Annotated in this window: 111 protein-coding genes and 3 pseudogenes (2 of these 114 only partly in view); 55 read left to right on the top strand and 59 right to left on the bottom strand. The window is 64.3% G+C overall.

Going from position 1 to position 111851, the window contains the following annotated elements; all coding sequences use genetic code 11:
• Together ftsH and JKP78_RS03160 are read left to right on the top strand one after the other, a co-directional pair.
• Positions 1-1676: the 3' portion of an ATP-dependent zinc metalloprotease FtsH gene (gene ftsH / locus JKP78_RS03155; RefSeq protein WP_186684848.1), read on the top strand. It extends 172 nt beyond the left edge of the window; 1676 of the gene's 1848 nt are visible here — the last part of the coding sequence; its start codon lies beyond the left edge, outside the window; it ends in the stop codon at positions 1674-1676.
• Positions 1677-1704: 28 nt separating this feature from the next.
• Positions 1705-2130 carry a potassium channel family protein gene (locus JKP78_RS03160; RefSeq protein ID WP_186684846.1) on the top strand — a complete coding sequence of 142 codons (426 nt, stop codon included), beginning with the start codon at positions 1705-1707 and terminating at the stop codon, positions 2128-2130.
• 6 nt (positions 2131-2136) lie between these two features.
• On the opposite strand, the gene JKP78_RS03165 is transcribed toward JKP78_RS03160, so the two are convergent.
• The 3 genes from JKP78_RS03165 to JKP78_RS03175 are packed head-to-tail and all read right to left on the bottom strand — an operon-like array spanning position 2137 to position 5628.
• Complete coding sequence (locus JKP78_RS03165) at positions 2137-4515, bottom strand: phosphoketolase family protein (RefSeq protein WP_186674389.1); 2379 nt, start codon at positions 4513-4515, stop codon at positions 2137-2139.
• Between the two features lie 33 nt (positions 4516-4548).
• Positions 4549-5013 (bottom strand): CBS domain-containing protein, encoded by a 465-nt coding sequence (locus JKP78_RS03170; RefSeq protein ID WP_186674390.1) that lies wholly within the window; start codon positions 5011-5013, stop codon positions 4549-4551.
• Positions 5014-5070: 57 nt separating this feature from the next.
• Entirely contained in the window at positions 5071-5628 is a 558-nt protein-coding gene (locus JKP78_RS03175; RefSeq protein WP_186674391.1) for an Hsp20/alpha crystallin family protein, read from the bottom strand.
• A gap of 194 nt (positions 5629-5822) precedes the next feature.
• On the opposite strand from JKP78_RS03175, the gene JKP78_RS03180 reads away from it, so the two are divergent.
• Positions 5823-6545, top strand: coding sequence for a hypothetical protein (locus JKP78_RS03180; RefSeq protein ID WP_186684840.1), 723 nt, complete (start codon positions 5823-5825; stop codon positions 6543-6545).
• Here JKP78_RS03180 and JKP78_RS03185 read toward each other — a convergent pair.
• A complete protein-coding gene (locus tag JKP78_RS03185; RefSeq protein ID WP_170029619.1) occupies positions 6520-7251 on the bottom strand; it encodes a helix-turn-helix domain-containing protein in 732 nt (243 codons plus the stop codon). The two genes, JKP78_RS03180 and JKP78_RS03185, sit on opposite strands and share 26 nt — an antisense overlap.
• A gap of 213 nt (positions 7252-7464) precedes the next feature.
• Between JKP78_RS03185 and JKP78_RS03190 the strand changes: the two genes are divergently transcribed.
• The 3 genes from JKP78_RS03190 (at position 7465) to JKP78_RS03200 (ending at position 10444) form a co-directional block, all read left to right on the top strand.
• Positions 7465-8349 carry a universal stress protein gene (locus tag JKP78_RS03190; RefSeq protein WP_200626046.1) on the top strand — a complete coding sequence of 295 codons (885 nt, stop codon included), beginning with the start codon at positions 7465-7467 and terminating at the stop codon, positions 8347-8349.
• Between the two features lie 96 nt (positions 8350-8445).
• Complete coding sequence (locus JKP78_RS03195) at positions 8446-9015, top strand: GNAT family N-acetyltransferase (protein WP_200626047.1); 570 nt, start codon at positions 8446-8448, stop codon at positions 9013-9015.
• A 61-nt stretch (positions 9016-9076) separates the two neighbouring features.
• A complete protein-coding gene (locus tag JKP78_RS03200; protein ID WP_200626048.1) occupies positions 9077-10444 on the top strand; it encodes an erythromycin esterase family protein in 1368 nt (455 codons plus the stop codon).
• 17 nt (positions 10445-10461) lie between these two features.
• On the opposite strand, the gene JKP78_RS03205 is transcribed toward JKP78_RS03200, so the two are convergent.
• The 5 genes from JKP78_RS03205 to JKP78_RS03225 are packed head-to-tail and all read right to left on the bottom strand — an operon-like array spanning position 10462 to position 14818.
• On the bottom strand, positions 10462-11115 hold the full coding sequence (locus tag JKP78_RS03205) for a dienelactone hydrolase family protein (RefSeq protein ID WP_170029615.1): 654 nt from the start codon (positions 11113-11115) through the stop codon (positions 10462-10464).
• Positions 11116-11119: 4 nt separating this feature from the next.
• Positions 11120-11812: a phosphoribosyltransferase gene (locus JKP78_RS03210; RefSeq protein WP_186684832.1), complete on the bottom strand. Its 693-nt coding sequence runs from the start codon at positions 11810-11812 to the stop codon at positions 11120-11122.
• Positions 11813-11869: 57 nt separating this feature from the next.
• A complete protein-coding gene (locus tag JKP78_RS03215; protein WP_186674486.1) occupies positions 11870-12478 on the bottom strand; it encodes a hypothetical protein in 609 nt (202 codons plus the stop codon).
• A gap of 55 nt (positions 12479-12533) precedes the next feature.
• Complete coding sequence (locus JKP78_RS03220; RefSeq protein ID WP_170029613.1) at positions 12534-13901, bottom strand: MBL fold metallo-hydrolase RNA specificity domain-containing protein; 1368 nt, start codon at positions 13899-13901, stop codon at positions 12534-12536.
• Complete coding sequence (locus JKP78_RS03225) at positions 13892-14818, bottom strand: universal stress protein (protein ID WP_170029612.1); 927 nt, start codon at positions 14816-14818, stop codon at positions 13892-13894. The genes JKP78_RS03220 and JKP78_RS03225 overlap by 10 nt, the downstream gene beginning before the upstream one ends.
• Positions 14819-15002: 184 nt before the next feature.
• Here JKP78_RS03225 and JKP78_RS03230 point away from each other — a divergent pair, with 184 nt between their 5' ends.
• Positions 15003-15551, top strand: coding sequence for a GNAT family N-acetyltransferase (locus JKP78_RS03230; RefSeq protein WP_170029611.1), 549 nt, complete (start codon positions 15003-15005; stop codon positions 15549-15551).
• A gap of 26 nt (positions 15552-15577) precedes the next feature.
• Here the strand turns inward: JKP78_RS03230 and JKP78_RS03235 are convergent, their stop codons facing one another.
• Positions 15578-16504: a universal stress protein gene (locus tag JKP78_RS03235; protein ID WP_170029610.1), complete on the bottom strand. Its 927-nt coding sequence runs from the start codon at positions 16502-16504 to the stop codon at positions 15578-15580.
• Between the two features lie 260 nt (positions 16505-16764).
• Between JKP78_RS03235 and JKP78_RS03240 the strand changes: the two genes are divergently transcribed.
• From JKP78_RS03240 to JKP78_RS03250, 3 genes are read left to right on the top strand one after another with little or no spacing between them, the layout of a single operon-like run.
• Positions 16765-17013: a hypothetical protein gene (locus tag JKP78_RS03240; RefSeq protein WP_186685079.1), complete on the top strand. Its 249-nt coding sequence runs from the start codon at positions 16765-16767 to the stop codon at positions 17011-17013.
• 2 nt (positions 17014-17015) lie between these two features.
• Positions 17016-17837: a helix-turn-helix domain-containing protein gene (locus JKP78_RS03245; RefSeq protein WP_200626049.1), complete on the top strand. Its 822-nt coding sequence runs from the start codon at positions 17016-17018 to the stop codon at positions 17835-17837.
• Positions 17822-19057 carry an MgtC/SapB family protein gene (locus JKP78_RS03250; RefSeq protein WP_186684826.1) on the top strand — a complete coding sequence of 412 codons (1236 nt, stop codon included), beginning with the start codon at positions 17822-17824 and terminating at the stop codon, positions 19055-19057. The genes JKP78_RS03245 and JKP78_RS03250 overlap by 16 nt, the downstream gene beginning before the upstream one ends.
• Positions 19058-19234: 177 nt before the next feature.
• On the opposite strand, the gene JKP78_RS03255 is transcribed toward JKP78_RS03250, so the two are convergent.
• The gene (locus JKP78_RS03255; RefSeq protein ID WP_186684825.1) at positions 19235-20122 is read right to left on the bottom strand and encodes a MerR family transcriptional regulator; all 888 of its coding nucleotides are present in this window, start codon (positions 20120-20122) and stop codon (positions 19235-19237) included.
• A 147-nt stretch (positions 20123-20269) separates the two neighbouring features.
• Between JKP78_RS03255 and JKP78_RS03260 the strand changes: the two genes are divergently transcribed.
• The 7 genes from JKP78_RS03260 to JKP78_RS03290 all read left to right on the top strand — a co-directional run bounded on the left by JKP78_RS03260 (position 20270) and on the right by JKP78_RS03290 (position 25764).
• The gene (locus JKP78_RS03260) at positions 20270-20716 is read left to right on the top strand and encodes a PAS domain S-box protein (protein ID WP_186684824.1); all 447 of its coding nucleotides are present in this window, start codon (positions 20270-20272) and stop codon (positions 20714-20716) included.
• 104 nt (positions 20717-20820) lie between these two features.
• A complete protein-coding gene (locus tag JKP78_RS03265; RefSeq protein ID WP_186684823.1) occupies positions 20821-21243 on the top strand; it encodes a nuclear transport factor 2 family protein in 423 nt (140 codons plus the stop codon).
• A complete protein-coding gene (locus tag JKP78_RS03270) occupies positions 21240-21992 on the top strand; it encodes an SDR family NAD(P)-dependent oxidoreductase (protein WP_200626050.1) in 753 nt (250 codons plus the stop codon). Before JKP78_RS03265 ends, JKP78_RS03270 begins: the two co-directional genes overlap by 4 nt.
• A gap of 5 nt (positions 21993-21997) precedes the next feature.
• Entirely contained in the window at positions 21998-23245 is a 1248-nt protein-coding gene (locus JKP78_RS03275) for an NAD(P)/FAD-dependent oxidoreductase (RefSeq protein WP_200626051.1), read from the top strand.
• Positions 23242-24051, top strand: a complete 810-nt coding sequence (locus tag JKP78_RS03280; RefSeq protein WP_200626052.1) for a DUF1365 domain-containing protein — start codon at positions 23242-23244, stop codon at positions 24049-24051. The genes JKP78_RS03275 and JKP78_RS03280 overlap by 4 nt, the downstream gene beginning before the upstream one ends.
• The gene (locus JKP78_RS03285; protein ID WP_186684817.1) at positions 24026-25273 is read left to right on the top strand and encodes an SAM-dependent methyltransferase; all 1248 of its coding nucleotides are present in this window, start codon (positions 24026-24028) and stop codon (positions 25271-25273) included. Before JKP78_RS03280 ends, JKP78_RS03285 begins: the two co-directional genes overlap by 26 nt.
• A 2-nt stretch (positions 25274-25275) precedes the next feature.
• Entirely contained in the window at positions 25276-25764 is a 489-nt protein-coding gene (locus JKP78_RS03290) for a DUF2878 domain-containing protein (protein ID WP_186684815.1), read from the top strand.
• Here the strand turns inward: JKP78_RS03290 and JKP78_RS03295 are convergent.
• The 12 genes from JKP78_RS03295 to JKP78_RS03350 all read right to left on the bottom strand — a co-directional run bounded on the left by JKP78_RS03295 (position 25738) and on the right by JKP78_RS03350 (position 34804).
• A complete protein-coding gene (locus JKP78_RS03295) occupies positions 25738-25884 on the bottom strand; it encodes a DUF2256 domain-containing protein (protein WP_186684813.1) in 147 nt (48 codons plus the stop codon). The two genes, JKP78_RS03290 and JKP78_RS03295, sit on opposite strands and share 27 nt — an antisense overlap.
• Positions 25881-27422: a cryptochrome/photolyase family protein gene (locus JKP78_RS03300; RefSeq protein WP_200626053.1), complete on the bottom strand. Its 1542-nt coding sequence runs from the start codon at positions 27420-27422 to the stop codon at positions 25881-25883. Before JKP78_RS03300 ends, JKP78_RS03295 begins: the two co-directional genes overlap by 4 nt.
• Positions 27416-27721, bottom strand: a complete 306-nt coding sequence (locus tag JKP78_RS03305; protein ID WP_200626054.1) for a DUF6482 family protein — start codon at positions 27719-27721, stop codon at positions 27416-27418. Before JKP78_RS03305 ends, JKP78_RS03300 begins: the two co-directional genes overlap by 7 nt.
• A complete protein-coding gene (locus JKP78_RS03310) occupies positions 27718-28254 on the bottom strand; it encodes a DUF3833 domain-containing protein (protein ID WP_170029597.1) in 537 nt (178 codons plus the stop codon). Before JKP78_RS03310 ends, JKP78_RS03305 begins: the two co-directional genes overlap by 4 nt.
• A 14-nt stretch (positions 28255-28268) precedes the next feature.
• Positions 28269-28784: a chalcone isomerase family protein gene (locus JKP78_RS03315; RefSeq protein WP_200626055.1), complete on the bottom strand. Its 516-nt coding sequence runs from the start codon at positions 28782-28784 to the stop codon at positions 28269-28271.
• Between the two features lie 109 nt (positions 28785-28893).
• Positions 28894-31332: a TonB-dependent siderophore receptor gene (locus tag JKP78_RS03320; protein ID WP_200626056.1), complete on the bottom strand. Its 2439-nt coding sequence runs from the start codon at positions 31330-31332 to the stop codon at positions 28894-28896.
• 75 nt (positions 31333-31407) lie between these two features.
• The gene (locus tag JKP78_RS03325) at positions 31408-32238 is read right to left on the bottom strand and encodes a FecR family protein (RefSeq protein WP_200626057.1); all 831 of its coding nucleotides are present in this window, start codon (positions 32236-32238) and stop codon (positions 31408-31410) included.
• Positions 32235-32759 carry an RNA polymerase sigma factor gene (locus tag JKP78_RS03330; protein ID WP_186684803.1) on the bottom strand — a complete coding sequence of 175 codons (525 nt, stop codon included), beginning with the start codon at positions 32757-32759 and terminating at the stop codon, positions 32235-32237. The genes JKP78_RS03325 and JKP78_RS03330 overlap by 4 nt, the downstream gene beginning before the upstream one ends.
• Before the next feature lie 93 nt (positions 32760-32852).
• Positions 32853-33524 (bottom strand): DUF2238 domain-containing protein, encoded by a 672-nt coding sequence (locus JKP78_RS03335; RefSeq protein ID WP_186684801.1) that lies wholly within the window; start codon positions 33522-33524, stop codon positions 32853-32855.
• A 64-nt stretch (positions 33525-33588) separates the two neighbouring features.
• Positions 33589-33813 (bottom strand): DUF2188 domain-containing protein, encoded by a 225-nt coding sequence (locus JKP78_RS03340; RefSeq protein ID WP_170029591.1) that lies wholly within the window; start codon positions 33811-33813, stop codon positions 33589-33591.
• A 14-nt stretch (positions 33814-33827) separates the two neighbouring features.
• A complete protein-coding gene (locus JKP78_RS03345; protein ID WP_170029590.1) occupies positions 33828-33986 on the bottom strand; it encodes a hypothetical protein in 159 nt (52 codons plus the stop codon).
• Between the two features lie 65 nt (positions 33987-34051).
• Positions 34052-34804 carry a gamma-glutamyl-gamma-aminobutyrate hydrolase family protein gene (locus JKP78_RS03350; RefSeq protein ID WP_186684799.1) on the bottom strand — a complete coding sequence of 251 codons (753 nt, stop codon included), beginning with the start codon at positions 34802-34804 and terminating at the stop codon, positions 34052-34054.
• Positions 34805-34957: 153 nt separating this feature from the next.
• Here JKP78_RS03350 and JKP78_RS03355 point away from each other — a divergent pair, with 153 nt between their 5' ends.
• Positions 34958-35653 (top strand): type 1 glutamine amidotransferase domain-containing protein, encoded by a 696-nt coding sequence (locus JKP78_RS03355; protein WP_170029588.1) that lies wholly within the window; start codon positions 34958-34960, stop codon positions 35651-35653.
• Between the two features lie 192 nt (positions 35654-35845).
• A complete protein-coding gene (locus JKP78_RS03360) occupies positions 35846-36256 on the top strand; it encodes a response regulator (RefSeq protein ID WP_186684795.1) in 411 nt (136 codons plus the stop codon).
• 59 nt (positions 36257-36315) lie between these two features.
• Here the strand turns inward: JKP78_RS03360 and JKP78_RS03365 are convergent, their stop codons facing one another.
• From JKP78_RS03365 to JKP78_RS03380, 4 genes are all read right to left on the bottom strand, one after another.
• Positions 36316-37122: a DUF3618 domain-containing protein gene (locus tag JKP78_RS03365; RefSeq protein ID WP_170029586.1), complete on the bottom strand. Its 807-nt coding sequence runs from the start codon at positions 37120-37122 to the stop codon at positions 36316-36318.
• Positions 37119-37547, bottom strand: coding sequence for a phage holin family protein (locus tag JKP78_RS03370; protein WP_186684793.1), 429 nt, complete (start codon positions 37545-37547; stop codon positions 37119-37121). Before JKP78_RS03370 ends, JKP78_RS03365 begins: the two co-directional genes overlap by 4 nt.
• Entirely contained in the window at positions 37547-38146 is a 600-nt protein-coding gene (locus tag JKP78_RS03375) for a hypothetical protein (RefSeq protein ID WP_186684791.1), read from the bottom strand. The genes JKP78_RS03370 and JKP78_RS03375 overlap by 1 nt, the downstream gene beginning before the upstream one ends.
• 172 nt (positions 38147-38318) lie before the next feature.
• Complete coding sequence (locus tag JKP78_RS03380) at positions 38319-38570, bottom strand: hypothetical protein (RefSeq protein WP_186684789.1); 252 nt, start codon at positions 38568-38570, stop codon at positions 38319-38321.
• 179 nt (positions 38571-38749) lie between these two features.
• On the opposite strand from JKP78_RS03380, the gene JKP78_RS03385 reads away from it, so the two are divergent.
• Together JKP78_RS03385 and JKP78_RS03390 are read left to right on the top strand one after the other, a co-directional pair.
• The gene (locus JKP78_RS03385) at positions 38750-39970 is read left to right on the top strand and encodes a zinc-dependent alcohol dehydrogenase (protein ID WP_200626058.1); all 1221 of its coding nucleotides are present in this window, start codon (positions 38750-38752) and stop codon (positions 39968-39970) included.
• Positions 39967-40383, top strand: a complete 417-nt coding sequence (locus tag JKP78_RS03390) for a short chain dehydrogenase (RefSeq protein ID WP_170029581.1) — start codon at positions 39967-39969, stop codon at positions 40381-40383. Before JKP78_RS03385 ends, JKP78_RS03390 begins: the two co-directional genes overlap by 4 nt.
• A gap of 49 nt (positions 40384-40432) precedes the next feature.
• On the opposite strand, the gene JKP78_RS03395 is transcribed toward JKP78_RS03390, so the two are convergent.
• Positions 40433-40957, bottom strand: coding sequence for a hypothetical protein (locus JKP78_RS03395; protein WP_170029580.1), 525 nt, complete (start codon positions 40955-40957; stop codon positions 40433-40435).
• A gap of 140 nt (positions 40958-41097) precedes the next feature.
• Complete coding sequence (locus JKP78_RS03400) at positions 41098-41331, bottom strand: PLDc N-terminal domain-containing protein (RefSeq protein WP_170029579.1); 234 nt, start codon at positions 41329-41331, stop codon at positions 41098-41100.
• A 187-nt stretch (positions 41332-41518) separates the two neighbouring features.
• Here JKP78_RS03400 and JKP78_RS03405 point away from each other — a divergent pair, with 187 nt between their 5' ends.
• From JKP78_RS03405 to JKP78_RS03415, 3 genes are read left to right on the top strand one after another with little or no spacing between them, the layout of a single operon-like run.
• Complete coding sequence (locus JKP78_RS03405; RefSeq protein WP_186684785.1) at positions 41519-42022, top strand: CinA family protein; 504 nt, start codon at positions 41519-41521, stop codon at positions 42020-42022.
• An 11-nt stretch (positions 42023-42033) separates the two neighbouring features.
• Positions 42034-42540, top strand: a complete 507-nt coding sequence (locus JKP78_RS03410) for a hypothetical protein (RefSeq protein WP_186684783.1) — start codon at positions 42034-42036, stop codon at positions 42538-42540.
• Positions 42541-42552: 12 nt separating this feature from the next.
• Positions 42553-42996: a DUF421 domain-containing protein gene (locus JKP78_RS03415; RefSeq protein ID WP_170029576.1), complete on the top strand. Its 444-nt coding sequence runs from the start codon at positions 42553-42555 to the stop codon at positions 42994-42996.
• Here the strand turns inward: JKP78_RS03415 and JKP78_RS03420 are convergent.
• Together JKP78_RS03420 and JKP78_RS03425 are read right to left on the bottom strand one after the other, a co-directional pair.
• Positions 42980-44050 (bottom strand): M28 family peptidase, encoded by a 1071-nt coding sequence (locus JKP78_RS03420; protein ID WP_200626059.1) that lies wholly within the window; start codon positions 44048-44050, stop codon positions 42980-42982. The two genes, JKP78_RS03415 and JKP78_RS03420, sit on opposite strands and share 17 nt — an antisense overlap.
• Before the next feature lie 69 nt (positions 44051-44119).
• Positions 44120-44416 carry a DUF6555 family protein gene (locus tag JKP78_RS03425; RefSeq protein WP_186674432.1) on the bottom strand — a complete coding sequence of 99 codons (297 nt, stop codon included), beginning with the start codon at positions 44414-44416 and terminating at the stop codon, positions 44120-44122.
• Between the two features lie 192 nt (positions 44417-44608).
• Between JKP78_RS03425 and JKP78_RS03430 the strand changes: the two genes are divergently transcribed.
• Positions 44609-45073, top strand: a complete 465-nt coding sequence (locus JKP78_RS03430; protein ID WP_186684781.1) for a hemerythrin domain-containing protein — start codon at positions 44609-44611, stop codon at positions 45071-45073.
• A 51-nt stretch (positions 45074-45124) separates the two neighbouring features.
• Positions 45125-45370, top strand: a complete 246-nt coding sequence (locus JKP78_RS03435; protein ID WP_170029572.1) for a hypothetical protein — start codon at positions 45125-45127, stop codon at positions 45368-45370.
• Positions 45371-45396: 26 nt separating this feature from the next.
• On the opposite strand, the gene JKP78_RS03440 is transcribed toward JKP78_RS03435, so the two are convergent.
• Entirely contained in the window at positions 45397-46110 is a 714-nt protein-coding gene (locus JKP78_RS03440; RefSeq protein ID WP_200626060.1) for a DUF72 domain-containing protein, read from the bottom strand.
• Between the two features lie 147 nt (positions 46111-46257).
• On the opposite strand from JKP78_RS03440, the gene JKP78_RS03445 reads away from it, so the two are divergent.
• Positions 46258-46401, top strand: coding sequence for a hypothetical protein (locus tag JKP78_RS03445; protein WP_170029570.1), 144 nt, complete (start codon positions 46258-46260; stop codon positions 46399-46401).
• Positions 46402-46404: 3 nt separating this feature from the next.
• Here JKP78_RS03445 and JKP78_RS03450 read toward each other — a convergent pair whose 3' ends face one another.
• Positions 46405-46701 carry a hypothetical protein gene (locus JKP78_RS03450; RefSeq protein ID WP_170029569.1) on the bottom strand — a complete coding sequence of 99 codons (297 nt, stop codon included), beginning with the start codon at positions 46699-46701 and terminating at the stop codon, positions 46405-46407.
• A 220-nt stretch (positions 46702-46921) separates the two neighbouring features.
• Between JKP78_RS03450 and cyoA the strand changes: the two genes are divergently transcribed.
• Genes cyoA through JKP78_RS03475 form a run of 5 tightly spaced genes read left to right on the top strand, consistent with a single transcriptional unit; the run spans position 46922 to position 51947 of the window.
• Positions 46922-47845 (top strand): ubiquinol oxidase subunit II, encoded by a 924-nt coding sequence (gene cyoA, locus JKP78_RS03455; RefSeq protein WP_200626061.1) that lies wholly within the window; start codon positions 46922-46924, stop codon positions 47843-47845.
• Between the two features lie 5 nt (positions 47846-47850).
• Positions 47851-49824: a cytochrome o ubiquinol oxidase subunit I gene (gene cyoB / locus JKP78_RS03460; protein ID WP_200626062.1), complete on the top strand. Its 1974-nt coding sequence runs from the start codon at positions 47851-47853 to the stop codon at positions 49822-49824.
• A gap of 3 nt (positions 49825-49827) precedes the next feature.
• Complete coding sequence (gene cyoC, locus JKP78_RS03465) at positions 49828-50439, top strand: cytochrome o ubiquinol oxidase subunit III (protein ID WP_170029566.1); 612 nt, start codon at positions 49828-49830, stop codon at positions 50437-50439.
• Positions 50439-50777, top strand: coding sequence for a cytochrome o ubiquinol oxidase subunit IV (gene cyoD, locus JKP78_RS03470; RefSeq protein WP_170029565.1), 339 nt, complete (start codon positions 50439-50441; stop codon positions 50775-50777). The genes cyoC and cyoD overlap by 1 nt, the downstream gene beginning before the upstream one ends.
• Positions 50778-50822: 45 nt before the next feature.
• On the top strand, positions 50823-51947 hold the full coding sequence (locus JKP78_RS03475) for a mechanosensitive ion channel family protein (RefSeq protein ID WP_200626063.1): 1125 nt from the start codon (positions 50823-50825) through the stop codon (positions 51945-51947).
• 33 nt (positions 51948-51980) lie between these two features.
• Here JKP78_RS03475 and JKP78_RS03480 read toward each other — a convergent pair whose 3' ends face one another.
• On the bottom strand, positions 51981-52199 hold the full coding sequence (locus JKP78_RS03480; protein WP_186684776.1) for a hypothetical protein: 219 nt from the start codon (positions 52197-52199) through the stop codon (positions 51981-51983).
• 298 nt (positions 52200-52497) lie between these two features.
• The gene (locus JKP78_RS03485; RefSeq protein ID WP_186684775.1) at positions 52498-53379 is read right to left on the bottom strand and encodes a LysR family transcriptional regulator; all 882 of its coding nucleotides are present in this window, start codon (positions 53377-53379) and stop codon (positions 52498-52500) included.
• A gap of 112 nt (positions 53380-53491) precedes the next feature.
• Here JKP78_RS03485 and argC point away from each other — a divergent pair, with 112 nt between their 5' ends.
• Together argC and JKP78_RS03495 are read left to right on the top strand one after the other, a co-directional pair.
• Positions 53492-54433, top strand: coding sequence for an N-acetyl-gamma-glutamyl-phosphate reductase (gene argC / locus JKP78_RS03490; RefSeq protein ID WP_200626064.1), 942 nt, complete (start codon positions 53492-53494; stop codon positions 54431-54433).
• 79 nt (positions 54434-54512) lie between these two features.
• Positions 54513-55199 carry a GNAT family N-acetyltransferase gene (locus JKP78_RS03495; RefSeq protein ID WP_186684773.1) on the top strand — a complete coding sequence of 229 codons (687 nt, stop codon included), beginning with the start codon at positions 54513-54515 and terminating at the stop codon, positions 55197-55199.
• A gap of 48 nt (positions 55200-55247) precedes the next feature.
• Here the strand turns inward: JKP78_RS03495 and JKP78_RS03500 are convergent, their stop codons facing one another.
• The 5 genes from JKP78_RS03500 to JKP78_RS03520 are packed head-to-tail and all read right to left on the bottom strand — an operon-like array spanning position 55248 to position 59687.
• Positions 55248-56003, bottom strand: coding sequence for an ABC transporter permease (locus JKP78_RS03500; protein ID WP_186684772.1), 756 nt, complete (start codon positions 56001-56003; stop codon positions 55248-55250).
• Positions 56003-57208, bottom strand: a complete 1206-nt coding sequence (locus JKP78_RS03505) for an ABC transporter substrate-binding protein (protein WP_200626065.1) — start codon at positions 57206-57208, stop codon at positions 56003-56005. Before JKP78_RS03505 ends, JKP78_RS03500 begins: the two co-directional genes overlap by 1 nt.
• Positions 57195-58016 carry an ABC transporter ATP-binding protein gene (locus JKP78_RS03510; RefSeq protein ID WP_200626066.1) on the bottom strand — a complete coding sequence of 274 codons (822 nt, stop codon included), beginning with the start codon at positions 58014-58016 and terminating at the stop codon, positions 57195-57197. The genes JKP78_RS03505 and JKP78_RS03510 overlap by 14 nt, the downstream gene beginning before the upstream one ends.
• On the bottom strand, positions 58013-59077 hold the full coding sequence (locus JKP78_RS03515) for an acyl-CoA dehydrogenase family protein (protein WP_200626067.1): 1065 nt from the start codon (positions 59075-59077) through the stop codon (positions 58013-58015). Before JKP78_RS03515 ends, JKP78_RS03510 begins: the two co-directional genes overlap by 4 nt.
• Before the next feature lie 49 nt (positions 59078-59126).
• Positions 59127-59687, bottom strand: a complete 561-nt coding sequence (locus JKP78_RS03520) for a carboxymuconolactone decarboxylase family protein (protein ID WP_200626068.1) — start codon at positions 59685-59687, stop codon at positions 59127-59129.
• 102 nt (positions 59688-59789) lie between these two features.
• On the opposite strand from JKP78_RS03520, the gene JKP78_RS03525 reads away from it, so the two are divergent.
• Positions 59790-60701, top strand: a complete 912-nt coding sequence (locus JKP78_RS03525) for an AraC family transcriptional regulator (protein ID WP_200626069.1) — start codon at positions 59790-59792, stop codon at positions 60699-60701.
• Between the two features lie 55 nt (positions 60702-60756).
• Here JKP78_RS03525 and JKP78_RS03530 read toward each other — a convergent pair whose 3' ends face one another.
• Positions 60757-62163 carry a purine-cytosine permease family protein gene (locus tag JKP78_RS03530; protein WP_200626070.1) on the bottom strand — a complete coding sequence of 469 codons (1407 nt, stop codon included), beginning with the start codon at positions 62161-62163 and terminating at the stop codon, positions 60757-60759.
• A 319-nt stretch (positions 62164-62482) separates the two neighbouring features.
• Here JKP78_RS03530 and JKP78_RS03535 point away from each other — a divergent pair, with 319 nt between their 5' ends.
• The 9 genes from JKP78_RS03535 (at position 62483) to JKP78_RS03575 (ending at position 69784) form a co-directional block, all read left to right on the top strand.
• On the top strand, positions 62483-62968 hold the full coding sequence (locus JKP78_RS03535) for a flavin reductase family protein (RefSeq protein ID WP_200626071.1): 486 nt from the start codon (positions 62483-62485) through the stop codon (positions 62966-62968).
• 84 nt (positions 62969-63052) lie between these two features.
• Positions 63053-64093, top strand: a complete 1041-nt coding sequence (locus JKP78_RS03540) for an LLM class flavin-dependent oxidoreductase (RefSeq protein WP_186684761.1) — start codon at positions 63053-63055, stop codon at positions 64091-64093.
• A 281-nt stretch (positions 64094-64374) separates the two neighbouring features.
• Positions 64375-64971: an amino acid synthesis family protein gene (locus tag JKP78_RS03545; RefSeq protein ID WP_186684759.1), complete on the top strand. Its 597-nt coding sequence runs from the start codon at positions 64375-64377 to the stop codon at positions 64969-64971.
• Positions 64972-65034: 63 nt separating this feature from the next.
• Entirely contained in the window at positions 65035-65868 is an 834-nt protein-coding gene (locus tag JKP78_RS03550) for an alpha/beta fold hydrolase (protein WP_200626072.1), read from the top strand.
• Complete coding sequence (locus tag JKP78_RS03555; protein WP_200626073.1) at positions 65865-67346, top strand: aldehyde dehydrogenase; 1482 nt, start codon at positions 65865-65867, stop codon at positions 67344-67346. The genes JKP78_RS03550 and JKP78_RS03555 overlap by 4 nt, the downstream gene beginning before the upstream one ends.
• A gap of 13 nt (positions 67347-67359) precedes the next feature.
• A complete protein-coding gene (locus JKP78_RS03560) occupies positions 67360-67845 on the top strand; it encodes a flavin reductase family protein (protein WP_186684753.1) in 486 nt (161 codons plus the stop codon).
• A gap of 140 nt (positions 67846-67985) precedes the next feature.
• The gene (locus JKP78_RS03565; RefSeq protein ID WP_186684751.1) at positions 67986-68375 is read left to right on the top strand and encodes a carboxymuconolactone decarboxylase family protein; all 390 of its coding nucleotides are present in this window, start codon (positions 67986-67988) and stop codon (positions 68373-68375) included.
• A gap of 90 nt (positions 68376-68465) precedes the next feature.
• Positions 68466-69218 carry a GntR family transcriptional regulator gene (locus tag JKP78_RS03570; RefSeq protein ID WP_200626074.1) on the top strand — a complete coding sequence of 251 codons (753 nt, stop codon included), beginning with the start codon at positions 68466-68468 and terminating at the stop codon, positions 69216-69218.
• Positions 69219-69220: 2 nt separating this feature from the next.
• A complete protein-coding gene (locus JKP78_RS03575; protein ID WP_186684747.1) occupies positions 69221-69784 on the top strand; it encodes an NUDIX hydrolase in 564 nt (187 codons plus the stop codon).
• Positions 69785-69826: 42 nt separating this feature from the next.
• On the opposite strand, the gene JKP78_RS03580 is transcribed toward JKP78_RS03575, so the two are convergent.
• Both JKP78_RS03580 and JKP78_RS03585 read right to left on the bottom strand, forming a co-directional pair.
• Entirely contained in the window at positions 69827-70459 is a 633-nt protein-coding gene (locus JKP78_RS03580; RefSeq protein WP_170030294.1) for a LysE family translocator, read from the bottom strand.
• A 70-nt stretch (positions 70460-70529) separates the two neighbouring features.
• Entirely contained in the window at positions 70530-71144 is a 615-nt protein-coding gene (locus JKP78_RS03585; protein WP_186684745.1) for a LysE family translocator, read from the bottom strand.
• Between the two features lie 113 nt (positions 71145-71257).
• Here JKP78_RS03585 and JKP78_RS03590 point away from each other — a divergent pair, with 113 nt between their 5' ends.
• Together JKP78_RS03590 and JKP78_RS03595 are read left to right on the top strand one after the other, a co-directional pair.
• On the top strand, positions 71258-71710 hold the full coding sequence (locus JKP78_RS03590; protein WP_170030296.1) for an Lrp/AsnC family transcriptional regulator: 453 nt from the start codon (positions 71258-71260) through the stop codon (positions 71708-71710).
• A 388-nt stretch (positions 71711-72098) separates the two neighbouring features.
• The gene (locus tag JKP78_RS03595) at positions 72099-73511 is read left to right on the top strand and encodes a purine-cytosine permease family protein (protein WP_186684743.1); all 1413 of its coding nucleotides are present in this window, start codon (positions 72099-72101) and stop codon (positions 73509-73511) included.
• A 46-nt stretch (positions 73512-73557) separates the two neighbouring features.
• On the opposite strand, the gene JKP78_RS03600 is transcribed toward JKP78_RS03595, so the two are convergent.
• A complete protein-coding gene (locus tag JKP78_RS03600; protein WP_186684741.1) occupies positions 73558-74262 on the bottom strand; it encodes an NUDIX hydrolase in 705 nt (234 codons plus the stop codon).
• A 139-nt stretch (positions 74263-74401) separates the two neighbouring features.
• Here JKP78_RS03600 and JKP78_RS03605 point away from each other — a divergent pair, with 139 nt between their 5' ends.
• Both JKP78_RS03605 and pncB read left to right on the top strand, forming a co-directional pair.
• Positions 74402-75052 (top strand): isochorismatase family protein, encoded by a 651-nt coding sequence (locus tag JKP78_RS03605; RefSeq protein ID WP_186684738.1) that lies wholly within the window; start codon positions 74402-74404, stop codon positions 75050-75052.
• Positions 75049-76248, top strand: a complete 1200-nt coding sequence (gene pncB / locus JKP78_RS03610; RefSeq protein ID WP_186684736.1) for a nicotinate phosphoribosyltransferase — start codon at positions 75049-75051, stop codon at positions 76246-76248. Before JKP78_RS03605 ends, pncB begins: the two co-directional genes overlap by 4 nt.
• A gap of 11 nt (positions 76249-76259) precedes the next feature.
• Here pncB and JKP78_RS03615 read toward each other — a convergent pair whose 3' ends face one another.
• The gene (locus JKP78_RS03615) at positions 76260-77147 is read right to left on the bottom strand and encodes a LysR family transcriptional regulator (RefSeq protein ID WP_186684734.1); all 888 of its coding nucleotides are present in this window, start codon (positions 77145-77147) and stop codon (positions 76260-76262) included.
• A 111-nt stretch (positions 77148-77258) separates the two neighbouring features.
• On the opposite strand from JKP78_RS03615, the gene JKP78_RS03620 reads away from it, so the two are divergent.
• The 3 genes from JKP78_RS03620 (at position 77259) to cysC (ending at position 80931) form a co-directional block, all read left to right on the top strand.
• Positions 77259-78320 carry a YeiH family protein gene (locus tag JKP78_RS03620; RefSeq protein WP_186684732.1) on the top strand — a complete coding sequence of 354 codons (1062 nt, stop codon included), beginning with the start codon at positions 77259-77261 and terminating at the stop codon, positions 78318-78320.
• Between the two features lie 192 nt (positions 78321-78512).
• Complete coding sequence (ppnN, locus tag JKP78_RS03625; RefSeq protein ID WP_186684730.1) at positions 78513-79886, top strand: nucleotide 5'-monophosphate nucleosidase PpnN; 1374 nt, start codon at positions 78513-78515, stop codon at positions 79884-79886.
• Positions 79887-80319: 433 nt separating this feature from the next.
• Complete coding sequence (gene cysC / locus JKP78_RS03630) at positions 80320-80931, top strand: adenylyl-sulfate kinase (RefSeq protein ID WP_170030304.1); 612 nt, start codon at positions 80320-80322, stop codon at positions 80929-80931.
• Between the two features lie 6 nt (positions 80932-80937).
• On the opposite strand, the gene JKP78_RS03635 is transcribed toward cysC, so the two are convergent.
• From JKP78_RS03635 to katG, 12 genes are all read right to left on the bottom strand, one after another.
• On the bottom strand, positions 80938-82434 hold the full coding sequence (locus tag JKP78_RS03635) for a TolC family protein (protein ID WP_186684728.1): 1497 nt from the start codon (positions 82432-82434) through the stop codon (positions 80938-80940).
• A gap of 68 nt (positions 82435-82502) precedes the next feature.
• Positions 82503-91091, bottom strand: coding sequence for an Ig-like domain-containing protein (locus JKP78_RS03640; protein WP_234454453.1), 8589 nt, complete (start codon positions 91089-91091; stop codon positions 82503-82505).
• 125 nt (positions 91092-91216) lie between these two features.
• Entirely contained in the window at positions 91217-91807 is a 591-nt protein-coding gene (locus JKP78_RS03645) for a phage tail protein (RefSeq protein WP_186684725.1), read from the bottom strand.
• 66 nt (positions 91808-91873) lie between these two features.
• A complete protein-coding gene (locus JKP78_RS03650) occupies positions 91874-92377 on the bottom strand; it encodes a GNAT family N-acetyltransferase (RefSeq protein ID WP_200626075.1) in 504 nt (167 codons plus the stop codon).
• A gap of 154 nt (positions 92378-92531) precedes the next feature.
• On the bottom strand, positions 92532-93530 hold the full coding sequence (locus JKP78_RS03655) for a sulfotransferase family protein (protein WP_186684723.1): 999 nt from the start codon (positions 93528-93530) through the stop codon (positions 92532-92534).
• Complete coding sequence (locus JKP78_RS03660) at positions 93518-94318, bottom strand: aspartyl/asparaginyl beta-hydroxylase domain-containing protein (protein ID WP_186684722.1); 801 nt, start codon at positions 94316-94318, stop codon at positions 93518-93520. The genes JKP78_RS03655 and JKP78_RS03660 overlap by 13 nt, the downstream gene beginning before the upstream one ends.
• A gap of 23 nt (positions 94319-94341) precedes the next feature.
• A complete protein-coding gene (locus JKP78_RS03665; protein ID WP_200626076.1) occupies positions 94342-96438 on the bottom strand; it encodes an HlyD family efflux transporter periplasmic adaptor subunit in 2097 nt (698 codons plus the stop codon).
• Positions 96435-97754 carry an efflux RND transporter periplasmic adaptor subunit gene (locus JKP78_RS03670; protein WP_200626077.1) on the bottom strand — a complete coding sequence of 440 codons (1320 nt, stop codon included), beginning with the start codon at positions 97752-97754 and terminating at the stop codon, positions 96435-96437. The genes JKP78_RS03665 and JKP78_RS03670 overlap by 4 nt, the downstream gene beginning before the upstream one ends.
• Complete coding sequence (locus JKP78_RS03675; RefSeq protein ID WP_200626078.1) at positions 97751-98533, bottom strand: efflux RND transporter periplasmic adaptor subunit; 783 nt, start codon at positions 98531-98533, stop codon at positions 97751-97753. Before JKP78_RS03675 ends, JKP78_RS03670 begins: the two co-directional genes overlap by 4 nt.
• Before the next feature lie 111 nt (positions 98534-98644).
• Entirely contained in the window at positions 98645-101194 is a 2550-nt protein-coding gene (locus JKP78_RS03680) for a bifunctional diguanylate cyclase/phosphodiesterase (protein WP_200626079.1), read from the bottom strand.
• A 114-nt stretch (positions 101195-101308) separates the two neighbouring features.
• Complete coding sequence (pssA, locus tag JKP78_RS03685; RefSeq protein ID WP_200626080.1) at positions 101309-102637, bottom strand: CDP-diacylglycerol--serine O-phosphatidyltransferase; 1329 nt, start codon at positions 102635-102637, stop codon at positions 101309-101311.
• Positions 102638-102750: 113 nt separating this feature from the next.
• Positions 102751-105009 carry a catalase/peroxidase HPI gene (gene katG, locus JKP78_RS03690; protein WP_200626081.1) on the bottom strand — a complete coding sequence of 753 codons (2259 nt, stop codon included), beginning with the start codon at positions 105007-105009 and terminating at the stop codon, positions 102751-102753.
• Between the two features lie 377 nt (positions 105010-105386).
• Between katG and JKP78_RS03695 the strand changes: the two genes are divergently transcribed.
• Complete coding sequence (locus JKP78_RS03695) at positions 105387-107240, top strand: ABC transporter ATP-binding protein (protein ID WP_200626082.1); 1854 nt, start codon at positions 105387-105389, stop codon at positions 107238-107240.
• A 111-nt stretch (positions 107241-107351) separates the two neighbouring features.
• On the opposite strand, the pseudogene JKP78_RS03700 reads toward JKP78_RS03695, so the two are convergent.
• Positions 107352-107429 (bottom strand): annotated as a pseudogene (locus tag JKP78_RS03700) (IclR family transcriptional regulator); the annotation flags it as partial.
• Between the two features lie 133 nt (positions 107430-107562).
• Between JKP78_RS03700 and JKP78_RS03710 the strand changes: the two are divergent.
• Positions 107563-107796 (top strand): annotated as a pseudogene (locus JKP78_RS03710) (FAD-binding protein); the annotation flags it as partial.
• Here the strand turns inward: JKP78_RS03710 and tssM are convergent.
• Positions 107797-110085 (bottom strand): annotated as a pseudogene (gene tssM, locus JKP78_RS03715) (type VI secretion system membrane subunit TssM); the annotation flags it as partial. It lies immediately after the preceding pseudogene.
• Positions 110086-110188: 103 nt separating this feature from the next.
• On the opposite strand from tssM, the gene JKP78_RS25015 reads away from it, so the two are divergent.
• Positions 110189-110716 (top strand): histone-like nucleoid-structuring protein, MvaT/MvaU family, encoded by a 528-nt coding sequence (locus tag JKP78_RS25015; protein WP_420831054.1) that lies wholly within the window; start codon positions 110189-110191, stop codon positions 110714-110716.
• A 127-nt stretch (positions 110717-110843) separates the two neighbouring features.
• On the top strand, positions 110844-111851 hold the 5' portion of the coding sequence (locus JKP78_RS03725) for an MFS transporter (protein WP_186684714.1). 318 nt of this gene lie beyond the right edge of the window; only the first 1008 of its 1326 coding nucleotides appear in the window; its start codon is at positions 110844-110846; its stop codon lies off the right edge, out of view.

Consider the following 111851-nt stretch of genomic DNA (forward strand, 5'->3'; position numbering starts at 1 on the left):
ACGAGCGCATCCTGGGCAAGCTGCAGGAGCCCATCAACGGGCGCTCGGCGTTCTCGACGGTACGTGTCGACCCGGCGTTGAGTGAACAGCTGGGGCGCTCGGGCGTGGCGTTCACCGGCGTTGCCGAAGACAGCACGGTGGCGAATGTACTGGGCTGGTTCATGCCGCTGCTGATGATGCTGGCGCTGTGGTACTTCCTGTTCCGTGGCCTCGGCCAGAAACAGGGCCTGGGCGGGTTGATGGGCGTCGGCAAGTCACGCGCCCGTGTCTATGTCGAGCAGGACACCAAGGTGACCTTCGCCGATGTGGCCGGCATCGATGACGTCAAGCAGGAGCTGACCGAAATCGTCTCCTTCCTGCAGAACCAGGCTTGGTACGCCCGTCTGGGGGCCCATGTGCCGAAGGGTACCCTGCTGGTCGGCCCACCCGGTACCGGCAAGACCCTGGTCGCCAAAGCCATCGCCGGGGAAGCTGCCGTGCCGTTCTTCTCGATCTCCGGCTCGGAGTTCGTGGAAATGTTCGTTGGCGTGGGCGCTGCGCGGGTGCGCGACCTGTTTGAACAGGCCCGCCAGGCGGCACCTTGCATCATTTTCATCGATGAACTGGACGCCTTGGGCAAGATGCGCGGCATCGGCAGTTTCGGCGGCAATGACGAGAAGGAACAGACCCTCAACCAACTGCTGGCCGAGCTGGATGGCTTCGACCCGCGTGAAGGCGTGGTGCTGCTGGCGGCGACCAACCGCCCCGAGGTGCTCGACCCGGCACTGCTGCGCGCCGGGCGCTTCGACCGACAGATCCTCATCGACCGGCCCGACCGCAAGGGCCGCCTGGCGATTCTCAAGGTGCACCTGCACAAGATCGTCTACAAGCACGACCTGGACTGCGAGCGCATTGCCGAAATCACCCCCGGACTGACCGGCGCCGACCTGGCCAACCTGGTCAACGAGGCGGCCATCGTCGCCACCCGGCGCGCCAGCCAATGGGTTGAACTGCAGGACTTCACTGCGGCGATCGAACGCCTGGTGGCGGGCGTCGAACGCAAGGGCAGCGTGCTGCGCAGCGACGAACGCCAGGTAGTGGCATACCACGAAATGGGCCATGCCCTGGCCGCCAGCAGCCTGCCGGCCATGGACCCGGTGCACAAGGTGTCGATCATTCCCCGCGCTGCCGGCGCGCTGGGGTATACCTTGCAACGGCCGACCGATGACCGCTTCCTGATCAGCACGCAGATGCTGCGCGACCGCATGGTGGTGCTGATGGCCGGGCGCGCCGCTGAAAGCCTGGCGTTCGGCCAGGTGTCCACCGGCGCTGCCGACGACCTGGGGCGTGCCACCGATATCGCCCGGCAACTGATCACCCGCTTCGGCATGAGCCCGACGTTGGGCCAGGCGGTGCTGGAGCGGCAACAGGCAAGCTATCTGGGCGAATCGATCTTGCGCCAGGAACGCAAGGACTACTCGGAACAGACCGCTCGCGAGATCGACCTGGGCATCCGAGACTTGCTGGAAGAAGCCTATGGCCGCGCCCGGGCATTGCTCGAACAACGCCGCGACGATCTGGAAGCAGGTGCGCGCCTGTTGCTTGCCAGGGAGACCATCACCCCCGAGGAATTCCCGCCATTGCTGCCGCAGGCCAGTGAGACGGCCACCTATACTCTGGTCGACACCTCGAAATGAACCGTCAGGGCCAGCCAGGGTATCTGCAATGCTGACCGTCACCTTGATCAACATGCTGGTGGTGATTGTGGTGGTGATCATTCACTACGAATGCCTGCTGCGCCTGAACGACTGGCTCCCGCGGCTCAAGCTGTGGAGCCGGTTTCGCATAGTGCTGGGGGTATTCGGCGCGCTGCTGGCGCATGCCCTGGAAGTGTGGTGCTTCGCAGTGGTCTACTACCTGATGAACCATGCCGAGGGCTGGGGCAGGCTCAGCGGCAACTTCGACGGCAGTCTGCTCGATTGTGTGTACTTTTCCTTCACCACCTACACCACGATAGGCTTCGGCGATATTGCCCCCAGCGGCCATCTCAAATACCTCACTGGCCTGCAGGCGTTGACGGGCCTGGTGCTGATCACCTGGACCGCCTCGTTCCTGTTCCTCGAGATGCAGAAGTACTGGAAGGCCAAGTAACACCCGTCACCCACGGTTCGCCGGCGAGGTCCAGCGCCACTGGGCCACCTCCGGCATATCCTCACCATGCTCGATCAGGTACAGCTTGTGCTTCTCCATGGTCGACCAGTAGCGGGCCCGCGCCTGTTCCACTTGGGGCTGCAGGCGCGGTACATGCTCGAAGACATCGAGTACCAGCTGGTAGCGGTCCAGATTGTTGATCACCGCCATGTCGAACGGCGTGGTGGTAGCACCCTCTTCGCGAAAACCTCGCACATGGAACCGTTGGGGGTTGGCACGCTTGTAGATCAGGCGATGCACCAATGCCGGGTAACCATGGAAGGCAAAGATCACCGGCTGATCCTCGGTGAACAAGGCAGTGAAGTCACGGTCGGACAAGCCGTGGGGGTGCTGTTGCGACACCTGCAGCGCCATCAGATCGACAACATTCACCACTCTCAGCCGCACCTCAGGCGCCTGTTCGCGAAGCAGCGTCACCGCTGCCAGCACCTCCAGCGTCGGCACATCGCCGGCGCAGGCGAGCACCACCTCGGGCGCATCGTCATCATGGCTGGCCCAGGCCCAGCGACCGATACCCGCCTGGCAATGCACCGCAGCGGCTTCCCCGTCGAGCCATTGCCATTCCAGCTGCTTGCCGGCAACGATGACATTGATGTAGTTGCGGCTGCGCAAGCAATGCTCGGCCACTGACAACAGGCAGTTGGCATCAGGGGGCAGGTAGATTCGCGCAACATTGGCCTTCTTGTTGGCCAGCAGGTCGAGGAAGCCAGGGTCCTGGTGCGAGAAGCCGTTGTGGTCCTGGCGCCACACATGCGAAGTCAGCAGGATGTTCAACGACGCAATCGGCTTGCGCCACGGCACCTCGGCAGCGGTCTTGAGCCATTTGGCATGTTGATTGATCATCGAATCGACAATGTGGATGAAGGCTTCGTAGCAGGAGAACAGGCCGTGCCGGCCGGTCAACAGGTAGCCCTCCAGCCAGCCCTCACAGATGTGCTCACTGAGTATTTCCATGACCCGGCCCTGTGCCGAAAGGTGTTTGTCATCGCTACCGCAGGTATCCAGCCACATCTTGTCGGCAGCCTCGAACACTGCGTCCAGACGGTTGGACGCCGTTTCATCGGGGCCGAACAGTCGGAAGTTGTGGGACAACCGGCTGTTTTTCATGACATCGCATACATACCTGCCCAACACCCTGGTCGCCTCGGCCCGTACCTGCCCCGGCCCTGTCATCGACACGCAATAGTCCGCGTAGCGCGGAAGATCCAGCGCCCGCAGCAGCATCCCCCCGTTGGCATGCGGGTTCGCACTCATGCGCCGGCGGCCGCAAGGCGCCAGCGCGGCCAGCTCGGGCAGCAACGCGCCTTGCGCGTCAAACAGCTCTTGCGGACGGTAGCTTTCCAGCCATTGCTGCAGCTGTAGCAAGTGCGTCGCTTGGCCAAGGTCCGCCAGGGGTAACTGATGGGAGCGACAGGTACCTTCGACGCGCTGCCCGTCGACGTATCTGGGCCCGGTCCATCCCTTGGGCGTACGCAGCACAAGCACCGGCCACAAAGGCCTGTCGATGGCCTGAGGGTTTTCGGCGTGGCGCGCAAGGCGCTGAATCTGGCAGATCTTCTCGTAGATGACCTCCAGAGTCCTGGCCAATGCGCGGTGGACCTCCATGGGTTCATCACCTTCGACGAAATAGGGGTCATAGCCATACCCGTACATCAGGCTGGTCAACTCATCTTCGCTGATCATGGACAGCACAGTCGGGTTGGCGATCTTGTAGCCATTCAGATGCAGAATTGGCAGTACCGCCCCGTCCCGGGCGGGGTTGAGAAACTTGTTGCAGTGCCAGCTGGCTGCCAGCGCGCCGGTTTCCGCCTCACCATCGCCAATGACGCACGCCACGATCAATTGTGGATTGTCCAGCGCAGCACCATAGGCATGCACCAACGAGTAACCCAGCTCTCCCCCTTCGTGGATGGAGCCTGGGACATGCGGGCCGACATGGCTGCCAATACCATAGGGCCATGAAAACTGCCGAAACAGCCGGGTCATGCCAAGCACATTGCGTTCGATCGCAGGGTTCAGCTCGGTATAGGTACCGTCAAGATAGGCCTGGGCAACCAAGGCCGGCCCCCCGTGGCCGGGGCCGGTGACGAACAGGACGTTGAGGTCGTACTGGCGTATCAGCCGGTTCAGATGGGTATAGATCAGGTTGAGCCCCGGTGAAGTTCCCCAGTGTCCCAGCAACCTGGGCTTGATGTCGGCCAGCGTCAGCGGGCTTGCCAACAAGGCGTTACCCTGCAGGTAGATCTGGCCAACGGTCAGGTAATTGGCGGCTCGCCAATAGGCATCCAGCCCTTCAAGTTCCTCGGTACTGGGAAAATCGCTCATGCTCGCCTCCTGTGGGGAATCATCCCCGCGCGCTCACAGATCCTCACCGCGCAGGTCTTCCTCCCGCCGGCTTTGCTGACGAATCAGCAGCGACAGTTCGTGCAGGTTGTCTGCCAGCAGCCCTACCAGGTCGTCCGCAGTGGCGATGCCGACCAGCAGGCCGAAGTCATCCACCACCGGGATGCGCCGGATGTTGGCCCGCCGCATGTTCAGGATGACATCGAACAGGTCTTCATTCTGGTTCGCAGTGATCAATGGTCGTGGCAGCACATCGATCGCCTGCAGGTCCTCCTGGTCCGGTGGGTTGCGCGCAATGATCCGCAAGGCCAGGTCACGATCGGTGATCAGGCCGACGGGCCGGAAGCGCTCGCGGTCGACCGGCTCGGCCAGTACCAGGTCGCCGACGTGATACTGGTTCATCATGCGTGCCGCAGCGTAGATGGAGATGCCGGGTGGTGCAGTGACCACATCCCGGTTGCAATATCTGCCAATGGACATGCTGGTTACCTCTGCTGGATGGAGCGTCCCTGCTCCTGAAAGTGACCGGACCGTCATTTACTTGCTGCTGTTGATCGGGATCACCTTTTCCGGGTGAATCGCCTCGGCACGTTTGGGCAGATGCACCAGCAGCACGCCTTTGGCGAACTGCGCGTTGATCTTCTCGGCGTCGACCTCGGGAGGCAGCTGGAGCACTCGCTCGAAACTGCCGTAATGGCGCTCACTCAGGTGATATTCCTTGCGTTTCTCATCGACCTCCTGATGCTTCTCGCCGCGAATCACCAGGTTGCCATTGACCAGCTTGATCTCGATGTCCTTGTCGTCCACACCCGGCAGTTCGGCACTGATGCGGTACTCCTCGGCCTGCTCGCTGATATCCATCGCCGGCATGCCATGGGTGAACAGGTCACGCCGCCAGAACGGCTCGACATCGAACGGCGTGTGGCTGAACGGCATGCGCAATGGCCGCCGCCCGAAATCCTCGAACAGGCCGTCGATCTGACGGCGCAATTGCTGAAAAGGCCGCCAGAGATCAGCAGGTTCGCTGCTGGGCGGCGCAGCTTTCGCTGGCGTGGCGGCTGGAGTGACAGGTACTTTCTTGGCTGCTTCCGACATGGCGCGCTCCTCGAATAAGTAATGCCTCCCAGGGAGACGCCTTCGATCTTGCGCGGCACGGCAGCCCCTTGCTTGACCTTTGTCAACCTGCGTGAAGCCACTGTCACCTGCCGGTTTGATCCTGGTCAAAGCGTTGCCATGGCCTGGGCATAGGCTGAATCAAGCAAGGTCACCACATACAGTGCGAGGCGACTATGGGCCGGGGCGGCAGTGCAAGCGTCCGCTTACTCGAGGCGGTGCCGGGCTCCGGTACCCAGCAATACCTGCGCCTGGCCCTTTGCAGCCCGCAACGTAGCGAAGCGATGCCAGGCCAGTACTGCCTGCTGAGCAGCCACAACGAATGCTGGCCCTGCAGTTATGTGAGCCTGCCTGGCGCCAGCGGTCGCTTTCTGGTGGCCACCTGCAGCGTGAAACCCGTGGGGCAGGCCGGTGACCTGTTCGGCTATTCCGGGCCGCTTGGCAACGCCTGGCCGCTGCCCCTGCAAAGCGCAAGGCTGCTGGCCATCAGCCGCGCCGAAGGCCTGTTGCCGCTGTTGGCGGTGCTGGATGAAATCCGTTGCTGGCTGCCTTGGGTCCAGGTGAGCTTGTCTCATGCGGGTATCCCTGCCGAACGCCTGCCAGACGCTTGTCCAACCTGGCTTGCGGCGCTGGCGCACGACAGCAGCAGCGGCTGGCTGCAATTGCAGCGAACGCTGGACACCTTTCGGCCGGACACGGTGTATTGTTGCGCGCCACCCCAGGTGGCGCGCCAGGCTGCCCGCCTGTGCTGGCAGACAGGCATTGCCGCGCAGCGCATCTGGTTACGCACGGATCATCTGCCGCGCCCGGCCTGGGGCGGCCCGCAACCCCTGGGCTGGCCTGTGCAACGTTATGACCGGGTGCTGGCGGCACTCAAGTGGGTTCCTCCAGGCGGGTGAGATTACCCAGGCCGTGCAAGTCGATGAGCCTGACTTCGCGCCCGCTGCATTGCAGGAACCCGGCCTGGACAAAACGACCGAACAGTCGGCTGACGGTTTCCAGGGTCAGGTCCAGGTAGTTGGCAATGTCGCCGCGCGACATCGGCAGCTTGAACACATCAGCCCGCAACCCGCGAGCCTGGTAACGCGCCGACATGCCCAGCAGGAAGATCGCCAGCCGCTGCTCGGCACGCCCGTGGCAGCAGCGCAACTGCTCGTCCTTGCCCTGGATGCCCAGGCTGAGCATATGCAACAGCTGATAACGCAGCCCCGGAATCTGGCCGGAGAGATCCATCAGCTGGTCGAGCCTGATGGCACAGACCAGCGAGATCTCCAGCGCCACAGCAAAGCCTCGGTAATGACTGGCGCCGATGGCATCCAGGCCCAGCATTTCACCGGGCAGGATGAAGCCGCCGATCCGCTCGTTGCCATCGGCGTCGAGCAGAAAGTGCTTGATTGCCCCCGAGCGCAGGGCAAATACCTGTTCCATCGGCTCTTCAGCCTTGAACAGGTACTCGCCGCGCTTCAACGGGCGGTTGCGGCGAACGATGCGTTCCAGCTTGTCCACCTCCTCCGCACTCAGGCTGGCGGGCAGACAAAGCCGGCTCAACGAGCATGCAAGGCACTTCACATGGGGCCTCGCCCCCAGATCCATAGGGCCTGACATGATGACGCCTCCGCCTTTTGCGCGCGGCCATATATTCAAACTAGCTGGCGCACTGACTGTTTGCGGGATTAGCGACCAAGGGTCGGCCTGCCCATGGCGGGAATTGATGCAGGTCAAACCCGGCCAATGCACCTGCTGCATGCTCTAGCGTCGCGTACTGCACTACCCCTGCTTGCCTACAGAGCGGCCATGCCAACCAAGAGGGTGCCTATCATGCAAATCCGTAGCCTGGTTGTCGTTGCACCCAGTCAGAATCGCTACAGTGCGGCCATGGAACAGGCGATCGACCTGGCCACGGCCGTCGACGCCACGGTGACGGTGGCCATCCTTGGCTCGGCCGGGTCCGACGGAAAGCGCGTCGACATTCGGGCTCGCCAGAAAAGCCTGGCCACGGACCTGCTCGACAGAGGCGTTCGCATCAATGCCGAAGTCGTTGTGCTCAAGCCTGGGGTGAATGCGCTGGTCAGGCTTGCCAAGGCATGCACCGCCGACCTGCTGATCCTGGACCCGGCGCTGGTGCAGGCAGACGCTGGCGCCGACTTCGTGCTCATGCTGATGCAGCAGGCGCCCTGCCCCGTGCTGTCAGCGCAGGAACAGCCCATTCGCAGTCATGGCAAGTTGTTCGTCGCCGCGCCAGCCAGCTGCGAAGACCTTGACCAGATAGCGCTGAACACGCATGTGGTTGCAGTGGCCAAGGCCATCAGCCAAGCGCGCAAGGCCCGCATGCATCTGTTCACCGTCTACGACCAGGCGGCTTTGCTGCGTCACAGCAAGCACTACAGCCTGGCGGAAATCCCTCGCTACGAAACCCTCGTGGCCGAGGTCAGAGGCTTTGCCGCGCAGCTCGGTATCCCCGCCGTTCATCATCATCTGATCGTCGGCGCCTGTGCCCATACCCTCTGCGCCTATGCCAATCGCTGTGGCTACGACCTGGTAGTGATCGCAAGCCCGCTGAACGCCCGGCAGCGCGAGACGTTGAGCTATCTGATGAACCATTTGCAATGCAGCTTGCTGGTGGTCAGTGCCAACGCCAGCGATGACCGCGTGGCCAACCTTCGCTCCCCAGGCCTGTTCGATTCGCTTGTTTCACCGGCCTGACAGGCGGTGCGCGGGCAATTGACAAGTATCAAGTCAGCGCAAGGCCGAAAGCCGAAACTGAACGTCCCTTGTTCATAACACGCAGAGGACATTGCCATGGCGCCCGCCGAGACTTCCCGTCCACATACCCTGCCTTCGTTTCCGACGCCCGCTGGCGAGCACTGGATCGAAGCCCTGGAAAACGGCACCCACGTACTGATCCGGCCCTTGCAAGCCAAGGACCGGGAACGCGAGAGGGCCTTCATCGAACGCCTGTCGCCCGAGTCGCGGCATTTTCGCTTCCTGTGCCAGCTCAAGGAGCCCAGCGAGGCGATGCTCGACCAACTGATGAAGGTCGACCAGGACCGACAGGCGGCTTTCGTCGCCCTGGCCCATGTCGACGGCGAACTGCAGGAAGTGGGTATTTCCCGCTATGCCGCCTGCACAGACAAGGATGAATGCGAGTGCGCCGTCACCGTACTCGACAGCTGGCAGCACCACGGCCTGGGCCGCCTGCTGCTCAAGCACCTCACCGACCATGCCCGCGCCAAGGGCTTCCGGCAGATGTACTCGATCGACTCCGCCGCCAACCAGGCAATGCGCGATCTGGCCAAGGCGGCAGGATTCACCACGGCCACCGACCCGGATGACCCGAGCCAGGTGATCCACCGGCTGGTCCTGAACTGACCCCAGGGCCGCCGCACCATCATCCCTTGTGGCGCGGCGGCCTGCCTATGGGAGCATGCCCATGAATGGCCCCTCGAAAAAATTGATGGAAAGGCTCTATGGCCAGCAGTATCAGGTCGAAATCGCCGATATCGCGCCACTGCTGCATCAATATGCCGAACCCCTGCCGGACCTGGACACACCGGCCTTCGCGGCACTGTTCGACCGCTACGCTGACGCCCGGGTGGTCCTGCTTGGTGAGGCGAGCCACGGCAGCAGCGAGTTCTATCGCGCCCGTGCAGCGATTACCCGACGGCTGATCGAGCAGCATGGTTTCAAAATCGTGGCCGTCGAGGCCGACTGGCCGGATGCCGGGCATGTCGACCAGTATGTCCGGGGCCTGGCGCATTCAGCATGGAAACGCCATATATTCAGCCGCTTCCCGACCTGGATGTGGCGCAACGGCGAAGTCAAGGCCTTTGCCCAGTGGCTGCATGGGCATAATCGCCTGCTCGCCGATGACCTTCGCGTGGAGTTCCGCGGGCTGGACGTCTACAGCCTGCGTAATTCCATCCATGAGGTGCTGGCCTATCTGGACCGGGTCGACTCAAAACTGGCCCATGAGGCCCGTCGGCGCTACGGTTGCCTGACGCCCTGGCAGGACGACCCGGCGCAATATGGCCACTTTGTCGAGCGGGGCGGCGTCATGCCTTGCGAGCAACCGGTAGTCCAGCAGCTGAATGTCATGCTCGCCGAACAACTCTCCGGGCTGATACGCAATGACGAAGCATTTTTCAATGCCACGCAGAATGCCCGGGTGATCATCGCTGCGGAGCAATACTACCGCGCCATCTATCGGGGGTCGGCCGCCTCCTGGAACCTGCGCGACCGGCACATGTTCGATACCCTGCGTGCGCTGCTGGAACGCCGTGGGCCGCACGCCAAGGCGGTGGTGTGGGCGCACAATTCGCATATCGGCAACGCTGGCGCTACAGAGATGGGCTGGAAAGGCCAGTTCAACATCGGCCAGCTGTGCCGCAACGCCTTTGGACAAGATGCCGTGCTGGTCGGCATGGCCACCGGCCGAGGCCAGGTGGCCGCCGCCGACGATTGGGATGGCGACATGCATATCAAGAATATCCGGCCCCCCCGTGCAGACAGCTGGGAGCACCAGTTCCACCTGGCCGGCATACCGGCCTCCCTCACCGACTGGCGCGACCCGCAGCGCAAGGAGCTGCGTCGGATGTTGTCGACGCCGTTGCTCGAGCGCGCCATCGGTGTCATCTATCGCCCGGAAAGCGAACGGCTCAGCCATTACTTCGACGCCGTGCTGGCCGAGCAATTCGATGCCCTGCTGTGGTTCGAGCAAACACACCCGGTCAGTGCGCTGCCGTTACCGACACGCCAGCACCTGGAGCCGGAGGACGAGACCTATCCGTTCGGTGTGTGAAAGCCTGTGGCCAGGCTTCAGGCGGCTTGCAAGTGCGTGACAAACCAGTCGCCAGCAAGGGCGGCAGCCTTGCCCAGGGTGCCAGGCTCTTCGAACAGATGCGAAGCGCCCGGCACCACTTCAAGGCGATGCGCGCAATGCAAGCTGCGCCCAACCAGGCGGTTCAACTCCAGCACCTGCGCATCGTTACTACCTGCAATGTGCAAAGTCGGCGCTTTCACCCGCGCCAGCACCGGCCCGGCCAGGTCCGTCCTGCCACCCCGGCTGACCACTGCCGCCACCACGCCCGGGCGCTCTGCAGCCGCACACAGCGCTGCCGCGGCACCTGTGCTTGCACCGAACAAACCAACGCGCAAGGTGTGCAGTTGCGGGTCGCGCCCAACCCAGTCGACGACATCGATCAAGCGCTTGGCCAACAGCGGGATGTCAAAGCGCAATTCACCGGTCTGGTTGTCCAGCTGCTGCTCGTCCTGCGTCAGCAGGTCAAACAGCAACGATCCCAGGCCACGTGCCGCGAGCCTGTCGGCGACGTACTGATTGCGTGCACTCAGACGACCGCTACCGCTGCCATGAGCGAAGATCACCAGTGCATGGGCAGCGGTTGGCAAACGCAGGTCAGCAAGCAATTCGACACCTGGCAGCTTCATTGTCTGCGATCGTACTTCAGTCATGTCCTCACTCCTGGGCAGGCCCTTGGACAGCAGCCTGCCTGTCAGCTTGGCGCATCAGCGCGGTGACTTCGGCGTCCGAAACCTGCGGGAAGTCCTGGTACCAGTAACCAACCGAAACCATCCGCTCGGGTACCAATGGGCATACCAGTTCATCCACTTCGCCGTACATCGCCTGCAACGTTTCCGGCGGCGCGACCGGCACCGCCACCACGATCCGCGCAGGTGACTGCGCGCGCACCGCCAGGATGGCCGCCCTCATGGTCGCGCCAGTCGCCAGGCCATCATCGATCAGGATCACCACCTGATCCTTGAGTTGCAGCGGTGGGCGGCTGCCCCGGTAAGCGTGCTCCCGCCGCGCCAGTTCCCGGGTTTCCTCGGCGACCACGGCGTCGAACAGCGCCGGGTCGACGGGGTAAGCCCGCAACACGTCATCGTTGAGGAATGTCACACCGCCCGTGGCAATTGCGCCCATGGCAAGCTCGGGATGAAACGGCATGCCGAGCTTGCGCACCACCAGCAGGTCGAGACGGACCTTGAGCGCACTCGCCACTTCATAAGCCACGGGAACACCCCCACGCGGCAGTGCCAGCACGATCACGTCAGACCTGCCGTCATATCCGGCCAGCGGTTCGACCAGACAACGCCCGGCCTCGCTGCGGTCTGGGAACAGCGTTTGCAGAGCAAGGTCATGTGACATGGAAACCTCCCGCGCCGCCATGGGCGCCCATCGTTTCAGTTTGTGGCTGATGCCGAGTCATGGCGTGGTCGCCTGAGCCTCTTCGGGCAGCAGGTCGAACTGCGCCAGGCAGCGTTGCTCGTCATCGGCAGTCAGCGCCTGCAAGCCGGCCACTTCCTGCAGGGGGGTTCCGAGCAAGGCCAGGCGCAGCACCCCGTTGCGCTGCAAGAACGCCTGCGCCAGGCACGTGCACACCGGTTTGCCGACCAGCGCGGCAAGCTTCTCATCCTCGGGTATGTCCACCTGGGCCTGCAGATTGGCTGCGCAGCTGTCGACGATGCGCGCCGCCGCATTCCCCGCCAACCACAAGGTCCCCCCGCCCAGCAAAACCAGGAGCAACAGCATCGCCAACAGGATGTTCGACTCCCGGGTTACCGAGCGAAGGAAGGCCAGCCTGGCCTGCCAGCCCGTTGCCTGGCCAGCGAATATGGCCTTGCCCACCGTGCGCTTCACGCCCCGCTGCACCGCCCAGCCCAGCGCCACGCTCAACGCCAGCAAGGCCAGCAATACCGCGGGGTCGCGCATCGGCAGGCGCCAGCTCGGGCTGACTGCACGATAGGCGGACGCCGCCACCAGTAGAGCGACGATGGCCACGATCCAACCCAGGCTGCCTCTGGGCCGGTGCATCCAGGCCCGCAGTTTCGCCCTCGCTTGCGTATTCATGCATACCTCCCACACCGGGCTAGCGCACCGGGTCGATGGCAACGGTTTCCTGGTAATCGGGCACACACACCTGCCAACCCAGCTCAAGGCAGATCCGCCGTCGCAATGTGTCGGCGGCATGCGGTTCGCCATGAATGACGTAGGTCTGCCGCGGCGGCCGAGTGAAGCCACGCAACCATTCGATGATCTCGTCGGCATCGGCGTGTGCGGAGAGGGTGTCCATGGCATATACCTGCGCCCGGATGGGCACATCCTCGCCCTGCAGGCGCACGCTGTGGGCACCGGCAACGATATCGGCACCGCGCGTGCCGCCGGCCTGGAAGCCCGAGAACAGGATGCTGTTGCGCGGGTTGGGCGCCAGCGCCTTGAGATGGTGCAATACCCGCCCACCGGTCGCCATGCCACTGGCGGCGATGATCACGGCAGGCTCGCGCAACTGGTCCAGATGCCTGGATTCATCCACCGTACGGACGATATGCGTGCCCTTGCACATCGCGGCGCACTCGGCCAGGGTCAGTCGATGCTCGCTGCGGAACTGCTGATACAGCACAGTGGCGTCGGTGGCCATGGGGCTGTTCAGGTACACCGGAATATCCGGGATCAGCCGGTCGCGCTTGAGCTTGTACAGGTAGTACATGAGCAACTGGGCACGGCCAACGGCAAACGACGGCACCAGGGTGATGCCATGGCGCAGGAGCGTCTGGTTGATGACCTTGGCCAGATACGCCTCGGTCGACTCGGCGGGATGCTTGCGATCACCATAGGTGGATTCCACCAGCAGCACGTCCGCCGTCCTGACCAGCTCCGGCTCGCGCATGATCGGGTCCTGCGGGCGTCCCAGGTCGCCGGAGAACAGCAAGGTCTGCCCGTCGGCATGGATCTGCACGGTGGCCGCGCCGAGGATATGCCCGGCAGTGCGCAACAGCAGCTCCATGCCCTCGGCAATCACCATTGGGTGGTGCAGTTCGACCGGGCGAAACAGTGCCAGGGCGCGTTTCGCATCCTCCTCGGTGTACAGCGGGCGTGCCGGGGTATGCTTGGAGTAGCCGTGGCGATTGGCGTGTTCGGCCTGCTCTTCCTGCAAGCGGGCGCTGTCGAGCAGGAGGATTTCCGCCAGGGCACAGGTCGCCGGGGTGGCATAGATCGGCCCGCTGTAGCCTTCGCGCGCCAGTACTGGCAGGTAGCCGCTGTGGTCGAGGTGGGCATGGGTCAGCACCACCGCATCGAGCGCCCGCAAGGCCGGAGGCAGCGGCTCCCAGTTGCGCAGGCGCAGCTGCTTGTAGCCCTGGAACAGCCCGCAGTCGACCAGTATCCGGGTACTGTCACGGGTCAACAGGAACTTGCTGCCGGTCACGGTGCCGGTGCCACCCAGAAAAGTCAGTTGCATGGCGAGGGCTCCCAGGTTTCGGCCACCTCAGGATGAACCGCAAGCACGCTGCACGGCGGACGGCCGACGATGCGTTCGGTGGTGTCACCCAGCAGTTTGTCCAGCCCCTTCGGCTGCACCACCCCCATCACCAGCGCATCGATATCGAGGGCGGCCACCTGTTCACGGATGACCTGCACCGGGCCACCTTCGATGAAGTGCCGGCGGTCCGCTGCGACCCCTTCGGCATCGGCCAGCTCCGCGAACGGTTGCTGCAGCGCCTCGCGCATTTCGTCGATCCAGGCCTGGGTGACATTCATGTCCGAAGCGAATACCCCGGCCAGGTTATACGCCGACAGCAGGTGCAATTGCGCGTCGCACTGCAAGGCCAGGGCCTGGGCTGCACGGATCAGCCCCCGGTTGAAAAGTTCCTGGATGGCCGGCGTCTCGCTGAACGCGGTGTCCACGGCTACCAGGATACGTTGCGGCAACGACACCGCCGCCGCCGGCACGAACTGGGTGACGCCCTTGCAACCGCGCATCAACGCACAGTCCAGCGGGGTGCTGAACAAACGGACCAGGGTCGCTGCAGCCTCGCTGTCCTTGATGACCATGTCGGGCTGCAGTTCGTTGATGTAATCGATGGCCTGGCTGCGAATGTCGTCGGCCTGCAGGCTATCGACGGTCAGCGCGACGCCACTGTTGCGGTGCCGCTCGACCAGGGCCGTCAGACGCTCGCGATAGGCTTCGTACTGGCGCTTGATGTCAGCCTCGTTCAGCCGCTCTTCGCGCAGCAAATGTTCCTCGCTCGGCTCGAACAAGCCCAGCACGTGCACGCTGGCGCCGCTGACATGCGCCAGGGCCAGGCCCCTGCGCAACGCCGCGGAATGCGGATCGACCTCGGTGAGCAGCACCAGCAGTTGTCGATATTGACCCATGGCGAACCTCCGGGCTTGCGCGGCTGGGGGGTGATGCAGGAAATCTTCCGGCCACCGGCCTGATGCCGCTTGATGCAGATCAGAAAACCACCACCCGGCCGGAACTTGACGATTGTCAGAACCGCACCGGCGCCTGGCGTTACAACAGCAACACCAGGCAAACATCAGCCAACCGGGAGGCGACATGAACGGGCAGCCAACTGAACAGCCCCAGGCGTGCGAGCACTGGGTCGAAAAGCTCGCGGACGGTACGCCAGTGCTGATCCGCCCACTGCGCGAGGAAGACCACGAAAGGGATAAGCGCTTTCTCAGCACCATCGCCTATGAAACCCGTCGGTTCCGCTTCATCGCCGGGTTGAGCGGCGGCCTGCCGAGCCTGGACCCGCTGCGGATGCCGGTTGATTACCACCAGCGCATGGCCTACATCGCACTGGCGCATGTCGAGGGCAAACTGGTCCAGGTCGGTGTCAGCCGCTATGCCGGCATACCTGGCAGCCAACAGTGCGAATGTGCGGTCGCGGTCGATGAAGCCTGGCAGCGCAAAGGCCTCGGCAGGCGCCTGATGACACACCTGATCGACGCGGCGCGCAGCAATGGTTACCAGTGCATGGTGTCCAGGGACCTGGCGAACAACTATGCCATGCACCGGCTGACCAAGGCGCTGGGCTTCAGCTCACGCTACCTGGGTGGCGACGTCAGCGAGATCCTCCACGAGCTTGACCTGCGCAGTTGAAAACAAGGCCCTTGCGGGCCTTGGTGCTACCCCTGGGAACGCTCCGGCGATATCACCAGCACGCTGCTGGACAGCCGGTGCAGAACCCGCTCGGCAGTACTGCCGATGAACCAGCCGATACCATGGTGGTGGTAACTGCCCATGACCAGCACATCGATGTCATTGTTGTCCATGAACACGGCCAGGGCCTTGGCCGGGTCACCTATGCGCATATGCCGGTGTTCGGCGGCGATCCCGTTGCGTTCGGCAAGCGCCTGGAACGCATCGCTCTGTACTTCGTGCAGGGTCTGGGCAAGGTTCGATTCGAACAGGAAGGAATGCTCGCGGCTACCGCCGGCGTCCACGTACATGGCGCCCAGGTCGTAGACATACAACAATTCGACCTGCGCATTGCACTGCAAGGCCAGCTTCAACGCTTCGCCGATGATCTGGTCATTGAAGCCTTCAAACTGGTCTTCCGGCCTGGACAGGTCAACCGCTGCAAGGATCTTGCGCGGCAGCGCATTGCTGGCCTTGTGCACCAGGTGCAGCGGGATGCGGGTTTCGCGCAGCAGCTGGATATCCAGCGAAGTGAACATGGCGCGCATCCACCAGGGCTCATGTTCGAATGCCTTGATCAACATGGCAAAGGGTTGTTCGCGCAAATGCACGAGTATTTCCTTCAACGGGTGCTGTACCCACACCACTTCCGTGGTGACCGTGACCCCGTTGCGACGCATCGGTAGCGCCTGTGTCTCCAGCCACTCACGGTGTTGCTGGACATAGCCCTCGCGCATCACAGCCAGTGCCTGGTCGTTGACCAGGCCTGCCGTGGCCAGCCCTTCCAGGTAGTCGAAAGCGACGATGTGCAGCGCCATCCCCTTGGCCTTGGCCAGCGCTGCGGCACGGTCATAGACCGGGGTCCGGCGCATCAGCGGGGAGGCAATCAGCAGCAGTCTTTGCGGGGTTTCCATGGCACACCTCTGCGGTTGCGGTACATACCTGGAGCATCTGCCAGGCACAGCCGGCAGACTTGATGTTTATCAACCAGAACCCACTGCAGACCAGCGGTACGGTCGATCGCTCGATAATTTGACGGCGATCAATACTTGGCGGCTTCATCGGCGCACGCTAACTCCATACCGACCTGGGCCAAGCGCCCCGCTGTCGGCAGGGATGCCTTCGTTTTGCATTGGTCAGCAGTCGTCTTGCTCATGCGTACTCAGGAGGCTCCATGAACGTTTACGTCGAGAACAGCACCGAACAGAACCGCTGGTGGGTCCGCCTGGACGACTGCCGGATCAGTTTCAGGACAGCAGCCGAAGCCGAACAGTTCGTCGAGCGGCTCACCTCGCGCCTCAATGCGCCCCACTCTCTCGACATGCTCGCCGGCTGGTCGCCCCGCGCCGCACTGGCAGAGGCGCACAGTGCCCCTCGCAATACAGCGCAACACACCGATAGTCGACGCGCGCAGAGGGCCTGAGCATGTCCGGCCAACTGAAAGTCACGCTGCTCGACCCACCTGTTGCGCGGCATGCGGCAAACCCTATCCACCTGAATCCGCTGGTGTCCCTGTGCAAGGACTGCCGTGTCAGCGGCCTGTGCCTGCCCACCGGCCTGCCCGTTCTCGACCACAGCTGCCTGGGCGCATTGATAGGCCCACGCATGCGCGTTCGCAAAGGCGCAGCGTTGTTCAATGCCAACGACCCACTGACCATGCTCTATGCGGTGCGCTGCGGCAGTTTCAAGACCAGCCTGAACAGCGTCGAAGGCCAGGGCGTGGTGATCAACTTCTGGATGCCGGGTGACGTGCTCGGCCTCGATGCGATTGCCACCGAGCACCATGTCTGTGACGCCATTGCCCTGGAAGACAGCGAAGTCTGCCCGGTGCCCTATCGCCGCCTGCAAACCCTGGCGCGAGAGTTTCCGGTGCTGCAGCAAAGCCTGAACCGCTTGATGAGCCGGGAGATCGTGCGTGAGCACCAGCGCGTGCTGATGCTGTGCAACCTCACCGCCGAACAGCGGCTGGCGAGCTTCCTGGTCGGGCTGTCGCAGCGCTTTGTCAGCCGTGGCTACTCGGCCCATGGCTTCATGTTGCGCATGTCCCGCGAGGACATGGCCTCGTACCTTGGCCTGCGCCTGGAAACCGTCTGCCGTTCGGTTGCCCGCCTGCGCGCGCTGGGCATCGTCAACCTGCATGGACGGCTGGTGGAAATTCTCGACCCGGCGGCGCTGATGGCCCTGGAGCAAGGCGGCGCTGATGCCGCGCACAAGGACGCCACGAAGGCGCCATGCTCGACACCCTGACTGTCAGCCACGGCGCCGTAGCGCTGGGCATCGGCATGCTGGTCGGGCTAGAACGCGAACGCAAGAAAGGCCGCAACGAAGACCACGCTGCCGCCGGGCTGCGAACCTTCGCCATCACCGCCCTGCTGGGCTATGTCAGCATGCTGCTGGCCGGGGCGATGCTGGTCGGGGTGGCGAGCCTGGGCCTGGTGCTGATGCTGTGCATGCACTACCGCAAACATGCCGACAAGGACCCGGAGGTCACCAGCGAGATCGCCCTGCTGCTGGTGCTGACCCTGGGCGCGCTCAGCCTCGAGCAGCCTGAACTGGCCACCGCAGCCGGCGTGGTGCTGACCGTGCTGCTGGCCCTGCAGCGGGAACTTCATCATTTTGTGCTGCAGCAACTGAGCGAACAGGAACTGCGCGACGGCCTGATGTTGCTGACGGTGGCGCTGGTGGTGCTGCCGTTGACACCCGACCGGTTCCTGGGGCCATACCACGTGCTCAACCCGCGCACCATCTGCACGCTGGTGGTGCTGCTGATGACGGTCGGTGCCGTGGGCCATGTCGCCATGCGCCTGATGGGGCCTCGCTACGGCTTGCCCTTGAGCGCAATCGCTTCGGGCTTTGCCTCGGGCTCGGCGACCATTGCCCTGCTGGCACACGAAGCCCGGCGCCAGGAAGTTGCCGTGCGCGCCCTGGCGGCGGCGGCCGTGCTGTCCAACCTCGCCAGCATTACCCAGTTCGCCCTGGTGCTGTTCATCATCGACCCTCAGCTGGTGCGCCCGTTCGCCACCTCCATCGGGCTCGGTGCATTGGTTACCGTGGTGTATGGCGTACTGCTGCTGGCCCCCTGGCGTGCCGCGCCAGGCGGGGCCGCGGCGCATCAGGGCGACGGTGCCTTCAGCCTCTGGACCGCGCTGATCATTACCGTCGCCCTGACCGGCGTTGTCCTGTTCTCGGCGTTTCTGCTGGATCATCTCGGCCAAGGCGGCGTCAGCATCGCGGCGTTCGTCAGTGGCTTGGGGGATGCCCATGCGGCCATTGCGTCGGTGGCCTCGCTGGTGGTGGCCGGGCGGCTGGAGATGGCCGATCTGGTGGTGCCGGGCATGATGGCCCTGACCGGGAACACCTTGACTAAATGCGTTTTGGCGCTCAGCAATGGCGGCTTGCGCTTTGCCCGTTATCTGCTTCCGGCCCAGGCGATCATACTTGGCGCGATGTGGCTAGGTTCTGTGTGAAAAGTCTTGAGACGAAGGTCAGGCAAGGCGAAAACAGCCGAGGAAGCGGAGTTTACGAGTTGTAAATGAGCATTCCGAGGCTGTTTTCAACGCAGCATCACCGAGTATCAAGGCTTTTCACACAGAGACTAGGGCTGTTCATGCGCTGACAGCCGCAGCTTGCCGACCCACTGCCGGTCACACATCCAGCCCGCCTCTGAGCAAGGCGCTGAGCACCGATGCCACATCCCCGCCCTGGGTATCGAGCAGGCACACGGGCGCGCCGTCGAGTAGCGCCTGCGACAACACCAGCCCCTCGCCGGCCAGGGCCAGCGGGCAGGCGATCTCCATCTGCAGCCAGCGCAGGCGCTTGGCCAGTGCGGCATTCAGCGGCCCTTGCATCGCCACCACGAGCGCCGCCGGTTGCACCGCCGCACACACCAGTGCCACCTCCTCCAGTGGCAGAGGCCCACCCAGGACCTCGATGCGTTGCTGCTCGCCACTGAGCAGCAGTGCAGTACCCAGCAGTGCCAGCTCCGCCTGTTCGTCGCCTGCCACCAGCAGCACCCGTGGGGCAGCGGCCTGATTCAGCTGCAGGCGCAGCAGCAGCCGGGCGCGCAGGAAAAAATCGACAAACAACCATTGGCTGCGGGCCCCTGGCGCGTTGCTGCTGCGCAGTTGCTGCCACACCGGCAGCAACACCTGGCTGAGCACGGCCGTTTTCGGCAACAGGGTGAACAGCTGCCCGTGCAGCGCTTCCAGCGCCTGTACATCGTAAGCCGCAGCGGCCCGCGCCAGCGCCGCGCGCCAATCGGCGAACTGCTCGTCGCCCTGCCGGCACTCGACAGGCTGCCGTTCGAGCAACGCGCCCACCTTGCTGATCGGCAGGCCATTGGCGGTCCAGCGCAGGATATCGCGGATCCGTTGTACATCGCCGGGCGTGTACAGGCGATGGCCGCCTTCGGTGCGATGCGGCTGGATCAGCCCATGGCGGCGCTCCCAGGCACGTAGGGTAACCGGGTTGATGCCTGTCAGGCTGACCACGTCACGCATGGGCAGCAAATCGGTGGAGGTCGTTTCAGTCATACCGGGGTTCGTCCGCAAGGTGCGCCCATTCTAGCCTCATCCTCCCCTTCTGCGGCGAGCCAGTATGGGCCATCATGTGGAAAACGCGCCGCCTGCCCCGACGGGCCAGGCGACGCATAGGCAAAACATACTCCCGGGTGGGCTTGAATGATCAACGCAAAGCTCCTGCAACTGATGGTCGACAACTCCAACGACGGTATCGTCGTCGCCGAACAGGAAGGCAACGACAGCATTCTTATCTACGTCAACCCTGCGTTCGAACGGCTGACCGGCTATCGCAGCGACGACATCCTGTACCAGGATTGTCGCTTCCTGCAGGGCGCTGACCACGATCAGCTGGCCCTGGAACGCATTCGCCAAGCGATCCGTGAGGGCCGCCCGTGCTGCCAGGTGCTACGCAACTATCGCAAGGACGGCAGCCTGTTCTGGAACGAGCTGTCCATCACGCCGGTGCACAACGACGCCGATGAGCTGACCTACTACATCGGCATCCAGCGCGATGTGACGGCGCAGGTGCACGCCGAACAGCGGGTGCGTGAGCTGGAGGCGGAAGTCGCGGCGTTGCGCCAGCAGCTCGCCGTACAGAAATCCTGAACAAATAATTGTACAAGACCGTTGCGCTTGTACAATTTTAGCCATAGGCTTCAGTCATACCTGTACAAATCAGGTGATTTGTATAGCTTTAACTGGAGCTGCACATGTCCGTCTACCTTCAGCGGTTCGCCGAGCGTTTCGCCTGCCTTCAGCGCGACAACCTGCACCTCCTCGGCGAGTTATATGACGATTCGGTCACCTTCCGCGATCCCCTGCACCATATCGAGGGGCTCGATGCGTTACGCGCCTATTTCGGCCAGTTGTATGCCAATGCGGGCGATATCAGCTACAGCTTCGCCGGCTACGACGAGGTGCGGCCAGGCCAGGGCTACCTGCGCTGGCGCTTGCGCTTCTGCCACCCGCGGCTGAAAGGCGGCGAGCCCGTCAGCCTGCAAGGTTGCAGCTTCCTGCAATGGCGCGAACGGGTGTTCAGCCACCAGGACTACTTCGACGCCGGCGCGCTGCTGTATGAACACGTTCCGCTCCTCGGCGGCGCGGTTCGCTGGCTGAAAGGGCGGCTGGCATGAGCCGGTGCTGGCTGACCGGCGCAAGCAGCGGTATCGGCGCCGCGCTTGCCGAGCAACTGCTCGAACAAGGCCACCAGGTCGCCGTGGGCGGGCGCCATGCCGAACGCCTGGCGCCGTTGGCGCAACGCTTCCCCGGCCAGGTACTGCTGGCTGTCGGCGATCTTGACGACTCGCACCAGGTGGAGCAGATCGCCGCCCGGATCAACCAGGCCTGGGGCGGCCTCGACATCGCGATTTTCAATGCCGGCACCTGCGAATACCTGGAGCCCGGGCATTTCGACCCGGCCCTGATCGAGCGGGTGCTGCGCACCAACCTGCTGGCGACCAGCCAATGCCTGGCGGCCGCCCTACCCTTGCTGCGCGCCGGCAGCCACCCCCATCTGGTGGTGATGGGCAGCTCGGTGACCTGGCTGGCCCTGCCCCGAGCCGGCGCCTACGGTGCGTCCAAGGCGGCCTTGCGCTACCTGGTGGAATCACTGCGCATCGACCTGTTCAGCGAAGGCATCGACGTCACCCTGGTCAGCCCAGGGTTCGTCGACACACCGCTGACCCGACGCAACGATTTCCCGATGCCGCAAATGTGGACAGCCGCCCGCGCGGCACGCTTCATCGTCAGCCGCCTGCCCCGGCGGCCGCTGGAGATCAGTTTCCCGCGCGGCTTCATCCTGCTGCTGAGGTTGCTCGGCAGTTTGCCGGCGCGCCTGCGCCTGGCCATCGGCCTGCGCCTGGCCCGCAGGCAGGAAGGGTGAAGCCTATGCGTATCGCGATCATTGGCAGCGGCATTTCCGGCCTGACCTGCGCCTATCTGCTGTCGCGCCGGCATCAGGTCACGGTGTTCGAGGCCGACAGCTGGATCGGCGGGCATACCCACACGGTAGATGTCAGCTGTGGCGGCAGAACCTACGCCATCGACACTGGTTTCATCGTCTTCAACGACTGGACCTACCCGCACTTCATCCGCCTGCTCGACCGCCTCGGGGTCGCCTCGCAGCCGACCGAAATGAGCTTTTCGGTGCACGACCCGGCGAGCGGCCTGGCCTACAACGGGCACAGCCTGAACACCTTGTTCGCGCAACGGCGCAACCTGCTGTCGGTGGGCTTCTGGGGCATGCTCAGGGATATCCTGCGCTTCAACCGCGAAGCCTTGGCCGACCTCGACGGCCAGCGCCAGCTGGCCCACGCCACCCTCGGTGAGTACCTGCATGCCGGGGGCTACGGCGAGCGCTTCATCGAGCACTACATCATCCCCATGGGCGCGGCGATCTGGTCGATGTCGCGCAGTGACATGCTCGCCTTTCCGCTGGCGTTTTTCGTGCGCTTCTGCCGCAACCACGGTTTGCTGTCGGTCAACCAGCGCCCGCAGTGGCGGGTCATCCAGGGGGGCTCGCGCAGTTACCTGGAACCGCTATGCAAACCCTTCGCCGACCAGTTACGCCTGGCGTCCAAGGTCTACCGGGTGGTACGCGACGACGGCGGGGTGACCCTGCACAGTGCCGCCGGCATCGAGCGCTTCGACAGTGTCGTGTTCGCCTGCCACAGCGACCAGGCGCTGGCCTTGCTGGAAGCGCCGAGCATCCTCGAGCGCAAGGTGCTCGCGGCTATCCGCTATGCCAGCAACGACGTGGTGCTGCATACCGATACTCGCCTGTTGCCACCCATCAAGGCAGCCTGGGCCAGTTGGAACTATCGCCTGGGCGGGCCCCCTCAGGCGCCGGCGGCGCTGACCTACAACATGAACATCCTGCAAGGCCTGCAGGCGCCGCAAACCTTCTGCGTCAGCCTAAACCAGACCGCGCTGATAGACCCAATGCAGATCCTTGCCCGCTTCCAGTATGCCCACCCGCAATACAGCCTGGCGGCGACCGCGGCACAGGCACGCCACGCCGAACTGCAGGGCCACAGGCACAGCTACTACTGTGGCGCCTACTGGGGCAACGGCTTCCATGAAGACGGCGTGGCAAGCGCCTTGAAAGTCGCCGAACGGTTCGGAGAAACACTGTGAACAGCAGGCTTTGCCAAGGCTGGGTCAGCCATCGCCGGCTGCTGCCACGCGCGCATGCATTTCGCTACCGCATCGGCATGTTCGACCTCGACCTCGACGACAGCGCCAGGCTGCCGGCCCTATCGCCCTGGCTCGGGCGCTGGCGCCTGGCACCGCTGTGCTGGCGCGAGACCGATTACCTGCCAGGCCTGACCCGCCAGGGGCTGAGCCTGGCCGATGCCGCCCGCCATTTGGTCGGCCTGGCTACCGGGCAGGCACCGACCGGCCCGGTTCGCCTGCTGACCCAGCTGCGCTGCTGGGGGTTGTCGTTCAACCCGGTGAGCTTCTACTTCTGCCACGACGCCGAGGCACACCTGGTGGCCATCCTGCTGGAAGTGCGCAACACGCCCTGGCGTGAACGCTTCCATTACGTGCTGCCGGTGCAGGCTGGCCTCGACCGGCCCTACCGCATGGCCAAGGCCTTCCATGTGTCACCGTTCATGCCGCTGGCCATGGACTACCGCCTGCGCTTTCACCTGGACGCCGAGCATGTGCGCCTGCACATGGAAAACTGGCACGCCGGGCACAAGGTGTTCGAGGCCGACCTGGCGCTACGCCGCCAGCCGCTCGATAGCCGGTCGTTGCTCCGCCACATCCTGGCATTCCCGTGGATGAGCCTGCGGACCTTGTCGGCCATCTACTGGCAGGCAGTGCGCCTGCTGTTCAAACGTACCCCTGTCCATGACCACGCTGCCAGCCAGGGCAACCTGGCCGTCGGCCAACCTTGTGAGGATCCTGAGCATGCACAATCCCAGCGTGAGCGTTAGCAAGTCCGCCGGCCTGGTCCCGTGGCTGGGCAGCCTGGTACTCGCTCAGCTCGGCAAGCTGCGCCACGGCTACCTGCGAGTGAGCCACGCTGGCCAGCAATGGTGTTTCGGCAGCGCCGACAGCGCCTTGCAGGCTGAGCTGGAAATCGTCGACGACAGAGCCTGGCGCCTGATTGCCTGCAACGGCTCGATCGGTGCCGGCGAGGCATACATCCACGGCTACTGGCGCAGCCCTGACCTGGCCGCCGTGACGCGCCTGTTCGTGGCCAACCTCGAAGTTCTCGACGCCATGGAAAGCGGGCTTGCCCGCTTGGGGCGGCCTGCGCTGCGGCTGCTGCATTGGCTCAACCGCAACAGCCGACGCGGGGCCAGGCGCAATATCCTGGCGCATTACGACCTGGGCAACGCCCTGTTCGAACAGCTGCTCGACCCGACCATGATGTACTCGGCAGCGATGTTCGAGCATGACGGGCAAAGCCTCGAGCAGGCCCAGTTGAACAAGCTGGAGCACATCTGCCAGAAACTCCGCCTGCACCCCGGCGATCACTTGATCGAGATCGGTTGTGGCTGGGGCAGCCTGGCCATTCACGCCGCCACCCGGCATGGCTGCCGAGTGACCACCACGACGCTGTCGGAAGCCCAATATGCGTATACCCGCCAGCGCGTGGAGGCGCTGGGCCTGGCGCAGCGCGTGACCGTGCTACGCGAGGACTACCGCGACCTGCGCGGCACGTTCGACAAACTGGTATCGATCGAAATGATCGAGGCCGTCGGCCACCGCTACCTGCCCGACTACTTCAACCAATGTGCCCGGCTGCTCAAGCCGGACGGCCTGATGCTGCTGCAGGCCATCACCATCCGCGATCAACGCTACCACCAGGCGCGCCGCTCGGTGGACTTCATCCAGCGCTATATCTTCCCCGGCGGTGCCTTGCCCTCGTTGACCGTGCTGCTGCACAACGCCACCCGGCACACGCCGCTGAACCTGGTGCACCTGCAGGATTTCGGCCTGGACTACGCGCGCACATTGCGCCATTGGCACGACAACCTGCGCCAGGCGCGCAACGCGCTGAACGCGTTGGGCTATGACGACGCGTTCCAGCGTCTCTGGGAGTTCTACCTGTGTTATTGCCAGGGCGGTTTCGAGGAGCGTGCGATCGGCGTGGCGCAACTGTTGCTGGCCGCGCCCAAAGCCTTGCGCGCCCCGCTGCCCGAGCATTGAGCATGACCGGGCGCGGGCTGCTGGCCAACGCCGTGTGGTTGCAGGCAGGCTGGTGGCTGTGTGTGTATGGGGCCCATCAGCCCTGGTTGCTTGGCCTGGTGCCCGTCGGCCTGGCCTGGCATTTCGGCTGCTGCCGCGACCGCCAGGGCGAGTTGCAGGCGGTGCTGCGCTGCGCCCTCGCCGGCTGTGTACTCGACAGCCTGCTGGGCATGCTCGGGGTGTTTCGCTTCGACAGTTGGCCGCTGCCACTGTGGCTGGCCCTGCTCTGGAGCGTGCTGTGCTGCGGCCTGCGCCACAGCCTGGCTTGGCTGGCCCGGCACACCTGGCTTGCCGCCCTGTTCGGCGCGGCAGGTGGCCCGCTTGCCTATGTGGCCGGGGCCAGGCTGGCCCAGGTCGAGCTGCCGCTGGGCACGCTGACGACCGCGACGCTGCTGGCGGCAGTCTGGGCGCTGGCCCTGCCCTTGCTATTGCGCCTTGCCACGTGGCGCTGAACGCCGGCAGCGCTCGGAGCAGTAGACCACCGTCTGCCAGCAACGCGCCCAGCGCTTGCGCCAGTTGAATGGCCGCTTGCACACCACGCACACCTTGCTCGGCAAATGCTGCTTCTTCACAGGGACGCCCCTGCATCCAGCTGCGCCAGTAACTGCTCGCCACGAGCCCACACCGCTTCCCGTCGCGCCGCCGGCATGCCGTCCAGGCTGCGGTACACCAGGTGCAGCCGCGGGTTGCCGGCCAACTGCTGGCGATGGCGGATCAGGAAATGCCAGTACAGCGCGTTGAACGGGCACGCCTGCTCTTCCGTCACCTGCTTGACGTTGTAGGCGCAAGCCTTGCAGTGATCGGACATGCGTTGGATATAGCGGCCACTGGCGCAGTACGGTTTGGAGCCGAGAAAACCCCCGTCGGCGTGCATGACCATGCCCAGTGTATTGGGCAGTTCCACCCAGTCGAACGCATCCAGGTACACCGCCAGGTACCATTCGCAGATGGCTGCGGGCAGTACCCCGGCGAGCAAGGCGAAGTTACCGGTCACCATAAGCCGCTGGATATGGTGGGCGTATCCCAGGCGCAGGGTCTGGCCGATGGCTTGCGCCATGCAGCGCATGCGCGTGCGTCCGGTCCAGTAGAACTCGGGCAGCGCGCGCTGGTTGCCCAGGTGGTTGAGCGCGGCATATTCAGGCATGCGCAGCCAGTAGATACCGTGGACGTACTCGCGCCAGCCGATCAGCTGGCGGATGAACCCTTCGGCGGCATTGAGTGGCACCCGGCCGTCGCGCCAGGCCTGCTCCACGTCCTGGCACAGGCGGCGCACGTCCAGCAGGCCGATGTTCAGGGCGGCGCTGATACGCGCATGAAACAGGTACGGTTCGTCTTCGGCCATGGCGTCCTGATAGTCACCGAACGCTGCCAGGCTAAAGTCCAGGAAGTGCTGCCACAGCTGTTCGGCCTGGGCGTGGCTAACGGGGTAGGAAAAGCCTTCGAGCGCACCGTAGTGGTCAGTGAAGCGCCGGCTTACAAGGCTGATCACCGCCGCGGTGATGTCATCCACGGCAAACTGCAGCGCAAACGGCCCGCGCAGCCCAGGTGGCAGGGCCTTGCGGTTGTCGCGGTCGAAGTTCCAGGCACCGCCGGCAGGGCCGCCATCGGCTGCCAGCAACAGCCCGCAGCGTTTGCGCATGCCGCGGTAGAAATGCTCCATGCGCAGCTGCCTGTGCCCCTGCGCCCAGCGCGCGAAAGCCCCCCGCGAGCACAGGAAGCGCGTGTCCGGGTGCCACACCAGCGGCAGCTCGGCCTCACGCAAGGCCTGTTCCAGCCGCCACTCGCCACATTCGGTCAGGTGGATCTCGGCGCAGCCCAGCGCCTGCTGCCAGCGGCGCAGTTCGCCGACGATAGAGCCGCTATTGCCGGGTGTCTCCAGCTCGACATACTGCACCCGCCAGCCCCGCTCGCGCAGGGCCTGGGCAAAGTGGCGCATGGCACTGAAGATCAGCACGATCTTCTGCGGGTGGTGCGGCACGTAGGTAGCCTCGTCTTGCACCTCGGCCATCAGTAGCGTATCGCGGGCCGGGTCCAGCGCTGCCAGGCTGGCCAGGTCGAACGAGAGCTGGTCGCCCAGCACCAGGCCCAGGCGTGGCGGGCGCGCTACCATTGCGTACCCAGCGACACGGGCACCCGCAGCGGCGCGATGGGGCCGTCGCGCTGGCCACACATTTCGTCATGCACCACTTGCTGCACCAGCATGCAGGGCACCTCCGGCCAGCCGGCAAGCAACTGGCGCACCTCGGTGGTCGAGCGCAGGCGCGTGGCCTGCCCGTGCTCATCGCTCAAGGTCACCGGGCCGGCGCCGGTCAGGGCCCGCAGCACATAGAAACCGCCCTCCAGCGACAGCAGTTCGAGTTCGTTGACGGCGCCGGCGGCAGCCAGCTCGGTAAGGCGTTGCAGGTTCATGGTGTGACCTCCGGCATGCGGCGAAAGAACAAGGTAACCTGGCCAACCTCCACGCCCAGCTTGCTCATGCTGGAGCGGTTGATCAGCGTGTCTTCATCCATCAGGTACATCCAGTCGTCCAGCTCCACTTCCCAGTGCCTGCCGTCTACCGGCAGGTCCAGGCGGTAGCGCCAGCGCAACGCGTTGCCCGCCACCTGCCCGCGAGCCTCACCGATCACGTCGCCCGCCGTGCCCCGCCACTGGCCGCGGCCGTCCGGCACCAAGGTCCAGGTGCGCTGTTGTCGGGTGCCATCGCTGTAGGTGAAATGCTCGTCGAGGATCAGCCGCTCACCGTCGCGTCGGCTGTCGATGCGCACATGAAAGCGCTTGACCACTTCGCCGGAACGCTTCTGGAACATGCCCCAGGCTTGTACCGGCCGCGAGAAGAAGGCCGCCAGGTCGAGGGTTGGCGTTTCCCGGGCGTAGTGATCCACGTCGACATTGCCGCAGCTGGCCAGCAGCAGGCAGGCGGTCATCAGCAGCACCTTGTACATGTTCACCCCCATGGTCAACGGCCCAGCAGGCGGGCGCGCAATTGCTGGTCCCTGGCACCCTCGCCCAGCCAGATGGCGAAAAATGCCTTGGCGAAGGCGGTGTCGCCGATTTCGCGGCGCAACCTGTCATCCACGTAGAAGCGACAGCCCAGGCCTGGCAGGTACACGCCAGTGATACGCTGGCCTGGGCGAACATCGACAAACGCCGCCTCCAGCCAGCCACGCCAGGCATCCAGTTGTTGCGTGGCGGCGCCAAGCCTGCGCATTTCCTTGAGGCTGGCCTGCACCAAGGTGTCGCGGGACAGTTCGACGTGGTAGCGCAGTTCCAGCGCAAACGGTTGCTGGCCACCCTGTACAGGCCCGCTGGACCAAAGCCGGGCGCTGTACAGGCGCATTCCGAACCAGGTGAAATCACCGCTGCCGGACAGCTGCGCAGCAGGGACTACCGAGCGCCAGTCGGCGGCGGCCGGCCCGGCGAGCAGGAGCAACAGGGCCAGCCAGGCCCAACGCGCTGCGGTTGACGTCGCCATCGCTTCGACTCAAATACTATACAAAATAAAATTATTGTACAGGTATAGTCGAATTTCTATACAAGGCGACTACCATCGGTCTCCACCCGCCTGGGCCCGGCGATGCGGATTACCAATTGTGCGTATAGCTGGCGGTCACCACCGCGCCTGGGGCTGGCAAGTGGCTGGTATTGTTGTTGTTGCGCAACAACTGGCTGTAGAGCGGGTAGTAGTCCCGGTTGAACAGGTTCTGGATGCCGACGCTGACCTTGTCGTCAGCAGAGACCTGGTACTGGCTGATCAGGTCGACGGTCGTATAGCTGCTCACCTCATGCCGGCCAAAGCTGTCCAGGCCATCGAGCCTGTAGTCCTTGCCATCGAAGAACGTGGCTTGCAGGCGGTTGCTCCAGTCCAGGGTCGGCTTGTACTGCACATAGGCAGTCAGCTTCAGCGGCGGCACCCGGTAGCCGGTCATGTCCTGCCAGCCTTTGCCGTCCGGCTTCTCGCGCCCGCGCATCCAGCTCGCACTGCCGCCTGCCCCCCACACCGCATCGTCCGACAGCCAGTCGGCGCTGGCTTCGACACCGTAGATGCGCTCTTTGGTGCGGGTGAGAATCAGGCCATTGTTGAAGCTCTGCACGTCGCCCAGCTTGGAGGTGGTGTAGAACAGCGCCAACGTGCCGAGCGTGTTGCCACCCAGCTCACCGCGCCAGCCGAGCTCATAGTTGTTGGTCTTGACCGGCTCCAGGTTCGAGGCGCCAAGGTCGAAGCCGCGCCGTGCATTGCGCAGCTGGATGCCCACGTCAGGCAGCTGGAAGCCCTGGCTGAAAGAAGCGTAGAGCTCCTGGCCGAGCACCGGTGAATAGACGATGCCGAGGTTCGACAGCAGCGCATCGTAATGGATCTTTCCGCCCTCCACCGCCACGGGCGAAGCCGCCCTGGATTCGGACAACGGTACGAAATCATCGAACTCGGCGGTGGAGTACTCGTAGCGCAAGCCGCCGTCCACCGACCAATGCTCGTCGAAGCGATGCTGCAGCTGGGCGAACGCACCGGCGCTGCGGGTCTTGAGCGGTGGCATGTAGGTCAGCTTGCCGATCTTGTCGAAGACCAGGCCGCCGCTGGCATCGTAAGCCGCCGGGTCGAACACATCGATCGGCATGTCGCTGCGTTCCTGGTTGTAGTCGCCGCCCCATACCAGCTCGGTGCTACCGCTGTCGCCGAGCGGTGTGCGCAAGGTCAGGCGGCTGCCGAACACTTCACTGTTCTGCATGATCTGGTCGACATGGCCGCCACGGGTGGCCACGGCGCGGGCATCAAACGGCGTGAAGCGGGTGAAGTAGTCGCGGTAGTACAGCTGGGCAGACAGCTTGCTGCCGAGGATGTCGAGGTGCTCGTACTCCAGGTTCAGCAAGGTGTTGCGAATATGGTTCTGCTCGTCCAGGTCCAGGCCCTTGATCGCGTTGGCCGGCAGCGAACCGGCCGGGTACCTGGCGACGCTGGGGTCGGTGGCATAGTCGCTATCCTGGCGTGCCTCGTAGTGGCTGGCCGCGAGCTGGATACGCTGGTCCTCGTCGAGGTGCAGCCCCAGCTTGCCGCCAACGTTGTAGATATTCGAGTCGAACAGGTCGCCCTGGCTGGGCTCCGGGGCGATGCGGTCGCCGTGTGCGTCGTATGAAGCACCGATATGGCGGGTACCGAAATCGAAGGCATAGTCCACCGCGCCCTGCGAGCCTGCAAGGTACTGCTGGAACTGCCCGCCCAGGCCATCGCTGCCCAGGCGGGTCAACGGCGAGGTGGCGCTGAGGCTGGTTTCAGCCCGCTTTTCACCACCGGCAGGCCGGGTGGTGATGGAGATGATGCCTCCCGTGGCACCGCTGCCATAGATGGCGCTGCTGCCACGGATGACTTCGACCCGTTCGATCAGTGCCGGGTCGATGTTGGCCAGGTTGCGCGACGAGTCGCGGTTGGTGTTGAGCGGCACGCCGTCGACCATGACCAACAGGCTGCGCCCGCGCAAGGTCTGCCCGTACTCGGTGACGGTGCGGCTGGAGTCGGACATGCCCGGCACCGCCTTGGCCAGTACCGTGGCCAGGCTCTCCGAGCCCTGGCGCAGCTCCTGCAGTTGCTCGTGCTCGATAACGGTAGACTGCCGCGTCGCCGAGACCAGGCTGCTGCTGGTACGCGAAGCGGTGATTTCCATCTGCGCCATTTCCACGGGCGCAGTCTGGGCTGTCGGCATGGCAGTGAGTGAACCCTGTGGGACGACGACAAAGGTGCGTTCATCCCTGGCCTCGATTTGCAGGCCGCTGTCCTTGAGCAGTGTCTGAAGTGCTTCCTCGATGGTGAAGCGGCCCTTCACCGCAGGAGTCTGGCGACCTGCAGCGAGATCACTGGCGAACAGGATCTGTACCGAAGACTGCTGCGCCAAGGCGTTGATGGCCTCACCCAGCGGGGCAGCAGGCAGGTCCACGTTCACCCGTTCACGGCCTTCGGCCGACATTGCGATGAGCAAGCTACTGGCCAGTAGTGACAGGCGGAGTTGACGATTGCGGAGCGGAAAATGCACTTCTCGAGATCCTTTGTGGGTAGGCTTTTCTTGAAGCCGCCACGGACATCGAGCAACCCTACCTGCGCCTGAGAATTATTTTCGTACTGGTTTGCGCCGGATCTGCACGCTACCATCGCCTTCCTGCTGCACCGAAACCGGCAGGATGCTCGGTAGCAGCGCCAGCAGCCGGTCGACATTGTGCGCGTCGAACACCCCGCTCAGCTTGAGCGCGGCCAGGCTCGGGTCGTCCAGGCGAATGGCTGCCTTTCGATAGTGGCGCAACACCGACACTGCTTCACCCAGCGGCGTCTGCTCGAACACGATGCCCCCTTCCTTCCAGGCCATCGCCCGGGCAGCGTCAGCATTCGTCACCGGCAGCAGTCGCCCACCAATCGCATCAACCTGCTGCCCTGGCATCAGGCTGACAGCCTTTTGCGCCGCAGCGGCGACCTGCACGCGCCCGCGCGCCAGTGTCACACGCACGTTGTCGTCATCCAGGCGGCGTACATTGAACAGCGTGCCTAGCACCTCGACTTTCGTCAGCCCTGCCGACACCACGAACGGGCGATACACGGCCGGGGACACATCGAACAGGACCTGCCCGACGTGCAGGCCGGCTTCGCGACTGCGCAGGCGCCAGCGAACATCGACGCGGGAACCGCTGTCGAGCAGCAGTCTACTGCCGTCGCCCAGCAACACAGCGCGTTGTTCACCAATGGCGGTAGCGAAACGCTCGGTCTTGTACACCGGGTTCAGCCAGGCCAGGGCTGCAAAGGCGCATGCAACCACCAGCGCAATACCCGCCGACTTGGCCGCTTTCGTGCGTGCGGGCCTGGGCGGCGGGACGGGGAATAAATGGCGGAGCTGGTCACGATGTCGCCCCAGCACCTCGTCCAATGGCAACTGTTCCGCTATGCGGGTCATGCGCACACCCCATCACGGCCAAGCCGCTCCTTGCACGCCGCCACCCCGAGGCGCAGGTGCTTTTCCACGGTCTTGATGGAGATACCGAGGTGTGCGGCGACTTCGGCCTGGGGCATCTGGTGGATCTTGTGCATGATGAAAACGGCCTGGCAGCGCGGTGGGAGGCTGGCGATAGCGTTGACCAGCAGCTGGAACTCGCGCTCGGCATCATACCTGCCTACGGGCGTCGGTGCCGGGCAGACCACCTCCGGCAGCTCGGCGAACGCCTGCACCCAGGCGCCGCGGCGACGATCGCTACGATAGCGGCTGATGGCGGTGTCGTTGGAAATCTTGCGCAGCAACGCCAGTGGCGCCCGAACGTCGTCTTTTTCGTCGCGTTCGAGCAGCTGCACGCACACGTCATGCACAACGTCGCGGGCCATGCCTCGGTCGCCGAAGCGTCGACGAATGTGGTCCACCAGCTCGTCGTAGTGACGGACCAAGGTAGACAACAGCGTCGGTTTGGCGGGCTCGAACGACACGATACATCCTGCAAGAGCGCTAGGCTGCGAAGAGAGGCGCCAAGTGTAAATGAGAAATAATCGCGAATAAACACCCTGTTCGCTCCCGCACGCCTAGGCCGCCGGCCTCGGTCGTTTGAATGCTGCCAATTGCTGGAGCAACAAACACACGACAGCGCCGAACAACGCCAGCGCCATGTCCTTCTGCGCGTCCCATGGGTCTTTCTGGGTGGCCAGGAACGCTTGTGCCCGGTCTTCGCCCAGGTACTGGCCGCCCACCCATTCGAACAGCTCGTACAGGGCCGACGTCGCCAGCACCAGCGACACTGTGCCTAGCGCCAGCCAGGCACCGTTCAGGCCTGCCTTTCGTTGCAGCAGCTCCTTGATCGGCCAGACGAACAGCAGGCCGTAGCTCAGATGCACCAGGCGATCGAACTGGTTGCGCTGCCAGCCCATGGCGGTATTCAGTGCATGGCCGGTGAACGCTTGCAGCCAAGCATCGTAGGGCACCTTGGCATAGGTGAAATGCGCACCCAGTTCGTGAATCGCCAGTAGCACGACGATGGCCAGATAGGCCGCTGGCGAAAACCGCCAGCGCCGACAGGTCAGTGCCAGGGTCAGCAGCAACGCTGCCGGCAAGACGTTTTCCACCAGCCAATCTGCCCGATCCAACGGTGCAACCCCGGAGGCAAGCACCATCACCGTGGCCACTGCCAGCCATGCTGCGCTCTGGCGGGGTGTGGCCGACGGGGCGCAACTGGCGGGCACCCTCACCTTCTCATTCATGGCTTTGCGCTCGGGCCGGCACAGGTGACCGTGTCGTGCCGATCACCGGTGAGCCGTGGCCGGGTCAGCCCTTGGAGCGCCTCGGGTCGGCGGCGCGCGGGTAGGTACGTTCTTCTTCGATGCTGCCGTCGGCCTTGTGAATTTTCACCGAGGCGGTCTGCCCGGCAAAAAGCTCAGGTAGCAAGCCCAGCAACTCGGCTTTTGTCGCACTGCGCCTGGAGGCCTTGTCGGCCCCGGTCTTCCTGAGTTCCCAGCCATCACCCGCCGGGCTGACATGATAAGTGTCCATTGCACTGCTCCTGTTCAAAGCGGCTCACCATCGTCCTGGATATCCTGCTCGGCTTCGGCTGCGTCCGTGGCATCCGCATCGTTCAATGGAGGCGACGTAGGCTTCAAGGGGTCGTTGATGAACGGGACCTTGCCCGGCCCTTGCTCTTCAAGTCCTTCGGTTTCTGGCTGCATGATGAATCCTCCAGGTCACCTGCCATTGGAGCGGGCGCGCGCGGCAATGTTCAGTTTTACCCGCCTCACCTTGGCCGCTGTGCCGCTCGCGCCCGGCAGGCGGCGCCGAAGGCCTGGAAAATCGCCAGGTACTGCGGGTAGAACAGCACCTGCCATTCCGGGTGCCATTGCACGCCCAGGGCAAACGCCCGGCTGCCTTCCACGGAAAGCGCCTCGACCAGCCCATCCTCGGCCACGGCTTCGATACGCAGGCCCTGGCCAACCCGCTCGATACCTTGGCCGTGCACCGAATTCACTTCGATCTGCTCCGCAAACCCCAGCCGTTGCAGCACGCCCCCCGGCCGGACCGCCAGCAGGTGGGCCGGTGCGTACTGGTCTTCGACCGGTTCATTGCTGGGCGGCTCGTGTTTGGCACCGGGCTGATGCAGCTGCTGCACCAGGGTGCCGCCGAAGGCCACGTTCATTTCCTGAAAACCCCGGCAAATGCCCAGCACCGGCAAACCCGCCGCAACCGCTGCCCGCCACAAAGGCAGCGCGAGGTGGTCGCGGGCGGCATCGTGCTGGGTGCCTGGCGGGCTGGGCGGCCCATCGTAGTGGTGCGGTTCGATGTTCGAAGGCGAGCCAGTGAACAACAGCCCGTCCAGGGCCGCGATGATCTCGGCGCTGTCGAGCAGTTCGGGGAACATCGGCAGGATCAAGGGCAGCCCTTGGGCCGCGCAGGCCACCGCTCGCGCATTCTTGTCGTCGTTCAGCTGCACCGCATGCGGGCCGACCGTGTAGGAACAGGCGGTGACCCCGATGATCGGAAGACGTGACATTGCAACCCCCGGTAGACGCTCACGCTACATTCGGCAACGCCACCGATGCTGCGGTTCCTGCAACGTCATGGAACGCTTTGCTGTGCGTAACCCTCCCAGAGTAATGCAGGGCGAGCCGCGCACTGCCCATTCACCCTCGGAGGACATGCTTGCATGAAGAACATCCTGATGGTCCTGACCTCTCACGACCAGCTGGGCGACACCGGCAAGAAAACCGGCTTCTGGCTGGAGGAATTCGCCGCGCCCTACTATGTGTTCATCGACGCCGGTGCCGATGTCACGCTCGCCTCGCCCAAGGGCGGCCAGCCGCCGCTGGACCCGAAAAGCGACGAGCCCGACGCGCAGACCGAGGCGACCCGGCGCTTCGCCCACGACACCGAAGGGCAAATGGCCCTGGCCGACACCGTACCGCTCGGGGAAATCGACCCCTACCACTTCGATGCGGTGTTCTACCCCGGCGGGCACGGGCCATTATGGGACCTGGCCGAGGACGCAGATTCGCGAACCTTGCTCGAAGCGTTCTATGCCGCTAACAAGCCGATTGCCGCGGTGTGCCATGCACCCGGCGTGCTGAAGGAGGTAAAGGCACCCGACGGGCACCCGGTGGTCAAGGGCAAGCGAGTGACCGGCTTCGCCAACAGCGAAGAACAGGCGGTGGGGCTGAGCGAGGTGGTGCCGTTCCTGGTGGAGGACATGCTCAAGGCCAACGGTGGTGAATATTCCAAGGCTGCCGACTGGGCCAGCCATGTGGTCGAGGACGGCCATTTGATCACTGGCCAGAACCCCGCGTCATCCGAGGCGGTGGCCAGGGCACTGCTCAAGCGCCTGGGTCAGGAAGCTGGCGCCTGACCTGGCCGGTAACCCCGGGCACTGCCAACGCGTGGCGCTGCCCGGTGTACCGGACTGCACAAAACCTGTCAGCAAAAAGGAATTTTCGGCAACCTGCCGCTGTCGCAGTGATAGCGCACTGCCACCGCCTGCATTGACCCACGCAAGCTGACGTCCCTTCTTTCCACCCGTGCGCGATGTTTGAGTATTGCCATGAACACCTACGAGTCATCCGCTGTTCACCCAACCATCCTGCTGGTGGAGGACGAGCCGATCCTGCGTGAACTGCTGACCTGCGCCCTGGAAGACCTCGGCGCCTCGGTCTTCCCGGTGGGTACCGCCGAAGAGGGCCGGCGGCTCTCGCTACGGCAGGCATTTTCGCTGCTGCTGACCGACGTCAGAACGCCCGGCCCGTTGAACGGGCTGGCGCTTGCGCAGGAGATCCATGAGCGCCAACCGGCGACCCGGATCATTGTCATGAGTGGTTACCACGAGGCGGCAAGCACCACGCTACCGACGGGTGCGGTGTTTCTGCCCAAGCCTTGGGCGCTTGACCAGTTGCTCGCGGTCATTGGCGACCAGCTGGAAAAGGTCAAACCGCCGATCGTCAGGCCTGCCGCCTGACTCCCGGCAGCGGCCCCTTCAGCGCATGCCGAAGGGGCTGGTGCGCAAGGTGCCGCAGGTCAGGGGTTGAAGCCCAACCCTGATGACAGGTCGGAGCCGTCAGCGCCCCGCCCCGGCCGGGCCGGCGGTTTGTCGGCCCCCTGCTCAAGCGACTGCGTAACCGACGCCTTCACCTCGCTGCCTTTGGCCTTGAGCGTGTCGGTCAGGCGGTCGCTGCTGGCGCCCATGAGCTGGTCTTCCTTGCGGGTACTCGGTAGCGCCGCTCCTAACGCAGCACCCAGGGCAATGCCCAGCGCAGCCAACACCAGCGGCTGTTCTTGCAGCAGGTGGTCGAACGAGCCCTTGAGTGCCGTTGCCTGATCGCCGACCTTGTGCGCGGAGCTGCGCAAGGTATCGGCAGAGGCGCCCATCGAATCCCGCGCACCGCTGCCCAGGTCACTGGCCCGATCACGCATGTCATGCGCTTTCATGCGCACTTTCTGGCTGGCATCGTGCATTGCCTCGCCTGCCGAAGCGAAGGCGCCCTTCACGCTATCCACCGCCTCGCCGAGCTTGTCGCCCAGCCCCGGCCCGTGGTGCGCCGGCCCCGGATTGAACGGGCGGTTCTGGTTGAGCCCGAGCCACGCCAGGCCCAGCACGGTCAAGGTGGCAGGCACCGGGTTGTTCTTGAGGGTGGTGCCCAGGTTGGTGAAGAACTCACCGCCGTTACCTTTGGCGTAAGCCAGTACCCGGTCGACCATCTGGCCCGGGCTCAGCCGCTGTTCCAGGGCATCCACCAGGTCACTGATGTGCTCGCGCTTGGCATTGATTTCCTGTTCGAGCTGCTCCGGGTCCTTGTGCGCCTCATGTTCGAAGGAAGTAGTCATGGCAGTTTCCTCGTCAGCGTGTCCTTGTCCTGTTGCATGGCATGCAGGGTACGGTCAGGGGCCAAGTGGCCAGGCTCGAACTGTTTCTTGCCCGACTGCAGCATGATGAAGCCGATCACCACCGTGACCGCGCCCACGATCAGCGCCGCCAGCCAGGGCTGGAGCACCAGGGCCAAGGCGTAGACTGCCGCCAGCAGCAGCATGATGAACCCTGCCAGGACCACGATCGCGCCGGCCGCCACGGCTGCAGTGCCAGCCTTCAGGGTGGCCAGGTTGTGCTGCAGTTCGGCCTTGGCCAGGGCCAGCTCCTTGGTGAACAGCTCCGGTACTTCGCGCATCAGCTGACGCAGCAGGCCACCGACGCCGACCGGGTCATCAGCCGGAGTGTGCAGCCCTGGGGTAGTGTGCAAAGGATCTTTGTTCATCATTCGCCTCCTTTGAGCGGATCGCGTTCGAATGGGCTGCCACTGACCGGCGTGCCGGCACCGGGCCCGATCGGGTCGACCGGGGTGTAGGGTTCACGGGTGGATACGTCACTGCCGCGGTCGGGTACCACTGGCTGCGTGGCGCCTGGCGCGGTGAAACCATGCGCTGCTGTGTCGGAGGGTGTGCCCGCATGGGTTTCGCTGGCGCGCATGAAGCGCGAAATGGCAAAACCGACGGCCACGCTGCCGGCCAGGAACAAGGCCGGATTGCTGCGCGCCAGTTGCGCGCCGCGTTGCAACAGGCTCTCGGCGCTTTCATGGCGCACCTGCTCGGCAAAATCGCCCATGCACTCCGCCGCCTGGGTCAGGTAGCGCGACAGGCCAAGGCTGTCATTGCCTTCCAGGGCCGCTGCAGCCGACCGTGCGCCTTCCTGGAGGGAGTCGAGCTGATCGGCCGCACTGTCGCGGTAATGCTCCAGCTGCTCACCACCTTTCTGCCTGGCCTCACCCAGCAAGGCCCCGGCTTCCTCACCAATGGCATGTACGTGATCCGGGTTGCGGTTGGGCGGAGAGGTCGAGCTTTGATCGGTCTTTTCCATCATTACGTCCTCGAAGCGGATTGTTGGAAAAATGCCGGATTTCTGCAGGCATCCATTCGAGGGACGTAACCACGCCTCGCCGAGTTCAGTCGTGATGATCTGTGACATTTACCCAGCGGGCCAATGAACCGCGCACCGACAACCCGCGGGCCGTGCATCTGGTGCAAGGGTTTCAGCAGCCATGGTAATCAGCGCCGGCAATGGCCTTGAGGAACGCGCGGTCGGCCAACTGTCGCAGGTCGCGCCACTGCTCCCAGGACACCAGGCCGAGGCGGTCCATCTCCTCGGCCTGACGGAGCAGTTCCTCGTGATGGCTGCTGGGGCACTCGCGCCGTCGCTCAAGATCATCGAACAGGCAGAACCAGCGGTTGATGGCCTCGAGCCGGCGCTGCTCGATGCTGATCTGCCCGCTAAGCGCATTCATGTTGGCCGCCCTCCATTGTTTGTCAGTCGAGCCCTGACGACGGAACAAGGTTCACTCGATCGCGTTCACCGAAGCGCCTGGTTTGCCACTGAATGATTCCACCTGAACTTTCCCTCTGCCCCTGGCTTCCCCTGCATAGAGCAGCATCAACACCATCCGCCACTGCAGGAGCTGAACCCATGAGAGCATTGACATACCACGGGGCCCAGGACGTCCGGGTCGACAATGTCCCTGACCCGGCCATCCAGGACGAGGACGACATCATCCTGCGGGTCACCGCCACCGCCATCTGCGGCTCCGACCTGCACCTGTACCACGGCAAGATTCCGCAGACCGAACCTGGCGATATCTTCGGCCACGAGTTCATGGGCGTGGTCGAGGAGACCGGCCGCGGCGTCACCAACCTGCAGGTCGGTGATCGCGTGGTAATCCCCTTCGTGATCGCCTGTGGCAGTTGCTTTTTCTGCCAGCTCGAGCAGTTCGCCGCTTGCGAAACCACCAACATCGGCCGTGGTGCAATCCTCAACAAGAAGAGCATCCCGCCGGGTGCGGCGTTGTTCGGCTACAGCCACCTGTATGGCGGCGTGCCCGGTGGCCAGGCCGATTTCGTGAGGGTGCCCAAGGCCAACGTCGGCCCGTTCAAGGTGCCCACCGCCCTGCCCGACGACAAGGTGCTGTTCCTCTCGGACATCCTGCCCACGGCCTGGCAGGCCGTGACCAATGCCCAGGTCGGCCAGGGTTCGACCGTGGCCATTTATGGTGCCGGCCCGGTCGGCCTGCTGAGCGCGGCCTGCGCACGCATGCTCGGCGCGCAGACGATCTTCATGGTCGATGACAACGACTACCGCCTGGCATTCGCCCGCGATGCCTACGGCGTGGTGCCGATCAACTTCGAACAGGATGACGACCCGGCCGACAGCATCATCCGTCTGACCCCAGGCATGCGCGGCGTGGATGCGGTCATCGATGCGGTCGGTTTCGAGGCCAAGGGCAGCACCACCGAAACGCTGCTGACCACGCTGAAGATCGAGGGCAGCAGCGGCAAGGCGCTGCGCCAGAGCATCGCCGCGGTGCGCCGAGGTGGCGTGGTCAGTGTGCCGGGGGTGTATGCCGGGTTCATCCATGCCTTCATGTTTGGCGATGCCTTCGACAAAGGCCTGACCTTCAAGATGGGCCAGACCCATGTGCAGAAGTTCTTGCCCGAACTGCTCGAACATATCGAGGCCGGGCGCCTGGAGCCGGAACTGATCGTCACCCACCGCCTGGCCCTGGAAGAAGCGGCGTTGGGCTACCGGATGTTCGACCAGAAGCAGGACGACTGCCGCAAGGTCATCCTCGTGCCGGGCGCTGCTGCCGGCACCTTGGGGCCTGACCACGCATTCGCGGGGGGCCAGCCATGATCGATCCGGCAACCGGCATGCGGCCGGGCGAGCGCTACAGTGTGGAAAGCCTGGAGCGGGCGCATCAGTTTCCCGGCTTCTTCCTCGACGGCAAATACTACCTGGGGCCCGAGCTGCTGACCGCGGTCGGCTGGCTCGAAGGGCAGCGGTTCATCTATGACGCACTCGATGCCACCGGCGAACCGGTGTTCCCCGGGCGTGCGGCCGGCGACATCAAGGACCTGACCCTGACCTTGGTCGACGGCACGCGTCTGGCGTTGACCCGCATCGATGCCTGGGCAGCCGGGGAAGCCCTGCCCAGGCAACCAGGCGAGCGTCGCAAGCGGCACGACAGACCTGGCGTGCTGGCGGTTGCCGCCATGCTGCTGTTGGGCGGCTGTTGCCTGGCAGCACTGCGTCGCGCACGACGGTGAGCCCGCACAGGGGGCTCGTAAGGCCCCCTTCGACGGAGCAGCTGCCGGCTCATGCCAGCTGGATGAACACCGCATAACCGCCCAAGACGATCCAGAAAACCAGAAAGATCCAGGGCGTGCGCAGCGAGAACAACAATGACTTGCGGTGCCCCGCCTGCGAGGTTTCGGCCTCGCTGAACAGCGGTGACTCATCATAGGCCAGGCCCATCAACGGCTCGCTGCGCAGCAGGTGGCTCTGCTTCAACTGCCAGTGCTCGATGATCTTGTAGGCGGCCCGGATGCCTGGCCAGGCATTGAGTGAGCTGAGCACCCCGAGCAAGGCGAGGAACGGCGGCACGATCAGGGTGAACATTTCGCCCCAGCTCTGGTTCAGGTTGCCCATCGACGATACGAAAGCAATCACCAGAAACGACTGGGCCGTGAGGTAGGCATCGGTGCGATTGGCCAGGATACTGGTTTCGTACTGGATTTCATGGCGGTAGAAATCCAGCCGCTCCTTTGGCGAGCCGAACATGCGGGCGTTGTGTTCGTTGATTTCATGCTCGGGGGTAGCGGGAGTGATGATGCGTGGCACGTGGGCTCCTGGAAAATGAAAGTGATGTGGACTGCACAGGATTGATCCGGCACGGCGCGTGTGGGAGCGGCTTCACCCACGCAAAGCGGCGAAGCTGCTGCCATGCAGCGCCTCCCACAACGACCGTACTGCCCCGCCGTCTAGCCCTTGCTGTGTTCAGGTGAAGACGGCCCGGTGCCGCGCTTGATGCCGCGTGGCCCGAGCACACCCCAGATGGCCAGGCCGACCACCGGCAAGGCCAGCAACAGCAGCGCCCACATGGCCTTGGTTGCATCGCGCTTGTCGCTGCGGAACACACTGACAATGGCCCACAGGTCGACCAGCAGAATGATCGCCGCCACCGCGATCCAGAAATACGTCACAGGCTCGGTCATGATCGCCTCTCCTCTGGTTGGACCGGCAGCAGTGCACTGCTGCGCACCACCACCTCGTACTAAGAGGAAGCCACCAGGCCGGGCAAAGTTCAGCGGGCTTTGCCCGGCATTGATGGGCGGCTCACCTGCACTGAACCAACCGCGCAAGAAACACGTCCACCACAAAACAACGCATGAGTGACCTGCCATGGCGACCGACCCCGTACTCGAGGCCATCGACTACCTGAAAACCCACAAGCTGGTGCTGACCACTGCAGAATCCTGCACGGCAGGCGCCATGGTGGCGCTGCTGGCGGCAGTGCCCGGCACCGGTGAGGTGCTGGAAAGTGGCTACGTGGTGTACGCGCCCAGCGCCAAGAAACGCCTGCTCGGCGTCAGCCCACAGACTATCGAACGCTACGGCCTGACCAGCGAAGCAGTGGCCTGGGAGATGGCACTGGGCGCCCTGAAAGACAGCGATGCCACGGTCGCCATTGCCTGCACCGGTGTCGCCGGGCCAGAGCCGCAGGATGCCATCGCGCCTGGCACCCTGTGTTTCGCCTGGGCATTCACCGGTGAACCGCTGGCCGTGTTCACGCGTACCCAGCGCTTTTTCGGCGAGCGGGCAGATGTCATGCGCCAGGGCGCGCTGTATGGCTTGTCGCACCTGGCCCATTACCACCAGCGCTGGTTGCGCGGCGAACGCGCCTGAGGGCTACGCGCATGAGCGACGACGAGCTGCGTTCAAGGCATCACCCGGTCGAGGAAGACATGCGCATGCAGCAGCGTGTGTGGCGTTTCGAACGGGTGGGCTGGTACGTGCTGCTAGTGATCGCGCTGCTGGCCCTGGCCGGCCTGTTTGGCAACGGCCCGCTCAGCGACGCCCAGGTGGCCAGTGATGATGGCCGCGTGCGGGTCGACTATCAGCGGCTCAGCCGCAGCGGCACCACCGACAACCTGCGCATCACCGTGCGCGGTACACCGGGTGAACCGGTGCAAGTGGTGCTCGGCGGCAGCCTGCTGCGCGAAGCCAGCATCGAAACGATGCAGCCGCAGCCGCAGGTGTCGCGTTCCCATGGCCAGTCGCTGCTGTTGCAGCTCGGCACCAGCCAGGACGGCGCGGCCACCCTGTACCTGACCTTGCGCAGCGAACATGTCGGCAGGCTCGAAGGTGTGGTCAGGGCCGGGCAGAACAGCACCGTGCAGTTCGCCACCTTCCTCTACCCCTAGGAGTTCGACGACATGGACTCGATCCTGCGCGCCACAGCCATGTACATCGCCCTGATGCTGCTGTTTCGCGTGGCCGGCAGGCGCTCGCTGGCCGACCTGACCACCTTCGACTTCGTCTTGCTGCTGATTATCGGCGAGGCCACCCAACAGGCATTGCTGGGCGAGGATTTCTCCTTCATCAATGCCATGCTGGTGATTGCCACGCTGATCGTGCTGGATGTCGGCCTGTCACTGGCCAAGCTCAATTCCAGGCGCCTGGCACGCCTGCTCGACGGCCACGCCACGCTGGTGGTGGAACAGGGGCGGTTCCTCCATCAGCGCATGCGGCGGGCACGCCTGACCGAAGACGACATCCTCGAATCGGCCCGCGACAGCCAAGGCCTGGAACGCGTCGAGCAGATCAAGTTCGCCATCGTCGAACGCAACGGCAAGATCTCGATCATCCCCCAGGAGTGAGCGCGGCGTGCGGTTGCAGCACATACTCCAGCAGGCTGGCAGCACAGGCGCTGATCCCCTCCAGCAGCACCATCTCGAAACCGTGGGTGTTCTCGGTGGGGATGGCGATGCACCCGGCGCGGGCATCGGTCCCGGTGCTGAGCACTGCGCTGGCATCGGAAGCGAAATCCACCAGCAGCGCTGGCTGCGGTGTGTAGCCTGCCCGGCGCGTGGCGGCCATCAGCGCCTGCACCACGCTGCGGCTGTAATAGCCCTTCTGGTCGCCGGTATTGATGATCGGGTCGGCTGACAGGCGGGTGCCGTATTCATCCAGCACCGGCCCCACCTCCACCGCAATGGTCGTGTCGCCTGGCAGCCTGGCGGCGGCGTACATGGCACCGGCGTTGGATTCTTCTTCATGGCTGGTCAGCACGAACCAGACATCCTGACGCAGTTCGCTGCGCCGCTGTTGCAGCAGGTGCGCGCAATGAATCACAGCCGCCAGCGGTGCGCGGTCATCGAGAAAATGCGCGGCAATGCAGTCCTCGACCTGGTACGGCTGGCGCCAATGCTGGCTCAGTACCACCCGCGTGCCCGGACGCACACCGGCCTGCTCGAGTGCCTGTGGGGTCATGCGGGTAACGCCATACACATCCTTCCACTGCACGGCGCCGGACAACACATCCCGCCCGCTGCCGGACTGCCCGCTGTTGTGCATCGAACCATAGGACAGCACACCCCGGAGCAGCTGATGGTCAGCCATAATGTCGACCGGGCATACGCCAAAACTGATCGGCTGCGCGCCACCAAGCGCCAGCACCTCGAGATTGCCATCCGGGCGGACTTTCTTGACGATCATGGCAATTTCATCAAGATGGGCCATGACCCGTATTGCCGTAGCAGGGTCGGCAGGGGCCGCTGCGCGAACGACGCCGATCAGGTTGCCGGCACTGTCACCGTGCACCTCCTCGCAACAAGCGACCAGCGCACGCTGCGCGACCACACGGACCTCATCTTCCTGGCCTCCGGGGCCACGCGCGAGCAACAGGGCATTGAGTAACGGCAGAATCTCCATGAACCTTCCCCTTCGATCAAGGGCCGCTGGTGCGGCCCTGATTACCCACGTAATGGCCAGCAAAGCGCTTCACGCTTCCCCGGAAGACCCATTCGAGAATTTCTTCACGTCTATGGGAGGCGCGACGAACTCAGGCCCCTGGCCCGACGCGCGCCAACGCACATTGGCCAGCCCGTAACGCTCGGCCATCGGCCGGCTGACCTTCTTGATCTTGTGCTGGCCAAACCTGGGGATGATCCCCACGCCGGCATCGCAACTTGCCCAGTGCCAGGCTTCGGCATTGTCCATGCGTTCCTGGCGGATGATGAATGTGCGAAATTCCCCATGAAGCTCGTACTCGATCACAAACAACTGCGGTCCTGCCATTGGACTCTCCTCCATCAATTCAGGCTAATTGAGCCCGCGCTTGGCAAAAAGATTCATTTATTCTGACTTGCTGGTCATCACCCGCCCGTGCAGCGGCCGACCGGTGCGTTTATCAACCGCTTTGAACCTTGCGCCCAACGCTTCACTCCATCGAAGGCAACCGTGATTTTTCCGAGCCCGAAGAGGTGATTCATGAACGCAATCGATCTGTTGGTCCAGGACCATGAGTTGGTGAAGAAGCTGCTGGAGGAGCTGTCCTCCACTACCGAGCGTGCAGTGAAAAAACGCAGCGAGCTGCTCGAACGCATCAAGCAGGAGGTGACCATCCATACCGCCCTCGAAGAGGAAATCCTCTACCCGGCGATCAAGCAGGCCGGTGGCAAGGAAGAGGCGAAGATGTACTACGAGGCCAAGGAAGAGCACCGTGCCGTCGATTCCCTGGTGCTGCCGGACCTGCTGCAGACCGACACCGCTACCCTTGAGTTCGCCGGCCGGGTCAAGGTCATGAAGGAGCTGCTGGAGCACCATATCGAGGAAGAGGAAAGCGAGCTGTTCCCGACTGCCCGCAAGCTGCTGGGTAACCAGGCGCTGGAAGAGATGGGCCAGGCCATGCAAGCCCAGAAGAAACTGCTCAAGGGCGAGCTGAACGCCGCCTGACAACCGCCTGCGCGCCCCGCCGGGCGCGCAGGCGCGCCGTGGAAGCGTGTGATGGAAGATTGGATCGACTTGTTGCAATGGCCCGCCATGGCCCTGACGGTGCTGGCCGCCTGGTGCATTGGCTCGCGCCGCCCTGGCCGGCGCAAGCTGGGTTTCTGCTGTTTCATTGCCAGCAACCTGCTGTGGGCGATCTGGGGTTGGCAGGCCCAGGCCTGGGCCCTGATCATCCTGCAGGTTTGCCTGTGCGCGATGAACCTGCGGGGGTGGAAAAAGAACACCGCAATGGAAGCGGGCTGAGCGCTTGGCTATCAGCTTTGTCTGGCTTAGCGCAGATAACGCTGCAGCCTCAAGGCATCGCCCAGCGCAGCGCCGGAGGCGGTGTTGTCGAAGATGCACCAGCTCGGCACGCCAGCGGCGCGGCTGCGCTGCAACTGCTCGGCCAGGCGTTTTAGGTAGTCGTCGGCGTAGGCGCTGTGATAGAGGCGTGGTTCGCCATGCAGGCGCCAGTAGACCAGGCCCGGCCAGCCGGCTGGCTGGGCGTCGCTGGCGAAGCGTGCAGGGCTGGCGGCGACCTGGGCGATGTGCAGATCGACCAGCATCGAGTGTGCGCCTTGCCAGCTGGCGTGCCTGGGTTCCAGCGCCACCGGCCCGGCATAGCGGGCGCGCAAATCGGCAAAGAATGGCCAGGCGGTTTCGCGGGTGTAGTCCAGCGAGGGGGGCAATTGCACCAGCAGGCAGCCGAGCTGCTCGCCCAGCTGGCCGCACTGGGCGAGGAACGCTTCCAACGCTGGCACGGCCCCGCGCAGCCGCTGTTCGTGGGTGATTCGCTTCGGCAGCTTCACGGCAAAACGAAAATCCGCCGAAACGGACGCAGCCCAGCGGGCATAGGTACCAGGCCGATGCGGCCGGTAGAACGAGCTGTTGATCTCGACTGCGTTCAAGCCCGTGGCGTAGCGCTGCAGGTGGCTGCCAGGGGCTGGAAACTCATCAGCATACTGGCGAGGCAGGCTCCAACCTGCGCAACCCAGATGAATCATCGCGTCGACTCCCTGAATCTTCCCCCGTGACGGGGTCCTTCAATGGAACACTCCAGCGGGTACGACGTTCCATTGGCGACATCCAGTTGAACAGCTTGCGCGCCAGGGCGACCTAAGCCAGGTAACCAACCTGCAAGGAGCCACGCCATGATCGACCCCAACCACCCCGATCCGTATGTCGACGAGGTACCGCACAACCCCGGCGAACCTGTACCCAAGCCGGAGCCGGAACAACAGGCGCCCGACTGGCCGGAGGGCCAGGTGCCACCCGAGGAACAGTCCGACGGTTGAGCCTCAGCCACCGAGCGACTCGGCGCTGAACGCCCGGCGCTCGGCCGCTACCCGCCGGGCGCGCCCTACCCCCCACACCAGCGCCCGGCTCATGGTTTCGCCGGGGCGCCGGGCATAGGCGCGTTCGTATAGCGCCGTGCCGTCGGCCAGATACACGCCAATGAACAGCTGGGTTGCCCCGGTACGTGACAGGCGCGTCTGTACCTCCAGGCGGGTGTCGTCGTCGAGGGTTTCCTCGTGGACCTGATGGTGCAGGATCGGATCGCACCAGCTGCGGTACGTCTCGCCTCTCTTCTTCATGGGGCAGCCCTCGTGGGTGGTGTCTTCCATAGATCGTCGGGTTCCGCTGCCCAGTGCAAAAACAATCCGAACCATCAGACAGCCGGCTGGCTGGACCAACGTTGCCCACTGCCAACCACCGCTCGTCGCCTATGCGCAGATTCCATACAACCTTCCCCCGCCTGCCCTTCTTCTAACTCAACAAGCCTGAACATTCGGTAACACAATACGGGACAAACACATGGCAAAGGCATATACGGAAGCCGCCAGGCTGCTCGGCCTGCTGGTGCTCGGGGGCATCACGCTGCAGTTGTCGGGCTGCGACATGGTGCTGTTCAACCCCAAGGGCCAGGTCGGCCTGGAGCAGCGCAACCTGATCATCCTCGCCACGCTGCTGATGCTGATCGTGGTCCTCCCGGTGATGGTCATGGCATTGGTGTTCTCGGTGCACTACCGGGCCTCCAACGTCAAAGCGCGGTATACACCGGAGTGGAGCCACTCGCGCGCTATCGAGCTGGTGGTCTGGGGCGTGCCGCTGCTCATCATCATCGTCCTCGGTATCGTTACCTGGCGCTCCACCCACGCCCTGGACCCCTACCGCCCGCTGCAGTCCGAGGCCCGCCCGATCAAGGTGCAGGTGATCGCCACCGACTGGAAGTGGCTGTTCGTCTATCCCGAACTGGGCATTGCCTCGGTCAACGAACTGGCCATGCCGGTGGACACGCCGGTGGACTTCCGGGTGACCTCGGACGGGGCCATCACCTCGTTCTTCATCCCCGCCCTGGGCGGGCAGATCTACGCCATGGCCGGCATGCAGACGCAGCTGCACCTGATCGCCAACCATGCCGGCAGCTATACCGGCATCGCCGCCAACTACAACGGCCCCGGTTTTTCCGACATGCACTTCAAGGCCCTCGCCCTCGACCCGGCCGGCTTCGACGCCTGGGTGGCCAAGGTGCGTGGTTCGCAGCGCCGCCTCGACCAGGCCAGCTACAGGCAGCTGGCCAAGCCCAGTGTCGCCCACCCGGTGGAGCACTACGCCGCGGTCGACACGCAATTGTTCCAGTCGCTGATCGACAAGTACCAGGGCGTCAAGCGCTCGCGCGAGGTCGAGCGACGCCTGAGCGACCCACAAGGTGATGCGCCACAACCCGGCAAGGAGTAACGCACATGTTCGGAAAACTGACCTGGGATGCCATCCCTCTCGGCGAGCCCATCATCATGTACACCCTGGCGGTGGTCGGGCTGATCGGCATCGGCGGCGTTGGGGCGATCAGCTACAAGCGCAAGTGGACGTACCTGTGGCGGGAGTGGTTTACCTCGGTGGACCACAAGCGCATCGGCGTGATGTACATCGTGGTCGCCCTGGTGATGCTGCTGCGCGGTTTCGCCGACGCGCTGATGATGCGCACCCAGCAGGCCATGGCCGCCGACGGTTCGCCGGGCTACCTGCCGCCGGAGCACTACGACCAGATCTTCACCGCCCACGGGGTGATCATGATCTTCTTCATGGCCATGCCGTTCGTGGTCGGCCTGATGAACATCGTGGTGCCGTTGCAGATCGGTGCGCGCGACGTGGCCTATCCGTTCCTCAACGCGGTCAGCTTCTGGCTGTTCGTTGCCGGTGCCCTGCTGGTCAACATTTCCCTCGGTGTCGGCGAGTTCGCCCGCACCGGCTGGGTCGCCTACCCGCCATTGTCCGGCATCGGCTACAGCCCGGGCGTCGGCATGGACTACTACATCTGGTCGCTACAGATATCCGGCATCGGCACCTTGCTCACGGGCCTGAATTTCTTCGTCACCATCCTCAAGATGCGCACCACTGGCATGACCCTGTTCCGCATGCCGGTGTTCACCTGGACCGTGCTGTGCACCTCGATCCTGATCCTGGCGGCCTTCCCCATCCTCACCGCGACGCTGTTCATGCTCAGCCTGGACCGCTACCTGGGCATGCACTTCTTCACCAACGAGCTGGGCGGCAACCCGATGATGTACATCAACCTCATCTGGGCCTGGGGCCACCCGGAGGTGTACATCCTGATCCTGCCGGCCTTCGGCATCTTCTCCGAAGTGGCATCGACCTTCTCGCGCAAGCGCCTGTTCGGCTACTACTCGCTGGTGTGGGCGACCATCGTCATCACCGTGCTGTCGTTCATCGTCTGGGTGCACCACTTCTTCACCATGGGCGCCGGGCCCAACGTCAACGCGTTCTTCGGCATCATGACCATGATCATTGCCGTGCCGACCGGGGTGAAGATCTTCACCTGGCTGTTCACCATGTACCGCGGGCGGGTGCGCTTCGAGACCCCGATGCTGTGGACCGTTGGTTTTATCGTCACCTTCAGCATCGGCGGCATGACCGGGGTACTGCTGGCGGTGCCGGGTGCGGACTTCCTGCTGCACAACAGCCTGTTCCTGATCGCGCACTTCCATAACGTGATCATTGGCGGTGCGGTGTTCGGCTACCTGTGCGGCCTCACCTACTGGTTCCCCAAGGCCTTCGGCTTCAAGCTCTACGACCCGCTGGGCCGTGCGGCGTTCTGGTGCTGGCTGGTCGGCTTCTACTGCGCCTTCATGCCGTCCTACTTCCTTGGCTTCATGGGCATGACCCGGCGCCTGAACCACTTCGACGTGCCGGAATGGCGGCCGTTGCTGCTCCTGGAGATGCTCGGCGTGCTGATCATCCTGTGCGGCGTGGCCTGCCAGGTCATGCAACTGGTGGTGAGTATCCGCAAGCGCCACGAAAACCGCGACCACACCGGCGACCCGTGGGACGGCCGGACCCTGGAATGGGCCACCGCCTCGCCGCCGCCGTTCTACAACTTTGCCGAGCAACCCGTGGTACATGGCATCGATGCCTATTGGGGGATGAAGGAGAAAGGCGTGAAAACCCTGGTGGAGGCGGACTTCCGCAAGATCCACATGCCTTGCAACACCAGCCTGGGCGTGGTGCTTGGGGCACTCTCGACGGTGATGGGCTTTGCCCTGGTCTGGCACATCTGGTGGCTGGTGATCGCCAGCCTGCTGGCCACGGTGGCGACGCTGGTGGTGCGCAGCTATGACCAGCACACCGAATACTACGTGTCGGCCGAGGAAGTCGAGCGCGTGGAAACCGAACGGCGGCAACTGCTGGCGGAGGCCTGAACCATGTCCCATATCGTGCTGAACGAAACTGCCCACCAGCAGGAGCAAGGCTACGAGGATGCCGGTTCCCTGAGCCTGTTCGGCTTCTGGATCTACCTGATGACCGACTGCATCCTGTTCGCCACGCTGTTCGCCACCTATGCCGTGCTGGGCCAGGCGGTGGCCGGCGGGCCGAGCGCGGCGGACATCTTCGAGCTGCCGTATGTACTGGTCGAAACCTTCCTGCTGCTGTTCAGCAGCATCAGCTACGGCTACGCCATGCTGGCCAACCACCGCAAGGACAAACGCCGGGTGCTGCAGTGGCTCGGGGTGACCTTCCTGCTCGGCCTGGGCTTCATCGCCATGGAGCTCAACGAATTCCACCACCTGATTGCCGAAGGTGCCGGCCCGCAGCGCAGCGCGTTCCTCACCGGCTTCTTCACCCTGGTCGGCACCCATGGCCTGCATGTGCTGGTCGGCCTGGTGTGGATGGCCTTGCTGATGATCCAGGTGCAGCAGCGCGGCCTGTGCTGCGTCAACTCCACACGCCTGAGCTGCCTGAGCCTGTTCTGGCACTTCCTCGACATCGTGTGGGTGTGCGTGTTTACCGTCGTCTACCTGTTCGGGGTGATCTGATGTCCAGTGAAAGCCAGGTCCACAGCAGTGCCGGTGCCAGCCAGAGCAGCCACCAATCCTACAACGTGGGTTTCCTGCTGGCCGCCATCCTCACCCTCGTGCCCTTCGGGCTGGCCATGTACCCGAGCCTGCCACGCCACCTGACGTTCCTGCTGGTGCTGGTCTGCGCGGTGGTGCAGATCCTCGTGCACATGCTGTTCTTCCTGCACCTGACCACTGCGCGGGAGCAGCGCTGGAGCCTGGTGGCGCTGGTGTTCACGGTGGTGATCATCGTGCTGCTGGTGGGGCTGTCGTTGTGGATCATGTACTACGTGCACGCCAACATGCTGGGTCTGTAGGCCCGGCCCCTGTCACCCGACCCTGACGGAAGGAGGCAAGCCCTCATGAGTGACCGCATCATCGCATTGTTCGCCGAGACCACGCTGTTCGGCATTTCCATCCTCAACCTGTTGCTGGCATTGGCCGTTGCCATCCTCACCTTTCTGGTCGCGCGGGCGGCCATCAGCTTCGTGCTGCGCCGGGTCCGGCGCTGGTCCGAACACGACGGCGTACTCAGCCAGGTGCTGGCCAAGGTGCTCGCAGGCACCAGCAACTTGCTCCTGTTGCTTGCCTCGCTGCTGGTCGGCCTGAGCATGCTCGACCTGCCCGAGCGCTGGCTGACGCGGGTCGGCAGCCTGTGGTTCGTGGTCGCGGCGTTGCAGATTGGGTTGTGGGCCAACCGGGCCATCGGCCTGGGCCTGAGCCGCTACTTCGCGCGGCACAGCAGCAGTGGGCTCAACCAGGGCAGCGCGCTGGCCACCTTGTCAGCCTGGGGCGCGCGGGTATTGCTGTGGTCCGTGGTGCTGCTGGCGATGCTGTCCAACCTGGGCGTCAATATTACCGCCTTCGTCGCCAGCCTGGGTGTGGGCGGCATCGCCGTCGCGCTGGCAGTGCAGAACATCCTCGGTGACCTGTTCGCCTCGTTGTCGATCGCCGTGGACAAGCCCTTCGAAGTGGGCGACTTCATCGTCATCGGCCCGCTGGCCGGTACGGTGGAACACGTCGGGCTGAAGACCACGCGCATCCGCAGCCTGGGTGGCGAGCAGATCGTGATGGCCAACGCCAGCATGATCAGCAGCACCATCCAGAACTACAAACGCCTGCAAGAGCGGCGCATCGTGTTCGAGTTCGGCCTGTCTTACGACACGCCCACCGAGGCGGTGAAGAAGGCACCGGCGATCGTCGAGGAAGCCATCAAGGCGCAGGACCAGGTCCGCTTCGATCGCGCTCACCTGCGCGGTTTCGGCAAGGAAGCGCTGGAGTTCGAGTGCGTGTACATCGTCAAGGACCCGGGATACAACCTGTACATGGACATCCAGCAGGCCATCAATTTCCACCTGCTCGAGCGCTTCTCGAAGATCGGCGCCCAGTTTGCCGTGCCGGTACGCGCCATCAAGGTCACTGCCCTGCCAGAAGAGGCCCGTGTCCAAGGGCAGGGCCGCGGGAGCCTGGGTATTCGTGGAGCATGAGGGGGCGTCTTGCCCCGTTCATGCCTTTGAGCTTCAGGGCTGCTGATAATGCCCCGGCGAAGTGCCGGGCTGATGATCGTGCTCCAGGCGCTGGACCTGCACATCGGTGAAAGAGGTTGCCTCGTTACGGTGCAGGCCCTGCAGGTAATCGCGTGCAACTTCTCTGCTCAGGTCCTCTTCGTCACTGCGCAACTCGCACGTGCCCGGTTGGTTGTCGAGAATGTAGCTGATCAGGTACAGGTACTTGGCCATCGAATAAGCTCCCACTTGGCTGGATGTAGAACGCACGACGCACTGGGTAGATCCAGGGTCGGGTGATTCCGTTCAAAACCGATGACGGCTGGCCGCAATACGTCCAGCTCGGTGCAGCGCCAACTCGAAGCAGGCGCAGTGCACACCTGTAGAGCGGATTTATCTCGCGAAGCAGGCGACGCGGTAGGCGCTGCCGGCTGTGCCGTTGAGCGCGGCTGAAGCCCACAGGATCACCACTGCCCCAAAACTTGAGGGGGCCTGTGGGAACTGGCTTGTCGGCGGCTGGGCTGCACAGCCCCTACTGCCGAAGCTGCTCCAATGCCTGCAGCACATACCCCGTGGCCCGCTCCACCTGCCCTTTGCGGCAGGCGATACCGAGTTGCCGCCACAGCCCCGGGCGCAGCGGCCGGCGGACGATACGCCGGTCCAACTCTGCCGCCTCGCCTTCCTGCGGCAACAACGTTGCCCCGTACCCGGCCCCGACCAGGCTCTTGATCGCATCGTTATAGTTAAGCTCGATGCGTGCTTCGGGGTACAACCCTGCCGCCGCGAACCATTCGCCAGTCACCCGCGACAGCTGGGTACTGCTGTCGTTGAGGATCAATGCCCGTTGCGCCAGCCAGGCCGGCGTGACTTTGGCCGGCGGCTGCCAGTCGGCCGGCACATAGGCCAGGATCGGGTCGCGCCGCCAAGGGATGACCTCAAGCCCTTTGCCAGCCACCTGCGGCAAGGCGACCAGGCCGATATCCAGGGTGCCCTCGCGCAAGCGAGCCAGCGAGGCCTGGGACGTCAGTACCTGTACTTGCACATCGATGCCCGGGTGCACGGCACGCAAATGCTCCAGCGCTTGCGGCAGCAGGTGGGCAATGGCACCGGTCGAGGCGCCCAGGCGCACCCTGCCGGTCAGCCCCTCGACCTGCCGGCGCACTTCATCCAGCGCCTGATCGGCATCGGCCAACAGGCGCCGAGCGCGGGCCAGCAGGGTTTCGCCGATGGCGGTCGGGCGCACCTGGCCGCGAGCACGGGTGAGCAACGGCGCACCGATGCGCGCCTCCAGCTCGGCCACGTGCAGGCTGATCGTCGGCGGCGCCAGGTTGAGCTGGCGGGCGGCCTCGGCAAACGAGCCGAGGTCGGCAATCACCACCAGCGTGCGCAGGCGGTCGAGGCTGATTTCGCGCATATCAAGGGCCGTCTTGTTCAGTAAAACTGAAGGTTGTCGTCATGATATTCAAATTTCCTTTATCAACGCCACAGGCGAGCATAGGCCATCCTTCCCTGAGCGGACGCTGACCATGCACACCCCTGTTGTCTTCATCGACGGTGACCAAGGCACCACCGGCCTGCAGATCCACGCGCGCCTGCAAGGCCGCCGCGACCTGAGCCTGCTGACCTTGCCGGATACCGAACGCAAAGACCCGCAACGCCGCCGCGAGGCAATCAACAGCGCCGACATCGCCCTGCTGTGCCTGCCCGATGATGCCGCACGCGAAGCGGTGGCAACGATCGAAAACCCGCAGGTGCGGGTGATCGATGCAAGCTCTGCGCACCGCACGAGCCCAGGCTGGGTCTATGGGCTGCCGGAGCTCGACGAGCAGCAAGCCGAACGCATTGCCTACAGCAAGCGCGTCAGCAACCCCGGCTGCTACCCCACCGGGGCCATCGCCCTGCTGCGGCCACTGATCAAGGCTGGCCTGCTGCCAGCGGATTACCCGTTCAACATCCACGCCATCTCGGGTTATTCCGGTGGTGGCCGCGCGGCAGTCGAACGGCATGAACAGCCCGGCGCCGACAAGGCCCCGACCTTGCAGCTGTATGGCCTGGAGCTGGCGCACAAACATGTACCGGAAATCCAGCAGCACGCCGGGCTGTCGGCACCGCCGATGTTCATGCCCGGTTACGCGGCCTACCGCCAGGGCATCGTGCTGAGCATCCCGCTGCAGTTGCGCCTGCTGCCCGGCCTGGTCAGCGCCGCGCAGCTGCAGGCTTGCTTGGAGCAGCATTACCAAGGTGCCCGCCACGTCCAGGTCATGCCCCTGCATCAGCACGGTGCAGCGCCAACGCTGGACCCGGAGGCCTTGAACGACAGCAACGACCTGCGCCTTGCGCTGTTCGCCAACCCCGGACATGGCCAGGTATTGTTGACCGCCGTGTTCGACAACCTCGGCAAAGGTGCCTCGGGTGCGGCAGTGCAAAACCTCGACCTGATGCTCGGTGCGATGCAGCTACAAGGCTGATGGGTAAAACCGGTTAGACTACAGGGCCCGCGCCTGCACGGCGCGAGCCATCTATCCAACCGCCGGAGCCCGCCCCCCGATGTTCATCCTGAGCCGCCTCGACAGCGTGCCGCCCGAATCCTTCCAGAACCAGATCCGCGAGCTGGTGATCCACAATGTCGGCGCACTGAGCAGTGTTGCCATCAGCGCCGACAACCCGCTGTATCCGCTGTACCAGTACGGCGTCGGCATGGAGGTGCACCAGTACCTGCAGGCGCTGGACGGCAGCCGCGGCCTGGCCGTGGCGCTGACCCTGGCGCTGGATGCCGAAGCGCCGGACCAGTTGCTGGGCTTTGCCCTGTCACTGCCAGCCGAGGATGACAGGCAGGTGTGTGCGCTGGCCTTTCTGGCCGTGCGCCCCAGCCATCGCCGCCAGGGCATCGCCCGCGCCCTGTTGGCCGAGCTGCAGGCACGCCACGCCTGTGTCGAACTGAATGCCTTTGCCAGCCAGGTGCCGTGGTTCGAGGCCATGGGCATGCAGGTGGTGGCCGCCAATGGCCCACAAGTGCTGATGAGCAGCACCGGGCGCGCCAGCGGTGCGTTGATCGGGCGGTTGGACATCGCGCCGATCTACCAGACGGCCGAAGTGATGCAGATTCATACCTACCTGCTCAACCAGCAAGGCGAGGAGGCAATGGTCGAAGCGGAACAGAAACGTGATGAGCGGCTGGATGAGTTGACCGCTGAGGCACAGGCATGTGTGCGCCAGCGCAATACCGTGCACTGAACCACGGGCCTCTTCGCGGGTTTACCGGCGAAGAAGCCCATCGGCCCTTCAGCCATGTACCCAGCGCCGATGCAACCCACGCGCCAAGGCATCCAGTACGAACCCCAGCACCCCGATCAGCAGCACCATGGCCATCAGCTCGGAATACGCCAGGCGGTCGCGGGTATCGAGAATGAAATACCCCAGCCCGGCGCTCACCCCGAGCATTTCGCACGGCACCAGCACGATCCACAGAATGCCGATGGCCAGGCGCACACCGGTGAGTACATGGCCGATCACCCCCGGCACGATCACCTTGCACAAGGTTTCCCAGCGCGTGGCACTCAGGCTGCGGGTCAATTGCAACCAGCGTGGGTCCAGCTGCCGGACCCCGGCGGCGGTATTCAGCAGGATTGGCCATAACGCGGCAAATGCCAGCAGGAAATAGATCGGCTGGTCACCCACGCCCATCAGCATCACCACCACCGGCATCCACGACAACGGCGAGATCATGCGCAAGAACTGGAACGCCGGCGTGGTCGCGGCCTCCAGGTGCCGATAGCTGCCCACCAGCAAGCCCAGCGGCACCCCGATCAACAGCGCCAGCAGCAAGCCGATCAGGATACGCTTGAGGCTCACCCAGATATGCCCGTAGACCTCGCCCTGCCCCAGCAGCTCGACCAGGCTGGCCAGGGTCGCCTGGGGCGAGAAGCGTGCCGACAGGCCATCGGCCGCGCCGAATACCTGCACGCCCGTCCACCACAACAACAGCAACCCCAGCAGGCCGGCCAGGCCGAGACCGGCATGTACGACATGCTTGCGCATCAGACCGCGAACTCCTCGCTACGCTGGTAGTTCTCGGCAATGCCGAACACCGAGGGGCCACCGACGGCGGCGATGGCGTTGCGCACGAAGCGATCGTCAACCAGGTCGCGGGCGGTGTGCGCCGGGTCCAGGCTGGCAAGGAAACTGTGCTCGCCCTCGATCAAGGTGTGCTTGAGGCGCTTGACCAGCTCTTCGGTATAGCTGGGGTACGGGTAGGGCTGGAAGTCGATGCGCTTTTCATCCCACTGCCGATGCTGAATCGCCCCACTGGCAATGTAGCTGGCGCGGTCGTCGGCAGCCGGGGCCAGCACCTTGGTCAGCACCGCCGGTTCATGCGGCGTGTACTTGTTGGGGCCGGCCTTGGACAACAGCGCCGCCGCTTCGGCGCGGTGGTCGCGGGTCCATTGCTGGGCCTTGACGATGGCGTTGACCACCTTCTGCGACCACTCCGGGCGGTTGTTCAGGTCATGTTCATGCATGAACACCACGCAGCAGGCGTGGTTACGCCACACATCGCCGGTGAAGCGCTGCACACGGCCGACCTTGAGATTCTCGGCCAGGGCGTTGAACGGTTCGGCGACGATATAGCCGGCGATGCGCTTGCTGGCCAGGGCCGGCGGCATGTCCGAGGGCGGCAGCACCAGCAGGTTGACCTCGTTGGCCGCAAGTTGGGTGTCGGCGGGCTTCGACACCGGCGTCAGGCCGTTGTCGCCGAGCATCTGCTGCAGCACCACATTGTGGATCGAATACCAGAACGGGATGGCTACGGTCTTGCCGCCCAGTTGCTTGATGTCGGTGATATCCGGCGCCACGGTAAGGCCCGAGCCCCCCACATGGTTCCAGGCCACCACCTTGGCCGGCACTTTGCTGGCATAACGTGCCCACACAGTCATCGGCGACAGCAGATGGATGACGTTGACCTGGCCCGAGATGAACGCCTCGATCACTTGCGCCCAGCTGCGCAGCAGCACCGGGCGCTCGGCCTTGATGCCTTCGGCCTCGAACAGGCCGTTGTTGTGCGCCACCAGCAACGGCGTGGCATCGGTGATCGGCAGGTAGCCGATACGCACCGGCGCGTCCGGTTCGGCGGCGGCACGGGCCTGCAGGCTGGACAGCAGCGGCACGGCCCCGGCAGCCGTCAGCATGGCGCTGAGCTTGAGGAAATCACGACGCGAGGTGGAGGAACAGCAGTCATCCATGCACATGTGCAGGCTCCGAAGGCAACGAGGTAGAGGAAGATGCAGCGGCGCGGCTGGCCCGCCGAAGGGTCTTGAGGATCTCGATTCGCAGAGCGCCCAGTTCCTCGACCCGCTGCGCGCGCGGTTGTGGCAGGTCGATGTGCCATTGGCCGAGGATGTGCGCCGGGTGATCGCCCAGCAGCAGCACCCGGTCGGACAACGACAAGGCTTCGTCGATATCGTGGGTAATCAGTACGGCTGCGGTGTTGTGGGTGGCGATCAGCTGCAGCAGCAGTTGCTGCATGTCGGCACGGGTCACTTCGTCGAGCGCACCGAACGGCTCGTCCAGCAACAGCACCTCAGGCTGGCGCGCCAGGCAGCGTGCCAGTGCGGTGCGCTGGGCCATGCCGCCGGACAACTGCGCCGGGTACTGGCTGCGCGCATGGGCCAGGCCCACCGCGCTGATGGCATGGTCGATGCGGGCATGGCGCTCGGCTGCGGCCAGCCTGGGCTGGCGGGCGAAATCCAGGCCAAAGGCGACGTTCTTTTCCAGGCTCAGCCAGGGCAGCAGGCTCGGGTCCTGGAAGGCCACCGCCAGGCGCGGATGGGGCCCTTGCAGCGGCTCACCGTGCAGGGTCACGCGGCCGCCGTGCGGCTGCTGCAGGCCGGCCAGCACCCGCAGCAGGCTGGACTTGCCCACCCCACTGGGGCCAAGTATGGTCACCACCTCCCCTGGCGCCAGTTGCAGGTCGAAGCGCGCCAGCACTGGCTGCCAGCCGCCGTCGCGTGGGTAGCCCAGGCTGATCTCGCGGGCTTCGAGCAACGCCCGGCTCATGCGCTGGCAGCCTGGCGATGCAACTCGGCACGCAGCTGCACCAGACTTGGAGTGACGATGGGCACGAACGCCGACTCGCGCCAGCGGCGGGCGAAACCGGCACCGAACTCATCGAGGTACGCCTTGCCGCCGCTGGCTTGCAGCTCCAGCTGCACGGCATCGGCAGCACATTCAGCGAGGATGATGCGCAACTTGAACAGCGCCGCCGGCTGGTTTTGGAAGCGCCCTTCGAGCAAACCCTGCTTGAGCTCGGCCACGGTGTTTTCCAGCCGCTCGTCGAGGACCTGGCGATGCTCTTCGAGGAATGACAGCCGCCCATGGAGGTGGTCGTGCACCTCGTGCAGCGAACGCCGCGCCAGGCCGATGGCCATGCCGCACTGCAAGGCAAGAAACGCCGGGCGCACCTTGGGCAGGAACGCGCGGGCGTTGTCGTGCAGCAGCCAGTCACGGCCGAGCTCTACCTGGTGGAACGCCAGCGCTGCGGTATTGCTCGATTGCAGGCCCATCAGCTCCAGGTCATCAGAACGCTCCAGCCCCTGGCTGTCGGAGGGAATGGCCAGGACGAAGGGCGAACCGCCAGTATCGTCCTCGATGGCTGCCGCCACCACGAACCCGCTCTTGCGCAGGTTGGTCACCCAGTGCAGCCGGCCTTCCAGTGTCCAACCCGCCGCCCCGGGGCGGCCACGCACTTGCAGCGCCTCGATCCCGGAGAGGAATTTCATGGCGTTGGACAATCCGGTGGCCCCCGCCAGCTCGCCGGTCAGCAGGCCGGGCAGCAGGCGCTCACGCAGGGCCTGGTTAGGGCTTTGCAGCAGGTATTCGATGAACGCCCGCTGGCCCCAGCAGACAAAGGCTGCGGCCAGTGAGCGGCTGGCGATGGCGGCGATGGCCTCGACCGTATCGGTGACCGCGCCACCGTTGCCCCCCAGTACGGGGTCGACGCCAATGCGCAGCAGCTGCGATTCGGCGATGTGCGCCAGCACCAGTTGCGGGTCGCACTGCCCCTGGTCGATTGCCTCGGCATTGGCATCCAGCCAGTGACGAAATGCAGCATCAAGCATGTCCCTACTCCTTTTGATTTCGCAGGCGCCACCAGCGCCAGGCGTACAGTTACGCGGTTGGCTGCCAGCGGTACTTGCTCAGCTCGTCGTTGAGCGGCGTCTGGGCGAACACATTAGCAAAGTTGCACAGGGTTGCGAGGCTCACCCCCAGAATCACTTCCAGCGCGTTACCTTCGCTGAAACCGGCCGCGCGGAAGGCCTGGTAAGTGGCCTCGCTGACATTGCCACGGGTGGCGATCACCTCGCGGGCAAAAGCGGCCAGCGTTTCGTAACGCGCATCCGGCAGTTCGCCACGGGCACGCAGGGCATCGACCACCTCCGGCGGCAGCTTGGCCTTGTTCAGCGCCACAGCGGTATGGCCGGCCACACAGAAGTCGCAACCATGCTGGGTGGCGGCAATCAGTTGCACCACTTCGCGCTCGGCCAGGCTCAGGTCGGCCTTGCCGTTGAGTGCCGAAACGGTCACGTAGGTTTCCAGTGCCGCGGGGGCGTTGGCCAGCACCCCCAGCAGGTTGGGGATGAAGCCGGAGTTCTTCTGTGCGTTCTCGAGGAACGGGCGGGCCGCTTCCGGGGCGCTCTGCAGGGTGTGTAAAGTAACTCGCGACGACATGCGGTGATCTCCTCTGATGGGTGTCACTACAGTCTGTTGGTTATAAGCATTACGCTCCATATTCATCAGTCGCCTTTCCTTGCTCTTGAGTCTTTGCATTAGATGATTTCGTCCAGCCACCTTGTCGATGGGTTATTAGAGGGCCTGAACCTGGATGCCAGCCTGTTTCATGTCGGCCGCTACTGCGGCGGCTGGCACGCCAGCACGCAAGGCATGGGCCGCGCCAGCTTCCATTTGGTGGTACAGGGGCATTGCTGGCTGCACATCGACGGCCAACCCGCTGCCATACGCCTGGCAGCCGGCGATGCGGTGTTCCTGCTGCGCGACCTTGGCTATCGCCTGGCCAGTGAACCAGACCTGGCCGCTGCCTGTGCCCAGCCACGCCAGCCCATGCAGCCGCTGGACGCCGAGGCAGTCGATGGCGTGGGGCTGGTGTGCGGCTTCTTTCACTTCAAGCCGGGTTTGTCATCGCTGATCGTCGAAGGCCTGGCCGACTGGATACTGCTGCGCGCCGACGAACCGGCTGGCCATGCAGCGCGGGCGTTGTTCGAGTTGATCCTGGAGGAATGCCGGCGTCCCGCCGGCCCGTCGCAAACCTTGCTGGAGCGGTTGACCCACCTGCTGTTCCTTTATGTGCTGCGCCAACAGGTGCATACCGGGCGCCCATTGGGCGGGTTGGTCGCGCTTGCCCGCCAGCCGGCCTTTGCCGGGCTGCTGGCGCAATTGATAGAGCAACCGGGGCAAGCCTGGACGCTGGCCAGCATGGCGGCCTGCACCGGGTTGTCACGCTCGGCTTTTTTCAAGCGTTTCAATGAACTGTCTGGGCAGTCCCCAGGGCAGGTGCTGCTGGCGCTGCGCATGCGCCATGCCAGCCAGCTGCTGCAGGCGGGGCGCACCGTCGAGCAGGTAGGCGCACAGGTGGGGTATCAATCGGTCGCGGCGTTTACCCGGGCGTTCGCCAAGGCGGTAGGTATGCAGCCGGGGGCGTATCGGCGCCAGCATGAAGGGCGCTGAGCCTTGTTGCGCCGGCGATGGGCTGCAACGCAGCCCCTGTTGCTACAACTGTCTATCAGTCATTGACACTCACTACCCGCCCCGCCTTCTCGGCAGCGTTACCACGAGTGGCCAGGCAGTAATACAGCGGCACCGTCACCAGCAAGCCGAACAGCCACGACAGGTCGGCCCCTTCGACGATGTTCGAATACGGCCCCACATACAGCGAGGTATTGGCAAACGGCAGCTGCACCAAGATGCCGCAGGCGTAGGCGATGATCGCGTGGTGGTTGAAGCGGCCATAGATGCCGCCGTCGGCACGGAAGATCGAGGCGATGTCGTACTGGCCTTTCTTGACCAGGTAGAAGTCGATCAGGTTGATCGACGCCCACGGCACCAGCACCAGCAACAGGGCCAGGATCAGGCCGATGAACTGGCCGATGAAGTCTGCCGAAGCATTCAGCGCCACCAGGCCACAACCCAGCAGAATCAACGCTGCCAGCATTACCCGCACCTTGATGCTCGGCGTCCACGCGGCGACGAAGGTCTGGATCGCGGTGACGATCGAGAGCACCGCGCCATACAGGTTGAGGGCGTTGTGGCTGATGATGTTGAGCAGGAACAGTACCATCAGGATCGGGCCCAGCCAGCCGGTGGCCTGCTTGACTGCATCCATCGCATCGGTGCCCTCGGGCACGCACAGCACCGCCACTGAACCGAAGCTAAAGCACAGGATGGTGCCCAGGGTGGCGCCGAAATAGGTCGCCCAGAACGGTTTGGCAATGCCTACTTCACGCGGCAGGTAGCGCGAATAGTCGGAGGTGTAGGGCGAGAAGCTGATCTGCCAGATGGTGCCCAGCGACACCGTGGCGATGAAGCCCGACAGGTTGAATGCGCCACGGCTGAAGAAATCGGCCGGTAGCGCCTGGGCGAACATCATGATGAAGCCGGCCAGCAGCGCCGAGCCCATCACCCAGGTACCGATGCGGTTGAGCACGTGGATGAAGCGGTAGCCGATCACGCCGATGGCGGTGGCGCTCAGGGCGCCGATCACGATCGCGCCCGGCATTGGCACGCTCGGGGCGATGCCATGGATGGTCTTGCCCGCCAGCACGATGTTGGAAATGAAGAAGCCGACGTAGATCAGCGCCGTGAAGAACACGATCAGCAGTGCGCCGTAGCGGCCGAACTGGCCACGGCTCTGCACCATCTGCGGAATGCCCAGCTGCGGTCCCTGCGCAGAGGCCAGGGCGATCACCACGCCCCCGGCAAGATGGCCCAGCACGATGGCGACCAGCCCCCACAGCAGGTTCAGGTGGAACACCTGGACCACCATGGCGCCAGTGACGATGGGCAGTGGCGCGATGTTGGTACTGAACCAGAGGGTGAACAGGTCGCGCGCCTTCCCGTGGCGCTCGGCAGGTGGAACGTAATCGACCGTGTGGTTCTCGACAAACGGGTGTTGCGACGACGGTTGGGACATAGGATTTCAGCTCGAAAGGTCGTTTTTATCTTTGTAAGGAAACCGCATCAAGGCGGCCTCTCAGCTGCGGACCATATTATGGTATTCCAAACTTTTGACAACACTGATCCGCAGGAAAAACTGCCCACTGATCTGTTTGCAAAGCCATGGCGGCGAACCTGCTTGGCAGCCAAACCCGCAGCATTCGTGGCCTTGCGCCGCCCATCGCGATAACCGTGAGCGTGAAAATTCCGCTTGCAAAATAGGTATTACGGTATACCATCAGACACATCAACGATAAAAACCGCGGACCACCGCAGCCCTTCAGAGGTACACCCCGATGATCGACGCAACCGTCTACAAGCACGTCCTGGGCTCCTTCCCGTCCGGCGTTACCGTCATCACCACCCTGGACGACGATGGCTCGGTCGTCGGCCTGACCGCCAGCGCCTTCTCCTCGCTGTCGATGGACCCGCCGCTGGTGCTGTTCTGCCCCAACTACAGCTCCGACTCCTACCCGGTACTGATCCGGCAGAGGCGCTTCGCCATCCACCTGCTCTCCGGTGAACAGCAAGCCGAAGCCTATGCGTTCGCCAAGAAAGGCAAGGACAAGGCCAGTGGCATCGAATGGACCCTGAGTGAACTGGGCAACCCGATCCTGGCCGGCGCCACCGCGGTCATCGAGTGCGAACTGTGGCGTGAATATGAAGGTGGCGACCACGCCATCATGGTCGGCAAGGTGCACAACCTGATCGTCCCGGCGGAGGCGCCACGGCCAATGGTGTACTGCCGCGGCAAGATGGCCAGCCTGCCCGCCCTTGCCTGAGCCTGGCAGCCAGACGCAGGCCCGCTCCCACACTGAAGCCCGCTGCATTGGCGGGCGAAAACAACAAGCGTTGAGGAAAGCCCCATGAAATTTTCGTTGTTCGTGCACATGGAACGTTGGGATGAACAGGTCAGCCACCGCCAGTTGTTCGAAGACCTGACCGAACTGACCCTGATGGCCGAAAACGGCGGTTTCAGCACCGTGTGGATCGGCGAACACCACGCCATGGAATACACCATTTCGCCAAGCCCGATGCCATTGCTGGCCTACCTGGCCGCACGCACCGAAAAGATCCGCCTGGGCGCCGGCACCATCATCGCGCCGTTCTGGAACCCGATCCGGGTCGCCGGCGAGTGCGCCCTGCTCGACGTGATCAGCAAGGGCCGCATGGAAGTGGGCCTGGCCCGTGGCGCCTACCAGTTCGAGTTCGACCGCATGGCCGGTGGCATGCCGGCCACCGACGGCGGCAAGGCCCTGCGCGAAATGGTGCCGGCGGTGCGCAAGCTGTGGCAAGGCGACTACGCCCATGACGGCGAGGTGTACAAGTTCCCCATCTCCACCAGCGTGCCGAAGCCCTACAACGCCGTTCCGCCGATGTGGATCGCCGCCCGCGACCCGGACTCGCACAACTTTGCCGTGGCCAATGGCTGCAACGTGATGGTGACGCCATTGATGAAGGGCGACGAGGAAGTGCTGGACCTGAAGAACAAGTTCCAGGCGGCCCTCGACAACAACCCGGGCGTGCCGCGCCCGCAACTGATGGTGCTGCGCCACACCCATGTGCACAGCCCGGCCGAGCCAGATGGCTGGAAGGTCGGCGCCCAGGCCATCTCGCGCTTCTATCGCACCTTCGATGCCTGGTTCGGCAACAAGACCACCCCGGTCAACGGGTTCCTTGAGCCAAGCCCGGAGTCGAAGTTTGCCGAAGTGCCGGCGTTCGAGCTGGAGAACATCCGCAAGAACACCATGATCGGCACCCCACAAGAGATCATCGCCCGCATCAGGTACTACCAGGCGCTGGGCGTCGACGAGTTCAGCTTCTGGTGCGACAACAGCCTGCCGCATGCCGAGAAGAAGAAGTCACTCGAGCTGTTCATCAAGGAAGTGGTGCCGGCGTTCGCCTGAATTCCCTTTGCCTGAATTATTGCGGGATGCGCCCGCTTGCGTGGGTCATCGTGGCCTGCGGGAGCGGGTTTTTTTTTGGTGTGTAGGGCCTGGGTTTTGTGGGGAGGTTGAGATCGAGCGCCGCGCGGGCGGCGCTCGATCTCGACGACACCACAAAACCCAAGGCATCCCCTCGCCTTTCATCCCCCTCGCAAGAGAAATTTCGCGCCCCCTCTTGCACAACGAATATTATGGTATACCATCAGACAACAAGAGCTGATAACCCTCACCAGGAGCCATCCATGAGTTTCGAAATCCGCAAGATCGTCACCTACTCCGAAGAGACCCGCATCGAAGGCGGCAAGGCCACCGACAAGCCGGTGACCATGGTCGGCCTGGCCGTGGTGATCAAGAACCCATGGGCCGGTCGCGGTTTCGTTGATGATCTGAAGCCGGAAATCCGCGCCAACTGCTCGGACCTGGGGGCCCTGATGGTCGAGCGCCTGACCGCCGCCATCGGTGGTGCCGACAAAATCGAAGCCTATGGCAAAGCGGCCGTGGTCGGCGCCGATGGCGAAATTGAGCACGCCTCGGCGGTGATCCACACCCTGCGCTTCGGCAACCACTACCGCGAAGCGGTGCAGGCCAAGAGCTACCTGAGCTTTACCAACAAGCGCGGCGGCCCGGGCACGTCGATCCAGATCCCGATGATGCACAAGGACGACGAAGGCCTGCGTTCGCACTACATCACCCTGGAAATGCAGATCGAAGACGCCCCGCGCGCCGATGAAATCGTCGTGGTCCTGGGCGCTGCCGACGGTGGCCGCCTGCACCCACGCATCGGTAACCGCTACATCGACCTGGAAGAACTGGCTGCCGAAAAAGCCAACGCTCAATAACAACAACCAGGACGGGGCGTGACGTACCTACCCGCCGCGCCCGCCCCTGAAGGAGCGCCCTCCATGATTCAGCCTGTTGCTGAACGCACCCCCGCCGGCACCAGCTACCTGTCCGTTGGCCAGGGCCAACCCGTGGTACTGATCCATGGCGTGGGCCTGAACAAGGAAATGTGGGGCGGTCAGTTCGTTGGCCTGGCCAACGACTACCGCGTCATCGCCTACGACATGCTAGGCCACGGCCACAGCGCCCTGCCGGCCGCCGACATCGGCCTGGAAGGCTATGCCGCCCAGCTTGCCGAACTGCTCGACCACCTGCAGGTCGCGCAGGCCACCGTGATCGGCTTCTCCATGGGTGGCCTGGTTGCCCGCGCGTTCGCCCTGCATTACCCGCAGCGTCTGGCGGCACTGGTGATACTCAACAGTGTGTTCAACCGCACCCCCGAACAGAGTGCCGGGGTTATCGCCCGCGCCGCCCAGGCAGCCGAGCAAGGCCCCGACGCCAATGTCGACGCCGCGCTCGACCGCTGGTTCAGCCGTGAATACAAGGCTGCCAACCCGGCGCAGGTCGCTGCCATTCGCCAGGTCCTGGCCAGCAACGACCCGCAGGGCTACCACACCACGTATTCGCTGTTCGCCACCCAGGACATGTACCGCGCTGGCGACCTGGGCAGCATCCAGGTGCCGACGCTGATCGCCACCGGCGAGTTCGACTCGGGCTCCACCCCGGCCATGGCCCGCCAGCTCGCCGCCAGCATTCCGGGTGCGCACTGTGTGGTCCTTGCCGAGCAACGGCATATGATGCCGGTGGAAGCACCGCGCGAAGTCAACAAGATGCTGCTGGACTTCCTCGCGCAAGCCCGCACCCTCACCGAATCCGCCAAGGGGATTGTTGCATGACCCTCGTTCGTTTCCAGATGTGCATCGACGGCCAATGGCGCGATGCCCACAGCGGCAAGACCTTCGACAGCCTCAACCCGGCCACCGCCCAGGCCTGGGCGCAGTTGCCCGATGCCGACGAAGCCGATGTGGAGCTGGCCGTGCAGGCCGCCCAGCGGGCCTTCGACAGCCAGCAATGGCGCAGCCTCAGCGCCACCGCGCGTGGCAAGCTGCTGCGCCGCCTGGGCGACCTGATTGCCGAAAACAAGGAACACCTGGCGCAGCTGGAAAGCCGTGACAACGGCAAGCTGATCCGCGAAACCCGCGGCCAGGTCGGCTACCTGCCGGAGTTTTTCCACTACACCGCAGGCCTGGCCGACAAGCTCGAAGGCGGCACCCTGCCGCTGGACAAGCCCGACCTGTTCGCCTACACCGTGCACGAGCCGATCGGCGTGGTGGCCGGGATCATCCCGTGGAACAGCCCGCTGTACCTCACCGCGATCAAGCTGGCGCCGGCCCTGGCCGCCGGCAACACCATCGTGCTCAAACCGTCCGAGCACGCCTCGGCGACCATCCTCGAGCTGGCCCGCCTGGCCCTGGAAGCCGGCTTCCCGCCCGGCGTGGTCAACGTGGTCACCGGCTACGGCCCTAGCACCGGCGCGGCGCTGACCCGCCACCCGCTGGTGCGCAAGATCGCCTTCACCGGCGGTGCCGCCACCGCCCGCCACGTGGTGCGCAGCAGTGCCGAGAACTTCGCCAAGCTGTCGCTGGAGCTGGGCGGCAAGTCGCCAAACATCATCTTCGCCGACGCCGACCTGGACAGCGCCATCAACGGCGCCGTGGCCGGCATCTATGCCGCCTCCGGGCAAAGCTGCGTGGCCGGCTCGCGCCTGCTGGTGCAGGACGAGATCTTCGACGAGTTCGTCGCGCGCCTGATCGCCCGCGCCAAGCGCATCCGTATCGGCAACCCGCAGGACGACGCCAGCGAAATGGGCCCGATGGCCACCGCGCAACAGTTGGCCGTGGTCGAAGGCCTGGTAGCAGTGGCCAAGGCCGAAGGCGCCAAGCTGCACATGGGCGGCAAGCGGGCCGAGGTCGAGGGTGACGGCTGGTTCTACGAGCCGACCCTGTTCGAGTGCGACAGCAACTCGATGACCATCATGCAGGAAGAGGTGTTCGGCCCGGTTGCTGCGGTGATCCGCTTCAAGACCGAAGAACAAGCCCTGGCCATCGCCAACGACTCGCAGTTCGGCCTGGCCGCCGGTATCTGGACCCGCGACCTGGGCCGTGCCCACCGCCTGGCCCGCGACGTGCGCTCGGGGATCATCTGGGTCAACACCTACCGCGCCGTCTCGGCCATGGCGCCGATCGGCGGCTTCAAGAACAGCGGCTACGGCCGTGAGAGCGGCATCGATTCGGTGCTGGCCTATACCGAGCTGAAGACGGTGTGGATCAACTTGTCCACCGCGCCCATGCCCGACCCCTTTGTCATGCGCTAGGAGAACTGCGCCCATGATCGAACCCGGCATCTACAAAGACGTGATGGGCTCTTTCCCGTCCGGCGTCACGGTGGTCACCACCCTGGACGCCGACGGCGGCATCGTCGGCATCACCGCCAGCGCGTTCAGCGCGTTGTCGATCGAACCGGCACTGGTGCTGTTCTGCCCCAACTACGCCTCCGACACCTACCCGATCCTGCGTGACAGCAAGCAGTTCGCCATCCACCTGCTGTCTGCCGACCAGACCGCCGAGGCCTACGCGTTCGCCGGCAAGGGCAAGGACAAGGCCAAAGGCATCGAGTGGCACCTCAGCGAGCTGGGCAACCCGCTGCTGACCAGGGCCACGGCGATCATCGAATGCGAACTGTGGCGCGAATACGATGGCGGCGACCACGCGATCATCGTTGGTGCGGTGAAGAACCTGGTGCTGCCGGCCGAGCCGGTGACGCCGATGGTCTACCACAAGGGCAAGCTGGGCGCCCTGCCCCCCTTGGGTTGATAGACCGCGTTGGCTTCTTCGCGGGCTCGCCCGCTCCCACAGGTCCTGCACAGGTTTCAGTATCTATGCGATCCCTGTGGGAGCGGGCAAGCCCGCGAAGAAGCCCATACCGATGACCCTATTTTTCCGGAGCACTGCCCATGAGCACTGAAAAGTACGAGAAAGGCCTGCAGATCCGCACCCAGGTGCTGGGCGAGGACTACGTCAATCGCTCAATCCAGAACGCCGACGACTTCACCAAACCGTTGCAGGAGCTGGTCACCGAATACTGCTGGGGCCACGTCTGGGGTCGTGAAGGCTTGTCGCTGAAAGAGCGCAGCATGATAAACTTGGCCATGATTTCCGCGCTCAACCGGCCCCACGAGCTCAAGCTGCACATTCGCGGCGCATTGCGTAATGGCCTGAGCCGTGAACAGATTCGCGAGATCCTGCTCCAGGTCGGCATTTATTGCGGCGTGCCCGCGGCGGTGGACAGCTTCCGCCTGGCCCGCGAAGCGTTCGCCGAAGCCGATGCGGAGTCAACCCGTTAACACCGGGCTGTTCGAACCCATGCAAGGAGCACCCGAGGTTCGTGGTGCTGTTGCAGTTGCGGTCGGGCAGCCTCTTTCAGAGCGCACTCGATGAAACGCCTGCCACTCGACGACAGTTTCAAGGTCAACCGCAACCCCGTTACCCTGCGCGAAATCGTGCTCGACAAGCTGCGCGCCGCGATCATGAACTTCCACCTGCTGCCGGGCGACCGCCTGGTCGAGCGCGACCTCTGCGACCGCCTCGGCGTCAGCCGCACCTCGGTGCGTGAGGCCCTGCGCCACCTGGAGTCGGAAGGCCTGGTGGAGTTCGCCGATGCCAAGGGCCCGCGCGTGGCCATCATTACCCTCGAAGACGCCCGCGACATCTATGAACTGCGCTGCGTGCTCGAAGGCCTGATCGTGCAACTGTTCACCCTCAACGCCAAGGCCAAGGACATCCGTGCCCTGGAGCGCGCACTGGAAGTCAACCGCGAGGCCCTCGAAGAAGGCGAGCTGCAACAGGTGCTGGATTCGGTACAAGGCTTCTACGATGTACTGCTGGAGGGCTCCGGCAACCAGGTGGCAGCCCAGCAGTTGCGCCAGTTGCAGGCCCGCATCAGCTACCTGCGCGCCACCTCGGTATCGCAGGAAAACCGCCGCGGCGCCAGCAACCGGGAAATGGAAAAGATCGTCGAGGCGATCAAGAGCGGCGACCCGCTGGCAGCCCACCAGGCCTCGGTCGATCACGTCCGCGCCGCGGCCAAGGTCGCCCTGGACTACCTGCGCCATAAGCAGGATGACAATACCAAGGTGCGCGATATCGTCGAGCCCCTGCCCCTCAAGGAACCCCGCATAGGCCGCTGACCATGCCCAACGCCCCGCGCTACTGCCCACACTGCACCATGGAACTGGCCCGGGGCGTTCCCACAGGCGACACCCACGAACGCCTGCACTGCACCGGCTGCGGCTACATCCACTACATCAACCCGAAGATCATCGCCGGTTGCATCATCGAGCGCGATGGCAAATACCTGCTATGCCAGCGCGCCATCCCGCCGCGCCCGGGCACCTGGACCTTGCCCGCCGGCTTCATGGAGGCCGGGGAGACCACCGAACAGGCAGCCTTGCGCGAAGTCTGGGAAGAAACCGGCGTACGCGCCGAGATCGTCTCGCCGTACTCGATCTTCAGCGTGCCGCAGATCAGCGAGGTGTACATCATCTTCCGCGCCATCGCCACCGAGGAAACCGGGCAATACGGGGCGGAAACACTGGCCTGCAAGTTCTTCGAGCCCGACGATATCCCCTGGGACGACATCTACTACCCAGCGATCCGGCAGATTCTGGAGCGCTACATTCTCGAGCGGCAAGCCGGGGTGTACGGCATCTACATGGGCAATGACGACACCGGCAAGGTGCACTTCATTCGCTAGCCTGTGCCAGCCTCTCATCCGCAGCCATCCGCAGGCTCACGTTCAGCGCCGCCCCTCAGCCAGCATGCGCACGGCCAGGCCCGCCAGCACCGTGCCCATCAGCCAGCGTTGTAGCTGCTGCCACGATGGGCGCCCGGCCAGGAACACCGCGATCGACCCGGCCATGATCGCGATCAGGGCATTCACCGTAACGCTGATGGTGATCTGCGTCGAACCCAGCACCAGCGACTGCAACAGCACGCTGCCATGGCCCGGCTCGATGAACTGCGGCATCAGCGACAGGTACATCACGGCGATCTTGGGGTTGAGCAGGCTGGTGGCAAAACCCATGGTGAACAGCCGCCGCGGGCTGTCGGCAGGCAGGTCACGAACCTGGAAGGGTGAACGGCCGCCAGGGCGCAGCGCCTGCCAGGCCAGGTACAACAGGTACAGCGCGCCGCCGATGCGCAGCGCATCGTAGGCCAAGGGCACCGCCATCACCAGGGCAGTGATCCCCAGGGCGGCGCAGACCATGTAGATGACGAAGCCCAGGGCCACACCGCCCAGCGAGATCAACCCGGCCTTGCGGCCCTGGCAGATCGAGCGGGAGATCAGGTAGATCATGTTCGGCCCAGGGGTCAGGACCATGCCGAGGCAGATCAGGGCGAAGGTGAGCAGTTGCGCGGTGTCGGGCATGGGCACGTCCTGGTTGTGCGTTGCAGTGCTGCGAGTTTATCCGAGGCCTCGCCTGTCGTCTGCTCCAGCCTCACCCCAGCTGCGCGGTGACCAAGCCCACCGCCACCGTGATCATCGCCACGCCGGAAACCCGCCCGACCAGCTTCGCCGCCTGCGGTCGGGTGCTGAGCACGGCTTTGGCGCCATAGCCGACCAGCGAATAGATCACCAGCGAACTGCACAGGTGCACCAACCCCAGCAGCAGTATCTGCACCGGCACCGGCCAACTCGACTGCGGGTCGGTGAATTGCGGCAGCAGGGCCAGGAACAGCAGGAATACTTTCGGGTTCAGGCCACTGACACAAAACCCCTTGAACGCCCAGCGCGACCCCGAATCCCCCGCGCCGCCCTGCCCGGCCGCCGGCAATGCCGGGCTCAGCAGCAGGTTGCCACCCAGCCACAGCAGGTAGCTGCACCCTGCCAGGGTCAGCAGGGTCAGCGCCAGCGGGTGACCCGCCAGCAGGCTGCCGACGCCGGCCGCCACTACCAGGGTCGCCAGGAAATGCCCCGACAACATCCCCGCTACCGCAGGCATCACCCAGCGTCCGCGCATGCCCGCCGAAATGGCATAGGCCCAGTCCGCGCCAGGGGTTATCACAAACAGCATCGACACGGCCCAGAACGCCGCCAGAACACTGAGAGCCACTTGAATCTTCCTTCTTCCACTGCTTTGGGATGAGCAAAAGATTACGTATTCCGCTGCGGCATTTTCTTTCGTATATTCCCTCCCTGCCTTCAGTTACTGGAAGATTCTTCTCAATGGACAGGATCGATCGAAAAATCCTTGCCGAGCTGCAAAAAGACGGTCGGTTGTCGGTGACTGAGCTGGCCGACCGCGTCGGGCTCAGCCTGTCGCCATGCCATCGGCGTTTGAAGGCATTGGAGGAAAACGGCGCGATTCTTGGCTATCACGCCCGGTTGGCGCCCAGTGCGCTGGGCCTGAACTTTGCCGCGCTGGTATTCGTGACCCTGCGCGAAGTGACCCGCCAGCCGGTGGCGGACTTTGAAGCAGCCTTGGCCGAGATCCCGCAGATCGTCGAAGCACAGCGGCTGTTTGGCGACCCGGATTACCTGCTGCATGTGGTGGCCAGGGACTTGCCGGCATTCCAGAAGCTGTACGACGAGCAGCTGACCAGCATTCCCAATGTGAAGCGGTTGAGTTCGACCCTGGTGATGAAAGAGGTGATTCAGGATCGCTTGTTGCCGATGTAGCGGTTGGCTTCTGCTGCCTGCTTGCCTTCACCAGCCCATGACCCTGCGCTGCACCTGGGGCAGCAGATCCACCCGCGAGATGGCCAGTCCAGGCGCGCATTCCAGCTGCCCCGCAAAAGCGCACAGCGCACCACCACAGCCCAGCGCAAATCGCCCGCCAGCAGCCCACCCCGTCTACTCCAGGCCCTCCCGCCCACTGGCATTCTTCTTGCTGCCGTCACCCGCTTAAGCTTTTGTCAGCCTTAGGTTTTTTAAGGTTTATGGGCACATATTTACTAATTTCTCGTTATCCCCGCGCCCCGCATCATCGCTCCAACAAGAACGCGTCGCCCTTCGCCGGCACGCCCCCGGGCAGTTCCCAATGCCCCACCTTGCCTTGGAGTCAGTCATGACCAGTGCAGCCAATTCGGCACCCCTGATAGAAAAACACACGATCGGCTACGTCCCCCCGCAAGACCGCCATGGAAAGGTAAGGGATCTGTTCACACTGTGGTTCGGCGGCAACATCGCGCCGCTGCCCATCGTTACCGGCGCATTGGGCGTGCAGCTGTTCCACCTGAACCTGCTGTGGGGCGTCGTCGCCATCCTGGTCGGCCATCTGCTTGGCGGTGTGCTGATGGCGCTGCACTCGGCCCAGGGGCCGCAGATGGGCATCCCGCAGATGATCCAGAGCCGCGCCCAGTTCGGCTCGCTTGGCGCATTGCTGGTGGTGGTGATCGCCGGGGTCATGTACATCGGCTTCTTCGCCTCCAATATCGTCCTTGCCGGCAAGTCGCTGCACGGTGTGGTCGATGCCGTGCCCGTGCCGGTGGGCATCGTCATCGGTGCGCTGGGCTCGGGCATCATCGGCATCATCGGCTACCGCTTCATCCACGTGCTCAACCGTATCGGTACCTGGGTACTGGGCATCGGCATCGTGGTCGGTTTCGGCTACATCTTCAGCCATGTGCAAAGCGACGACTTCCTTACCCGCGGCAGCTTCAACCTGGCCGGCTGGCTGGCCACCGTGTCGCTGGCGGCGCTGTGGCAGATCGCCTTCGCCCCGTATGTGTCGGACTATTCGCGCTACCTGCCGGCCGACGTCAAGGTCAGCGCCACGTTCTGGACCACCTACCTGGGCTCCGCGCTGGGTTCCAGCCTGTCGTTCATCTTCGGCGCCGTGGCGGTGCTGGCGATCCCTGCCGGCATGGACACCATGGACGCCGTCAAGCTGGCCACCGGTACCCTGGGGCCGATCATGCTGGTGCTGTTCCTGCTCAGCGTGATCAGCCACAACGCCCTCAACCTGTATGGTGCGGTGCTGTCGATCATCACCCTGGTGCAAACCTTTGCCCACCGCTGGATCCCCACCGCCAACAGCCGCGCGGTGCTGTCACTGGTGGTGCTGAGCGCCTGCTGCGTGGTGGCGGTGTTCGCCTCGGCAGACTTCATCGGCCATTTCGTCGACATGGTGCTGGTGCTGCTGGTGGTATTGGTGCCGTGGACCGCGATCAACCTGATCGACTTCTACGCCATTCACAAGGGGGACTACGACATCCAGTCGATCTTCCAGGTCGATGGAGGCATCTACGGGCGCTACAACCCGCAGGCGCTGGTTGCCTACGCGGTGGGCATCGTGGTGCAGATCCCGTTCATGAATACGCCGCTGTATGTCGGGCCGATTGCCGAGCACATCAACGGTGCAGACCTGTCGTGGCTGGTGGGCCTGGCGGTCACTTCGCCGCTTTACTGGTGGCTGGCCAGCCGCGACAGCGCCTACCGTCGTCGCCAGGCCGGCGCCAAGGTAGCCATGGGCCATTGACCTCTGCTGCGCCCGATCAGGCACCAAGGAGTGAGCGGCAAGCCTGTCAGGCGCCCTCGGGCAACAGGCTACGGTCGAACATGAACGCCCGCTCACCCTGCGGCGTATAGGCATACAACTGCTGCGGCCGCCCCAGCCGCGGCTGGTTCTTCTCCCCGGTATCCCTCACCCACCCCAGCTCGCGCAAGCGCTCCAGCCGCTTGCGCAGCGAGGTGTTGTTCACCGCCTGCCCCAGGCAGGCCTGCACGGCCCCCAGTGCATCCAGCACGGTGAACTTCTCGGCCAGCAGGTAAAGCGGCAAGCTGCTGTACACCGTCTTCGCGGCAAGGCGCTCGCGGGCACGGCCGACCAGCAGGTTATGGTCGAACGGCAGCAGCACCTTGCGCTCCAGCACGCTGTCCAGATCGAAGAACGCCAGTTGCTGGCCCTCGACCTGCTGTTGCGGGTCGAGCAGCGCCAGATAGAAGGTACTCAACGACCAACCCCTGGGGTCACGGAAGGCATTGCCTTCGGTACCCACCTGTTCCAGGTAACGCGGCAATACCTGCGCCTTTTCACGCAGGGCCCGGTCGGCAGCGCCTTCCAGGCTGGTGTCAGGGGTACGGCCATTGACGATGACCCCGGGCAAGGCCCACTGGCCGGCATGCGGTTCTCGTTCACGACGGTGCAGCAACACTTGCAGGTGCTGCGCTTCAGGGGCCATGCGCAGGGCGACGATATCGACGCTGGCCAGGACTTCGGTGCTACTCACGGGATGGCTCCGCTCAGGAATCCGCCCATATTCCACCAGAGAAGTTAAGTAACACAAGCATTAACCCTAAAATAAAAAGCGCTTGACACACTTAATACACCAGGTGGATTATATGGCCACCCCAGCAAGGAGAACCGCCATGAAGATCGCCAGCTTCGATGTCGACGCGCAAAATGGCTTCACTGCCAACGCCCCGCAAGAGCTACCCGTTCCCGAAGGTGATGAAATCGTGGTGGATCTCAATGCCATGGCGCTGCGCGCCGACCTGCGCCTGGGCAGCAAGGACGCTCATCCAGCCAACGCCGCCTGGGTGGTCGCCGACCACGCCGACATGTTGCAGCCGCTACAGCTGGCCGATGCCGACCTGACCTGGGTCAGCCACTGCGTACCCGGCACCGCAGGTTTCGAACTGCTGCCCGGCCTGCCCGCGCCCATCGATTATGATTACTTCGTCTGGAAAGGCGTCGAGCCCGACCTGCACCCCTACGGCGCCTGTTACCACGACCTGGCCGAGCGCCGCTCCACCGGGGTGATCGAGTACCTCAAGGTAAACCAGGTGGGCGCGGTGATCGTCGGCGGCCTGGCCCTGGACTACTGTGTCAGGACCACCGCCCGGCAACTGCGCCAGGCCGGCTTCCAGGTATTGCTGTACTTGCCCGCCTGCCGCGCCCTCACCCAGGCGGGGGCGATCGAGGCGTGTGGTGCCCTGGCCGCCGAGGGCGTGATCCTCTGCGGTGATGAAGCTGCACTCGACCACCAGCTTGCCCGAATCAAGGAAGACCGCCCATGAGCGATAGCGTTTTCGGCCCGCGTATCATCCAGAACCTGCTGGATACCGACTTCTACAAGATCACCATGATGCAGGCAGTGCTGCACAACTACCCCAACGCCGAGGTGGAATGGGAATTTCGCTGCCGCAACGACGAGAACCTTGCCCCCTACCTGGCAGAGATCCGCTACCAGGTCGAACAACTGGCCGATGTCAGCGTCACCCATGACCAGCTTGCCTACCTGGAGAAAATCCCTTTCATCAAGCCGGATTTCATTCGCTTTCTCAGCCTGTTCCGCTTCAACCTGCGCTATGTGCAGGTGTACCTGGATGATGCGGGGCAACTGGCGATCCGTGTGCGTGGGCCATGGCTGCACGTGATTCTCTATGAAATCCCGCTGCTGGCGATCATCAGCGAGGTGCGCAACCGCTACCGCTATCGCGAGGTGGTGATCGAGCAGGTTCGCGAGCGTCTGTACCAGAAACTCGACTGGCTCAAGGCCGAGGCCAGCAACGAAGAACTGGCCGGCTTCCAACTGGCCGATTTCGGTACCCGGCGGCGCTTTTCCTATCGGGTGCAGGAAGAGGTGGTGCACATTCTCAAGCGTGACTTCCCGGGCCGCTTTGTCGGTACCAGCAACGTGCACCTGGCCCGGGAGTTCCAGCTCAAGCCGATCGGCACCATGGCGCACGAGTGGTTCATGGCCCACCAGCAGCTCGGCCCACGGCTGGTCGACAGCCAGGCTGCCGCGCTGGAATGCTGGGTGCGGGAATACCGCGGGTTACTCGGCATCGCCCTGACCGATTGCATCACCATGGACGCGTTCCTCGGCGATTTCGACCTGTACTTTGCCAAGCTGTTCGATGGCCTGCGGCACGATTCGGGCGATCCGCTGGCCTGGGCGGAAAAAGCCATTGCCCACTACGAAAGGTTGGGGATCGACCCGAAGAGCAAGACGCTGATTTTTTCCGACGGGCTGGATTTTGCCAAGGCGCTGGGGCTGTACCGGGCGCTGCATGAGCGTATCAACGTGAGCTTTGGCATTGGTACTCGGCTGACGTGCGACATTCCAGATGTGGAACCGATGAATATCGTGATCAAGATGACCGCCTGCAACGGTGCGCCGGTAGCCAAGATTTCCGACAGCCCGGGCAAGACCCAGTGCCGCGATGAGAACTTCGTGGCTTATCTGAAGCATGTTTTTCGGGTGGCCTGAGGCCAGAGTTGCTAACTCCCCTCTGACTGCCCTACACACAACTCCAGAAAGCGCGCCGCCGCCCGCGACGGCGTCGCTGCATGCGGCACCAGGATGGAAAAGCGCCGCACCAGCGCCTGCGGCGCAACCTGCAATCGGCACAGCGCACCGTCTTCGTGGCGGATCGACATCGCCGACACGAAACCGATGCCCATCCCGGCCCGCACCGCCTCCTTGACCCCTTCCACCCCGGCAATCTCCAGCGCCACGCGCATGGCCACGCCACTGCGGGCAAAGGCCCGCTCGACGATCTGCCGCACGCCCGAGCCGCTTTCGCGCAACACCAGCGGGTAAGCCCCCAGCGCGGCCAGCGTCTGCTGCTCGCTGCCCGCCAGCGGATGCCCGCGCGGCACAATGGCAACGATCTCGTCTTGGCGCCACGCCGTCACTGCCGTGCCCAATGGCAGCTCCTGCCCCGGGGGCCCTTCGATCAGGGCGATATCCATGCTGTCCAGCGCAGCGACGATTTCCGCCGTGTTGCCATGAGAGGTGCTTACCTGCACCTCCGGATAGCGGGCATGGAAATCGGCAATCAGATACGGCAGCAGGTAGCTGGCCGGTGTAGTACTCGCGCCGATGCGCAGGGTCCCACGCTCCAGCCCGCGCATGGCCTCACGCAGCACCTGGGCCTGGCGGAAGGTTTCGCGCAGACGCTCGGCATAGGCCAGCAACTGTTCACCGGCCGCGGTCAGCCGCACGCCGCGGCCGGCGCGTTGGTAGAGGGGCTCGCCAAAGGTCTCCTGGAGCAGTTTGAGCTGGCCCGACACCGCCGGTTGCGACAGATGCAGAGCCTGAGCCGCATGGCTGATGTTGCCATGCTCGGCGACGGTAGCGAAAGTTATCAGTTGTTCCGGGGTCATGAATTGAAAATATCAGGTCTGCGGATATTTGCCATCCCAAATTACGATTTTTTATAAGCTTATAACCAGATTAACGTAGGCCCTGTCGAAACACCTTTCCGGAGGACTCACATGGCCACGGTTCCGTCCAACCCTGCTATTGCACCCACCCTCTCCACCCGTGGGCGGCTCAATGGCATCCTGTTCGTCGCGCTGTTCGCGCTGGCAGTCACTCAGCTGGCCGCCCTGCCGACCATCGCCAACCTGGGTATCAGCCCGCTGATCGTCGGTATCGTCGCTGGGGCGCTGTATGCCAACGCGCTGCGTGACGGGGTGCCCGCGAGCTGGGCGGCAGGCATCAACTTTTCCGCTCGCAGCCTGCTGCGCATTGCCGTTGCCTTCTTCGGCCTGCGCATCAGCCTGCAGGAAATAGCCGAAGTCGGCTGGTCGGGGCTCATCGTATCCGTGCTGGTGGTAGGCAGTACCCTGCTGCTCGGCTTGTGGTGCGGCATGAAGGTATTCAAGCTGGACCGCGATACGGCCTTGCTGACCGCTGCCGGCAGCGCGATCTGCGGCGCCGCTGCGGTACTGGCATTCGAGTCGGCTCTGCGCAGCGCCCCGCACAAGAGCGCCATGGCGGTCGGAAGTGTCGTGCTGTTCGGCACCCTGTCGATGTTCCTCTACCCGTTGGCGATCAACGCCGGCTGGCTGCAACTGGACACCCTGGGCGCTGGCCTGTTCCTCGGCGGCACCCTTCACGAAGTGGCGCAAGTGGTTGGCGCGGCCAGCAACATCAGCGCCGATGCCACGCATATCGCCACGATCGTCAAGATGACCCGGGTCATGCTGCTGGTGCCCGTGCTGTTGCTGGCCGGGTGGTGGATCAGCCGTGCACGCCAGCCAGGCCAGGCACAAGGCAACGGGCGCATCGCCATGCCCTGGTTCGCCCTCGGCTTCCTGGCGCTGGTACTGGTGAATTCGCTGCAGGTGCTGCCGGGCAGCGTGACGCAGGCGCTCAACAGCCTGGATACCTTCGCCCTGACCATGGCCATGACCGCACTGGGCATGGAAACGCGCTTCAGCCAGATCCGCCAGGCCGGGCCGCGAGCGCTGGCCACCGGGGCGCTCCTGAACCTGTGGCTGATCGGGGGTGGGCTGGCGATAACCCTCGGCGTACAGAAACTGCTGGGATGAGGTGAAACCTGGTTGGCTTCTTCGCGGCTAAACCCGCGCCCAGAGGTTCAGCGCGATCCTTGGGGAAGCGGGTTTACCTGCGAAGAAGGCAAACGGGTCTCAAGCTTTTTTAGCCTCCCCCTCGTTGCCGCCCACATTTCTCGGTATGGTGTTGTCAAAGAAGGATGTTTTACCCGCACAGGAAAGACTTAGATGCCTCAACGCCATGTCATCAACGCATCCGTCAGCCCCAAAGGCAGCCTGGAGACGCTGTCACAACGTGAAGTGCAGCAACTCAGTGAAGTCGGTACCGGTAGCCTTTACACCCTGTTCCGCCAGTGCGCCCTGGCCATCCTCAACACCGGCGCTCATGTCGATAATGCCAAGACCATCCTCGAGGCCTATCAGGACTTCGAGGTACGTATCCACCAACAGGACCGTGGCGTGCGCCTGGAGTTGCTGAATGCCCCAGCCGACGCCTTCGTCGATGGCGAGATGATCGCCAGCACCCGTGAAATGCTGTTCAGCGCCCTGCGCGACATCGTATACACCGAAAGCGAGCTGGCCAGCCAGCGCATCGACCTGGAAAGCTCCCAGGGCATCACCGACTACGTGTTCCACCTGCTGCGCAATGCCCGCACCCTGCGTCCGGGCGTGGAGCCGAAGATGGTGGTGTGCTGGGGTGGCCATTCGATCAGCAGCGAGGAATACCAATACACCAAGAAGGTCGGCCATGAACTGGGCCTGCGCAAACTGGACGTGTGCACCGGCTGCGGCCCGGGCGTGATGAAGGGCCCGATGAAGGGCGCAACCATTGCCCACGCCAAGCAGCGCATGCACGGCAGCCGCTACCTGGGCCTCACCGAACCCGGGATCATCGCCGCCGAGGCGCCCAATCCGATCGTCAACGAACTGGTAATCCTGCCGGACATCGAGAAGCGTCTGGAAGCCTTTGTCCGTGTCGGTCACGGCATCATCATCTTCCCGGGCGGTGCCGGTACGGCCGAGGAATTCCTCTACCTGCTGGGCATCCTCATGCATCCGGACAACCAGGACCTGCCGTTCCCGGTGGTGCTCACCGGACCGCGCAGCGCAGAGCCGTACCTGCAGCAATTGCACGCGTTCGTTGGCGCTACTCTCGGTGAAGCGGCGCATCGCCTGTACCAGATCATCATCGACGATCCGGCGGAAGTTGCCCGGCACATGGTTGAAGGGCTCAAGGAGGTCAAGCAGTTCCGCCGTGAGCGCAACGATGCGTTCCATTTCAACTGGCTACTGAAGATCGAGGAAAGCTTCCAGCGCCCGTTCGACCCGACCCACCAGGCCATGGCGGACCTGGACCTGCGGCGCGAACTGCCTGCGCATGAACTGGCCGCCAACCTGCGCCGGGCTTTCTCGGGGATTGTTGCGGGCAACGTGAAGGACAAGGGCATTCGCCTGATCGAGGAACACGGGCCGTATCAGATCCGTGGCGACCAGGCCGTGCTGGATCCTCTGGGCCGGCTGTTGCAGGCCTTCGTCGACCAGCATCGGATGAAGCTGCCTGGCGGCGCCGCGTATGTACCGTGCTATCAGGTGGTGACCTGATCCTGTCAAAGGGATAGCAGAACCACCGACCATCGCCAGCAGAAGCTCTTGATCTTGATCTTGATCTTGATCTTCGCGACTTCAGGAGGCCGAACGAAGGCCTCCTGAAGTCGCATTCGGCGGCGCCTGAACTATCGCGCGCTTAGAAGCCAGATCAAAAGCAGATGCAGAAGCATCAGAGACATCAGCAGCATCAGCAGCATCAGCAGCATCAGCAGCATCAGCAGCATCAGCAGCATCTGGACTAGGTGAGGTCGGCCATCGGCCATCGGCCTCTCGACAACCCACACGCTGGCACGCCACCGCGCTTGGACCGGTACAACGCCACTTCCCTGCCCGATCAGCGCCCGGCTACCACCCTACCCCTCAAGCATAGACTGACACCACCCGCTACAGCGCAGTACACTCGGTCTTTCTACCCGGAGGGTTCGACGTGCACAGCGCAGGAAGCGAACAACACCCACAGCCGAGCCGACGTGGTGCAGTCATCTGGTTGACCGGGCTATCCGGTGCCGGCAAGTCGACCCTGGCCGTCGCCCTGGCCCAATGCCTGAACGCCCAGGGACATGCCAGTTATGTCCTCGATGGCGATGCCCTGCGCACCGGCCTGAACGCCGATCTTGGCTTCTCCCCCGCCGACCGGCATGAAAACATCCGCCGTGCCGGCGAGGTGGCCGCGCTGTTCGCCGATGCCGGCCTGATCTGCATCGCCGCGCTCATTTCACCCTATCGCGCCGATCGTGCCGCCGCGCGCAAGGCTTGCAAAACGGGGTTCCATGAGGTGCATGTCAGCGCCGACCTGGCAACCTGCGAGGCACGTGACCCCAAGGGGCTGTATCGACGGGCACGGGCCGGCGAACTGCGGGGGTTCACCGGCATCGATGCACCTTACGAGACGCCGCTGCACGCCGAGTTGGTAATAGATACTGCCGGTGTCGCAGCAGCAGTATCGCAGCAGCAGTTGCTGCGCTATGTGCAGGAGCATGTACTGCATCAGGCACTCGAGCAGGTGCTGGAGCAGCAGTCACCCCAGCCCGCTCGATGACCAGGCTCAGGAGCCCGGCGTGATGTCCCCTTGCTGCCAGCGCGCCTCGCTGCTGCTCAGGGCCTGGGCGATGTCGGCAAGCTCGCCGGACGGCAAGGTCGCCGGTAGCGGATCAAGGCCGGCACTGGCGAACAGTTGGCCATAGCTGTTACGCAGCTCGGCATAGGCCAGGTCGCGGCGCAGATCTGCCTGCAAGGCGTTCAGCTCGCCCTGGATCAGCTCCAGCTCGCCAATGCCTTCGGCCTGATGGCGGTTGCGCAGTTGCTCGACGATCTGCTGGTCGAGAGCGACCAGTTGCTGGCTCGTGGCGAATTGCCGGCGGGCCTCGCTGAAGTTGGCATTGGCCACGTACAGCTGGGCCAGGATGGCCATCGACATCGCCTGGCGGCGCGCCTCGACCACCTGCTCGCCGGCCTTGGCGACATCGATCGAGGCAGGGCCAGACAGCACATTGAACAGGTTCCAGGTGATCTTCACACCATAGTCGGCCCAGTGCTGGTTGGTCAGGAAGCTGTTGCTGTCGTAATGGCCACCTGCGGAGAACTCCAGGCCCGGCAACATGCGCAACATCGATTTGCGCACCTCGGCGGCGCTGATGCGCGCCTGGTAGTCCTGCTCGCGCAGTTCCGGGCGCGATGCCAAGGCCTGCTGTTCCAGGCTGTCCAGGCCCACCTTCAGTTCGGGCACGGCATAATCGGTGTTCTGCGCCAGGGTCAGCTCACTGCCCGGCGGCAGGTTGATCAACGCGCCCAGTTCAGTCTTGGCCAGCGACAAGGCCCGGCGCTGCTCTTCCAGCTGGCGGGTCGCCTCGATCAGCGAACGCTGGTAGGTCAACGCCTGGATCGGGTCACCGATACGCTGGTCGCCCATGCGCTGGCTGTTGTCGCGAGCCTGCTCGACCCGCGCCATCAAGGTGTCGATCTGCTTGAGCAGGCGCTCGGCGGCCACCGCCCGCCAGTATGCCGAACGCACGTCCTGAATGATGGTCTGTACCACCTTGCGGCGGCGCTCCTGCACGATCAGGCGCTGGTCGCCCTGCTGCTTGGCACTGACATAGCTGACGCCGAAATCCAGCACGTTCCAGACCATGGTCAGGTCGGCCACGTCCCGGTCGCGGTCCTGGGAAGTCGAGGGTTCCAGGGATTGGGTATTGGTCAGCACGCTGCGGCTGCTGGAAGCGCTGACGTTGCTACGCCCGGCATAGCCCGCGGAGGCCGCCATACGGGGCAGCATGTCGAACGTGGCCAGGTCCACCTGACGCTGGGCCAGGGCTTCCTCCATGACCTTCAGGCGAGCTTCCAGGTTGTACTTGACTGCCCGCGCCATCGCCTGGTGCAGTGTCAGCGGGCCTTGCAACGCCTCCTGGCCCTTGAACATGCTGGCCAGATCCTGCCGTGCCCGCTGCTCGCTGACGCTGCGCTCGATCGGCTGGGTCTTGACGGCACAGCCGGTCACCGCCAATGCCAACAGGCTTACCGCAAATATCCTTGACGCTCTACTCATCCCTTCCGCCCCCTTTGGCACGGCAAATTGCTTGTTTTTCTGGTCTTGTCGCCCCTCATGGCCGACGCTCACGCCTGAGGGGTAGCTGCCTCGATCTGTCCCAGCGCCTGGGCCAGCTTACTGGCCTGGCGCTGCTCAGCGTCCTTGTATGCCTGCAATTGCTGGCTGAGGGTCGGTGCCCCGGACAGGCCCTTGCCTGCCCCGGCCTCGGCGCCCTGGCGCCACGGTTTACCCCCGTTCAGCTCGTACTGGCCGCCATCATCCGGCAGCGTCTTGTCAAAGATATTGGCCAGGCTGCTGGCGCCGAAGACATTGGCATCGCCGCCGCCGAAGCCGAGGAAGCCCGCGCCGGAACCATCGCCGAGGGCATGCTGCTGCCCCACGAAAACCTGGGCCAGGTAGCTCGGGGCCAAGGCACCGTTGCGAATGAAGATATCGCCAACGGTCGGCAAGCCACCGCCCGGGCTCGGCACCTCGAACAATGGCTGCGGCACCAGCGGCGACTGGAACGGCGGCAGCGGCACTGCAAGCGGCGCGTGCACCGCTGCAGTCGAGCCGGGAAGGCCCGGTTTTGCAGGCGGATAGGCACGGTACTCCGGGTCGCCATCGCTGGACGGCAATGGCTGGCCCTGGCCGCTGAAACCGCCCACCAAGGCATTTCCGGCAATGTCGCTGATGCCGGTGCCATCGGCTTTCAGTGCCAGTGCCAGCGTGCCACTACCCGCCACTGCAGCGACATTGATTTGCCAGGTGTGGCCGTCGATACGCACCAGCGATTGCAAGGTGCCGGTGGCACTGCCGGTTGCGAGCAACTGGAAATCAGCCAGGTCGACACCCCTGACCTCCTCGCTGAAGGTGACCGTGAATGCTTGGCTGCCAGGTGTGGAGAGCGGAACCGGGACGATCGACTCGACGCTTGGCAGACGTGTGTCGACAGTCACCCCGGCGCTGTCACCCACGGCATTCAGCCCCGGGTTCAGCGCATTGCCGAGCGCATCATGCAGGCTCGCACCATTGGCCGAAAGGCCCAGTACCTGCACGCCATCGGCATCGTTGTCGCCGGCCTGGATGCGGTACTGGAACACCAGCGTGGTGGTCGCCGATCCGGCGACGAAGTCGGCAAACACCGTACGCCCACCGATATCCAGGGCCAGCTGTGGAACGCCATCGACGATGACCGCTTCGCTGGTATTGACCACGAAGGTCAGCACATCACCGGCGTTGTAGGCGACCGCGGCCGGCACGCCGACACTGCTTACCGTGGGCGCCTCGCGATCGATGCTGTAGGCCGCGCCCACCAGGCCGCCACTGAGCAGGTTGCCGGCGACGTCGCTGATGCCGGTACCGCTGGCCTTGAGGTTCAGGCCCAAGGTGCCGGTGCCGCTCACGCCACTGACGGTGATTTCGTAGACACCATCGCCGAGCTGGCGCAGCCCGCTCAACGTACCGCTGGCGGAACCGCTGCTGGCCAGGCTGAAGTCGCTCAGGTCCACGCCATTGACGCGTTCGCTGAAGGTCACGGTAAAGCGCACGCTCTGCGCATTGCTTGGCGATGGGTCGAGGGTGACGATGGCAAGCGCGGCCGGTGCCTGGGTGTCGACCAGTACCTGGCGCATATCGGCAATATTGTTCAAGGTGAGGTTCATGGCATTGCCCAGTGCATCGTTCAAGCTCGCACCGTTGGCCGCCAGGCCCGTCACGCTGATGCCGTCGCTGTCGTTGTCGCCGGCCTGGACGATGTACTGGAACACCAGGGTCGCCGTGCCCGCACCGGCCACCAGCTCGGCGTAGACCGTGCGCCCGCCCACCTCCAGCAGCAGCCGCGGAGAGCCATTGACCTCGACCGCCTCGCTGGCATTGACCACGAACACCAACGCATCGCCGGCATTGTAGGTCACGCCAGCAACCGGCCCGCCAACGCTGGTCACGCTCGGCGCACGGGTATCGACGAGATAGGCGTTGGACTGCGCCGTGCTGTCGCCGTGGTTGCCTTGGGCGTCGGTGACCAGGCCGGTGTCCAGGTACACCCGGTTGCCGTTGCTCTGGCTGCCGGTGGTCGGCGTCAAGATGGCCGTCCAGGTGATACCGCCATCGCTGCTGGCCAGGCCGCTCAGCACGCCGTTATCGGCCTGGAGCTGGGCCAGGGACAGGCCGCTTACCGCCTCGTTGAAAGTGATGGTCACCAGGCTGGTCTGGCCGGCGCCCAGCTGGCTATCGGCAACCACGATGCTGGCCGTCGGGCGCTGGGTATCGATGGCGTAGTTGTTGGAGTCGGTGGTGCCGACCCCGGCGTTGCCGGAGGCGCCGACCACTCCGCTGTTGTCCAGGGTGATCAGGTTGCTGGCGTCTTCGACGTTGGCCGCCGGGGTGAAGGTCGCCGTCCAGGTCACGCCGCCATCGCTGCTGCTCACGGCACTCAAGCTGCCGTTGCTCACGCTCAGGTCGCTGTTGTCGAAGCCGCTGACCGCCTCGCTGAAGGTGATGGTCACCAGGCTCGTCTCGCCGGCACGCAGGGCGCTGTCGGCGACCACGATGGTGGCGCTGGGCAGCACGGTGTTGACCGTGTAGTTGGCCGACTGGGTGGTGCCGGTGCCGACGTTGCCGGCCAGGTCGGCGATGCCGCTGTTGTTCAGGCTGATGACGTTGCTGGCATCCTGCACCGCCACCGCCGGGGTAAAGGTCGCCGTCCAGGTGATGCCACCGTCGCTGCTGGCCAGGTTGGCCAGGGTGCCGTTCTGGGCGGTGAGGTCGGCCAGGTCGAGGCCGTTCACCGCTTCGCTGAAGGTGATGGTGACCTGGGTCGTCTCGCCAGCACGCAGCGCGCTGTCGGCCAGCACGATAGTCGCAGTCGGGCGCTGGCTATCGATGCTGTAGTTGTTCGAAGCGGTACTGCCGCTGCCAGCATTGCCTGCTGCGTCGGCCACGCCGCTGTTGTCCAGGCTGATCAGGTTGCTGGTGTCGGTGATCCCGCTGGTTGGCGTCAGGGTCGCGGTCCAGGTAACGCCACCATCGACGCTGCTCAGCCCGCCGAGGGTGCCATTGGCCACCGTCAGATCGGCAAGCGTGAAGCCGCTCACCGCTTCGCTGAAGGTGATCGTCACCAGGCTGGTCTGGCCGATGCCCAGCTGGCTATCGGCAACCACGATGCTGGCGGTCGGGCGCTGGGTGTCAATGGCATAGTTGTTGGAGTCGGTGGTACCGACCCCGGCGTTGCCGGAGGCGCCGACCACTCCGCTGTTGTCCAGGGTGATCAGGTTGCTGGCGTCCTCGACGTTGACCGCCGGGGTGAAGGTCGCCGTCCAGGTCACGCCGCCATCGCTGCTGCTCACGGCACTCAAGTTGCCGTTGCTCACGCTCAGGTCGCTGTTGTCGAAGCCGCTGACCGCCTCGCTGAAGGTGATGGTCACCAGGCTCGTCTCGCCGGCACGCAGGGCGCTATCGGCCACCACGATGGTGGCAGTGGGCAGCACGGTGTTGACCGTGTAGTTGGCCGACTGGGTGGTGCCGGTGCCGACGTTGCCGGCCAGGTCGGCGATGCCGCTGTTGTTCAGGCTGATGACGTTGCTGGCATCCTGCACCGCCACCGCCGGGGTAAAGGTCGCCGTCCAGGTGATGCCACCGTCGCTGCTGGCCAGGTTGGCCAGGGTGCCGTTCTGGGCGGTGAGGTCGGCCAGGTCGAGGCCGTTCACCGCTTCGCTGAAGGTGATGGTGACCTGGGTCGTCTCGCCAGCACGCAGCGCGCTGTCGGCCAGCACGATGGTCGCAGTCGGGCGCTGGCTGTCGATGGCGTAGTTGTTCGAGTCTGTCGTGCCGCTGCCGACATTGCCCGCCGCGTCGATTACCCCGGTATTGTCGAGCGTGATGAGGTTGCTGGTGTCGGTGACACCGCTGGCCGGCGTCAGCGTCGCGGTCCAGGTGACGCCACCATCGGCGCTGCTCAGCCCGCTGAGGGTGCCATTGGCCACCGTCAGGTCGGCTGTCGTGAAGCCGCTCACCGCTTCGCTGAAGGTGATGGTCACCAGGCTGGTCTGGCCGATGCCCAGTTGGCTATCGGCAACCACGATGCTGGCCGTCGGGCGCTGGGTGTCGATGGCATAGTTGTTGGAGTCGGTGGTGCCTACCCCGGCGTTGCCGGAGACAGCACCAACCACACCGCTGTTGTCCAGGGTGATGAGGTTGCTGGCGTCCTCGACGTTGGCGGCCGGGGTGAAGGTCGCCGTCCAGGTGATGCCGCCGTCGCTGCTGCTCACGGCACTCAAGCTGCCGTTACTCACGCTCAGGTCGCTGTTGTCGAAACTACTCACTGCCTCGCTGAAGGTGATGGTGACCACCGTGGTCTCGCCCACGCGCAGCGCGTTGTCGGCTACCACGACAGTGGCGGTCGGGGCCACGGTGTTGACGATGTAGTTGGTTGACTGAGTGCTGCCCACCCCCGCGTTGCCGGCCAGGTCGGCGACACCGGTATTGTCCAGGGTGATGAGGTTGCTGGTGTCGCTGATACCGCTGGCAGGCGTCAGGGTAGCAGTCCAGGTGATGCCGCCATCGACGCTGCTGAGCCCGCCGAGGGAGCCATTGGCCACCGTCAGGTCGGCGGTGCTCAAGCCGGTCACTGCTTCATTGAAGGTGATGGTGACCGTGGTGGTCTCGCCGACCGCGAGGGTGGTGTCGGCGACCGTAATCACAGCAGTCGGGCGCTGGGTGTCGATGGCGTAGTTGTTCGAGTCTGTCGTGCCGCTGCCGACATTGCCCGCCAGGTCGATTACCCCGGTATTGTCGAGCGTGATTAGGTTGCTGACATCACTGACATTGCTGCTCGGGGTCAGGGTCGCGGTCCAGGTGATACCACCATCGGCGCTGGCGAGACCGCTCAGGCTAGCGTTGGCCACGCTCAGGTCGGCAAGGGTAAACGCGCTTACCGCCTCGTTGAAGGTGATGGTCACCGTGGTGGTCTCGCCGATGCGCAGGGTGCTGTCAGCCACCACGATGGTCGCGGTCGGGCGCTGGGTGTCGATGGCGTAGTTGTTGGAACTGGTGGTGCCGCTGCCGCTGTTGCCAGCCGCGTCGGTCACCCCGGTGTTATCCAGGGTGATCAGGTTGCTGGTATCACTGACGCTGCTGTCCGGCGTCAGGGTGGCGGTCCAGGTGATGCCGCCGTCCGCGCTGGCGAGCCCGCTCAACGCGCCGTTGGCCACGCTGAGGTCGGCAAGGGTAAAACCGCTTACCGCCTCGCTGAAGGTGATGGTCACCGTGGTGGTCTCGCCGATGCGCAGGGCGCTGTCAGCCACCACGATGGTCGCGGTCGGTCGCTGGGTGTCGATGGCGTAGTTGTTGGAGCTGGTAGTGCCGCTGCCGCTATTGCCCGCCATGTCGGTCACACCGGTGTTATCCAGGGTAATCAGGTTGCTGGTATCACTGACGTTGCTGCCCGGGGTCAGGGTAGCGGTCCAGGTGATACCACCATCGGCGCTGGCGAGGCCGCTCAGGCTACCGTTGGCCACGCTCAGGTCGGCAACGGTGAAACCGCTTACCGCCTCGCTGAAGGTGATGGTGACCAGCGACGTCTCGCCGGCCCGCAAGGCGCTGTCGGCTACCACGATGGTGGCGGTCGGGCGCACGGTATCGATGGCATAGTTGTTCGAATCGGTGGTGCCGCTGCCGGCATTGCCGGCGAGGTCGCTGACCCCGGTATTGTCCAGGGTGATCAGGTTGCTGGTATCAGTGACATTGCTGGTCGGCGTCAGGGTCGCGGTCCAGGTGATACCGCCATCTGAGCTGGCGAGACCGCTCAGGCTACCGTTGGCCACGCTCAGGTCGGCGAGGGTCAGGCCGCTCACTGCCTCGCTGAAGGTAATGGTCACCGTGGCCGTATCGCCAATTTTCAAGGCCGTGTCGCTGATGCTGATCGTGGCGGTCGGGGCAATGGTTTCCTGGATCGCCACCTGTACCGAAGCTGCAGCGGACGTGCCACCGTCACCGTCATTGAGGGTGATGCTCAGGGTACGGCTGGCCTGGGCGATGGCGTTGCCGGCATTGCTGTTTTCGTAGGTGAGGTTGCGCACCAGCGCCTGCACCGCCGCCGCGTTGGCATTGGCGTTGAACGTGACCACCAGGTTGGCCCCACCGCTACCGCCAGACAGGCTGCCGATGGTGACCCCGCCATAGCTCACCGTGCTGCCACTGACGCCGATCTGCCCGGCGCCAGTGCCCTGGTTGCGTAGTCCCAGCAGATCTTCGCTGGCCACGCCATTGGCGCTGATCGCAACGGTCAGGTTGCCACCGGCAAAATCGGCGGAATCGCTGTCGCTGACCGTGGCATTGCCACCGCTGTCGATCAGCACCGCGCCGCTGCCTTGGGTGAAGGTGACGCCGTCACCATTGAGGTTGCCGATCACCGGCACGCTGTTGAGTGGCTGCACCACTACCGAGGCTGTGCGGCTGGTACTGCCCATGTCATCGTTGACGCTGACCGCCACGCTACGGGTACCGCTGGTGTAGGCCACGGCCGCGTTGCCGTAGGCCACCGCGGCGAGCACCGCGCGGTATTGCGCCAGGGTGGCGACACCGCTCAACGTCAGCACCGTGCTGCCCGACCCGCTGACCGTGATGCCGAAGCTGGCTGCGCTGGCAATCTGCCCGGCACTCAGCGACAGGGTTTCGTTGCCGACATCCACCACACCGCTCAGGGTCAGGGTGGCGCCGCTCACCTGGGTGTCGCCGTCGGTCTGGGTGAGGCTGAGGTTGGGTACGATCGCCACCGGTGTGCCGGTGAAGTTCACCGTACTGTCGTTACCGCCGCTACTGGTGTCCAGGTCGACCACGGGGGGCGCGGCATACAGCACCTCGTAGGCACCGATGTCCACCCCGGCGCCACGCGGCCGGACAAAGCCGCGCAGGTCGGTGAGCGTGGCACCGGCAGCAGTGCCCTGGTCGATGGCATTGCTGGCGGTGGACGCCAGGCGGTAGTCGCCGCCTGCAGCATTGACGAAGTCGACCGAAACGCCGATCAGGTTGGTGGTGCTGGTATAGCCGCCACCGGCGCCGTTGTTGGTGGCCGCATCCAGCGCAACGCCATTGACGGTGTTGCCGGTGAGGATGCTGTTCTGCACCGTCACCGTGCCAGCGCTGCCCGGCGACCAACCAAGGCCAGCCGAGCTGATGGTGCCGGTACTGGTGCTGAAGGTGTTGTTGGCGATGGTGCTGTTGACGATGCTCACCGAGCCGCCGGTATTGTTCAGCACGATCACTGCACCGGCGGAGACGACGCCAGTGGCACCGTATTCGCCGATGTTGTCGTAGATCGCCACGTTTTCCAGCACGTGGTTGTTGGCCCCACCCAGGCGGACCAGTGACGACATGCCCGTAGCGTTGACGATACTGCCATCGTTGTCGTGAATGGTCGTGTTGCGCACGATCACCGTGGAGCCTACCGTGGTCGCCGAGTTGATCACGGCACCGGCATTGTCCTGGAAGTTCGAGTCCTCGACCGTGATCGAGCCCGAGTTGGCCCGGATTGCACCGCCGGTCAAGTTGCCGGAGAAATAGCGGAAATCCAGGTTGCGCACGGTCAGTGCACCGTTGGTGTTGCTCTGCAGGCCCGACGATTCCAGTGAGTCGCGCGAGCCATTGTTGTTGACGTCGCCGCTGAGGATGATATCGCCCTGGCCGTCACCATCGACGTCGCCGTTGATGGTGACGTTGCTGGTGACCAATAGCGCTGAAGCCGTGGACCAGCGGATGGTCTGCCCTTTCAGCGATTGGTGGAAGACAATGATATCGCTGCCGCTGCCAGCGCTGGAGCCATCCACCGAAGCATCCGTGTTGGCAGCCTGGATGGCCTCGGCCAGCGACACTTTGCCATTGAGCGCCGTGGAAGATGCATCGGTGTCGGTAACGGTAATGGTCGCCAGCGAAGTGGTGAACGCCGACAGGTCCCCGCGCTGCACGCCCGTATCTGTCGCCAGCACCCCAGAGACGGTCTCCAGCTGCCAGTCCTCGCCGGCGCGATTGCCGGTTGAATTCGCTGAGGCGCCAACGTCGGCGCCGGTGAACCGTGCCACTTCGTCAACGAACAGCTGGCCATCGCTGCCCGCGCCAGTGTTACAGGCGAAGAAACGAATGTCGCCGCCGTCCGCCAGGCTGGCGCCGATACGCGCCAGGTCGCTGGCATGGCTGGCCAACTGGTTGGTCCACACGGCATTGCCAGCCAGGTAGACATAGCCACTGTCACCGTGGCTGATGATATCGATGCTGGTGACGTCGCTACGGCCATCGAGGTAATCGGCAATCTGCCTGAAACCATCCTTGCCGTTCTCCAGCACCACCACCTCGACGCCAGCAGGAAGGCCGGCAATCAGTTTCTGGTAGTCACTGACGGCAGAGTCGACGAACACCACTTCGTGGCTGCCCGCAGCCGTGGTGGCCGGCGCCGTGGCGGGCGCGGCGTCGTGCGCAGCTGCAGTGTCCTGCGTGCTGCTGGCATCGCTGGCCACGCTGGGGTCCTTGGCCGTTGCGGCTGCCACGGCCTGGGCGCCCTGGTCGGCGACCACGGCCACCGAGGCGTCAAACATCATGCGCGGTTCCAACGCCTGGATGAGGCTCGGACGGTTTACGGAAACGGTGGGTTGTGCGTGCGAACGGTTGCGTTTCCAGAAAGCCATGTCGACCTCATTCAGCCTTGCGGCTGGTTGTTCCTGTCGTTGTGCCCGTGTAGCGGCGCTGCTTGTAATCGTCCCCGAAGCATCGCAGGGCACCAGACAGCCCCGCGATGCTGCTCCGTCCTGGATCAGTTACGGGCCGGGAAGATGCCTTCCAGGGCGATGATGAAGTTCATGCCCAGGTAAGGTGCTTGTACCGAAACAGGTATCGAACTGCCGCCCGCCACCACGTTCATTGGCGGAATGTTGGCATCGAACGGTTTCAGGGTGGTGCTGGCGGCGGCATCGGAGTAGATGCTCGCTGCCGCTCCCGAACCAGTGGTGTCGTAAGGTGTGGCCAGCACGCTGGCGGTGGTAGGCTCGGCGAGGTTGGCATTGGTGACCACCGCCGGGATGGCGACACTGGCTTTGCTGGCAGGAATCGCCACCGCGATGGCCGGCAGGTTCTGCGGCAGCAGGCTGACCTGGTTGGCCCCGGCCATTTCACCCTGGTCCACGGTCGGCAAGCCGGGCCCGGTACCCACGCCAACGGGCATGCGGCCGCGCAGGTCAGGCAGGCCGAACGTGGTCTGGCCGTTACCGCCGTAGGTGGTGCCCAGGATGGCGAACAGTGCGCTGTTCTGCGAGATGCTCAACAGCTGCCCTTGGCACTGTGCCCAGCCACGCGGCGCGAAATTGCCCGCAAACATCCTGATCTCACCGAGGAATGGCTCACTCATTTTCCGATCTCCTATGACTACGCTATAGAGCGGGCCACACAGCCCCGCGGAATATGACGCGCATCGTCAGGCAGGCCTGTCGACGTGAAAAACTGCGAGCGCCGGCCGGCGCATCTCCAGATACAAGCCGTTGTCGCCAACCACTTCGAAACCGTTGCGCTGGTACAGGCGCAGCGCCGGATTGTCCAAGGTCACGTGCAGGCCGACGCTGAGGCCCTGTCGATCGGCCTGTGCCAACCACTGTCGGATCAACCCGGTGCCGATGCCCCGGCCTCGCCAGGCGGGCATCAAGGCAGTGTCGATGATTTGCAGATGGCTGTCGGTCCACAGCAGGTAGGCGCGGCCGATCGCTTCACCCGCGGTTTCGATGATCGAGAAACCGGCGTCGGCAAAGTGAGTCTGGTAATGGGCGTGCTGGGCCTGGAACTGTTGGTCGAGAAACGTATCGATGGCGGCCTGATCCCATGGCAGCATGGCCATTTCGCCAGCCCGGGTGGTGCCATAGAGGGTACGCAGGAACGCCTGGTCGGCGTCGGTGATGGGGCGCAGGTGTACTTCGGAACTGGCCATGGTGTCGCTTCCTTGCAATAGTCAGCCCCTGGGGAGGCGCGCACATCCTGTGGATTACCCTGCACATCGGAAGTAGCGTAGCCGAATACCGCGGCAAATCGCCACCATTACGGCAGGGCCGCCATGCATTTTTATCAAACAGTTGTTCGAGGGTTCACCAGGCCTGCGCCTGCGCCTGGCTCAAACGCAGGTCTTCCAGGGCGTTGTACGGCTCCATGGCCCATCGGCGCACCCCCTCGCGCACCTCTTCGCTGGCCTCCTGACGTTTGCGCTGGCTGTCGGCGCTGAAGTTCATCGCCGGTTGCTTGGCATCGAAGGCTGCCACCTCGCGCAAGGTTTGCTCAACGCCGGGTGCCAGCCCTAGCAGCGGACCAAGCCGGCCCCAGGTCGCATCGGGTAATTCGTTGTAGTTGACCGCAATACCGCCATGCTGTCGGCACAACGCCAGCCCGGCACTGAGGATTTCGCCGACCATCCTGCAGGTGTATTCCACCACGCCCATGGCTCCGGCCTGCGGCAACAGCACATCGAAAGCCGACGGCCCAAGCAGGCCCGGGACCCGTTGCATGCCTGCCTGGCGCAACTGCGAGGCGACAATCTCCAGCGGGTCGCGGTACAGGAACAGCCGTGGCACCTGCGGGTACAACACCGCCAGCACGGGAGCCTCGAACACGTTCCAGGCATCGAGCTTGACCAGCAACTGGCGCTCATCGCCCCGTCGGCGCTGGCCGTAGGCGGACAACAACGCTTGTAGCGCCGCGTCCTGCCAGGCTGCGGCAGCGGCATCCTGCAACGGTGCGCGTAACAGACCGTCCAGTGGGGGTGGCTCGGACAGCACGATGTTGTGCGTCTGGCTGGCCAACAACTGCGCCACCAGGGTCGAGCCACAACGCGAAGCGTGGAACAGCAAGGCCGATGGTGCCAGGCCCGGGCTGCGTGCGTGCCAGTCAAGCAGCGCCTGAATATCGCTGTCGCGGCGTAGCGCCTGGTTGAACGGCAGGCGCAGGGCCAGGTCGACCTCATCCCGGAAAAACGGCTTGCTCAGGTGACGCGCACCGAACCAGCACCAGTCTACCCGCCAGTCGCCGTCCCTGCGCCACAGGCGGATGGGCAGCCAACCATGGAAATCAGCTGTGGAATTCAGGCTCGCCATTGCTCGCTCCATGCTTGCCGGCCCAAGCGCATGGCGCTGAGCACTTCTGCCTCGGAAAACGCCAGCCCCAGGGCTGCGCCCAGGCTGATGGCCTCAGCCACGAAGGCCTGGGGCTGTTCATGAGCCTGCAGGCGAGCGGCCAGTGCCGGGTCTTGCGCCACGTGTTGGCGAAAATGCTCGAAGGCCTGCCCTGCCCTGCCCAGGCACAAGCTTGGGGTCTGTGCACGGCCGTTTTCGATCAGGCTTGCCAGCCACGGGTCAGGCAGGCAATCGAGCACCAGGTGAATACGCTCACCAGGCCCCGGATTGTCTACCCGGTGTGGTCGTGACAGGTCGATGAACCAGCACTCGCCTGGGCGCATGGGTATCTGCAGGCCATCGACCAGAAATTCCACGCCAGCAGGGCTCAGCAACGGGATATGCAAGCGCAGGCAGCCGCCTGGCCGGCCCAGGTCCGGGTCACGGTGCTCATGGATGCGCGCGCCCGCTCCCAGGCGCAGCAGACGAGCAGCGCGCAGCGAACTGGCAAACGGCGCGAGCAAGGCCTGCCAGGCCGCTTCTGCCTGCCACCAGGGCAACCGCAGGGCTGCGCCCTGCCCGGGAGCGAGCGGCACAACGGCATCTTCAGCGGCCACCAGGGCCACGCCGCTCCAGTCGCCCTGATGGTAGCCGCTGTTGAAGTGCGGCTGCCAGGCATCGCTGGCTACCCGTTGCAATGCCGCCAGCACTGCCGGCAGGTCGACGGCCAGGTCGAGGCGAGCACAAAGCGGCAAAAGCAGTTCGGGCATGGGCGCTCCTTCAGCTGAACAGTCTAGAAACCACTCTCACGCACGCCCAGCGCTGCCAACCGGCGCCAGGCTGCCCCCAGCAACGACTCGCGGGCGCCATCGAGCACCACCACTCCACGCAGCGGCTGGACAACGTCGGCGGTTGCTGTCATTGGGCTCAGCCATACACCGTATTGCGCGTGCAGCGGTTCCGCACGCTGTTGGTTGTCGCGGCGCACGGCAATCGGTCCGTGGCGATCAGAGGCCAAGGCTTCCAGTTCCAGGTAAGTCGCCCCGGTGGCATCTACCTGTTCCAGGCGCACTGGCACTGCTGTACGCAATGGGTCATCGGCAATGAAACGGCCTTCGATGCCCGCCGCCACTCGCCACAACTCGGCCTCGGCCAGGTAACCACGCAAACGCACCCCGGGCTCGACGATACGCCCCAGGGCTTGGGCGGTATCCAGCCATTGCCCGGCCGCCAGCCCGGCCGCCAGGTCGCGCACCACCCCGTCGTAAGGGGCGCGCAGCAGCAGTCGTTGACGCTGTGCAGCCAGGCCACGGAACTCCGCCACCGCCTCGGCCAGTTGCTGCTCGAGCACACCCGCGTCGCCGGCGGTGGCACTGCGCCCGGACTGCCGGCGCAGCAACAACTGGAGAATCTGGATTTCACGGCGAACGATGGCCTGGCGCGAATCCAGGTCGGGCGATTCCAGCTCCAGCAGCAATTGGCCCTGGCTGACCTGTTGGCCATCCTGCACCAGCAAACGCTTCACGCGCGCCGCCAGCGGGGCGTGCAAGGCACTCACGCGGGACGCTTCAAGCATTGCCGGCACTTCCACCGCTCCACGCCACGGCACTACCAGCAGCGCCAGCAGCAGCAACAACCCAAGGCCACTGCGCAAGGCCTTGTGCGGCTGGGCCTGGCCGCGCCGCTGCCACCACTGCTGCAGCTCCTTGCACACTGGCAGGCCGATGAACCACGCCAGTTCGACCAGCATCAGGAAAATGCCCAGCAGCTTGAAAAACAGGTGGTACACCGCCAGGGCGATACCGAAGAACAGCACTGCACGCCACAACCAGGCACCATAACCCCACACCAGCAGGCGCTTGTGCATGCCTTCGGGCCAAGGCTCGGGTTTTGCGTCGCCGTAGCCGAACAGCGCCTCGCGCAGGCGCCAGCGGCACAGGGCGAAGGCGCGTTGCTGCAGGTTCTCGACGCCCCACAGGTCACTGACCAGGAAATAACCGTCGAACCGCATGAACGGGTTGAGGTTGACCAGCAAGGTAGTGAGCCAGGTGGCGCTGGCGAGCATGAACGCTGCCGTGCGCAGCGGTCCATCAGGCAGCAGCGACCAGGCCAGCAGGGCCAGCACCGCCAGGACCAGTTCGGCGAAGATGCCCCCGGCATCGATCAGCAGCCGCGAGCGCCGATCATTTACCCGCCAGGCATCACTGACGTCGGTATAGAACATCGGCAGCATCACCATGAAGGCCAACCCCATGCTCTGCACCCGACAGCCGGCCCGCTTGGCCATATAGGCATGGCCGAACTCGTGGCAAAGCTTGGCAAAGGCCAGGGCCAGGCCGAAGACAAGCATGCCGCCCAGGCTGAACAGGTGCGGGAAGGTGGCGATGAAACGCGACCAGTCGCGGGCCATCAGGAATAGGCCGAGTACCAGCAACGCGGGCAGACCAAAGCGCAACAGCCAGCCGGCATGGCGTTCGAGCACTGGCCAAGTGCGATTGAGGAAAGCGTCCGGACGCCACAACGGGATACGGAAGAACAAGTACTGGTGCAGCGCCTTCTTCCAGACGCTCTGCCGGGTGGCCGCGGCTTTACTGGCGTAGCTTTGACGCTGGTCGGCATCCTGCGCGCTCAGCAGGTCATGTTGAGCAAGGAACCCTCGCAGGGTGTCCAGCTCGTCGACTTGCAGTCGCGCGCCTGGTTCGGCATTGGCCGCCGCCAGTACCTGCTGCGGATCGCCCAGGCCCCAGTGGTGCAACAAGCGCACCGCGGCTGCGCCGAGCTTGAAATAACGACCGCGCAGCGGGTCGGCCAAGGTCCATTGCGCTGAACCGTCCAGCGCCGGGGCCGCCGGCGACAGTTGCAGGTCGGCTCGCAGGGCGGGCAGCATCACCAGCCCAACCCTTGGCGCACGGCCGCCAGCGGACGGCGCAGCAGGTAATAGGCCAGCGGCGCACGCTCGCCATACAGCTTGGCGGTGCCGCGCAGGCCGATGCGTGGCGGCGCCTCGACGAACGCCGCATCCAACCGGTAGGCCAACTGCCCGGCAGCGGTAGCCTGGGCTTCGTAGGCGGCACGCTCGAGCTGCGCAGGGTGCCGGTGCAATGGATCGCTGTCCAGGAACAGCGCCACCTCGGCCCCCGGTTGCAGGGCAATGGCGTCGCCCACCGGCAACTCCATGCGCAGCTCGGCCTTGACGGGATCGGCCAGTTGCAGCAGGCGCTCGCCGGTCTGCACCGGCTTGCCGGTCCAGCGCTGGGCATCGGCGAACACGGCAATGCCATCCCGCTCGGCGCGCACTTCGCTGCGCGCCAGCAACTGGCGTGCGTAGTCGAGCTCGGCGCGCTTCTGCTCCACCCGTGCAGCCAGCAGGTCGAGGCGCGCACTGGAGTCAGCATCGGAGAATGCGCGCTGAGTGCTGGCTTTGAGCTCGGCCTCGGCAACCCCCAAGGTACGCTCGGCGACATCCGCCTGCGCCTTGAGCGAGGTATCGTCGAAACGCACCAGCAGCTCACCGGCGGTCACCGTCTGGTTGGGTTTGACCAGAAACTCGGCAATGACTCCGTCCAGCGGCGCAGCCACCACCCGGCCACCGCGCGGCACCACCTCGGCGGGCGCCAGCACCGACTGACGTACCGGTATGCACAGCACCACCACGGCCACCGCCAGAAGCGCCAGCAGGCGCCGTCGTGGCCAGCGCAGGCGCCAGGGGCGCGCCGGGCGCAAGGCCTGCCAGGCATGGCCGTAGGTCTCTGCCAGGTGAACCAGCAGGGCCTGCTCGGCAGCGTTGAAGGGGTTATCGCGTGCCAGCCACAGGCCGCCGAAGGTTTGCCCTTCACGGTTGTGCAATGGCAGCCAGAAGGCCTGCGCAGCAGACAAGGCCTGCCAGTCGTCGCGCACCTGCGCATCGAGTATCGCCGGGTTGACCGCTGCGGCGGCATCAGCAGCACCAGCGGCCTGCAACTGCCTGGCGGCGCGCTCGACAAAGGCCACGAACGGCGCATTGCTCTCCACCACACTGATACCGGTCAGGGCCCGGACCTTGCCTTCGATCAACAGCGCGGCATGGCGAAAGCCGAACAGCGCCTGGCCATCATTGACCATGGCATAGGCCAACTGCTCGCTGCTGGCAGCCTGGCGAGCCTGCCGTTCCAGCCCCAGAAACCGGGCGAAGGCATGCTCAGCCATGCCGTTGGCGGCGGCCGTCATGGTTGTGCCGGGAAGATGGCCGTACCGCTCATGCCCGCCAACAGCCCTTGGGCGTCTCGCGGCAGTTCGCCGATCAGCAGCAGGGTCTGGCTGCCTTCGTCGATCCGCGCGCCCACGCGCTTGACCTGCGCCTGCAGCGGTCGGCCGGTTTCATCCGGGGTGAACTGGAAGGGTTGGCCGGGCTTGAGACGTGCCAGCCAGTTCGACGGCACCAACAGCTGGATCTCCAGCGAGCGGTTGTCCACCACTTCCAGCAACGGCGCCCCGCTGGGTACGCTTTCGTGTGGCTGGGCACGGCGTTGCACCACACGGCCATCGAACGGTGCATTGACCACGCAGCGCCTGACCTGCACCTGATACACCTGCGCTTCGGCCTGGGCTTGGGCCTGCCTGGCTTCGGCCAGGGAGACCTCGTACCGGCCGACCGACTTGAGGGCGGCCAGTTGCCGATTGTGCTCGAGTTCTTCGCGGGAAGCGCGTACTGCCGCCTGGGCGGCGTTGAGCTGGGCCTGGTAAGCAGCGCAATCGAAGCGCGCCAGGGTGCTGCCCTTCTTGAAGTCTTCGCCTTCTGCATAGGGCATCTCGACGATGCGCCCGGCCAGTTCACTGGCCAGCACTGCGTGATCGCGGGCGCGCAGCACGCCACGGGCGTTTTGCCCAGTGCCTGCATCGCTGCGCGCTGGCGTGTCCAGCAATGGGTCGCCTGGTGCTTCACTGGCAACCGCCAATGGCAACTGCAACACAGCCAAGGCCAGGGCCAGGCGGATGGCAGGACGCATGGTGCACACTCCTTGTGAACTCGGTGGCCGGAGTGTACGACAAAGATGATGGCACGGATATATCACCGTATCCGGCGCCGACCTGCAGCCCAAGTCAAGCGAGCGCAGCCATCAGGCTCCATCAGGGTCTACCCCCTCGCCAGCAGTCATCAGCTGCATCAGCGCCCGGTTTTCCACCGGCCGACTAAGCAGGTAACCCTGCACCTCATGGCACTGGTCGTCACAAAGCAAGGCCAGCTGTTCTGCGGTCTCAACGCCCTCGGCGGTGACGGTCATGCCCATCGCGTTGCCCAAGTTGATGATAGCTTGCACCACGCTGCGATCACTGCTGCTGGTGCCCAACGACTGGACGAAGCGCTTGTCGATCTTGATGCTGTCGAACGGGTAGGTGCGCAAATAGCCCAGGGAAGAGTAGCCCGTGCCGAAGTCATCCATGTTCAGACGTACCCCCAGCTCCTTCAATGCATTCATGGTCTGCAGAGCACCTTCCACGTCATTGAGCATGACGTTCTCGGTAATCTCCAGCTCCAGGCGATGGGCAGGCAGGCCCGTGTGCCGGAGCGCTTCAGCCACGTCCCGCACCACGTCGCTGCGGCTGAACTGCGCTGGCGACATGTTGACCGAGACCAGGATGTCCAGCGGCCAGCCACGCGCCAGCGTGCAAGCCTCCTGGAGCACCCAGTTGCCCAGTTGCACGATCAGGTCGGACTCCTCGGCCAGGGCAATGAAGCGGTCTGGCCGCAGCAAGCCGAGCCGTGGGTGTTGCCAGCGCACCAGCGCCTCGGCTGACGCCACCGTCACCCCGTCCACCTTGTAGCGCGGCTGGAAATGCAAGCGCAGTTCACCTCGGGCGATGCCCTCGCGCAGTTCACGCTCCAGCTCGCGCTTTTCCAGCAATGCCGAGTTCAACTGTGCCGAGAAGTAGCGCCAGGTATGCTTGCCGGCCTGTTTTGCGCTGTACAAGGCGACATCGGCATAACGGATCAGGTCGCTGGGCGAACCAGAGTACTCTGCGGACAACACCACCCCGAGGCTGACCCCAACCTGTACCTTGTGTCGTTCGAGGCTGATCGGGCGCTTGAGGTTTTCGATGACCCGCGCGCAGAAGCGGTCCATTTCATCATGTTTGCCTGGCCGGGCCAGGACGATGACGAACTCGTCACCGCCCAGGCGTGCCACCAGGTCGGTGTCGCGGGTCACCTGCCCTAGCCGACGCGCCACTTCGATCAGCACGGCGTCCCCGGCGGGGTGGCCGAGGCTGTCATTGATCGGCTTGAAATTGTCCAGGTCGAGCATCAGCAAGGCCAACTCCCCTACCCCGGCATCCTCGAGAAAGCGGAACAGTTTGTTGCGATTGGGCAGGCCGGTGAGCGCATCGTGTAACGACAGGTGCTGGACCTGCGCATGGGCCGCCACTTCGTCGGTGATGTCCGTGCAGGTACCGCGGAAACCCTGGCAAACCTTGTGTTCGATAATGGCCTTGGCGGCAACCCGGCACTCTCGCCGTTGCTCGTGAAGATCGCGGTACTGGCAACGCAGGCTGCCCGTCGACTCGCTGCCCGCCAGGCCGTGCAGCCAGGTCTCGACCTGCCCGGTAGCGCAGTCGAACAGATCGCTGATGGGGCGTTGCATCCAGCGCTCCAGGGGGTGCCCGGTCAGTTCGGTGAAACGCGGTGAGAGATAGGTCAGGTTCTGCTGCGCATCGGTTTCCCAGATCCAGTCCGAGGCGGCTTCGGCCACCGCCTTGAAGCGCGCTTCACTGGCTTGCAGGGCGGCTTTCGAGGTGGCCAGCGCGTAGTGGCTGCGGTCCATGCTGGTACTGGCGCGCATGGCGTAGCGAGCGCACAGGGCCATGACCAGGGCGATGATCAGTAATGCCAGGGCCAGGGGCAACAATACCGTCTCGAGCAGGTCGGTCCCGGGCTGTTCGATCTGCCAGGTCAGCGCGTAGCCGCTGTCCTCCAGCGGCAAACGCCCCTGGTCTGCCTGCAGCTGAGGCGCGGCCACGACGGCAAAGCCTGACAGCCCCGCAGAGCGGCCCAGTTGCCCGAGCACCTTCGGCTTGAGTAACCGCACGAAGACCAGTACTGCGCCAGCGTTCGGCAGGGAGGGTCGCGCCGACGGCGGGCGGATGACTGCTGCGGTGAACAGCGCCGGTTGGCCGTTGAACACCAGGTAGCCGGAGGCAGCCTGGTCCTCCTGCGTCATCGCCTGCCGAGCCCGTTGCAGAACCTGGGCGCGGCTGCCGCTGTAGTCTTCGAAGCCCTGTTCGCTGAGGCGCCCTTCAAGCATCGCGTAGGGGGTGCCGTCATCATCCAGGACGAACACGCCTTCATAGCCGTCGGTGCTGTAGAGCGTCTCGCCCAGGTTATCCTCGTCGTAGGCCCAGTGCCGGTCCACACGGCCCGCCAGGTGCTCGTAGGCGGCCTGCCACACGGCATACGAAACCAGGTAGTTGCGTTCGCTCTTGTGCAATTGAGTGAGTGCCGACTCGGCGTGAAAACGGCTCTGTGTTCGCTCGCGCGCGTCAAGGGACTCGGCGATGCGGTACAAGGAAACCAGGCCCAGTAGCAATATCAGCAACAGCAGGCTGGAAAAGACCAGCGTCAACTGCCGAACCACCTGACTGCGTGACGAATTACTGCCGAAGGTTGCATCCATTCAGTGGGCGCCTTTTGCCGGACTCCAGAGAATGGACTGCCAGCGATTGGCACCGATCGATCCGGCCGACGACCGGGCGACCAACCCCTGCAGCCCTGCAGACTCGAACGAACCTCAAAGTACCCGTTTGATCAACGGCTCCAACCGGCTAAAGCGTAGCCGACGCAGCAACTTGCGTACTTCCTTCGGGTGCTCGGCCTTGACGCCCAGCGCCTGCGCCGGGTCGATCCGCGGCGCATGCCGACGCAGTTCGCCCAACTCGGCCTCCCGAGGCGCCTGCCATTGGCCTTGCGGGTCATCGATCAGCAGACCGTTCTCCAGGTCCAGGTTGAAACCGCGTGGGTTCAGGTTATTACCGGTCAGCATCGAATAGCGTTGGTCGACCCACACCCCCTTGGCATGGAAGGTATGCCCCGGGTCATGCCAGATCCGCACCTGCAACTGGCCGCTGGCAATCGCGGCCTGCCGGCGCCGGGCAAAGGTGCGCAGGTTGTCTTCATACAGGTAAGGCAAGGCACCACTGGCACTGAACGGTTCGCCAGGTGCGATATAGAAGTCGTTGGCCGTACGGTCGCCGACAATCAGCTCCACCCGCACGCCCCGCTCCAATGCAGCATCGAGCTCACGCATCAACACCCGTGGCGGGTTGAAATACGGCGTGCTGATGATGACCTGGGTACGCGCCACCGCCAGCAAGGCGCACAGCGCCCGGTTCAGCGGGTTGCCACGGCCTACGCCGAGCAGAGGAATGACCCGCAGGCCTTGCCCCGCCTCGTCGGCCGGTGCCTCGTACTTCATGCGCCGCAGCCGCGCACGCAGGCGCCGGATATCACCGCGCAGGCTGCGGGTGGCAGGCGGCGCCGGCAGGTCCAGGCGTGGCGTGGCGGTGTGGTGCAGCAGGCGCCGGACCAGGTCGACCATGGCATCGGCCAGCGCTGGCGCGTGGAACAGGTGGTAACGGTCCAGGCGGTAGCGGTCGAAGCGGTGCAGGTAGACGTTGTTCAGGCTGGCGCCGGTGTAGATCACGCAGTCGTCGATGATGCTGCCCTTCAGGTGCAGCACCCCGAACAGCTCGCGGGTCTGCACCGGCACGCCATGGATCACGATATCCAGCCCGTGCTGCTGGCGCTGGGCCTGATACCAGGCGGCGTTACCCGGCTGGCGGCCGGCCCCCAGCAGGCCGCGCCGGGCGCGGAACCAGTCGACCACGATGGTGATCTCCAGGCCCGGCCGTGCAGCCTTGGCCTGGTACAACGCGTCCAGCACCTCCTGGCCGGCCTCGTCTTGCTGCAGGTACAGCGCGACGATGACGATGCGCCGGCTTGCGCTGCGGATCTGCTCGAGCAGGCAGGCGCGGTAGGCCTTGGCGTCGGGCAGCACCCTAATCGACTCGGGCGCCATGGCGTAGCCTGGCAAGCCTGCCAGCAGGGTTTCGGGGTTCACTGACGCTCACCTTCTCTGTGCAATCACTGTCGTGCATCAGCTTGCACAGGAACATCGCAATGGTCCAGCCCCGACGCGGTAGAGGGCGCCAGGCGCCCTCCGCCGCAGCACCGTTACTGCAAGTCGAAGCGGTCCAGCTCCATGACCTTCTCCCAGGCGGCCACGAAGTCGCGGACGAACTTGTCGCCGCCATCACTGCTGCCATACACCTCGCTCAGCGCCCGCAACTGGGCATGCGAGCCAAACACCAGGTCGACCCGGCTGGCGCTCCACTTCAGCTGCCCGGTCTTGCGGTCACGGCCTTCGAAAGCCTCGTTGTCGGCCGAGGTCGCCTTCCATTCCACGCCCATGTCCAGCAGGTTGCGGAAGAAGTCGTTGCTCAGGGTGCCGACCTTGTCAGTGAACACACCCTGCTGGTTGCCGCCATGGTTGGCGCCAAGCACACGCAGGCCGCCGATCAGTACGGTCAACTCCGGGGCGGTAAGGGTCAGCAGTTGGGCCTTGTCCAGTAGCAGCTTTTCAGCCTTGACGCTGTAGCGGGCCTTGGTGAAGTTACGGAAGCCATCGGCCAGCGGTTCCAGCACAGCGAACGACTCGACGTCGGTCTGCGCCTGCGAGGCATCGGTACGCCCCGGGCGGAAGGCCACGCTGACGTCGTGCCCGGCATCCCTGGCAGCCTTTTCCACTGCAGCAGCGCCGGCGAGGACAATCAGGTCGGCCAGGGAAATTTTCTTGCCACCGGCATTGAACTCGGCCTGGATCTTCTCCAGCGCCGCCAGCACCTTGTCGGTGCCCTGGTTCGCCGGCCAGTCCTTCTGCGGTGCCAGGCGCAGGCGACCACCGTTGGCCCCGCCACGCTTGTCCGAGCCGCGAAAGGTCGACGCCGCCGCCCACGCGGTGGCCACCAGCTCGCCAACGCTCAGGCCCGCCGCCAGCACCTTGGCCTTCAGCGCAGCAATGTCCTGCTCGCCCACCAGCGGGTGGTCGACTTTGGGAATCGGGTCTTGCCACAGCAGCTCTTCGTTGGGCATTTCCGGGCCCAGGTAGCGTGCCAGCGGCCCCATGTCACGGTGGATCAGCTTGTACCAGGCGCGGGCGAACGCGTCCGCCAGCTGGTCGGGGTTGTCTTTGAAGCGACGGGCGATCGGCTCGTAGATCGGGTCGAAGCGCAGCGCCAGGTCGGAGGTGAGCATGGACGGCGCGTGGCGCTTGGCCGGGTCGTGGGCATCGGGCACAGTGCCTGCCCCTTTGCCGTCTTTTGGCCGCCACTGGTGCGCGCCTGCCGGGCTCTTGGTCAGCTCCCAGTCGAAGTTGAACAGGTTGTTGAGGTATTCGTTGCTCCACTGGGTGGGGGTCGAAGTCCAGGTGACTTCCAGGCCGCTGGTGATGGTATCGCCACCCTTGCCGCTGCCGAACTTGTTGGCCCAGCCCAACCCCTGCAGTTCCAGGCCTGCTGCCTCCGGCTCGGGGCCGACGTTGTCGGCAGGGCCGGCACCGTGGGTCTTGCCGAAGGCGTGGCCGCCGGCAATCAGGGCCACAGTTTCTTCATCGTTCATGGCCATGCGACCGAAGGTTTCGCGGATATCGCGGCCCGAAGCCACCGGGTCGGGGTTACCGTCCGGGCCTTCCGGGTTCACATAGATCAGGCCCATCTGCACCGCGGCCAACGGGTTTTCCAGGTTGCGTTCGCCACTCAGCGCGCGGCTTTGCTCCTCTGGGTGCTTCGCTGGTTCGGCGACCAGGTCACCCTGGCCCGGCGGTTGGGCCTTGACCTGTTCCTTGCCATAACGAAGGTCGCCCCCCAGCCAGACCTTTTCCGCCCCCCAGTACACATCTTCATCCGGCTCCCACACATCGGCGCGGCCGCCGGAAAAGCCGAAGGTCTTGAAGCCCATGGACTCGAGGGCGACGTTGCCGGTGAGCACGATCAGGTCGGCCCAGGAGATCTTGTTGCCGTATTTCTGCTTGATCGGCCACAGCAGGCGCCGGGCCTTGTCCAGGCTGACGTTGTCCGGCCAGCTGTTGAGTGGGGCGAAGCGCTGCTGGCCCGAACCTGCACCACCCCGGCCATCGCCGATGCGGTAGGTGCCCGCACTGTGCCAGGCCATGCGGATGAACAGCGGCCCATAATGGCCGAAGTCGGCGGGCCACCAGTCCTGGGAGTCGGTCATCAAGGCGGTCAGGTCTTTTTTCAGGGCCTGGAAGTCGAGGCTCTTGAACGCCTTGGCGTAATCGAAACCCGGGTCCATCGGGTCGGACTTGGAGGAATGCTGGTGGAGAATTCTCAGGTTGAGCTGGTCAGGCCACCAGTCACGGTTGCTGGTGCCGCCACCTGCGGTTTGATGGAACGGGCATTTCGATGCGTTCGACATCTGCGTGTACCTTCGGGTCGTTTATCCAGATTTCCGGTCTGTGCCAGGTGTTCTTTCAGCCGGGCGCGTGCGCCCGTGCTACCCCTCATCAGGTCTGTACGAGGGCCTGCGAAACTGCCACGGCAAGCGCCGGCGGTCTTGCACGCAAGTGCTGACACAGCGCCCGCTCGCGCAATTGGCGAAGCCAGAGAAAAGACTAGCCGAGCCTGGGCAGAGATCTAATAGAGTGACTGTTAGGGGCTGATAGGCTGGCTCTGTCAGCTTGCAGGTTCGCCGGCTCCGGGCCACAAGGAGCCGCCCTGGCAACTCGAACCCACGGAGCGCTGCGTGTTCTGTATGGTTAGCGGCCAGGGCAAAGCTGATTTCCGGAGACAAGCATGCTGCGTATTTTTGAACGATGGCTCGACCCCTTCCCCCCCGACGAGGTACCACCGCCACCGGTGGGCCTGCTGCGCTTCATGTGGGCCTGCACCCGCGGCGCGCGCGGCTACATTCTGGCACTGGCCTTGCTCAGCGCCGCGGTGTCAGTCTACGAAGCCTGGCTGTTCGCCTTCCTCGGCCAGGTGGTCGACCTGCTTGCGGCCTGGCAGGCCGGTGATGCCGCAAGCCCCCAGGAAAGCCACGTACTGTGGGGGATCGGCATCGTCCTGGTGACCAGCGTCGGGCTGGTGGCACTGCGCACGATGGTCCAGCACCAGGTCCTGGCGATCAATTTGCCGTTGCGCCTGCGCTGGGATTTCCACCGGCTGATGCTGCGCCAGAGCCTGTCGTTCTTTTCCGACGAGTTCTCCGGCCGGGTCACCACCAAGGTGATGCAGACGGCGCTGGCGGTGCGTGAAGTGCTGTTTACCGTCATCGAGATCCTGCCCGGCATCGGCGTGTATTTCATCGCGATCATCGCCCTGGCCGGTGGCTTTGCCCTGAAGCTGATGTTGCCGTTCATTGCCTGGGTGCTGCTGTTCGGGCTGGCCATGCTGTATTTCGTACCGCGCCTGGGTAAGGTCGGGGAGGAACAGGCCCATGCGCGATCGTCGATGACCGGGCGGGTGTCGGACGCCTACACCAACATCACCACGGTCAAGCTGTTCTCGCATTCGAAACGGGAAGCGCACTTCGCGCGCGCCGCCATGGAGGATTTCAAGCACACCGGCTTTCGCCAGATGCGCCTGGTCAGCCAGTTCGAGATCGTCAACCAGGCACTGGTGGTGGGGCTGATCCTCGGCGCAGGCGGCTATGCCCTGTGGCTGTGGCACCAGGGCCAGGTCGGCACCGGCGCGGTGGCGGCGATCACCGCCATGGCCTTGCGCATCAACGGCATGTCGCACTGGATCATGTGGCAGATGACCTCGCTGTTCGAGAACATCGGCACCGTGCAGGACGGCATGGCCACCCTGACCCGCGGCCCCAAGGTGCAGGACGCGCCGGATGCCGGCGAACTGGTGACCCGCGGCGGCGCGGTGACCTTCGACAAGGTCAGCTTCAACTACAACGGCGAGCGCCAGGTACTGAACGACCTGAGCCTGCACATCCAGCCTGGCGAGAAGGTCGGGCTGGTCGGCCGCTCGGGTGCCGGCAAATCCACGCTGATCAACCTGCTGCTGCGCTTCTACGACGTGGACAGTGGCGAAATCCGCATCGACGGGCAGAACATCGCCCGGGTCACCCAGGACAGCCTGCGCAGCGCCATCGGCATGGTCACCCAGGACACCTCGCTGCTGCACCGCTCGATTCGCGACAACATCGCCTATGGCCGCCCCGATGCGAGCGAGGCGCAGATCCGCGCCGCCGCAGTCAACGCACAGGCCGATGGTTTCATCAGCCAGCTCAGCGACCGCCAGGGCCACAGCGGTTACGACACCCTGGTGGGCGAGCGCGGCATCAAGCTGTCCGGCGGCCAGCGCCAGCGCATCGCCATTGCCCGGGTGATGCTGAAGAACGCGCCGATCCTGTTGCTGGACGAAGCCACCAGCGCGCTGGATTCGGAAGTCGAAGTGGCCATCCAGGAAAGCCTGGATGAAATGATGCAGGGCAAGACCGTCATCGCCATCGCCCACCGGTTGTCGACCATTGCCGCCATGGACCGGCTGATCGTCATGGATGAAGGGCGCATCATCGAGCAAGGTACCCATGCGCAGTTGCTGGCGAAAAACGGGACGTATGCACGCTTGTGGCAGCACCAGAGCGGCGGCTTCCTGGGTGAGGATCAAGGCGTGGCCGAGGCGGTGGAATAGGCGCAAGGCAGGTGGCGCGGTGGATGGCACCCTATGCTGGATCCGCAGCCTAACCAAACACCTGCGAAGGCCGGCGCAGCACCGGGACGAACGGGTTGATCCGCTCGCCTCTAACGCCACACGGCCGCCGATATCCCCGGTGAAGGTACGAATCGGGTATGGCCCTTCACTGCGGTCCAGGCAGAATGCGCACGGCCAGCAACGACCAGCCGGAGCTGGCGCAGAAGCTTGCAGAATTCCTGCTCAGCCCCAAGCGCAGGCGCCGGCCCTGGAGCTGGATGACCAGATCCCGTCCAACCCCAACACGCCGACCAAGCTGGTCCCGGGCAGCCTGGGCACCTTTGCCGGGCTGCGTACAGACGCCTCGGCCCGCGCGTTGGACCACGCGGCCCAGCCGGTACTCGGGCTGTATGCGGTGGGTAATGACATGGGCAGCGTGACGGGCGGGTACTACCCGAGTGGCGGCATCACGCTCGGGCCGGGCATGACCTTTGGCTACCTGGCTGGTAGAGCCTTGAGCGGCTTGCAGGCGCAAGACGAACGGGTCGGCTCCTGATCATAAAGCCTGCCCATCCGGCCCTCCCGCCTGCGCTACGTTCACTGGCTGCTGTAGCAGACCTCGTGGTAACTGGAAGCCTTTGAATGGTTGCTGGGTAATGGGATTGAAGGCTTTTTCCGCGTTCAGCCGATAGCGCATCACCCCATCACCGGTCCGGAAGCTGAGATCCACGCTGGTGGCAGTGCGCCCATTGAGCGAGCCGCGGCTGAGCAGGCGGAACAGCGACCACGGGCCGTGGTAACCCAGGCTACTGCTGTTGCCGTTTTGCCTGAGCAAGGTCAGGTTGCTGCGCACCTGCTGCCCCAGGGTATTGGGCCAGACGATACCGGTGATTTGACTCGGACCGTGGGTGTAGGCGATCAACTGACCGTCCAGGTCCAGCAGGCTCGTACGCTGGTTGGCGCTCAGCCCCAATGGCTCGATGCTGAACTGCACGCTCAGGTTTCCGCGTTGATCGAAGAACGTTTCGCGGATGCGATTCGCCAGCGCCAGCTGTTCGAGCACATCGCTGCGGATCAGCGACTGCTGCTGCCCGGCTCGCAGGGCTTCGAGGTTGTCATCGAGGAACAGCTTCAGGTACTGGTCATGGAATTGCTGCAGCCGCCCCTTTGGCCCGAAGAACGCTTCGAAATCCTCCAGGGAAGCGTCAGGTGCCCTCACCACGAAGGGGTATCGCCCTGCCAATCGCTGCTGGAAGAAACTGTAGACGTCAGCATCCCAGCGGCGCTCCAGCTCAAGCAATGCTTGAATGTTCAGCACCTGCGCAGTCTGCTCCGCGACCTTTCCGAGTTGGTGGTTGAGCGGCTCCGGCAGGCCTGTCGCCAGCCGCTGCAAGGTGCCGATCGGGTCGTGCCCGGTCATCGAAAAGCGCTGACGCACAGCCTGCAGAGCCGCCTTGCCCCGATCGGGACTGTCCTGTACCGCCTTGGCGTAGGCGTGAACCGCGGTCAGCGCAGCAAGGGTTTCCTCATAGCCGCTCGGCTTGTCGCCTGTCGCCTGCAACATGCCGCTGAGCCCGGCGAATGCGCGCTGGATGGCCAAGGTCTGCTGCTGTTCAGCGGCGCGGCCAGCTGGCTGCAGAACAGCTGTCTCGCCTGGCACCTCCTCGCCTGCTGGCGACCACAGCGTGGTGTTGTCCTTCACTGTATCCAGCAGTCGCTGCAGCGGTGCCGCAGGCCCGGTCATTTGCTCGAGAACTGCGACTGCATGCTCCAGATCACGGAAGTCCACCAGCGAAAACGCGGCCAGCGCCCGCCGCCAGCTATCAATGTAATCGCTGCTGTACAGGCTGCGTACGCGAGCAACAAGCGCGTCCCGATCGGCATCGGAATAATCGAGTTGGCCGCGCTCGCCCAGCGCCCACTGGTCGATCATCGCCATTTCGACGAACCGCTGGCCGAGCGGTGCAACGTACGCCTGGAAACCTTTGGCGGTGAGCATCGGCGCAATCACGAAGCCAGCATCATCGCGCATGGAAGCGGAAGCCGGCCGATAGACCACATCGAAGGCTGGCCCGACCTGGTAACGCAGGTCCAGGCCCTGGTGCAGCTGTTCCTCAGCGCGCTGCTTGAGGCCCGCATAGATTCGCTCCGGCAGGGGCAATTTGCGCAGGGCCTGCTGTACTTCGGCAACGCGTTGCTGGTACTGGGGCAGGTCGGCGTCGGCATAAGCCAAGGCGTATTGCAGGTGTCGCATGAGCTCGCGCTGCAGTTGCCCCTGGCCCGGGAAGGCTTGCTGCCACCGCTGGGCCATCCACTCCTCGACCCATTCGGGGCGGCGGTTCTGGCGATCCTCAAGCATTCGGTAAACCCTGAGCGCGGCCATCTGCTGCTCACTGCCAGGGGGCGCGGCGCTCATCGCGTCGACTACACCACTGGCCAATGCCGGCAGGAAGCGCCTGCCGAGCAGGCTCAGATAGGCCTCATCGACCCGAGGCCCGATCGCGCGCCCCTGATAGAGGCCCGCATCGGCTACACTTGGCCATGCAGTGCGATAGTCGCCGAACACCGCCACTGCATCGCGGATCTGGTCCAGCGGCTCCAGCAGGTTGCGCCCGGTCGGGTCAAGATGCTGGTCCAGTTGCCGGTGGCTGTACTCCTCGCTCTTGGCGAGTACGCTGGCAGCCTTGGCAGCATTGCTATCGAAGTAACGCTGCCAGCTGGCGACAACGATACAGAACGCCAGCATGCCTACTGCGGAACCCACGCGGAACAACTGGCGCTTGCTGCGAGCCACCCTGGCGTTGTCGCCAGCGAGACCGACCTCGCGGTAGATGACGCGCCTGAAACCGGACGATTGCAATCGAACTGACCACTACCGTACGGGTGAAACCCAACTTCCTCGGCTTGCTGACATCCAGCGTCGGCGGTGGTTTGAACGCCGGGATGCTGTGGTTCAACGTGTTATCGCCGAATTCCGTGCACTCGAACACCTGCTCGCCGCCAAGAAGTCCGAACTCTCTTTCATAAAAATCGATCCGCACCTCAAGCGCGAATTCGAGTTCGAAGGCAAACTCCGCGACCTGCTCGCCGAATACCAATTCGGCTTATCGGATATATTGGCAATCAGAGGGATCGAGGACGAAGATAGCAAACATTCATGGTCGCCCCCTTTACCACTCCGCCGCTTCAGGGCACGGCAAAGCAAGTACTACAGAAACCCGTACACCGGTGAGATGGTAGAAGCGAAGAGCACGTTAAACAAAACACTGCAATTGTGGATGCAACAGTACGGCCGCGAGGAGGTGAAACGCTGGGCAACTGTGTGGTACCGCCACCCTGGCGCCAACCCATGCTCTGCCCTGCCGATACTTTTCCGACCTGCGGTGCCGAGTAACGACGGCCCCGTCTCCTTCGGCATGGTCCGAACCACCGCCTCGCCCACAGACCACCGCAACCGTTCGGTAACCGAACACTAGCCTCTCCCTTGAATTGACGCTGCCGCCTTCACTGCCCACCATGCATCGGCCTTGCATGTCCCCTGCCTGGGACTGGCGACCTACCCGTAGCACCGCAGCTGAATACAATTTCAAGAACGAGCAGTTTATGAACCACTCCAGGACCACTCCCGCCGCCCCTCGGACGCCCCAGGGTTCGATCGGCGACAAGCTTCGCGGCGCCTTCGCCGTCGGCAAGACCCGCTGGGGCATGCTTGCCCTGGTATTCTTCGCCACCACCCTGAACTACATCGACCGTGCCGCGCTGGGCATCATGCAGCCAATCCTGGCCAAGGAAATGAGCTGGACGGCGATGGACTACGCCAACATCAACTTCTGGTTCCAGGTCGGCTACGCCATCGGTTTCCTGCTGCAGGGCCGGCTGATCGACAGGGTCGGGGTCAAACGCGCGTTCTTCTTCGCCGTGCTGCTATGGAGCCTGGCCACCGGCGCCCATGGCCTGGCCACGTCGGCCGCCGGTTTCATGGTCTGCCGCTTCATCCTCGGCCTGACCGAGGCAGCCAACTACCCGGCCTGTGTGAAGACCGTGCGCCTGTGGTTCCCGGCGGGGGAGCGCGCCATCGCCACCGGCCTGTTCAATGCCGGTACCAACGTCGGCGCCATGGTCACCCCGGCCCTGCTGCCGCTGATCCTGGCGGTGTGGGGCTGGCAGGCCGCGTTCATCGCCATGGGTAGCCTGGGCCTGGTGTGGGTGGTGCTGTGGGTGCTGAAGTACTACAACCCGGAAGACCATCCCCGCGTGCGCCAGAGCGAGGTGGAATACATCCAGCAGGGCGATACCGCCGAGCCAAACCGCGTGCCGTTCAGCCGCATTCTGCGCCTGCGTGGCACCTGGGCCTTCGCGGTGGCCTATGCGATTACCGCGCCGGTGTTCTGGTTCTATCTGTACTGGTTGCCACCGTTCCTCAACCAACAGTACAGCCTGGGTATCAACGTGACCCAGATGGGTATCCCGCTGATCATCATCTGGCTGACAGCGGACTTCGGCAGCATCGGCGGCGGCGTCCTGTCGTCCTGGCTGATCGGGCGCGGCATGCGCGCCACCACGGCGCGCCTGGTGTCGATGCTGATCTTCGCCTGCACCATGCTCAGCGTT

Origin of the sequence: Pseudomonas sp. LAM2023 (assembly GCF_016620375.1) — a bacterium.
GTDB classification, from domain to species: Bacteria; Pseudomonadota; Gammaproteobacteria; order Pseudomonadales; family Pseudomonadaceae; genus Aquipseudomonas; species Aquipseudomonas anuradhapurensis.

Coding starts and splice junctions, on each gene's coding strand:
- JKP78_RS03550 (WP_200626072.1), top strand. CDS start 65,035: ATGATTCAGCCTGTTGCTGAACGCACCCCCGCCGGCACCAGCTACCTG.
- JKP78_RS03595 (WP_186684743.1), top strand. CDS start 72,099: ATGACCAGTGCAGCCAATTCGGCACCCCTGATAGAAAAACACACGATC.
- JKP78_RS03270 (WP_200626050.1), top strand. CDS start 21,240: ATGAGCCGGTGCTGGCTGACCGGCGCAAGCAGCGGTATCGGCGCCGCG.
- JKP78_RS03390 (WP_170029581.1), top strand. CDS start 39,967: ATGATCGATCCGGCAACCGGCATGCGGCCGGGCGAGCGCTACAGTGTG.
- JKP78_RS03640 (WP_234454453.1), bottom strand. CDS start 91,091: ATGGCTTTCTGGAAACGCAACCGTTCGCACGCACAACCCACCGTTTCC.
- JKP78_RS03210 (WP_186684832.1), bottom strand. CDS start 11,812: ATGTCACATGACCTTGCTCTGCAAACGCTGTTCCCAGACCGCAGCGAG.
- JKP78_RS03520 (WP_200626068.1), bottom strand. CDS start 59,687: ATGTCGTCGCGAGTTACTTTACACACCCTGCAGAGCGCCCCGGAAGCG.
- cyoB (WP_200626062.1), top strand. CDS start 47,851: ATGTTCGGAAAACTGACCTGGGATGCCATCCCTCTCGGCGAGCCCATC.
- JKP78_RS03480 (WP_186684776.1), bottom strand. CDS start 52,199: ATGGCCAAGTACCTGTACCTGATCAGCTACATTCTCGACAACCAACCG.
- JKP78_RS03515 (WP_200626067.1), bottom strand. CDS start 59,077: ATGCTTGATGCTGCATTTCGTCACTGGCTGGATGCCAATGCCGAGGCA.
- katG (WP_200626081.1), bottom strand. CDS start 105,009: ATGTCGAACGCATCGAAATGCCCGTTCCATCAAACCGCAGGTGGCGGC.
- JKP78_RS03575 (WP_186684747.1), top strand. CDS start 69,221: ATGCCCAACGCCCCGCGCTACTGCCCACACTGCACCATGGAACTGGCC.
- cyoD (WP_170029565.1), top strand. CDS start 50,439: ATGTCCAGTGAAAGCCAGGTCCACAGCAGTGCCGGTGCCAGCCAGAGC.
- JKP78_RS03405 (WP_186684785.1), top strand. CDS start 41,519: ATGGCGACCGACCCCGTACTCGAGGCCATCGACTACCTGAAAACCCAC.
- JKP78_RS03360 (WP_186684795.1), top strand. CDS start 35,846: ATGAACACCTACGAGTCATCCGCTGTTCACCCAACCATCCTGCTGGTG.
- JKP78_RS03415 (WP_170029576.1), top strand. CDS start 42,553: ATGGACTCGATCCTGCGCGCCACAGCCATGTACATCGCCCTGATGCTG.
- JKP78_RS03510 (WP_200626066.1), bottom strand. CDS start 58,016: ATGAGCCGGGCGTTGCTCGAAGCCCGCGAGATCAGCCTGGGCTACCCA.
- JKP78_RS03205 (WP_170029615.1), bottom strand. CDS start 11,115: ATGACTGAAGTACGATCGCAGACAATGAAGCTGCCAGGTGTCGAATTG.
- JKP78_RS03380 (WP_186684789.1), bottom strand. CDS start 38,570: ATGAATGCGCTTAGCGGGCAGATCAGCATCGAGCAGCGCCGGCTCGAG.
- JKP78_RS03570 (WP_200626074.1), top strand. CDS start 68,466: ATGAAACGCCTGCCACTCGACGACAGTTTCAAGGTCAACCGCAACCCC.
- JKP78_RS03375 (WP_186684791.1), bottom strand. CDS start 38,146: ATGGAAAAGACCGATCAAAGCTCGACCTCTCCGCCCAACCGCAACCCG.
- JKP78_RS03530 (WP_200626070.1), bottom strand. CDS start 62,163: ATGTCCCAACCGTCGTCGCAACACCCGTTTGTCGAGAACCACACGGTC.
- JKP78_RS03660 (WP_186684722.1), bottom strand. CDS start 94,318: ATGCCCGAACTGCTTTTGCCGCTTTGTGCTCGCCTCGACCTGGCCGTC.
- JKP78_RS03385 (WP_200626058.1), top strand. CDS start 38,750: ATGAGAGCATTGACATACCACGGGGCCCAGGACGTCCGGGTCGACAAT.
- JKP78_RS03670 (WP_200626077.1), bottom strand. CDS start 97,754: ATGACGGCCGCCGCCAACGGCATGGCTGAGCATGCCTTCGCCCGGTTT.
- JKP78_RS03650 (WP_200626075.1), bottom strand. CDS start 92,377: ATGGCCAGTTCCGAAGTACACCTGCGCCCCATCACCGACGCCGACCAG.
- JKP78_RS03500 (WP_186684772.1), bottom strand. CDS start 56,003: ATGCGCAAGCATGTCGTACATGCCGGTCTCGGCCTGGCCGGCCTGCTG.
- JKP78_RS03250 (WP_186684826.1), top strand. CDS start 17,822: ATGCTCGACACCCTGACTGTCAGCCACGGCGCCGTAGCGCTGGGCATC.
- JKP78_RS03410 (WP_186684783.1), top strand. CDS start 42,034: ATGAGCGACGACGAGCTGCGTTCAAGGCATCACCCGGTCGAGGAAGAC.
- JKP78_RS03495 (WP_186684773.1), top strand. CDS start 54,513: ATGTTCATCCTGAGCCGCCTCGACAGCGTGCCGCCCGAATCCTTCCAG.
- argC (WP_200626064.1), top strand. CDS start 53,492: ATGCACACCCCTGTTGTCTTCATCGACGGTGACCAAGGCACCACCGGC.
- JKP78_RS03260 (WP_186684824.1), top strand. CDS start 20,270: ATGATCAACGCAAAGCTCCTGCAACTGATGGTCGACAACTCCAACGAC.
- JKP78_RS03635 (WP_186684728.1), bottom strand. CDS start 82,434: ATGAGTAGAGCGTCAAGGATATTTGCGGTAAGCCTGTTGGCATTGGCG.
- JKP78_RS03525 (WP_200626069.1), top strand. CDS start 59,790: ATGATTTCGTCCAGCCACCTTGTCGATGGGTTATTAGAGGGCCTGAAC.
- JKP78_RS03435 (WP_170029572.1), top strand. CDS start 45,125: ATGGAAGATTGGATCGACTTGTTGCAATGGCCCGCCATGGCCCTGACG.
- ppnN (WP_186684730.1), top strand. CDS start 78,513: ATGCCTCAACGCCATGTCATCAACGCATCCGTCAGCCCCAAAGGCAGC.
- JKP78_RS03695 (WP_200626082.1), top strand. CDS start 105,387: ATGCTGCGTATTTTTGAACGATGGCTCGACCCCTTCCCCCCCGACGAG.
- JKP78_RS03240 (WP_186685079.1), top strand. CDS start 16,765: ATGAACGTTTACGTCGAGAACAGCACCGAACAGAACCGCTGGTGGGTC.
- JKP78_RS03300 (WP_200626053.1), bottom strand. CDS start 27,422: ATGGTAGCGCGCCCGCCACGCCTGGGCCTGGTGCTGGGCGACCAGCTC.
- JKP78_RS03440 (WP_200626060.1), bottom strand. CDS start 46,110: ATGATTCATCTGGGTTGCGCAGGTTGGAGCCTGCCTCGCCAGTATGCT.
- JKP78_RS03340 (WP_170029591.1), bottom strand. CDS start 33,813: ATGGACACTTATCATGTCAGCCCGGCGGGTGATGGCTGGGAACTCAGG.
- JKP78_RS03420 (WP_200626059.1), bottom strand. CDS start 44,050: ATGGAGATTCTGCCGTTACTCAATGCCCTGTTGCTCGCGCGTGGCCCC.
- JKP78_RS03545 (WP_186684759.1), top strand. CDS start 64,375: ATGAGTTTCGAAATCCGCAAGATCGTCACCTACTCCGAAGAGACCCGC.
- JKP78_RS03450 (WP_170029569.1), bottom strand. CDS start 46,701: ATGAAGAAGAGAGGCGAGACGTACCGCAGCTGGTGCGATCCGATCCTG.
- JKP78_RS03555 (WP_200626073.1), top strand. CDS start 65,865: ATGACCCTCGTTCGTTTCCAGATGTGCATCGACGGCCAATGGCGCGAT.
- JKP78_RS03540 (WP_186684761.1), top strand. CDS start 63,053: ATGAAATTTTCGTTGTTCGTGCACATGGAACGTTGGGATGAACAGGTC.
- JKP78_RS03400 (WP_170029579.1), bottom strand. CDS start 41,331: ATGACCGAGCCTGTGACGTATTTCTGGATCGCGGTGGCGGCGATCATT.
- JKP78_RS03215 (WP_186674486.1), bottom strand. CDS start 12,478: ATGCACCGGCCCAGAGGCAGCCTGGGTTGGATCGTGGCCATCGTCGCT.
- JKP78_RS03170 (WP_186674390.1), bottom strand. CDS start 5,013: ATGTCCATTGGCAGATATTGCAACCGGGATGTGGTCACTGCACCACCC.
- JKP78_RS03350 (WP_186684799.1), bottom strand. CDS start 34,804: ATGTCACGTCTTCCGATCATCGGGGTCACCGCCTGTTCCTACACGGTC.
- JKP78_RS03265 (WP_186684823.1), top strand. CDS start 20,821: ATGTCCGTCTACCTTCAGCGGTTCGCCGAGCGTTTCGCCTGCCTTCAG.
- JKP78_RS03425 (WP_186674432.1), bottom strand. CDS start 44,416: ATGGCAGGACCGCAGTTGTTTGTGATCGAGTACGAGCTTCATGGGGAA.
- JKP78_RS03355 (WP_170029588.1), top strand. CDS start 34,958: ATGAAGAACATCCTGATGGTCCTGACCTCTCACGACCAGCTGGGCGAC.
- JKP78_RS03220 (WP_170029613.1), bottom strand. CDS start 13,901: ATGCAACTGACTTTTCTGGGTGGCACCGGCACCGTGACCGGCAGCAAG.
- JKP78_RS03325 (WP_200626057.1), bottom strand. CDS start 32,238: ATGACCCGCATAGCGGAACAGTTGCCATTGGACGAGGTGCTGGGGCGA.
- JKP78_RS03285 (WP_186684817.1), top strand. CDS start 24,026: ATGCACAATCCCAGCGTGAGCGTTAGCAAGTCCGCCGGCCTGGTCCCG.
- JKP78_RS03225 (WP_170029612.1), bottom strand. CDS start 14,818: ATGGGTCAATATCGACAACTGCTGGTGCTGCTCACCGAGGTCGATCCG.
- JKP78_RS03315 (WP_200626055.1), bottom strand. CDS start 28,784: ATGGCGACGTCAACCGCAGCGCGTTGGGCCTGGCTGGCCCTGTTGCTC.
- JKP78_RS03195 (WP_200626047.1), top strand. CDS start 8,446: ATGGCGCCCGCCGAGACTTCCCGTCCACATACCCTGCCTTCGTTTCCG.
- JKP78_RS03305 (WP_200626054.1), bottom strand. CDS start 27,721: ATGAACCTGCAACGCCTTACCGAGCTGGCTGCCGCCGGCGCCGTCAAC.
- cyoA (WP_200626061.1), top strand. CDS start 46,922: ATGGCAAAGGCATATACGGAAGCCGCCAGGCTGCTCGGCCTGCTGGTG.
- JKP78_RS03190 (WP_200626046.1), top strand. CDS start 7,465: ATGCAAATCCGTAGCCTGGTTGTCGTTGCACCCAGTCAGAATCGCTAC.
- JKP78_RS03565 (WP_186684751.1), top strand. CDS start 67,986: ATGAGCACTGAAAAGTACGAGAAAGGCCTGCAGATCCGCACCCAGGTG.
- pncB (WP_186684736.1), top strand. CDS start 75,049: ATGAGCGATAGCGTTTTCGGCCCGCGTATCATCCAGAACCTGCTGGAT.
- JKP78_RS03175 (WP_186674391.1), bottom strand. CDS start 5,628: ATGTCGGAAGCAGCCAAGAAAGTACCTGTCACTCCAGCCGCCACGCCA.
- JKP78_RS03180 (WP_186684840.1), top strand. CDS start 5,823: ATGGGCCGGGGCGGCAGTGCAAGCGTCCGCTTACTCGAGGCGGTGCCG.
- JKP78_RS03335 (WP_186684801.1), bottom strand. CDS start 33,524: ATGAATGAGAAGGTGAGGGTGCCCGCCAGTTGCGCCCCGTCGGCCACA.
- JKP78_RS03605 (WP_186684738.1), top strand. CDS start 74,402: ATGAAGATCGCCAGCTTCGATGTCGACGCGCAAAATGGCTTCACTGCC.
- JKP78_RS03165 (WP_186674389.1), bottom strand. CDS start 4,515: ATGAGCGATTTTCCCAGTACCGAGGAACTTGAAGGGCTGGATGCCTAT.
- JKP78_RS03345 (WP_170029590.1), bottom strand. CDS start 33,986: ATGCAGCCAGAAACCGAAGGACTTGAAGAGCAAGGGCCGGGCAAGGTC.
- JKP78_RS03370 (WP_186684793.1), bottom strand. CDS start 37,547: ATGAACAAAGATCCTTTGCACACTACCCCAGGGCTGCACACTCCGGCT.
- JKP78_RS03590 (WP_170030296.1), top strand. CDS start 71,258: ATGGACAGGATCGATCGAAAAATCCTTGCCGAGCTGCAAAAAGACGGT.
- JKP78_RS03200 (WP_200626048.1), top strand. CDS start 9,077: ATGAATGGCCCCTCGAAAAAATTGATGGAAAGGCTCTATGGCCAGCAG.
- JKP78_RS03620 (WP_186684732.1), top strand. CDS start 77,259: ATGGCCACGGTTCCGTCCAACCCTGCTATTGCACCCACCCTCTCCACC.
- JKP78_RS03230 (WP_170029611.1), top strand. CDS start 15,003: ATGAACGGGCAGCCAACTGAACAGCCCCAGGCGTGCGAGCACTGGGTC.
- JKP78_RS03185 (WP_170029619.1), bottom strand. CDS start 7,251: ATGTCAGGCCCTATGGATCTGGGGGCGAGGCCCCATGTGAAGTGCCTT.
- JKP78_RS03655 (WP_186684723.1), bottom strand. CDS start 93,530: ATGGCGAGCCTGAATTCCACAGCTGATTTCCATGGTTGGCTGCCCATC.
- JKP78_RS03535 (WP_200626071.1), top strand. CDS start 62,483: ATGATCGACGCAACCGTCTACAAGCACGTCCTGGGCTCCTTCCCGTCC.
- JKP78_RS03475 (WP_200626063.1), top strand. CDS start 50,823: ATGAGTGACCGCATCATCGCATTGTTCGCCGAGACCACGCTGTTCGGC.
- JKP78_RS03365 (WP_170029586.1), bottom strand. CDS start 37,122: ATGACTACTTCCTTCGAACATGAGGCGCACAAGGACCCGGAGCAGCTC.
- JKP78_RS03675 (WP_200626078.1), bottom strand. CDS start 98,533: ATGCGTCCTGCCATCCGCCTGGCCCTGGCCTTGGCTGTGTTGCAGTTG.
- JKP78_RS03430 (WP_186684781.1), top strand. CDS start 44,609: ATGAACGCAATCGATCTGTTGGTCCAGGACCATGAGTTGGTGAAGAAG.
- JKP78_RS03275 (WP_200626051.1), top strand. CDS start 21,998: ATGCGTATCGCGATCATTGGCAGCGGCATTTCCGGCCTGACCTGCGCC.
- JKP78_RS03485 (WP_186684775.1), bottom strand. CDS start 53,379: ATGCGCGAAATCAGCCTCGACCGCCTGCGCACGCTGGTGGTGATTGCC.
- JKP78_RS03505 (WP_200626065.1), bottom strand. CDS start 57,208: ATGTGCATGGATGACTGCTGTTCCTCCACCTCGCGTCGTGATTTCCTC.
- JKP78_RS03645 (WP_186684725.1), bottom strand. CDS start 91,807: ATGAGTGAGCCATTCCTCGGTGAGATCAGGATGTTTGCGGGCAATTTC.
- JKP78_RS03160 (WP_186684846.1), top strand. CDS start 1,705: ATGCTGACCGTCACCTTGATCAACATGCTGGTGGTGATTGTGGTGGTG.
- JKP78_RS03560 (WP_186684753.1), top strand. CDS start 67,360: ATGATCGAACCCGGCATCTACAAAGACGTGATGGGCTCTTTCCCGTCC.
- JKP78_RS03680 (WP_200626079.1), bottom strand. CDS start 101,194: ATGGATGCAACCTTCGGCAGTAATTCGTCACGCAGTCAGGTGGTTCGG.
- JKP78_RS03615 (WP_186684734.1), bottom strand. CDS start 77,147: ATGACCCCGGAACAACTGATAACTTTCGCTACCGTCGCCGAGCATGGC.
- JKP78_RS03445 (WP_170029570.1), top strand. CDS start 46,258: ATGATCGACCCCAACCACCCCGATCCGTATGTCGACGAGGTACCGCAC.
- cyoC (WP_170029566.1), top strand. CDS start 49,828: ATGTCCCATATCGTGCTGAACGAAACTGCCCACCAGCAGGAGCAAGGC.
- JKP78_RS03245 (WP_200626049.1), top strand. CDS start 17,016: ATGTCCGGCCAACTGAAAGTCACGCTGCTCGACCCACCTGTTGCGCGG.
- JKP78_RS03290 (WP_186684815.1), top strand. CDS start 25,276: ATGACCGGGCGCGGGCTGCTGGCCAACGCCGTGTGGTTGCAGGCAGGC.
- JKP78_RS03255 (WP_186684825.1), bottom strand. CDS start 20,122: ATGACTGAAACGACCTCCACCGATTTGCTGCCCATGCGTGACGTGGTC.
- JKP78_RS03310 (WP_170029597.1), bottom strand. CDS start 28,254: ATGTACAAGGTGCTGCTGATGACCGCCTGCCTGCTGCTGGCCAGCTGC.
- JKP78_RS03235 (WP_170029610.1), bottom strand. CDS start 16,504: ATGGAAACCCCGCAAAGACTGCTGCTGATTGCCTCCCCGCTGATGCGC.
- JKP78_RS03580 (WP_170030294.1), bottom strand. CDS start 70,459: ATGCCCGACACCGCGCAACTGCTCACCTTCGCCCTGATCTGCCTCGGC.